This window comes from Nocardioides immobilis (assembly GCF_003515065.1).
Classification (GTDB): domain Bacteria; phylum Actinomycetota; class Actinomycetes; order Propionibacteriales; family Nocardioidaceae; genus Nocardioides; species Nocardioides immobilis.
Genome location: NZ_QXGH01000009.1, coordinates 1 through 113,267, shown reverse-complemented (window position 1 = coordinate 113,267; position 113,267 = coordinate 1). Strand labels below are relative to the sequence as shown.

General features: G+C 69.1%; 103 protein-coding genes and 1 pseudogene (1 of these 104 running past the window's edge). 64 read left to right on the top strand and 40 right to left on the bottom strand.

Annotated features, from left to right (window positions below; translation table 11 throughout):
- The 4 genes from D0Z08_RS01460 to D0Z08_RS01445 form a co-directional block, all read right to left on the bottom strand.
- Nucleotides 1-1,108: the 5' portion of an FAD-dependent oxidoreductase gene (locus tag D0Z08_RS01460; protein WP_118921930.1), read on the bottom strand. Its footprint begins 431 nt before the window's first position; only the first 1,108 of its 1,539 coding nucleotides appear in the window; it begins with the start codon at nt 1,106-1,108; the stop codon falls past the left edge of the window.
- A gap of 1 nt (nt 1,109) precedes the next feature.
- Nucleotides 1,110-2,036, bottom strand: a complete 927-nt coding sequence (locus D0Z08_RS01455) for a 3-carboxyethylcatechol 2,3-dioxygenase (RefSeq protein ID WP_220453967.1) — start codon at nt 2,034-2,036, stop codon at nt 1,110-1,112.
- 207 nt (nt 2,037-2,243) lie between these two features.
- Nucleotides 2,244-3,518 (bottom strand): ABC transporter substrate-binding protein, encoded by a 1,275-nt coding sequence (locus tag D0Z08_RS01450; protein WP_182481089.1) that lies wholly within the window; start codon nt 3,516-3,518, stop codon nt 2,244-2,246.
- Between the two features lie 245 nt (nt 3,519-3,763).
- Nucleotides 3,764-4,756 (bottom strand): MaoC family dehydratase, encoded by a 993-nt coding sequence (locus D0Z08_RS01445; RefSeq protein WP_118921926.1) that lies wholly within the window; start codon nt 4,754-4,756, stop codon nt 3,764-3,766.
- Between the two features lie 145 nt (nt 4,757-4,901).
- Here D0Z08_RS01445 and D0Z08_RS01440 point away from each other — a divergent pair, with 145 nt between their 5' ends.
- On the top strand, nt 4,902-6,053 hold the full coding sequence (locus D0Z08_RS01440) for an acyl-CoA dehydrogenase family protein (RefSeq protein ID WP_118921925.1): 1,152 nt from the start codon (nt 4,902-4,904) through the stop codon (nt 6,051-6,053).
- A 41-nt stretch (nt 6,054-6,094) separates the two neighbouring features.
- On the opposite strand, the gene D0Z08_RS01435 is transcribed toward D0Z08_RS01440, so the two are convergent.
- On the bottom strand, nt 6,095-6,730 hold the full coding sequence (locus D0Z08_RS01435; RefSeq protein WP_118921923.1) for a PaaI family thioesterase: 636 nt from the start codon (nt 6,728-6,730) through the stop codon (nt 6,095-6,097).
- Nucleotides 6,731-6,779: 49 nt separating this feature from the next.
- Between D0Z08_RS01435 and D0Z08_RS01430 the strand changes: the two genes are divergently transcribed.
- Nucleotides 6,780-7,451 carry a nitroreductase gene (locus D0Z08_RS01430; protein WP_118921921.1) on the top strand — a complete coding sequence of 224 codons (672 nt, stop codon included), beginning with the start codon at nt 6,780-6,782 and terminating at the stop codon, nt 7,449-7,451.
- Between the two features lie 23 nt (nt 7,452-7,474).
- Here D0Z08_RS01430 and D0Z08_RS01425 read toward each other — a convergent pair whose 3' ends face one another.
- The 3 genes from D0Z08_RS01425 to D0Z08_RS01415 are packed head-to-tail and all read right to left on the bottom strand — an operon-like array spanning nt 7,475 to nt 10,155.
- Nucleotides 7,475-8,290: an enoyl-CoA hydratase-related protein gene (locus D0Z08_RS01425; RefSeq protein WP_118921919.1), complete on the bottom strand. Its 816-nt coding sequence runs from the start codon at nt 8,288-8,290 to the stop codon at nt 7,475-7,477.
- Nucleotides 8,291-8,326: 36 nt separating this feature from the next.
- Nucleotides 8,327-8,632, bottom strand: coding sequence for a hypothetical protein (locus tag D0Z08_RS01420; protein ID WP_118921917.1), 306 nt, complete (start codon nt 8,630-8,632; stop codon nt 8,327-8,329).
- Nucleotides 8,633-8,652: 20 nt separating this feature from the next.
- Complete coding sequence (locus tag D0Z08_RS01415; protein ID WP_118921915.1) at nt 8,653-10,155, bottom strand: class I adenylate-forming enzyme family protein; 1,503 nt, start codon at nt 10,153-10,155, stop codon at nt 8,653-8,655.
- 259 nt (nt 10,156-10,414) lie between these two features.
- On the opposite strand from D0Z08_RS01415, the gene D0Z08_RS01410 reads away from it, so the two are divergent.
- The 3 genes from D0Z08_RS01410 (at nt 10,415) to D0Z08_RS01400 (ending at nt 14,704) form a co-directional block, all read left to right on the top strand.
- Nucleotides 10,415-11,281, top strand: a complete 867-nt coding sequence (locus D0Z08_RS01410; protein ID WP_118921913.1) for an HpcH/HpaI aldolase/citrate lyase family protein — start codon at nt 10,415-10,417, stop codon at nt 11,279-11,281.
- A 67-nt stretch (nt 11,282-11,348) separates the two neighbouring features.
- Nucleotides 11,349-13,514, top strand: coding sequence for an acyl-CoA dehydrogenase family protein (locus D0Z08_RS01405; RefSeq protein WP_118921911.1), 2,166 nt, complete (start codon nt 11,349-11,351; stop codon nt 13,512-13,514).
- Between the two features lie 5 nt (nt 13,515-13,519).
- A complete protein-coding gene (locus tag D0Z08_RS01400) occupies nt 13,520-14,704 on the top strand; it encodes a CaiB/BaiF CoA transferase family protein (protein ID WP_118921909.1) in 1,185 nt (394 codons plus the stop codon).
- An 84-nt stretch (nt 14,705-14,788) separates the two neighbouring features.
- On the opposite strand, the gene D0Z08_RS01395 is transcribed toward D0Z08_RS01400, so the two are convergent.
- From D0Z08_RS01395 to D0Z08_RS01375, 5 genes are all read right to left on the bottom strand, one after another.
- Complete coding sequence (locus D0Z08_RS01395) at nt 14,789-15,559, bottom strand: SDR family NAD(P)-dependent oxidoreductase (protein ID WP_118921907.1); 771 nt, start codon at nt 15,557-15,559, stop codon at nt 14,789-14,791.
- Nucleotides 15,560-15,706: 147 nt separating this feature from the next.
- Entirely contained in the window at nt 15,707-17,035 is a 1,329-nt protein-coding gene (locus tag D0Z08_RS01390) for a TetR/AcrR family transcriptional regulator (RefSeq protein ID WP_118921905.1), read from the bottom strand.
- Between the two features lie 60 nt (nt 17,036-17,095).
- Nucleotides 17,096-17,530, bottom strand: coding sequence for a MaoC/PaaZ C-terminal domain-containing protein (locus D0Z08_RS01385; protein ID WP_245993491.1), 435 nt, complete (start codon nt 17,528-17,530; stop codon nt 17,096-17,098).
- Nucleotides 17,527-17,976: an FAS1-like dehydratase domain-containing protein gene (locus D0Z08_RS01380; protein WP_118921903.1), complete on the bottom strand. Its 450-nt coding sequence runs from the start codon at nt 17,974-17,976 to the stop codon at nt 17,527-17,529. Before D0Z08_RS01380 ends, D0Z08_RS01385 begins: the two co-directional genes overlap by 4 nt.
- On the bottom strand, nt 17,976-19,106 hold the full coding sequence (locus D0Z08_RS01375) for a phosphotransferase family protein (protein WP_245993489.1): 1,131 nt from the start codon (nt 19,104-19,106) through the stop codon (nt 17,976-17,978). The genes D0Z08_RS01380 and D0Z08_RS01375 overlap by 1 nt, the downstream gene beginning before the upstream one ends.
- A gap of 60 nt (nt 19,107-19,166) precedes the next feature.
- Between D0Z08_RS01375 and D0Z08_RS01370 the strand changes: the two genes are divergently transcribed.
- The 5 genes from D0Z08_RS01370 to D0Z08_RS01350 all read left to right on the top strand — a co-directional run bounded on the left by D0Z08_RS01370 (nt 19,167) and on the right by D0Z08_RS01350 (nt 25,578).
- A complete protein-coding gene (locus tag D0Z08_RS01370; RefSeq protein ID WP_245993486.1) occupies nt 19,167-20,249 on the top strand; it encodes a TIGR03857 family LLM class F420-dependent oxidoreductase in 1,083 nt (360 codons plus the stop codon).
- Nucleotides 20,250-20,333: 84 nt separating this feature from the next.
- The gene (locus D0Z08_RS01365; protein WP_118921901.1) at nt 20,334-21,764 is read left to right on the top strand and encodes an aldehyde dehydrogenase; all 1,431 of its coding nucleotides are present in this window, start codon (nt 20,334-20,336) and stop codon (nt 21,762-21,764) included.
- A gap of 15 nt (nt 21,765-21,779) precedes the next feature.
- Nucleotides 21,780-22,913 carry an NDMA-dependent alcohol dehydrogenase gene (locus tag D0Z08_RS01360; protein ID WP_118921899.1) on the top strand — a complete coding sequence of 378 codons (1,134 nt, stop codon included), beginning with the start codon at nt 21,780-21,782 and terminating at the stop codon, nt 22,911-22,913.
- Nucleotides 22,910-24,055 (top strand): CaiB/BaiF CoA transferase family protein, encoded by a 1,146-nt coding sequence (locus D0Z08_RS01355; RefSeq protein WP_118921897.1) that lies wholly within the window; start codon nt 22,910-22,912, stop codon nt 24,053-24,055. Before D0Z08_RS01360 ends, D0Z08_RS01355 begins: the two co-directional genes overlap by 4 nt.
- On the top strand, nt 24,055-25,578 hold the full coding sequence (locus D0Z08_RS01350; RefSeq protein ID WP_118921895.1) for an acyl-CoA synthetase: 1,524 nt from the start codon (nt 24,055-24,057) through the stop codon (nt 25,576-25,578). Before D0Z08_RS01355 ends, D0Z08_RS01350 begins: the two co-directional genes overlap by 1 nt.
- Before the next feature lie 79 nt (nt 25,579-25,657).
- On the opposite strand, the gene mftR is transcribed toward D0Z08_RS01350, so the two are convergent.
- The 4 genes and pseudogenes from mftR to mobF form a co-directional block, all read right to left on the bottom strand.
- Nucleotides 25,658-26,212, bottom strand: a complete 555-nt coding sequence (mftR, locus tag D0Z08_RS01345) for a mycofactocin system transcriptional regulator (RefSeq protein ID WP_245993484.1) — start codon at nt 26,210-26,212, stop codon at nt 25,658-25,660.
- A gap of 49 nt (nt 26,213-26,261) precedes the next feature.
- Nucleotides 26,262-26,537 (bottom strand): annotated as a pseudogene (locus tag D0Z08_RS32855) (hypothetical protein); the annotation flags it as partial.
- A gap of 371 nt (nt 26,538-26,908) precedes the next feature.
- Entirely contained in the window at nt 26,909-27,598 is a 690-nt protein-coding gene (locus D0Z08_RS01335; protein WP_118921893.1) for a hypothetical protein, read from the bottom strand.
- A gap of 25 nt (nt 27,599-27,623) precedes the next feature.
- Nucleotides 27,624-33,650 (bottom strand): MobF family relaxase, encoded by a 6,027-nt coding sequence (mobF, locus tag D0Z08_RS01330; protein ID WP_118921891.1) that lies wholly within the window; start codon nt 33,648-33,650, stop codon nt 27,624-27,626.
- 339 nt (nt 33,651-33,989) lie between these two features.
- Here mobF and D0Z08_RS31595 point away from each other — a divergent pair, with 339 nt between their 5' ends.
- The 8 genes from D0Z08_RS31595 (at nt 33,990) to D0Z08_RS01295 (ending at nt 42,185) form a co-directional block, all read left to right on the top strand.
- Nucleotides 33,990-34,217 carry a hypothetical protein gene (locus D0Z08_RS31595; RefSeq protein ID WP_147381282.1) on the top strand — a complete coding sequence of 76 codons (228 nt, stop codon included), beginning with the start codon at nt 33,990-33,992 and terminating at the stop codon, nt 34,215-34,217.
- Nucleotides 34,139-34,330 carry a helix-turn-helix domain-containing protein gene (locus D0Z08_RS33630; protein ID WP_118921890.1) on the top strand — a complete coding sequence of 64 codons (192 nt, stop codon included), beginning with the start codon at nt 34,139-34,141 and terminating at the stop codon, nt 34,328-34,330. Before D0Z08_RS31595 ends, D0Z08_RS33630 begins: the two co-directional genes overlap by 79 nt.
- Nucleotides 34,331-34,792: 462 nt before the next feature.
- A complete protein-coding gene (locus D0Z08_RS01320) occupies nt 34,793-35,089 on the top strand; it encodes a hypothetical protein (protein ID WP_147381281.1) in 297 nt (98 codons plus the stop codon).
- A gap of 238 nt (nt 35,090-35,327) precedes the next feature.
- Complete coding sequence (locus D0Z08_RS01315; RefSeq protein WP_118921886.1) at nt 35,328-36,542, top strand: acetyl-CoA C-acetyltransferase; 1,215 nt, start codon at nt 35,328-35,330, stop codon at nt 36,540-36,542.
- 29 nt (nt 36,543-36,571) lie between these two features.
- A complete protein-coding gene (locus tag D0Z08_RS01310) occupies nt 36,572-38,758 on the top strand; it encodes a 3-hydroxyacyl-CoA dehydrogenase NAD-binding domain-containing protein (protein ID WP_281271695.1) in 2,187 nt (728 codons plus the stop codon).
- The gene (locus D0Z08_RS01305) at nt 38,755-39,807 is read left to right on the top strand and encodes a TIGR03617 family F420-dependent LLM class oxidoreductase (RefSeq protein WP_118921884.1); all 1,053 of its coding nucleotides are present in this window, start codon (nt 38,755-38,757) and stop codon (nt 39,805-39,807) included. The genes D0Z08_RS01310 and D0Z08_RS01305 overlap by 4 nt, the downstream gene beginning before the upstream one ends.
- Nucleotides 39,808-39,811: 4 nt before the next feature.
- A complete protein-coding gene (locus tag D0Z08_RS01300; RefSeq protein WP_118921882.1) occupies nt 39,812-40,966 on the top strand; it encodes an acyl-CoA dehydrogenase family protein in 1,155 nt (384 codons plus the stop codon).
- Between the two features lie 43 nt (nt 40,967-41,009).
- Nucleotides 41,010-42,185, top strand: coding sequence for a DUF2306 domain-containing protein (locus D0Z08_RS01295; protein ID WP_182481088.1), 1,176 nt, complete (start codon nt 41,010-41,012; stop codon nt 42,183-42,185).
- Here the strand turns inward: D0Z08_RS01295 and D0Z08_RS01290 are convergent.
- The 3 genes from D0Z08_RS01290 to D0Z08_RS33335 all read right to left on the bottom strand — a co-directional run bounded on the left by D0Z08_RS01290 (nt 42,118) and on the right by D0Z08_RS33335 (nt 44,158).
- The gene (locus tag D0Z08_RS01290; RefSeq protein ID WP_118921878.1) at nt 42,118-43,128 is read right to left on the bottom strand and encodes an NAD(P)H-dependent glycerol-3-phosphate dehydrogenase; all 1,011 of its coding nucleotides are present in this window, start codon (nt 43,126-43,128) and stop codon (nt 42,118-42,120) included. The two genes, D0Z08_RS01295 and D0Z08_RS01290, sit on opposite strands and share 68 nt — an antisense overlap.
- 80 nt (nt 43,129-43,208) lie before the next feature.
- On the bottom strand, nt 43,209-43,991 hold the full coding sequence (locus tag D0Z08_RS01285; protein WP_118921876.1) for an SGNH/GDSL hydrolase family protein: 783 nt from the start codon (nt 43,989-43,991) through the stop codon (nt 43,209-43,211).
- Nucleotides 43,992-44,023: 32 nt separating this feature from the next.
- Nucleotides 44,024-44,158 (bottom strand): hypothetical protein, encoded by a 135-nt coding sequence (locus D0Z08_RS33335; RefSeq protein WP_281271694.1) that lies wholly within the window; start codon nt 44,156-44,158, stop codon nt 44,024-44,026.
- Between the two features lie 382 nt (nt 44,159-44,540).
- Here D0Z08_RS33335 and D0Z08_RS01280 point away from each other — a divergent pair, with 382 nt between their 5' ends.
- The 5 genes from D0Z08_RS01280 (at nt 44,541) to D0Z08_RS01260 (ending at nt 48,393) form a co-directional block, all read left to right on the top strand.
- Nucleotides 44,541-45,380, top strand: coding sequence for a hypothetical protein (locus tag D0Z08_RS01280; RefSeq protein ID WP_118921874.1), 840 nt, complete (start codon nt 44,541-44,543; stop codon nt 45,378-45,380).
- A 147-nt stretch (nt 45,381-45,527) separates the two neighbouring features.
- Complete coding sequence (locus D0Z08_RS01275; protein ID WP_118921873.1) at nt 45,528-45,941, top strand: SCP2 sterol-binding domain-containing protein; 414 nt, start codon at nt 45,528-45,530, stop codon at nt 45,939-45,941.
- Between the two features lie 29 nt (nt 45,942-45,970).
- Nucleotides 45,971-47,236 carry an acyl-CoA dehydrogenase family protein gene (locus D0Z08_RS01270; protein ID WP_118921871.1) on the top strand — a complete coding sequence of 422 codons (1,266 nt, stop codon included), beginning with the start codon at nt 45,971-45,973 and terminating at the stop codon, nt 47,234-47,236.
- Between the two features lie 198 nt (nt 47,237-47,434).
- The gene (locus D0Z08_RS01265; protein WP_118922693.1) at nt 47,435-47,896 is read left to right on the top strand and encodes a nuclear transport factor 2 family protein; all 462 of its coding nucleotides are present in this window, start codon (nt 47,435-47,437) and stop codon (nt 47,894-47,896) included.
- 11 nt (nt 47,897-47,907) lie between these two features.
- Complete coding sequence (locus D0Z08_RS01260; RefSeq protein WP_118921869.1) at nt 47,908-48,393, top strand: nuclear transport factor 2 family protein; 486 nt, start codon at nt 47,908-47,910, stop codon at nt 48,391-48,393.
- Nucleotides 48,394-48,477: 84 nt separating this feature from the next.
- Here the strand turns inward: D0Z08_RS01260 and D0Z08_RS01255 are convergent, their stop codons facing one another.
- Complete coding sequence (locus D0Z08_RS01255; protein WP_118921867.1) at nt 48,478-48,789, bottom strand: DMT family transporter; 312 nt, start codon at nt 48,787-48,789, stop codon at nt 48,478-48,480.
- 217 nt (nt 48,790-49,006) lie between these two features.
- Here D0Z08_RS01255 and D0Z08_RS01250 point away from each other — a divergent pair, with 217 nt between their 5' ends.
- The 22 genes from D0Z08_RS01250 (at nt 49,007) to D0Z08_RS01145 (ending at nt 75,891) form a co-directional block, all read left to right on the top strand.
- A complete protein-coding gene (locus tag D0Z08_RS01250; protein ID WP_245993481.1) occupies nt 49,007-50,563 on the top strand; it encodes an AMP-binding protein in 1,557 nt (518 codons plus the stop codon).
- A gap of 36 nt (nt 50,564-50,599) precedes the next feature.
- On the top strand, nt 50,600-52,105 hold the full coding sequence (locus D0Z08_RS01245; protein ID WP_118921863.1) for an aldehyde dehydrogenase family protein: 1,506 nt from the start codon (nt 50,600-50,602) through the stop codon (nt 52,103-52,105).
- Between the two features lie 46 nt (nt 52,106-52,151).
- Nucleotides 52,152-53,402: a bifunctional 3,4-dihydroxy-2-butanone-4-phosphate synthase/GTP cyclohydrolase II gene (locus D0Z08_RS01240; RefSeq protein WP_182481087.1), complete on the top strand. Its 1,251-nt coding sequence runs from the start codon at nt 52,152-52,154 to the stop codon at nt 53,400-53,402.
- Complete coding sequence (locus tag D0Z08_RS01235; protein ID WP_182481086.1) at nt 53,399-53,917, top strand: flavin reductase family protein; 519 nt, start codon at nt 53,399-53,401, stop codon at nt 53,915-53,917. Before D0Z08_RS01240 ends, D0Z08_RS01235 begins: the two co-directional genes overlap by 4 nt.
- Nucleotides 53,917-54,780 (top strand): MlaE family ABC transporter permease, encoded by an 864-nt coding sequence (locus D0Z08_RS01230; protein ID WP_245993479.1) that lies wholly within the window; start codon nt 53,917-53,919, stop codon nt 54,778-54,780. The genes D0Z08_RS01235 and D0Z08_RS01230 overlap by 1 nt, the downstream gene beginning before the upstream one ends.
- A gap of 10 nt (nt 54,781-54,790) precedes the next feature.
- Entirely contained in the window at nt 54,791-55,651 is an 861-nt protein-coding gene (locus D0Z08_RS01225; protein ID WP_118921861.1) for an ABC transporter permease, read from the top strand.
- 44 nt (nt 55,652-55,695) lie between these two features.
- A complete protein-coding gene (locus D0Z08_RS01220) occupies nt 55,696-56,538 on the top strand; it encodes an ABC transporter ATP-binding protein (RefSeq protein WP_118921859.1) in 843 nt (280 codons plus the stop codon).
- 6 nt (nt 56,539-56,544) lie between these two features.
- The gene (locus D0Z08_RS01215) at nt 56,545-57,768 is read left to right on the top strand and encodes an MlaD family protein (RefSeq protein WP_245993477.1); all 1,224 of its coding nucleotides are present in this window, start codon (nt 56,545-56,547) and stop codon (nt 57,766-57,768) included.
- Nucleotides 57,765-59,186 (top strand): MlaD family protein, encoded by a 1,422-nt coding sequence (locus D0Z08_RS01210; protein WP_118921857.1) that lies wholly within the window; start codon nt 57,765-57,767, stop codon nt 59,184-59,186. Before D0Z08_RS01215 ends, D0Z08_RS01210 begins: the two co-directional genes overlap by 4 nt.
- Entirely contained in the window at nt 59,183-60,478 is a 1,296-nt protein-coding gene (locus tag D0Z08_RS01205; protein WP_118921855.1) for an MlaD family protein, read from the top strand. The genes D0Z08_RS01210 and D0Z08_RS01205 overlap by 4 nt, the downstream gene beginning before the upstream one ends.
- The gene (locus tag D0Z08_RS01200) at nt 60,478-61,938 is read left to right on the top strand and encodes an MlaD family protein (RefSeq protein WP_118921853.1); all 1,461 of its coding nucleotides are present in this window, start codon (nt 60,478-60,480) and stop codon (nt 61,936-61,938) included. Before D0Z08_RS01205 ends, D0Z08_RS01200 begins: the two co-directional genes overlap by 1 nt.
- Nucleotides 61,935-63,191 carry an MlaD family protein gene (locus tag D0Z08_RS01195; RefSeq protein WP_118921851.1) on the top strand — a complete coding sequence of 419 codons (1,257 nt, stop codon included), beginning with the start codon at nt 61,935-61,937 and terminating at the stop codon, nt 63,189-63,191. The genes D0Z08_RS01200 and D0Z08_RS01195 overlap by 4 nt, the downstream gene beginning before the upstream one ends.
- Complete coding sequence (locus tag D0Z08_RS01190; RefSeq protein ID WP_118921849.1) at nt 63,188-64,489, top strand: MlaD family protein; 1,302 nt, start codon at nt 63,188-63,190, stop codon at nt 64,487-64,489. The genes D0Z08_RS01195 and D0Z08_RS01190 overlap by 4 nt, the downstream gene beginning before the upstream one ends.
- Nucleotides 64,490-64,492: 3 nt before the next feature.
- Nucleotides 64,493-66,769, top strand: coding sequence for an MMPL family transporter (locus tag D0Z08_RS01185; RefSeq protein WP_118921847.1), 2,277 nt, complete (start codon nt 64,493-64,495; stop codon nt 66,767-66,769).
- Nucleotides 66,766-67,803 carry a peptidylprolyl isomerase gene (locus D0Z08_RS01180; protein WP_245993475.1) on the top strand — a complete coding sequence of 346 codons (1,038 nt, stop codon included), beginning with the start codon at nt 66,766-66,768 and terminating at the stop codon, nt 67,801-67,803. Before D0Z08_RS01185 ends, D0Z08_RS01180 begins: the two co-directional genes overlap by 4 nt.
- Nucleotides 67,800-68,036 (top strand): hypothetical protein, encoded by a 237-nt coding sequence (locus D0Z08_RS01175; RefSeq protein WP_118921845.1) that lies wholly within the window; start codon nt 67,800-67,802, stop codon nt 68,034-68,036. The genes D0Z08_RS01180 and D0Z08_RS01175 overlap by 4 nt, the downstream gene beginning before the upstream one ends.
- A 144-nt stretch (nt 68,037-68,180) precedes the next feature.
- Nucleotides 68,181-69,770 carry an acyl-CoA carboxylase subunit beta gene (locus tag D0Z08_RS01170; protein ID WP_220454003.1) on the top strand — a complete coding sequence of 530 codons (1,590 nt, stop codon included), beginning with the start codon at nt 68,181-68,183 and terminating at the stop codon, nt 69,768-69,770.
- Between the two features lie 11 nt (nt 69,771-69,781).
- Complete coding sequence (locus D0Z08_RS01165; protein ID WP_118921841.1) at nt 69,782-71,773, top strand: ATP-binding protein; 1,992 nt, start codon at nt 69,782-69,784, stop codon at nt 71,771-71,773.
- Nucleotides 71,770-72,549: an enoyl-CoA hydratase/isomerase family protein gene (locus tag D0Z08_RS01160; RefSeq protein ID WP_118921839.1), complete on the top strand. Its 780-nt coding sequence runs from the start codon at nt 71,770-71,772 to the stop codon at nt 72,547-72,549. Before D0Z08_RS01165 ends, D0Z08_RS01160 begins: the two co-directional genes overlap by 4 nt.
- Nucleotides 72,546-73,352, top strand: a complete 807-nt coding sequence (locus D0Z08_RS01155; protein ID WP_118921837.1) for a TIGR03084 family metal-binding protein — start codon at nt 72,546-72,548, stop codon at nt 73,350-73,352. Before D0Z08_RS01160 ends, D0Z08_RS01155 begins: the two co-directional genes overlap by 4 nt.
- Nucleotides 73,349-75,127 carry an acyclic terpene utilization AtuA family protein gene (locus D0Z08_RS01150; RefSeq protein WP_118921835.1) on the top strand — a complete coding sequence of 593 codons (1,779 nt, stop codon included), beginning with the start codon at nt 73,349-73,351 and terminating at the stop codon, nt 75,125-75,127. Before D0Z08_RS01155 ends, D0Z08_RS01150 begins: the two co-directional genes overlap by 4 nt.
- Complete coding sequence (locus tag D0Z08_RS01145; RefSeq protein WP_118921833.1) at nt 75,124-75,891, top strand: enoyl-CoA hydratase/isomerase family protein; 768 nt, start codon at nt 75,124-75,126, stop codon at nt 75,889-75,891. Before D0Z08_RS01150 ends, D0Z08_RS01145 begins: the two co-directional genes overlap by 4 nt.
- A 5-nt stretch (nt 75,892-75,896) precedes the next feature.
- On the opposite strand, the gene D0Z08_RS01140 is transcribed toward D0Z08_RS01145, so the two are convergent.
- Nucleotides 75,897-77,090 carry a TetR/AcrR family transcriptional regulator gene (locus D0Z08_RS01140; RefSeq protein WP_118921831.1) on the bottom strand — a complete coding sequence of 398 codons (1,194 nt, stop codon included), beginning with the start codon at nt 77,088-77,090 and terminating at the stop codon, nt 75,897-75,899.
- A gap of 177 nt (nt 77,091-77,267) precedes the next feature.
- Between D0Z08_RS01140 and D0Z08_RS01135 the strand changes: the two genes are divergently transcribed.
- The gene (locus D0Z08_RS01135) at nt 77,268-78,188 is read left to right on the top strand and encodes an NAD(P)H-dependent flavin oxidoreductase (RefSeq protein WP_118921829.1); all 921 of its coding nucleotides are present in this window, start codon (nt 77,268-77,270) and stop codon (nt 78,186-78,188) included.
- Between the two features lie 38 nt (nt 78,189-78,226).
- On the opposite strand, the gene D0Z08_RS01130 is transcribed toward D0Z08_RS01135, so the two are convergent.
- Nucleotides 78,227-78,745 (bottom strand): hypothetical protein, encoded by a 519-nt coding sequence (locus D0Z08_RS01130; RefSeq protein ID WP_118921827.1) that lies wholly within the window; start codon nt 78,743-78,745, stop codon nt 78,227-78,229.
- Complete coding sequence (locus D0Z08_RS01125; protein WP_118921825.1) at nt 78,742-79,194, bottom strand: hypothetical protein; 453 nt, start codon at nt 79,192-79,194, stop codon at nt 78,742-78,744. The genes D0Z08_RS01130 and D0Z08_RS01125 overlap by 4 nt, the downstream gene beginning before the upstream one ends.
- Before the next feature lie 445 nt (nt 79,195-79,639).
- Between D0Z08_RS01125 and D0Z08_RS01120 the strand changes: the two genes are divergently transcribed.
- From D0Z08_RS01120 to D0Z08_RS01095, 6 genes are all read left to right on the top strand, one after another.
- Nucleotides 79,640-80,716: a LuxR C-terminal-related transcriptional regulator gene (locus D0Z08_RS01120; RefSeq protein ID WP_220453966.1), complete on the top strand. Its 1,077-nt coding sequence runs from the start codon at nt 79,640-79,642 to the stop codon at nt 80,714-80,716.
- Nucleotides 80,713-81,861, top strand: a complete 1,149-nt coding sequence (locus D0Z08_RS33330) for a LuxR C-terminal-related transcriptional regulator (RefSeq protein WP_118921821.1) — start codon at nt 80,713-80,715, stop codon at nt 81,859-81,861. The genes D0Z08_RS01120 and D0Z08_RS33330 overlap by 4 nt, the downstream gene beginning before the upstream one ends.
- Nucleotides 81,862-81,997: 136 nt before the next feature.
- Nucleotides 81,998-82,297 (top strand): hypothetical protein, encoded by a 300-nt coding sequence (locus D0Z08_RS01110; protein WP_118921819.1) that lies wholly within the window; start codon nt 81,998-82,000, stop codon nt 82,295-82,297.
- The gene (locus tag D0Z08_RS01105; protein ID WP_118921817.1) at nt 82,294-82,524 is read left to right on the top strand and encodes a hypothetical protein; all 231 of its coding nucleotides are present in this window, start codon (nt 82,294-82,296) and stop codon (nt 82,522-82,524) included. Before D0Z08_RS01110 ends, D0Z08_RS01105 begins: the two co-directional genes overlap by 4 nt.
- Before the next feature lie 101 nt (nt 82,525-82,625).
- Nucleotides 82,626-83,717 (top strand): lytic murein transglycosylase, encoded by a 1,092-nt coding sequence (locus D0Z08_RS01100; protein WP_245993473.1) that lies wholly within the window; start codon nt 82,626-82,628, stop codon nt 83,715-83,717.
- A gap of 64 nt (nt 83,718-83,781) precedes the next feature.
- Nucleotides 83,782-84,624 (top strand): 3-hydroxybutyryl-CoA dehydrogenase, encoded by an 843-nt coding sequence (locus D0Z08_RS01095; RefSeq protein ID WP_118921815.1) that lies wholly within the window; start codon nt 83,782-83,784, stop codon nt 84,622-84,624.
- 8 nt (nt 84,625-84,632) lie between these two features.
- Here the strand turns inward: D0Z08_RS01095 and D0Z08_RS01090 are convergent, their stop codons facing one another.
- From D0Z08_RS01090 to D0Z08_RS01065, 6 genes are all read right to left on the bottom strand, one after another.
- A complete protein-coding gene (locus D0Z08_RS01090) occupies nt 84,633-85,589 on the bottom strand; it encodes an alpha/beta fold hydrolase (RefSeq protein ID WP_118921814.1) in 957 nt (318 codons plus the stop codon).
- Complete coding sequence (locus tag D0Z08_RS01085; protein WP_118921812.1) at nt 85,586-87,010, bottom strand: wax ester/triacylglycerol synthase domain-containing protein; 1,425 nt, start codon at nt 87,008-87,010, stop codon at nt 85,586-85,588. The genes D0Z08_RS01090 and D0Z08_RS01085 overlap by 4 nt, the downstream gene beginning before the upstream one ends.
- Before the next feature lie 34 nt (nt 87,011-87,044).
- A complete protein-coding gene (locus D0Z08_RS01080; RefSeq protein WP_118921810.1) occupies nt 87,045-88,922 on the bottom strand; it encodes a 1-acyl-sn-glycerol-3-phosphate acyltransferase in 1,878 nt (625 codons plus the stop codon).
- Nucleotides 88,919-90,385, bottom strand: a complete 1,467-nt coding sequence (locus tag D0Z08_RS01075) for an HAD-IB family hydrolase (protein ID WP_118921808.1) — start codon at nt 90,383-90,385, stop codon at nt 88,919-88,921. Before D0Z08_RS01075 ends, D0Z08_RS01080 begins: the two co-directional genes overlap by 4 nt.
- Nucleotides 90,386-90,520: 135 nt before the next feature.
- Entirely contained in the window at nt 90,521-91,396 is an 876-nt protein-coding gene (locus tag D0Z08_RS01070) for an alpha/beta fold hydrolase (protein WP_118921806.1), read from the bottom strand.
- A gap of 32 nt (nt 91,397-91,428) precedes the next feature.
- A complete protein-coding gene (locus D0Z08_RS01065) occupies nt 91,429-92,976 on the bottom strand; it encodes an acyl-CoA synthetase (protein ID WP_118921804.1) in 1,548 nt (515 codons plus the stop codon).
- A 133-nt stretch (nt 92,977-93,109) separates the two neighbouring features.
- Here D0Z08_RS01065 and D0Z08_RS01060 point away from each other — a divergent pair, with 133 nt between their 5' ends.
- From D0Z08_RS01060 to D0Z08_RS01050, 3 genes are all read left to right on the top strand, one after another.
- Nucleotides 93,110-94,231 carry a PucR family transcriptional regulator gene (locus tag D0Z08_RS01060; protein ID WP_147381280.1) on the top strand — a complete coding sequence of 374 codons (1,122 nt, stop codon included), beginning with the start codon at nt 93,110-93,112 and terminating at the stop codon, nt 94,229-94,231.
- Nucleotides 94,232-94,415: 184 nt separating this feature from the next.
- Complete coding sequence (locus tag D0Z08_RS01055; protein WP_118921800.1) at nt 94,416-95,675, top strand: hypothetical protein; 1,260 nt, start codon at nt 94,416-94,418, stop codon at nt 95,673-95,675.
- An 86-nt stretch (nt 95,676-95,761) separates the two neighbouring features.
- The gene (locus tag D0Z08_RS01050) at nt 95,762-96,652 is read left to right on the top strand and encodes a hypothetical protein (RefSeq protein ID WP_118921798.1); all 891 of its coding nucleotides are present in this window, start codon (nt 95,762-95,764) and stop codon (nt 96,650-96,652) included.
- 785 nt (nt 96,653-97,437) lie between these two features.
- On the opposite strand, the gene D0Z08_RS01045 is transcribed toward D0Z08_RS01050, so the two are convergent.
- Nucleotides 97,438-98,064 carry a GNAT family N-acetyltransferase gene (locus D0Z08_RS01045; protein ID WP_245993471.1) on the bottom strand — a complete coding sequence of 209 codons (627 nt, stop codon included), beginning with the start codon at nt 98,062-98,064 and terminating at the stop codon, nt 97,438-97,440.
- Between the two features lie 78 nt (nt 98,065-98,142).
- Between D0Z08_RS01045 and D0Z08_RS01040 the strand changes: the two genes are divergently transcribed.
- From D0Z08_RS01040 to D0Z08_RS01030, 3 genes are read left to right on the top strand one after another with little or no spacing between them, the layout of a single operon-like run.
- Entirely contained in the window at nt 98,143-98,661 is a 519-nt protein-coding gene (locus D0Z08_RS01040; RefSeq protein WP_118922682.1) for a MarR family winged helix-turn-helix transcriptional regulator, read from the top strand.
- Nucleotides 98,658-99,323, top strand: coding sequence for an NADPH-dependent F420 reductase (locus D0Z08_RS01035; RefSeq protein WP_118921794.1), 666 nt, complete (start codon nt 98,658-98,660; stop codon nt 99,321-99,323). Before D0Z08_RS01040 ends, D0Z08_RS01035 begins: the two co-directional genes overlap by 4 nt.
- A 50-nt stretch (nt 99,324-99,373) precedes the next feature.
- On the top strand, nt 99,374-100,456 hold the full coding sequence (locus D0Z08_RS01030; protein WP_118921792.1) for an LLM class flavin-dependent oxidoreductase: 1,083 nt from the start codon (nt 99,374-99,376) through the stop codon (nt 100,454-100,456).
- Between the two features lie 330 nt (nt 100,457-100,786).
- Here D0Z08_RS01030 and D0Z08_RS31865 read toward each other — a convergent pair whose 3' ends face one another.
- The 5 genes from D0Z08_RS31865 to D0Z08_RS01010 all read right to left on the bottom strand — a co-directional run bounded on the left by D0Z08_RS31865 (nt 100,787) and on the right by D0Z08_RS01010 (nt 103,689).
- Entirely contained in the window at nt 100,787-100,960 is a 174-nt protein-coding gene (locus tag D0Z08_RS31865; protein ID WP_182481085.1) for a response regulator, read from the bottom strand.
- Nucleotides 100,961-101,251: 291 nt separating this feature from the next.
- Complete coding sequence (locus tag D0Z08_RS01025; protein ID WP_182481084.1) at nt 101,252-102,214, bottom strand: DUF5996 family protein; 963 nt, start codon at nt 102,212-102,214, stop codon at nt 101,252-101,254.
- A complete protein-coding gene (locus tag D0Z08_RS01020) occupies nt 102,211-102,489 on the bottom strand; it encodes a UBP-type zinc finger domain-containing protein (protein WP_118921790.1) in 279 nt (92 codons plus the stop codon). Before D0Z08_RS01020 ends, D0Z08_RS01025 begins: the two co-directional genes overlap by 4 nt.
- Nucleotides 102,486-103,031, bottom strand: coding sequence for a DsbA family protein (locus D0Z08_RS01015; RefSeq protein ID WP_118921788.1), 546 nt, complete (start codon nt 103,029-103,031; stop codon nt 102,486-102,488). Before D0Z08_RS01015 ends, D0Z08_RS01020 begins: the two co-directional genes overlap by 4 nt.
- Before the next feature lie 31 nt (nt 103,032-103,062).
- Nucleotides 103,063-103,689: an LUD domain-containing protein gene (locus tag D0Z08_RS01010; RefSeq protein ID WP_118921786.1), complete on the bottom strand. Its 627-nt coding sequence runs from the start codon at nt 103,687-103,689 to the stop codon at nt 103,063-103,065.
- Between the two features lie 154 nt (nt 103,690-103,843).
- On the opposite strand from D0Z08_RS01010, the gene D0Z08_RS01005 reads away from it, so the two are divergent.
- The gene (locus D0Z08_RS01005) at nt 103,844-104,350 is read left to right on the top strand and encodes a MarR family winged helix-turn-helix transcriptional regulator (protein ID WP_118921784.1); all 507 of its coding nucleotides are present in this window, start codon (nt 103,844-103,846) and stop codon (nt 104,348-104,350) included.
- A gap of 453 nt (nt 104,351-104,803) precedes the next feature.
- Here D0Z08_RS01005 and D0Z08_RS01000 read toward each other — a convergent pair whose 3' ends face one another.
- Both D0Z08_RS01000 and D0Z08_RS00995 read right to left on the bottom strand, forming a co-directional pair.
- Nucleotides 104,804-105,571, bottom strand: a complete 768-nt coding sequence (locus D0Z08_RS01000; RefSeq protein ID WP_118921782.1) for a sulfite exporter TauE/SafE family protein — start codon at nt 105,569-105,571, stop codon at nt 104,804-104,806.
- Between the two features lie 4 nt (nt 105,572-105,575).
- Nucleotides 105,576-106,274 (bottom strand): FadR/GntR family transcriptional regulator, encoded by a 699-nt coding sequence (locus tag D0Z08_RS00995; protein WP_118921780.1) that lies wholly within the window; start codon nt 106,272-106,274, stop codon nt 105,576-105,578.
- Between the two features lie 131 nt (nt 106,275-106,405).
- Here D0Z08_RS00995 and D0Z08_RS00990 point away from each other — a divergent pair, with 131 nt between their 5' ends.
- The 3 genes from D0Z08_RS00990 to D0Z08_RS00980 are packed head-to-tail and all read left to right on the top strand — an operon-like array spanning nt 106,406 to nt 110,444.
- Nucleotides 106,406-107,779, top strand: coding sequence for an SLC13 family permease (locus tag D0Z08_RS00990; RefSeq protein WP_118921778.1), 1,374 nt, complete (start codon nt 106,406-106,408; stop codon nt 107,777-107,779).
- Between the two features lie 17 nt (nt 107,780-107,796).
- Nucleotides 107,797-108,999 carry a CaiB/BaiF CoA transferase family protein gene (locus tag D0Z08_RS00985; protein ID WP_245993470.1) on the top strand — a complete coding sequence of 401 codons (1,203 nt, stop codon included), beginning with the start codon at nt 107,797-107,799 and terminating at the stop codon, nt 108,997-108,999.
- Entirely contained in the window at nt 108,996-110,444 is a 1,449-nt protein-coding gene (locus tag D0Z08_RS00980; RefSeq protein WP_118921776.1) for a carboxyl transferase domain-containing protein, read from the top strand. Before D0Z08_RS00985 ends, D0Z08_RS00980 begins: the two co-directional genes overlap by 4 nt.
- Before the next feature lie 554 nt (nt 110,445-110,998).
- Here D0Z08_RS00980 and D0Z08_RS00975 read toward each other — a convergent pair.
- Complete coding sequence (locus tag D0Z08_RS00975; protein ID WP_118921774.1) at nt 110,999-111,385, bottom strand: hypothetical protein; 387 nt, start codon at nt 111,383-111,385, stop codon at nt 110,999-111,001.
- Between D0Z08_RS00975 and D0Z08_RS00970 the strand changes: the two genes are divergently transcribed.
- Both D0Z08_RS00970 and D0Z08_RS00965 read left to right on the top strand, forming a co-directional pair.
- Entirely contained in the window at nt 111,366-111,602 is a 237-nt protein-coding gene (locus D0Z08_RS00970) for an alpha/beta hydrolase (RefSeq protein ID WP_245993468.1), read from the top strand. The two genes, D0Z08_RS00975 and D0Z08_RS00970, sit on opposite strands and share 20 nt — an antisense overlap.
- Nucleotides 111,599-112,057 (top strand): FAD-dependent monooxygenase, encoded by a 459-nt coding sequence (locus D0Z08_RS00965; RefSeq protein WP_118921772.1) that lies wholly within the window; start codon nt 111,599-111,601, stop codon nt 112,055-112,057. The genes D0Z08_RS00970 and D0Z08_RS00965 overlap by 4 nt, the downstream gene beginning before the upstream one ends.
- A 560-nt stretch (nt 112,058-112,617) precedes the next feature.
- Here the strand turns inward: D0Z08_RS00965 and D0Z08_RS00960 are convergent.
- The coding region (locus D0Z08_RS00960; protein WP_342772309.1) for a tyrosine-type recombinase/integrase at nt 112,618-113,267 on the bottom strand (650 nt) is incomplete at its 5' end.

Genomic DNA, 113,267 nt, shown 5'->3' with positions numbered 1-113,267 from the left:
CGAGCAGCTCGGCCGGGCGCAGTCCGAAGCGGAACTCCAGCCGCCTGTCGGCATCGCCGCCGCTGAGACCCCGCAGGAGCTTGATCTTGTGAGCGACGATCGGGTCGTCGCTCGTGACCTCAAGGTCCTCGGGACGTGCGGACAGGCCCAGGCCGGGCACCTGCGTGAGCCCGATGAGCTCACCCGCGGTGAAGGCCGCATGCTCGGGACCGCGACGGCCGACGAGCACCACCTCGCGAATCTTGCTCTCCGCGAGGGCGTCGAGAGCGTGCGGCGCGATGTCGCTCTTCTTCAACGCGTCGGGAGTGGCGAGGAGGATCCTCGCGACGTCGAGGGAGACGTTGCCGTTGCCGATGACGACAGCACGCTCGGAGGTCAGATCGAAGTCGATCCCCGCCTGGTCCGGGTGGCCGTTGTACCAGGCGACGAAGGCGACGGCGGAGTGCGAGCCCGGGAGTTCCTCACCGGGGATGCCGAGCTTGCGGCCCTCGGAGGAGCCGGTCGCGACCACCACCGCGTGGTGACTGGCCGTGAGCTCCTCGAGTGTCACGTCGACGCCGACCTCGACGCCGAGCTTCACGCTCACACCGGGGCGCTTGAGCGTCTTGTCGATCACCGCGCCGGCACCCTTGGTTTCCTGGTGGTCCGGCGCGACGCCGTACCGCACCAGGCCGCCGGGGGTGAGCAGCTTGTCGACGATGGTGACCTCCGCCGCGAGCCCGCGGATGCCGAGCAGCGACTCGACGACGTACCCGCCCGTGGGGCCGGTGCCGATCACGGCGACCTTCAACGGACCGGGGCGGGTGGCGGTGAGGACCGGCTCGCGCGGAGGCGCGGAATACGACGACCGATCCGGCGCGGCGAACCAGGCGCTGTTGAGGGCGAGGAACGGCTCGTCGATCGGGTCCATGTCGTAGTCGGCCGTGATCGCGCTGACGGGGCACACGTCGACGCACGAGCCACAGTCGATGCAGCTGGCATCATCGATGTAGAGCATCTCGGCGGTGCCGAAGTCCGGCTCGCCGGGCGCCGGGTGGATGCAGTTGACCGGGCACACTGGCACGCAGGCAGCGTCGTTGCAGCAACTTCCGGTGATGACGTGGGTCATGTCAGAGCCTGTTCGATCTGGGGTCAGAGATGGTGGGGGGAGGCCACGCGCTGCGGAGCGCGTCGGCGGAGGTCGTCACGACCCCCATGCCGGTGATCCATTCGGGGACGGGCTCGTAGGCCACGGTCTCCATCGGCGTGGCGCCCGCGGCGACTGCTGCGATCCACGTGCGGACCTCGTGAGCGCCGACTCCGGCCGGGACGATGTCGTCGTTGGTGAAGGTCGCGAGGCTCTCGGGGTCGTGAGCGATCCGCTTGAGAAACTGCTGGTCCCAGTCGGGGTTGATCTTGTCCTTCGCTGCGGCGCGGCCGGCCTCGTTGACCTTGATCCGCTCCTCGTCGGAGAGCCCGGCGGCCGCCGCCTCGAGGCTCGGCGGCGAGTGGGAGAGGCCGCCGGAGCCGACGTACAGAACGCGCTTGCCCAAACGCGCCAGCTCCTCACCGACGCGTCGGCCGAGGGCGTACAAGCGCCCGGGACCGCCCAGCGGGGGAGTGGCGCAATTGAGGTAGATCGGGATCACTGGGACGGTCGGCAGGTCGCCGATCAGGTGGGAGTAGGTCTGTCCGAATCCGTGGTCGAGGGCGACCTTGCGCACCACCGTCACATCGAAGTCCTGCTCGAGCAGCGACGCCGCCAGGGGCTCGGCGATGTCGGCCGGCACGTCGTAGCTGCCGGTGGGGGAGCCAAGGTCGCCCAGGCCGTCGGCGGCGACCATTACGGCGATCGCCGGCACGCTGTCGACGAAGGCACGGCGGTGATCGCTGCCGAAGAAGACCACCAGGTCGGGCGCGAAGTCGGCGACCCGACGACGGGCCTCGTCGATGCCGGCGCGGAACGTCGCGCCGTCCTCCTCGCCGGTGTCACGAAGCATCCCGGGACTGTGCGAGGCGCAGACGACCATCGTGGCGCCACCGGGGCTTTCGGACATCTAGAACACTCCTTCTGACATTCGTGCAACTTGGGGTTCGGCCTCATTGGCCAGCGTGCAGGCTCCCAATCTAACCGGGCGGCGACCCTCTCCGCTAGATGATCTGACAGCGGAGTCACTTTTAGTAAGGGCGGAGGGCGGAAGTGACAAACCTGTCGGCCGCCGCCCGGATGGGGCGACGACCGACAGGCATGACCGGGGCCAGGATCAGCTGGTGGGCAGCGTGTAGAGCTCCGGGTCGGAGGGGATCAGCTCGTAGTTCTCCAACTGTCCGTCGGCGGTCGCCTCGGCGATGATGCCGTTGGAGCTGCACACGTTCGGGGAGGCCGCCATCTGCTTCCCGTCACACTGGAACTGGGCTCCCGCGCCGAGCGGGTAGGTCGTCGGCGGAGCTGCCTTCAGGGCTGAGACGACGCCGGCGGCGCTCGTGTCGGTGATCTTCGCCGCGTTGAGCGCGTTGATCAGACCGAGCATCGGGGAGTAGCCCGAGGCGGTGATGACTGTCTCCTCGGCGCCGTCCCCATACTCGTCGAGGATCGCGCTGAACAGCTTGGTTTCTTCGCTTTCCGGGTCGAGGTTCGTGGTCGTCACGACGCGGACGCCTTCGTAGCCACCAGGGATCGACTTCGCGCCGGCGGCGGAGAGGCACTGTGCGATCACGGTGATCTTCGCGTCCGGGTCGACCGCCTTGATCGCCTGGATCGCCGGGGTGCAGAAGCTCTCGTTGCCGAACACGTGATAGAGACCGGGCTCGCCCGCGCTCGCCGCCGTGATCTGCGGGGTCATGTCGGCCGTGCCCGGCGGGACGGCGATGACCTCGAGGTCGACGCCGGCGTTTCCGTACAGCGCGGAACCGACCGCGCGGGCCGGTCCCTCGGCGCCGGGCACGGCGATGACGACCAACGCCGCCTTTTCGACGCCCTGGATCTCGGCGTCGGCAGCCGGGACACCGAAGTAAGAGAGACCGTTGAAGAGCGAGAAGTAGTGCGGCGACGACAAGGCGGCCTCGGTGCTGCCGCTCGCCGCGGTGATCGGGATGCCGGCCGGCGACAGCACGGCGACGGTCTGGTCGACCTCGGCGAGAGTGCCTTCGACCACCGCCGAAGCGTTCGCGCTCACCATCTGGTTCGCGCAGTCCGTGGCCATGGCCGGGTCCTGGCGGACCTCGCAGACCTTGACCTCGATCTTGTGGCCGTTGATGCCGCCGAGGTAGTCGTTGGCGTACGCGGCAGCTGCCTCGGCGCCGCGGTACTCGTCGCTCTGGTCGACGGCCTGGCCCTTCCCCTCGCTGATGACGCCGATGGTGATGGGCTCACCGGTCGCCTTGTTGGGGGTGCCGAACAGCGCCGACTTCTCCGCTTCCGATAGCCCGGTGTTGACCCCGTCGTCCTCGCTCGACCCACAAGCGGTCACGGTCAGGGCCAGGACGGCTGGGATGACGACGGCCAGAGCCCGACGGCGGCCGGTTGTGGCAACGAGCATGGTTTCTCCTAGGGGGATTCGATCCGACTCAAACTGAACACATACGTCAGATAAGGGACGGTGCGATCTTGGCATGACACACGTCACACCGCAAGGGGTCTGGCCAGGGTTGCCGAATTTTCCTGAGCAGAGCGCAGTCGTGCCCGGCGGGAGGGGGTGGCGACTGGGTTTGCGGCGGTGTCGTCATGGGCGCAAGAAGTTGACGCGACTGTCAGGAAGGGTGATTCGAAGCGCGCGAGATTGGATCAGGCGAACAGCGCGGTGAAGCGCCAGTCGAGCACGGGTCGCGGCTCGCCGGAGAGCGTGTGCGCCGTGACGACCGAGCGAAGGGGCACGGCGTGGCCTTCGGCGAGGGCCGTGCATCCGAGCACCTCGATCTCGCTGGTCAGGGTGTCCCCTTCGTGCACGGGCCCCGTGTGATCACAGGACTCCCACCCGAGCACGGTGACGAGATCTGGCAGGGCTCGCGTCAACTGAGCCAGGGCGAGGCCGATCGTGTGGCCGCCGTACACGAGCCGCGATCCGGCGCCGCGCTCGTCATGGTGGACGGCGGCGATGTTGAGGGAGAGACGGGCGAGCTCGGGCGCCGAGGAGACGACGTCGCCGGAGGTCGCGAAGGTCCGGCCCACGAGAGAGGCTCCGTCGTGGCGTTCCGGCACGCACGCCTGAAACTCGGCGAGGTCCCAACCCGCGGGGGCGGCCCAGGCGGTGCCCTGGTCCACGCCGATCGTCGTGAGGTCCTGGTCGGGCGCGTGCCGGCCCGGCGCCGGGCTCTGTCCGAGCGGCAGCATGGCGCAGCGGTAGAAGTCGAGCACGGTCGCGCCGTGCTGGTCGGTCGTGGTCATCCGCAGGACGGCGAGGCCGGTGGCGGCCCGCCCCGGCTTCGCCGAGTTCTGCCGGAGTCCCACAGCCTCCGTGTGGGTCCGCAGCGTGTCGCCGAGGTGGGGGAAGCGGTGGAAACGCAGGCCGCGGTAGAAGAGGTTGGCCTTCACGTGGTGGGTGGCCAGGGTCGACTGGCCGATCGCGACGTCCCAGACCAGGCTCGGGCTCGCGAGCGGAGTCGGGGCGCCGGTGACCGCTCGCGACAGCTCGTGGTCGAGGGAGAGTCGCAGTCGATCGCCGAGGATCGACCGGTGGGTTGCGGCGAGGCCGTCGGTCAGGGTCAGGGCGGGCGCGCTCTCGAAGGTCATGCCGACCGCGAGTTCGTCGAAAAACGGTCCGCCCACAGGGGTCGGCATTAGATGACCTCTCCATCCGCGGCCCGACCATTGTGTAGGGGCCGTCTCGTCAAGCGTGACGGGAATGTCACAATCACTGCAGATGCCGTCCATGATTACGCGTGAACGACTTGACCACAAGTGTCAGAACGGTCACGATCGAACAATGACCAACCTGGACCCGGAAGAGACCTATCTGGTGCAGACGGTGCGTGACTTCGTCAACCGTGAGGTCAAGCCGTCCGTGCGCGACGTCGAGCACGCGAACGAGTATCCCGAGAAGTGGATCGACCAGATGAAGCAGATCGGGATCTACGGACTGGCGGTCGCTGAGGAGTACGGCGGCAGTCCGGTGTCGATGCCCTGCTACGTCCAGGTGACCGAGGAGCTGGCCCGGGGCTGGATGAGTCTCGCGGGGGCGATGGGCGGACACACCGTCGTCGCGAAACTACTCGGCCTCTTCGGCACCGAGGAGCAGAAGCAGCGCTACCTGCCTCAGATGGCGACCGGCGAACTGCGGGCCACGATGGCGCTCACGGAGCCCGGCGGCGGCTCGGACCTCCAGGCGATGGCGACAACGGCTCGCCATGACGGCGACGACCTGGTCATCAGCGGCTCGAAGACCTGGATCAGCAACGCGCGTCGGTCCGGGCTGATCGCGCTCCTGTGCAAGACCGATCCCCAGGCATCCCCGCGTCACGCCGGCATCTCGATCGTCCTGGTCGAGCACGGCCCGGGGCTGACCGTCTCGCGCGATCTCCCGAAGCTCGGCTACAAGGGCGTCGAGTCGTGTGAGATCTCGTTCGACAACTACCGGATCCCGGCGTCCGCGGTCCTCGGCGGCGTGGAGGGCCAGGGCTTCGGCCAGATGATGAAGGGCCTGGAGACGGGTCGGATCCAGGTCGCCTCGCGCGCTCTGGGCGTCGCGACGGCTGCGCTGGAGGACTCGCTGGCTTATGCCCAGCAGCGGCAGACATTCGGCAAGCCGATCTACCAGCACCAGTCGATCGGCAACTACCTCGCCGACATGGCGACCAAGCTGACCGCGGCCCGACAGCTCACCCGCTACGCCGCCGAGCGCTCGGACGCGGGGGAGCGGTGCGACATGGAGGCCGGGATGGCGAAGCTGTACGCCTCTGAGGTCGCGATGGAGATCGCCCTCAATGCCGTCCGCATCCACGGTGGCTACGGCTATTCTACGGAGTACGACGTGGAGCGCTACTTCCGCGATGCGCCGCTGATGATCGTCGGCGAGGGCACCAACGAGATCCAGCGCAACGTGATCGCCAACCAGCTCGTCGCCCGCGGCGGCATTTGAGCTGGAGGCGCGTCGGCTCTCGCGAGGAGCGGGCCTCGGCCTCACCGAGCCGCGGCGTATCCCGTCGGCAGGATGAAGATGCCCGATGCCTCGACGGTGATCCCGCGCTCGTCGGAGATGCTGCCATCGGCGTACACCTTGCGCCCCTCGACCCGGTCGATCCGCGCGTCCGCGCGCAGCGGCCGGTTGAGCGGTGTGGGGCGGCGGTAGCGCAGGGTGAGCGTGCCGGTCATGCCCCAGTGGCCGGAGGCATGCACCGCCTCGCCGAGCACGTGGTCGAGGATCAACGCCGAGACACCGCCGTGGACCAGGCTGGGCGGGCCTTCGTAGCCGGCGCCGAGCCGGAACCGCGCCCACACCCTGCCGTCGGGCTCGTGCTCGAGGATCAGCGGTGGTGCGATCGGGTTCCTGACACCGATGACCGGACTCGCCCAGCTCCGCTGCACCCCCGTGACGGAGGGCTGGGCGCCGTAGGAGCCATCGATCTGACGAGCACGCAGCAGGCTGGCGACCTGCGTGAGCGCGGCCGTCGCTCCGGCGATGTCCTCGCTGTCGACCTCAGTCCGGATGGCTGCATCGATCAGGGACCTGATGCTCTGCGTCAGGGGGCCGTAGAGCGCCTCCTGGGCGGCGATCTCGCTCGGGTCGACTCTGATGTCATCAAGGTAGCCCGTCATGGCCACAGCATATCTGACACAGTGTTCATAACTATGGGATGGAGCTCGCATGACGTCTGACTATCTGGCCCTGACGCGGCTGTCGCAGGGGCGACACAGCTGCCGTGCCTTCCTCGACCGCGAGGTGCCGCGCGCCGACATTGAGCAGATGCTCGCCCTCGCCCAACGCACGGCGTCGTGGTGCAACACCCAGCCCTGGGAGGTGGTGATCACCAGTGGCGCGACGACCCGGGAGCTGGCGGAGCGACTCACGCGGGCGGTCATCGAGGGCGAGCGGCGCTCCGACCTGCCAGGTCCGGCAGCCTATGTCGGTGTCTACCAGGAGCGGCGCCGTGAGTCCGGTCATCTCCTCTACGCCAGCGTCGGCGTGGCGCGCGATGACCGGGAGGCGCGGCTCCTCCAGGCCCTGGAGAACTTCCGCTTCTTCGGGGCGCCCCACACGGCCATCATCACCACGGACGCCCAGTTGGGGACGTACGGCGCGATCGACTGCGGCGCCTACGTGGGCACGCTGATGTTGGCCGCCGAGAGCCTCGGCATCGCCACGGTCGCCCAAGCCGCGATCGCGTCCGTGTCCGATGCTGTGCGCGAGCACCTGGCGTTGGCCAACGACCGGCAGGTGGTCTGTACTGTCTCGTTCGGCTATGCCGACGCGAACCACCCGGCGAACGGCTTCCGCACGCCACGTGCCGCGCTCGACGCGGTGGTCCGGTGGGCCTGAGTCCGGGGCCTTGAGAGCCGGGCTCAGCGCCCCTGCCACACCGGCTGACGCTTCTCGGCGAAGGCGCGGGGGCCCTCCTTGGCGTCCTCTGAGCGGGCGATCGCCGGCAGCAGCCGGCTGGTGGACTCCCAGCCTGCACGCTCGTCCGGGCGATCGCCCTCGGGCGTCTGCCCCAGCGCGATCTGCTTGTGGGCCTGCACCGCGAGCGGGGCGTTGCCGGCGATCGTTGCGGCCAGTTCGAGCGCGGTCGAGAGCACCTGCTCGGCGGGCACCACCCGGTTGACCAGATGGAGGGCCAACGCCTCGTGGGCGGTGATCGCCTCACCGGTCAGGAGCAGCTCCATGGCGACCGTTTGCGGGAGCTTGGCAATCAGCCGGAAGGCACCACCGGCGCCCGCGACGAGCCCCCGCTTGACCTCGGGCAGGCCGAACGTGGCGGTGTCGGCCGCCACCGCCAGGTCGCTGGCCAACACGAGCTCGGTGCCACCTCCGAGGGCGGGACCGTTGACGGCGGCGATCGTCGGTTTGCTGATCGCATGGCCGACGTAGCCGGCCAGGCCCCAGGCCTCGCGACCTGCCGGGATGATCCGTTCGCCACGGCTGAGGGCCTTCAGGTCGGCGCCGGCGCAGAACGCCTTGTCGCCGGCCCCCGTGAGCACGACGACCCGGACGGCGGGTTCCTGCTCGGCCTGGGTGAGGGCGTCTCCGACAAGGAGACACATCTCCTCGTTGACCGCGTTGCGTGCCTCGGGCCGGTTGAGGGTGATGACCATGATGCCGTCCCGCACCTGGGTCAGTGCCGCGGGCGCGGTCGTGGTCTCGGGCTGGACGGTCGTCATCGGGGAGCCTCCGGGAGGATCGAAGTGGGGGAGAGGTCAGTCGCTCGACGGGAGCGGCTTGGCGCTCTTGATCGCCAGCGGCACTCCGTCCAAAGCGAGCGAGCCCGCGCCCCCCTTGGTGGCCAGCACCTCGGTGGTGTCGGCCGCGTCGACGTACCGCTTGCCGATGGCGGTGCCCCCGGCGGCATCGGGCGCGAGCGACAGCCCTGCGCCCGGCGTGCCGGCGAGCTCGATCATCGGGGCACCTCCGCAGGTGAGCGCGCCGCCGGTGGTGCCGGCGCGCACCACGATGATCTGGGTCTCGCACACCTGGCTCTGCAGGCGGGCACCGTTCTTCAACATCGGACGTTCCTCCATAACGGTCATGACTGTGCGCTCGCGACGAGGTTCGCCACGATCTCCTTCCTCAGAATCTTGCCGGTGGCCGTGCTGGGCAGCTCGCTCACGTAGATCACGCGATCGGGGGTGCGGGATCCGCGCAGGCTGGCCCGCACGTACTGGCGCAGCTCCTCGGGATCGGGGTCCGCGCCCACTTCGAGCACGACCGCGGCGACGATCGCCTGGCCCCAGTGGTCATCGGGGATGCCCACGACCGCGACCGACTGCACACTCGGGTGGTGGACGAGGACGTCCTCGATCTCGGCGGGGGCGATGTTCTCGCCACCTCGGATGATGGTGTCGTCGTTGCGGCCGACGACGAACAGGAAGCCATCGGCGTCCTGGTAGGCGAGGTCGCGTGTCGGGAACCATCCGTCCGGGTCGAGGACCGAGCCCAGGCCCATGTATTCGCCGGACACCTGCGGCCCGCGGACCCACAGCTCGCCCTGCTCGCCGAGCGGAGCGGGGTCGCCGTCGGCGGTGCGGATGACGGCCTCAACACCCGGGACGGGTCGACCGATGGAACCGAGCCTCATCCGGACGGCCGGGTCGTCGCTGGACAGAGCCTCGCGGTGGTCCTCGGGGCCGAGGAGAGCGATCGTCGAGCTGGTCTCGGTCAGGCCGTAGGCGTTGACGAAGCCGACGTCGTCGAAGGCCACGAGGGCCGCCTCCAGCGTCGGTCGGGGCATCCGCGCCCCGCCGTACGACAGGGATCGCAGGCTCGGAATCTCGGCCGGTGCTCCCTGCAGCGACTGCACGATGCGCTCGAGCATGGTGGGCACGACCATGGCCGATGTGGCCTTCTCATCGCGCGCCAGGGCGAGCCACTCGCCGGCGTCGAAGTGGGGGAGGTAGACCATCCGGCGGCCGGCGTAGAGGTTGGTGAGGATCGTGCCCATGCCCGCGACGTGGTAGGGCGGCACGCTGATGAGCGCAGCGTCGGTGCTCTCCGCCGACCCGAAGTCGACGGTGCCCATGACATAGCTGAGCAGGTGGCTGTGGCGCAGCACGACACCCTTGGGGGCCGAGGTCGTGCCGCTGGTGAAGAGGATGACGGCGGGGGCATCCGGGTCGATGTCGACCGAGGGAAGCAGGTCGGTGCGGGTGCGAGCAGCCTTCAGCAGGACGTGGGCCGACAGGATCGGCGCGGACACGTCGGTGAAGGACGCCGTGACGTCGGGGTCGACCACGACGACGGCGCCGTCGACGCGGTTGATCAGGTCGCTGAGCTGGCGATCGCCCAGCCGGTAGTTGACCGGGGTGAAGGGCAGGCCGGCCTGGGCGGAGGCGAAGAGCAGGACGGGCAGCTCGAGCCCGGAGTGCCCCAGGAAGACCACGTGCTTGGCGCCGGAGTCCTGGAGCTCACTGCCGACAGCGGCCACCAGATGACCGAGCTCATCGAAGGTGACGGTCGTGCCGTCGACCGTGAAGGCACCGCGCTCACCGTGCGCCGACGTCGCCATGTCGAGGATCAAAGAGATGGTCATGGTGTCTGCCGCTCCCGCTGGTGCACGTCATCGGACCTTTCCGCCTGCTCACACCACCGCGGCGGGAGCTCCTGCGTCAGCGACGACTGTAATCGCAGATCTGACGCAGTGTCTATCTATGTCTTGCCGGAATCACGCGCAAATGGCACCCTTTGCCATGTCAGCATCTGACATCGAAGGCCATATGCGATGTAATCGGCGTCACAACCGTATCCCTTCCTGAGGAGTGAACTGTGCGAACGGCGATCGAGGCGGCCTCGTGAGTGCGATCAGCTATCTCTACGTGCCCGGCAACAACCCCGAGCGGTTCGTCCAGGCCGAGGGCCTCGGTGCCGGCGCGGTCATCTTCGACCTCGAGGACGCGGTGGCTCCGGCCGACAAGGAGGCCGCCCGTGCGCAGGTCGCGGCTCACCTCGCGCTCCCGCGTCCTGCGGGCGTCGAGGCGTGGGTGCGACTCAACAACGACGAACGACTCGGTCGCGACATCCAGGCGGTCGTCGGACCCGGTCTGCGGGGCGTGATCCCCGCCAAGGCGTCGAGTCGCGCGGAGCTGGCTCGCCTCGATGCTCTGCTGAGCGAGGCCGAGGTGGCGCAGGGCCTGACCCGCGGGCGGATCGCGGTCGGGCCGCTGATCGAGTCGGGCCTCGGGGTGGCCAACGTCGTGGAGATCGCTCGCGCCCCCCGGGTGACCACACTCCACCTGGGTGAGGTCGATCTGGCCGCGGATCTCGGATTGGAGCCCGGTGCCGACGAGATCGAGCTGCTCTTCGCCCGGAGCCAGGCCGTGGTCGCGTGCAGCGCGGCCGGGATCGGCAGCCCGGTGGCCCCGGTCTCGACGAACTTCCGTGACCTCGCCGGCTTCTCGGCGTCCACCCGGGCGCTGCGCCGCCTCGGCTTCGTCGGACGCGCCTGCATCCACCCCGCTCAGGTCCCGGTCGTGCACGAGGTGTTCACGCCCAGCACGCTCCAGGCCGGCGAAGCCGAGGACATCCTGCGGCGGCTCGACGCGGCGGGCGCCGGAGTCGCCGTCGACGCCGACGGCCGGATGATCGATGAGGCGGTCGCCCGTCAGGCGCGCCGCACCCTGGCTCAACGCGCGCCCGCTCCCGCCGCCTCGACCACCTGACGCCACACGACTCCAGTACACACCGGTGGCCGGTCCCCTCGGTCGCCTCTGACGAAAGGCAAGCGCCATGGCTTTGGCGATCACTGAGGACCACGAGGCGCTGGCCCAGGTCGCGGACTCCTACCTGCAGCGCGCGGGCGCCCGCGCGGCCGCTCGGGCGACGCTCGACCAGGCGTCGAGCTCGCGAACCGCCTCCTGGCCGGACTACTGGTCCACCCTGGCCGAGATGGGTTGGCTCGGACTCCACCTCGATGAGGCGTACGGCGGGTCCGGCTACGGCCTCGCCGAGCTGGCCATCGTCCTCGAGAGCCTCGGTCACGAGCTCGCACCCGGACCGTTCCTCCCGACCGTCGTCTGCTCGGCTCTCGTCGGCAGCTCGGCCGACGACAGCATCCGCAACGAGCTGTTGCCCGGCCTGGCTGATGGCACCCAGATCGGTGCCGTGGGTCTCGCGATTGGGCTGTCGCTGGACAGCGACGGACGCCTGACGGGGGAGAGCCGTGCCGTGCTCGGTGCTCCCCAGGCCGATCTGCTGGCCCTCGTGGTTGGCGACGACGTCGTCCTCCTGGACGCGGCGACGGTCGGCGTCGCCGTACGCCCCGAAGAGGGGCTCGACAGCACCCGGGGGATCGGCACCGTCGTCGCCGACTCGGTGGTCGTGCCGCCCGGCCGGATCGTGTACGGCGGCGCGCGACATGCGCTCACGCTGTTCCGCATCCTCGCGTCGGCCGAGTCGGTCGGCAGCATCTTCGCGTGCGTCGAGGCCGCACGTGACTACGCCCTGGTGCGCGAGCAGTTCGGGCGCCCGATCGGCACGTTCCAGGCGGTCAAGCATCACCTCGCCAACATGCTGGTCGACGCGCAGCAGACCGTCGCTGCAGCTTGGGACGCTGCCCGTTCGACCGATCTTGATGGCGCGTGGTTCGCCGCCGCGGTGGCGGCATCGCACACTGCTCGTGCGCAGGTGCAGACCGCGCGCTTGAACATCCAGCTCCATGGCGGCATCGGCTTCACCTGGGAGCACGACGCCCACCTCTATCTGCGCCGCGCCGAGACCGTCGCGGCCCTGCTGCGTGACGGGCGTGACCCGCTGGTCGACGTCGTCGAGGCCTATCGCGCCGGCAACGCCCACGGTGCGTCCTTCGAGCTCCCCGCCGAGGCGGAGACCTTCCGGGCGGAGGCCCGGGATGCGGTCGCCCGGACGCTCAGCCTGCCCGAGTCAGAGCGGCGCGGGTTCCTGGTCGACAGCGGCTACCTCGTGCCGCACTGGCGCGCGCCGTGGGGCCGCGGCGCCGGCGTGGTCGAGCAGCTCGTCATCGAGGAGGAGTTCGCGGGCGTCGATGTGCCCGACACGGGGATCTCCGGCTGGATCAGCCTCACGATCTCCCAGGAAGGCACCGAGGACCAGCAGTCGCGGTGGATCGACGACGTCCTGCGCGGGCGCACCGACTGGTGTCAGCTCTTCAGCGAGCCCGACGCGGGCTCCGACGCCGCCGCGGTCCGGACGACCGGCAAGCGGGTCGACGGCGGCTGGGTGGTCAGCGGGCAGAAGGTCTGGACGAGCACCGCTGCCGACTGTCAGTGGGGTCTGGCCACGGTCCGAACGGATCCCGGCGCTTCGAAGCACGCGGGCGTGACGATGATGGCGATCGACATGAGCGATCCCGGAGTCGAGATCAGGCCGCTGCGCGAACTCACCGGAGACGCCCTCTTCAACGAGGTCTTCTTCGACGACGTCTTCGTCCCCGACGCCGACGTGATCGGCGGCGAGGGAGAGGGCTGGAAGGTCGCCCGGGCGACGCTCGGCAACGAGCGCGTCTCCATCGGAGGCGGGAGCGGCTCGATCTCCTTCGGGGCCGACCAGCTGCTGGAGTTGCTCGACAAGACGCCCGGCCTGCCGGCGTATGCCGAGCATGAGGTGGGCGCGATGCTGGTCGAGGCGCACACGCTGCGGCTGCTCAACCTCCGCCAGGCGTCGCGTGCCCTGGCCGGCGGTCGGCCCGGTCCGGAGGCGAACGTCACCAAGCTGATGAAGGCCGAGCACTCCCAGCGCATCACCAGCCTCGGCGTGGTGCTGGCCGGAACCGCGGCGGTGACCGGGCACCGGCCCGAGGTCACGACGCCCTACTTGTTCGCCCGGTGTCTGACGATCGCCGGCGGCACCTCGGAGATCATGCGTAACACGATCGCCGAGCGGCTCCTCGGGCTGCCCCGCGACCCCCTGGTGCGGTGAGTGCGATGTCTGATCGTCCACTCGAGGGCATCACCGTCGTCAGCCTCGAACAGGCCGTGGCGGCGCCGTACGCCACCCGTCAGCTCGCCGATCTCGGCGCGCGGGTCATCAAGATCGAACGGCCCGAGATCGGCGACTTCGCGCGCGGCTACGACGACACGGTGCACGGGGAGTCCAGCTACTTCGTCTGGCTCAACCGGTCGAAGGAGTCCCTGACGCTCGACCTGAAGGCACTGGAGGGACAGCGGATCCTGCGGGAGCTGCTGGCCGAGGCTGATGTCCTGGTGCAGAACCTCGGTCCCGGCGCCACCGTGCGGATGGGACTCGGCGCCGACGACCTCGCCGAGACCCACCCGCGGCTGATCGTCTGCGACATCTCCGGCTATGGCGCCGACGGTCCGTGGCGCAGCCGGAAGGCCTACGACCTGCTCGTCCAGGCCGAGGCCGGTTTGCTGTCGGTGACGGGCTCCGAGGCCGAGGTCGCGAAGGCCGGCATCTCGGTGGCGGACATCGCCGCCGGGAGCTTCGCCTACTCCGGCATCCTCGCGGCGCTCTACACGCGGGCCACGACCGGCCGTGCCCGGGCCGTGACGGTCTCCTTGTTCGAGGCCCTGGCCGAGTGGATGGGCTCGCCGGCTTACTACACGCAGTACGGCGGCAGCAGCCCGCGACGGACCGGTGCCCGGCACGCCACGATCGCGCCGTACGGCCCGTTCGTCGCCAGGGACGGGGAGGCGGTCCTGCTCGCCGTCCAGAACCAGCGCGAGTGGGCCCGGCTGTGTGAGGAGGTGCTCGGGTTGCCTGACCTGGTCACCGATCCGCGCTTCGCCCGCAACCCCGATCGGGTGGCTCACCGAGACGAACTGGAGGCGATCATCGCGGCGGCTGCTCGCGAGCTCACCTCGACGGATCTGGAAGCGCGTCTAGAGAGCGCCGGCATCGCGAACGCTCGGATGAACACCATGGACCAGCTCTGGGCCCACCCGGTGCTGGCCGAGCGCAAGCGTTGGCGCGACGTGGCGACGCCCGGTGGCGTGGTCGAGGCACTCGTGCCGCCGGCGTCGCTCGATGGCGTGGAGCCGCGGATGGATCCGGTGCCGGCGGTGGGCGAGCACAGCGACACCATCCTGGCCACCCTCGGGTGCACTCCCGCTGAGATCGCCGACCTGCGCGACGCAGCGGTCATCTGACACCCGCCTCCGCCTGACAACGAAGGGGTGCCCGGCCGACCGGCCGGGCACCCCTTCGTTGTTACAGAGCGGGGTGAGGGTGGATCACTTGGGCTGGAAGCGCAACGCGCCGTCGATGCGAATGACCTCGCCGTTGAGATAGTCGTTCTCCGCGATGTGAGCCACCAGGGAGGCGTACTCCGACGGGCTGCCCATCCGGTTGGGGAACGGCACGGCCGATCCCCAGAACTTCTCCGCCTCCTCGCGCTCCATCTTGAAGGCCGGGGTGAAGAAGGTGCCCGGAGCGATGGCCATCACCCGGATGCCGAGCTTGGACAGGTCGCGCGCCGCCGGCACCGTTAGGCCGACGACACCACCCTTCGCGGCGGCGTACGCCGTCTGGCCGATCTGTCCTTCGAACGCGGCAATGCTCGCGGTGTTGATGACGACGCCGCGGCTGCCGCCGGCGTCGAGCTCGTTCTTGGCCATCGCGGCGGCACCCAGGCGCAGGACGTTGAAGGTTCCGTTGAGGAACAGGTTGATGTACCACTGGAACTGCTCGAAGGGAGCGGGTTCGCCATCACGGCCCACGACCCGGGAGGCGCCGGCTCCGCCGCCGTGGGCGTTGACCACGACGCGCAGGGGAGCGAGCTCTGCTGCTGCCGCGAGGGCGTCGTTGACGCTGTTCTCATCGAGCACGTCGGTGCGCACGTAGGTGACGTTGCCGCCCAGCTCGGCGGCGAGGGCCTTGCCACCGTCGTCGTTGAGATCGGCGATGACCACGGCCGCGCCCACGCTCGCAAGCTTGCGGACCGTGGCCTCACCCAGGCCACCTGCGCCTCCCGTGACGACTGCCGCTGCCTGGCTGATGTCCATGTCCCATTTCCTCTCGAGGCTCGCACGTCGGTCGGGAAACTCCCCGACCACCACGTAAACATGACATAATTGTCAGATTGAATCAAGGGGTTGGGCCAAGGCGCGCCGTACGGGCTCAGTCCTCGGCGAAGAACCTGCGCGCGAGTGTCAGATCGCGTGACTGAAGAAACCGCGCCTGATGCAGGTCGCCATCAGGTCGATGATCTGGTCGTCGCTGGCGTCCGGAGCCATCTCCCGAAGAGCCTCGGGCAGTCGGGTGATGAGGCCGCGAAGGATCAGGGCACCGGATACCGGATCGAAGGGGTAGGTCCGCCTGGTCGTCGTCAGGGCTGCTTCGAGGGCGAGATCCATGGACGCCTGGGCATGGGCGCCGATGGCCCTGATCAGCTCGTCGTCGGTGGTGTGCTCGGTCCACACGTCGATCGACCCGCTGTACTTCGCCATGTAGGCCATGAAGTCGGCCAGCCAGCCGCGCAGCGTTGCGTCGTCATCGGCGGCGAGATCGAGCTCGCGCATGCGGGCCGCCAGGTCCTCGGCCTTTGTCGCCGCCTCCACCGTCACCGCGAGCAGCAGGTCCTGCTTCTCACTGAAGTACTTGTAGAAGGTGCCTCGGGCGAAGCCGGCGTCGACGACGATGTCGTCGACGCTCGTCCGGAAGTAGCCCTTGGACGCGAACTGCGCGGCCCCCGCATCGACGAGGTTGCGCACCGTCGCAGCGGCGCGCTTGCTCAGCCCCTCGCCGCGCTCCTCCACGGACAGGCCGGTGGTGGCGGGGGGCGCAGGCAGTTCAATCGGGGACGACCCGACCGTGGGATGGGCCAGGCTGTTGAGCACGGTGTCCGGCGTCTGTGGGAACACCAACAGCTGCAGGAACAGGGACAGGTTGGAGACCAGCACCTCGGGATCGACGTCGTAGATCCGGCCGGTGTGCTGGAAGAGGTTGACCCGGTGCACCAGGGCGCTGACAACGGTCGCGGCCGTGACCGGATCGATGGCCTCGACATCTGCTTCCTTGAGCCGCGCGGCCAGACGCTTGTTGTATTCGGTGATGAAGCGGAGGACCTCGGGACGGACCTCGGTGTCGACGGAGGCCACCACGGCCCACTGCACGAACATCGTGCGGTACTTCTCGAAGACCCAGCTCCACTCGCCGAGCCACCAGTGCAGGTTGTCGAGCCCCACGTCGGTCGGGCCCAGCTGCCCGATCCGGCGGGCCACGCGGATCAGGGCGGCGCCGCACTCGTTGAGCAGCTCGACGAAGATCTCGTCCTTGCCCGGGAAGTATTGGTACAGCGTCGCGCGAGAGACGTCGGCGCCCTTGGCGATTGCATCGACCGACGTGTTGAAGAAGCCCTGGTCGGCGAAGAGACGCAGCGAGACGTCCACTATCTTGCGTCGCGTGTCCGCGCCCCGCCGCCCCACTTCGGGGCTCGACGGGCCGTAACTGGACCGGCGCATGATCGTGTTATCTGACATAGGTGATCAGCATAGGCTCAACGTCCACTGATCGGACGTCGATACGCCGTGTGCGGCGCGTCATGTCGCGTCCGGCGCTGCGATCAGGAAGTCGGCGGACCCGCTGATGGCGACCGCCCCGGTCTGCCGCGAACAGGTCAGCGACACGGTGACGAGACGGCCTCCGTCCGCCTGCTCGGTGACGGTGTCGATCTGTCCGGTGCAGGTGAGGACGTCGTCGGGCCAGACCTGTTCCCGGAAGCGCACCTGGAAGCGGCGGACGCTCTCGGCACCGAGCCAGTCGGTCGCGAAGGTCGCAAGGAGGGCCGACTGGTGCATCCCCTGGGAGAAGACGGACGGGTTGCCGGCGGCGCGCGCCATCGTGTCGTCGTAGTGCATGGGGTTGAGATCGCCGGAGGCGCCGGAGTAGCGCACGAACATCTGTCGCGTCAGCGGCCCGAACTCGCGGGGCGCTGCCATGATGCCGGGCTCGATGACGATCGTCTGCTCAGTCACGAGGCGTCTCCCTTGAGGGCGGTCTGGATGAAGGTGCCGCGGGCTTCGGCCACCAGGTCGCCGGCGGGGGAGCGGAACTCGGTAACGACGATGGCGAAATGCATCTCGCCGCCGCGCTTGCCCGGCTTGGCGTAGCGCTCGACCAGCCGTTCCTGCGCGATCAGCGTGTCGCCGGCGCGGGGGAGAGGGCCGTGGAAGATGTACTCCTGCTCGCCGTGGAGGAGTCGCCGACGGTCGAACCCGACCACGACTCTGCTTCCAGGAGGGGCCCACGTGGTCGCGGTCGTGAGGAAGGTGGGCGGGACGATCGCGTCCCTGCCCTGGTACGCCGCGTTGTCGGACTGCATCGCGGCGGCGAACTCGCGGATCTTGCCGCGCTCGACGAGCACCTCGAAAGGGGTGCCCAGCGCGCCGATCGGGGAGGCCTCGGGGGTGGCTGTCGTCATCAGGTCGTTCTCCTTCGGGTGGTGTGGTCTGCGAGGTACTCCTCGACGAGGGCCAGGGCGGTGCGGGGATAGCTGCGAGCGGTAGCCTCGTCGAGGCCGTCACGGGTCAGCAGGATGGCGAGTCGGTTGGTGATCAGCGCGAGGACCACCGCGGCGAGGAGCCGGTAGTAGGCGACGTCGCCGGTCGGCTTGCCGCCGAGCTCCTCGTAGCGACGCAGGATCGCCTCGTCATCGGGAGTGCCGGGCTGTCGCGTGAAGCCGAGGGCCTCGCACAGGTAGCGCTCGAACATCAGCCACCACCCCAGGTCGATGCCGGGCGGCCCGGTGGTGGCGCCCTCCCAGTCGAAGAGGGCGGCGACCGAGAGGTCGTCTGCGAAGCAGATGTTGCCGACGCGCGCGTCGCCCCACACAACGCCTTCGGTGGCCGTGTCCGGTCGCGTGTCGACGATGACGTCGAGGGCCCGTCGGATCAGGTCGGCCCCGACCCGCAGATCGTCGGCGCACCACGTGTGCCACGCGAGGAGGTCGTCGAGATAGCGCTCGAGAGCGGACTTCCCGTCCGGGACCGGGCCTCGCAGGAAGGCGAGGTCATCGGCGTCGCCGATCGCGTGAACGGCGACCAGCGACTGCAGCGCGTTATCGTACATCCGCGCCCGTTGGGCCTGTGTCAGTTCCGTCGTCCAGCCCCGCTTGTGCCAGCTGGGGACGTCGGAGGGGACCCGGCCCTCGACCCGCTTCATCAGGTAGAAGGGCGCGCCCAGCACGGCCGGGTCGGCCTCGGTCAGCACGATCTCGGGAGTCGGCACACCGGGGTGGCCGCCGAGTCGACGCATCACCTCGGCCTGGCGGATCGCGTCGGGAGCGACGAAGACCTGGTGGACCTGGCTCTGCATCCGCAGCACGAGTTCGTGCCGGGTCGGGCGCCCTCCGAGGGTCCAGGCCGCGGTGAAGAAGGCGGTGGTGCCGGAGTATCCGGCGTCGGGTGCCGTGAACGCGGAGAGCGAGAAGTCCTCGTGGCCTACCGGCGCCAGCCGTGCGGGCAGCCAGGCGAGCAACCGGCCGCGCAGGTCGGTCTCGCGCGCCGTGCGATCCACTGGCCCGGCCATCTCGTCTCCCTTGCTGTGCTCCATGTCGGCTCCGAACGCGCTCGACCTTTGTGCTTAGTTGACCACTACTGTCAGAATAATGCCATGACTGATGTTCAGGACACCGCGACGATGGCGGCCATTCGGGGCGTCGGCGACGCCATGACGGGGGTGCCGCTGGGTGCCTACGCCCTGCCGGGGCGGGTCCCCGATCCGAAGATCGGCATCGGGCAGGCCATCGAGGCCGAACGCCTCGGACTCGAGACCCTGTGGCTGAGCGAGCGATGGGGGACCAAGGACTTCGGCGTGCTCGCCGGCGCCTTCAGCCAGGCCACCGATCGGATCCGGATCGCTGCTGGCGTCACCCATCTGCAATCCCGGCATCCGGCGATGCTGGCCTCGATGGCGATGACCGTCCAGGCGCTGTCGGGCGGCCGGTTGATCCTCGGCGTGGGGCGCTCCGTCGACGCGATGTGGGCTGCGGTCGGCCTGCCGGCATCGACCAACAGGTCGATCGTCGACTCCCTCGACATCTTCCGGCGGCTGTGTCGCGGCGAGAAGGTGAAGTACGACGGACCTGCCGGGACCTTCCCCTCGCTCCGCCTCACGGACGTGCCCGATCAGCTGGTCCCTCCGGTGGTGTTCGCCGCGATCGGGCCGAAGGGCCTCGCGCTCGCGGGGCGCCACTTCGACGGCGTACTCCTGCATCCGTTCCTCACGCCCGAGGCGGTGCGGCGGTCGGTGGGCACCGTCCGTGCCGCTGCCGAGGAGGCCGGACGCGACCCTGCGGCGGTGCGGATCTACGCCACGGTGGTGACGGCCTCGGGACTCGCGCCCGACGAGGAGGCCGCGGTGGTCGGCGCCCGGGCGGTCACCTACTACCAGATCCCAGGCTTCGGCGAGCAGCTCGCGACTGTCAACGGCTGGGATCCGGGCGACCTCGATCGGCTGCGTGCGCATCCGACGCTGGCCGGCATCAAGGGCGCGGCCGACTCCGTGCGTACGCGGGCCGAGCTGACGCAGGCGGCCCAGGCGATTCCGGTCGCATGGATCGGCGACGCGGCGGCTCTCGGCTCGGCCGAGGAGTGCGTCGTCACCTTCGAGCGCTATCGAGCAGCGGGCGCGGACGAGCTGGTGCTCCACGGGAGCACGCCGGACCAGCTCGGCTGGCTCGGGCGCGATCGCTGACGCTCTTGCGCGAAAGTGACGTGACTGCCAGAATCGGACGCGATGGGCGCGGCGTCACATGCAGCGCGATCGGGAGAGGAATCCATGCACGACTATCTGGGTGTCTACGTCGACGGACGCTGGATCCCAAGCGTCGGGGACCGGCTCGACGTGGTCTCGCCGGCGACTCTCGAGACGATCGGCCGCGTCACCGCGGCCACCACCGATGACGTCGACGCGGCCGTCAAGGCGGCCCGCGCCGCACTCGCGGACCTGACCTGGTCGAGCGCCACCGCGGTCGAGCGGGGCGCGGTGATCGGCCGCCTCGCCGACGCCATTGAGAAGCGCGCCACCGCTTTCGGCGACCTGATCTCGGCCGAGATGGGGTCGCCGCGCAAGTGGGCCAGCTTCGGCCAGGTCGGCACCGCACTCGGCGTGCTGCGCACCTACGAGAAGCTCGCCGGTGACTACGTATTCGAGGACACGCGCCGCTCGGCGATGGGTGGCGACGTGGTCGTCCGGCAGCTTCCGGTCGGCGTGGTCGGCGCGATCCTGCCGTGGAACGCACCGCTCTTCACCGCGATGCTCAAGCTCGCCCCCGCGCTGGCCGCCGGGTGCACGTTGGTGCTCAAGCCGTCCCCAGAGGCGCCGCTGGCGATCTCGATGCTCACCGAGTTCTTCGACGAGATCGGGCTTCCGCCGGGCGTCATCAACATCGTGTCCGGCGACATCGCCACCGGTGAGGCACTCGTGGCCCACCCCGGCGTCGACAAGATCAGCTTCACCGGCTCCACCGCGGCCGGCAAGCGCATCGCTGCCGTCTGCGCCGCCGACGTACGGCGCGTGTCGCTCGAGCTGGGCGGCAAGTCGGCCGCCATCGTGCTCGACGACGTCGACCTCGACCGGGCCACCGTCTCCGGACTGGTCGCCGGGGTGATGTCGAACAACGGCCAGGTGTGCGTCGCGCAGACCAGGATCCTCGCGCCCCGCGCACGGTACGACGAGGTGGTCGACGCCATCGCCGAGGCGGCGGACCGGCTCGTGGTCGGCGACCCGGCCGACCCCGCGACGCAGGTCGGCCCGGTCATCTCCGAGGCCGCCCGTGACCGGATCCGAGATCATGTCCGCGACGCCGCCGAGGCGGGAGCCCGGATCGCCACGCAGGTCCGCGATGAGCCCGGCCCGGGTTGGTATCTCCGGCCGACGGTGCTCGCCGACGTCGACAACGACATGGCCATCGCCCGACAGGAGCTGTTCGGCCCGGTCGCGGCCGTCATCGCCTACGACACAGTCGAGGAGGCCCTCGCCCTGGCCAACGATTCCGACTACGGCCTCGCGGCCGCGGTCTGGTCGGCCGATCGTGACCGTGCCTACGACGTCGCCGCCCGACTTCGGGTCGGCTCGGTCGCAGTGAACTCCTCGGCGCCGCTCGACTTCGGCAGCCCTTTCGGCGGCTTCAAGCAGTCTGGCACCGGCCGCGAGGGTGGCCCGGAGGCGATCGCCGCCTTCCTGGAGCCCCAGACCATCATCCGCTGAGAGGAAGCAAAAGACGTGGAGACCCAGGCCGCAGTCCTGTGGGAGCGCAACACTCCCTGGTCGATCGAGACCATCCAGCTCGATCCCCCCAAGGCCGAGGAGGTGCTGGTCGAGCTCCATGCGTCGGGCATGTGCCACTCGGACGAGCACATCGTCACCGGCGACATGCCGTTCAGCCTGCCCTGCATCGGCGGGCACGAAGGCGCGGGTGTCGTACTCGAGGTGGGGAGGCACGTCTCCTGGCTCAAGCCCGGTGACCACGTGGTCTTCGGTTTCATGCCGTCGTGCGGCCGCTGCCCCTCGTGCGCCAGCGGGCACCAGAGCCTGTGCGATCTCGGCGCCAAGATCTACACCGGCCGCCAGATCTACGACGACACCGCACGCCACCACGTGAAGGGCCAGGATCTGGCGCTCGCGTGCGGCATCGGCTCGTTCTCCCACCACACGGTCGTCCACGAGGCGAGCTGTATCAAGATCGAGCCCCACCACCCGCTCGACCGCGCCTGTCTCCTGGGCTGCGGCTTCGTCACCGGCTGGGGCTCTGCCGTGTACGCCGCCGACGTCCGTCCCGGGGACACCGTGGTCGTCGCCGGGGTAGGCGGCATCGGTGCCGCCGCGGTCCAGGGCGCCCGGTTGGCCGGCGCCCGCACGATCACGGCGATCGATCCGTCCGAGTTCAAGCGGGAGCAGGCGCTCAAGATGGGCGCCACCCACGTGGCCGCCTCCTGGGAGGAAGCGCGCGAGGTGGTGGCCGACGCGACCTGGCATCGCGGCGCGGACAAGTTCATCTGCGCCCTCGGCGTGGGTCAGGGGGAGCTCATCGCCAAGGCGCTCGCCATGACCGCGAAGCGCGGCAAGCTGGTCGTCACCAACATCCACCCGATGGCGGAGAAGTCGATCTCGGTGAGCCTGATGGACCTGACGCTCATGGAGAAGCAGATCGTCGGCACCCTCTACGGCTCCGCCAACCCGCGCTACGACATCCCCCGACTCCTGGAGCTCTCCAGCGCCGGCGATGTCGACCTCGACGCGATGGTCACCCGCACCTACCCCCTCGCCGGCATCAACGACGGCTACGACGACATGCGTGCGAGCCGAAACGTCCGGGGCGTCCTCCGCTACCCGGCCGCCGAGCGGGAGTCGGTGTGACCGGTCCTCTTGCGGGGCTGCGCGTGCTGGAGTTCGCTGGCATCGGGCCGGGCCCGTTCGCGTGCCTGATGCTGGCCGAGCTCGGCGCTGAGGTGATTCGCATCGACCGCCCCAGCGCGGTCGGCTCCCCCGCACGGTCGGTGCTCGGTCGCAGTCGACCCAACCTCGCCGTCGATCTGAAGTCGCCGCAGGGACGCGACGTCGTCCTCCGGCTGATCGCCGACGCCGATGTCGTCGTCGAGGGCAACCGGCCGGGTGTGATGGAGCGTCTCGGGCTCGGCCCGCAGGAGTGCCGCGCGGCCAACCCCGGGCTGGTCTACGGCCGGATGACAGGCTGGGGCCAGGTGGGCCCGCTGGCCCAGCGTGCCGGTCACGACATCACCTACGCCGCGCTCACGGGAGCGCTGCACGCCACGGGCGGGGTCGAGAAGCCGCGCAACGCTCTCAACCTGGTCGCCGACTTCGGCGGCGGTGCGATGTTCCTCGTGTCGGGGATCCTGGCCGCTCTCTTCGAGCGCAACCGCTCCGGCCAGGGTCAGGTCGTCGACGCGGCGATGGTCGACGGCGTCTCGACCCTGATGACGATGGTCTACGGCAACCACAGCGTCGGCCGCTGGGAGGATCGCCGCGAGGCCAACCTCCTCGACGGCGGCACGCCCTACTACGACACCTACGCCTGCGCGGGCGGCGGCTTCGTGGCGGTCGGTGCCATCGAGCCGCAGTTCTTCGCCGAGCTGATGAAGGGCACCGGCCTCGACTTCGAGCAGCAGGACCGCGCCTCCTGGCCGGCGATGCGGGCCGCTCTCGCCGAGACGTTCTTGACGAGGACGCGCGACGAATGGGCGGCAGTCTTCGAGGGCGTCGACGCCTGTGTCGCGCCCGTGCTCAGCCTGGCCGAAGCGCCCCGCCACCCGCATCTCGCGGCGCGCGGCATCTTCGAGGCCTACGCCGACGGGCACCTGCCCCTGGTCGCGCCACGCTTCTCCCGGACCCCTGGCCAGGCGCCCGGGGAGATCCGTCCCGTGGGCGAGGACTCGCGCGTAGTGCTGGGGGCCAGCGGGTTCTCCGGCGACGAGATCGACACCCTGATCGCGACCGGCGTGGTCGGTGTCGTCGGACAGACGCAGTCGGTGGGACTCTGATGGACCTGTCGGTCTGGGCCGCGACGCAGCCCGAGAAGGCAGCCCTCGTCGGTCCGACGGGGGAGCAGATGTCGTACGCCGAGCTCGAGGCGACCTCCAACCGGATCGCTCACCTCTTCCTGTCGCTCGGCCTGAGCCGCGGCGACCACATCGCGATCGTCTCCGAGAACCGCCTCGACCTGTTCCCGATCCTGTGGGCGGCCCAGCGGACCGGCCTGTTCTACACACCGGTCAACTGGCACCTCACCGCCGACGAGGCGGCCTACGTGGTCGACAACTGCGGAGCCACGGTGCTGCTGGTGAGCGCCGCCCGCGCCGACCTCGCGGCGGCCCTCCCGCCGGTGCCGCACCGGCTCTCCTTCGGTGGCCCGCTGCTCTCGTACGACGCGTTGGAGTCGCTGGTCGCGAGCCTGCCGTCGACGCCGGTGGACGACCAGACCGAGGGCAGCCCGATGCTCTACAGCTCCGGCACGACCGGACGCCCCAAGGGCGTCCTGCCCGCCATGCCGGAAGCGCCGTTCGGCACCGGGCTGCGCTTCGACCACCTGATGCAGGACAGCTTCGGCTTCGACTCCTCCACGGTCTACCTCAGCCCCGGCCCGCTTTACCACGCGGCCCCGCTCGGCTGGAGCCTCGGCGCCATCCGGGCCGGCGGCACAACGGTCTTCACCGATCGCTTCGACCCCGAACTCGTGCTCCGACTGATCGAGCGTCACAGGGTCACGCACCCGCAGTTCGTGCCGACCATGTTCGTGCGGATGCTCAAGCTGCCCGACGACGTGCGGGGTCGCCAGGACCTGACCAGCCTGCGTCTGGTGATCCACGCCGCCGCGCCGTGCCCCGTCGACGTGAAGCGCTCGATGATCGCGTGGGTCGGCCCGATCCTGATGGAGTTCTACTCCGGCAGCGAGGGCAACTGCTTCTTCATGATCGACTCGACCAGCTGGCTGGCTCACCCCGGGTCGGTCGGTCGCCCTGTGATGGGCGGCGTCCACGTGTGCGACGAGGCGGGCCAGGAGCTTCCCCCCGGCGAGATCGGGCAGCTGTGGTTCGACGGGATGCCGCCCTTCGAGTACTACGCCGACCCCGCCAAGACCCAGGCGGCGTACGACGCGCGCGGCTGGTCCACCCTCGGCGACCTTGGCCACGTGGACAACGACGGCTTCCTCTACCTCTCGGACCGGCGCACCGACCTGATCCTGTCGGGCGGGGTCAACATCTACCCGCGCGAGATTGAGGACTGCCTGATCCTCCACCCCGCTGTGGCTGACGTGGCCGCCGTCGGGCTCCCCGACGACGAGTTCGGGCAGCGCGTACATGCGGTCGTGACGCCGGCCGACAGCGTCACCCCCGGGCCGGCGCTCGAGGAGGAGCTGCTTGCCCACCTGAGCGGCCGGGTGGCGCGCTTCAAGCTGCCTAGATCCTTCTCGTTCGAGGAGGTGCCACGGCTGCCCAGCGGCAAGGTGTTACGGCGGGTGCTGCTCGACCGGCATCACCGCGTGGACGAGAGCCTGTCCCAGTGAAGCTCAGCCGGCTCGACCCCGCCTGGCGATGTGATTCTGACAGCCATGTACCCCTGCGAGCGCTGATGCGCAAGGGCGACTACTGCTCGGAGAGGTAGCCGCGGAGCGCCACCATGGTGTCTGCCAGCACGACGCTCAGGTCGCCGTCCGGCTCCGCGAGCCATACCTCATAGGCCGCCACGGCCAGGCCAAGGCTCACCTGCGCGACCGTGCGGGGGAGCAGGGCGGTGGGTGGTTGGCTGGTGCGCGCGCCGACGTACCCCGCGATGACGGCCCGCCACTCGGCGTACCGCAGCACCGAGTGCGCCTGGAGCGCCGGGGTGTTCAGGATCAGCCCCATCCGCTCCCCGTGGGAGGGATTCGCGCTGGCGGGGAAGGTGTCGAAGGCGACGACGCCGCGCTGGACCGCCTCCCACAGGGGCAGTTCGGGGGGCATCTCGGCGAGCGTCAGCCGGAACGACTCGATCGTGCGGTCGAAGCGCCCCCAGGGGATGTCGTTCTTCGACGGGTAGTAGCGCGCCAGGGTGCGGCGGCCGATGCCGACCGCCTCGGCGATGTCGTCGAGGGTCGTCGCCTCGAAGCCGCGCTCGGCGAAGAGCCGGAAGACAGCGCGTTCGATCGACGTCGTGCGCAACGGCGTACTCCACGAGATGCCAGAAGTCGGGGCGCACCGTCGGCTCGCCACCACCGAGGTTGACGTAGAAGACCTGCATCCGCTGGAGCTCGTCGATGACGGCCTCGCACTGCTCGGTGGTGAGCTCACGCGGATCACGGCGGCCGGACGACGACAGGCAGTGCGCGCACTCGAGGTTGCACGCGTAGGTGAGCTCCCACGTCAGGCAGATGGGGGCATCGAGGCCTCCGACATGATCCAGGAGCGTGTCGCGTGAAGCTGGTCCGAAGTCCTCGCTCGTCAGTGCTTGGGTCGTGACGATGTGAGCGAGTCGACAATGGCGCACGTCATGATGTGGTCGATCCGGTCCCCGTCAAGAAGCCAGCTCCACCCTGCGGGACGCAGGCCCGTGAACGGTTCCCCCCAACACGAGCCGTAGTGCCGCCACCAAGTCGTCGATGCCACCTGAGCCACGGCTCTGTCCCGGGTCCGGAGCCGGCGGAAGAGATCCAGATCGGTGAGAACGCCGTCGACTTGGTAAATGGGAAGCCCGCGATGATCGTCGCGTTGGTGGGCCCGGGCGCTCGGCAGATGTGGCTCACCGGTGCGTGGATTGGTGCCGAGCCACCGACGGACATTCGCAAGGTCAACGCGAGCTCGGTCAGGCTTGAGGCCGAAGGCGTCGCATCGAAAGCCCTTCTACATCGAACTGCTCGCCTATCTCGCCCTGCACCCCAAGGGCGTCAGCAGCCCTGAAGTTCCTTCTCTGGGGCCTTCCGCCCCGACATTCTCGGAGACGACTGGTGCGAGGTTGCCGACGTCATCCTGGGTGGTGGGGGAGTTCTGCTCGTAAGTCTCGGCGCTCAGGGGAAGTAGCGAGCGCTCGCCAGCGGTGCCCGATTGTCGCGGCTCGGTGACTTTGACACGGAGCGCGCCCGCCAGATCGACGAAGGGCTCCTCCTCGTAAGCTGAGGTCTCGGCGACCGGAGTCGGGACGTCCTCGGCCGCGGATGTCAGGTCGACGATCGCTGCGCACGCGGCAGCCTCGTCAGCGCTCAGGCCCGGCACGCTGAGATCCAGAGCTGGTGTCTTCGCTGTCAGTCGGCCCGACGTGGTGACGTGGTTCTCAATGGCGCCCGGTCCGTGTTCGCTGTTGATCGTCACCACAGCCGCTGCTGACCGGCCGGCACGGCTGGTAATGATCTTGGCGATGTTGCCGATGGATTCATCGGCCACTGCCGACGTAAGAAGGGCGTGGAACCGATCGGGATCATTCGTCGAGACCTCCCCTTCGAGCTCCGCCGCGAGGTGATCCAAGAACGCCGTGTCGTCGACTGCGTGGTGGTGCAGACGGAGGGGGTCGATGGTGGCGAGTTCGCCGCCGATGCCGATCGTGTCGATCTCCACCAGAGCGATTCTGAGCGGTCCGGTGTCATCGTGCCGGGCCGGCCGGATCGGGTCCCGCCGGCGGCACAGTGTGGTCGGGTCGAATAGTTGCGGCCGTGGCGGCGAGCCGCTGCTCGGCGGCCCGGCGACGGGACTGGGGATCGCTGTTGGATGCCTGCTTGCGGGCTTCGTCGTTGATCTCGTCGATGCGGGCCTGGGCGTAGGCGGGGCGGTTGCGGTCGCGCTCGATGCTCTCGGTGATGGTCTGGTGCTCGAGGATGCCGGGCGCGAGGTGCAGCTTGTGGCGCAGGTGCTCGAAGCCGTCGAGCCAGCGCTCGGAGCCACGGACACTGAGCATTTGGGCGGCCTGGTGGATGAGCTTCTGGCGGACGTCGGTGTCGGACCAGTGGCCGGCGGTGCGGAGCAGGTGGTTGATCATCGCGTCGCCGAGTGGGGACCGGTTCTCGATGGCGGCGGTGATCGCGTCGGCGCCCTGGGTCTCGAACAGGTTGGCCGGGTCCAGGCCGTCGGGCAGGTCGAGGTGGGTGGGGTCGAGGTCGGCGGCGGTGAGGTGCCAGAAGGCCTTCTGGGCTGACTTCCAGCCGGCGGGGTCGGAGTCGGTGGCCACGGCGATGCGGTCGCGGCCGTTGACCATGTCGATGTGGGCGCGCAGCAGTCTGATCTGGTTGATGGTGAGCGCGGTGCCCATCGGGGCGAGGCCGACGGCGGTGCCGTTGCTGCCCAGGGTGATGGCCAGTGCGTCCATGGGGCCTTCGACGATGACTGGGAGCGCGCCGTGGGCGAGGAGTTCGCGGGCTTCGGCGTACCCGAAGAGCGCCTCGCCCTTGGTGAAGATGCTGGTGGTGCGGGTGTTGAGGTACTTCGGTCCGGCGTAGTCGTGGTCGGTCTTGGTGGGGTTGCGGCGTCCGATGAAGCCGAGGATCGCGCCGCCGTCGGGGTCGTGGGGGTCGCGGATGGGCATGATGAGTCGGTCGCGGAGGAAGTCGCGGGGGTAGGTGGTGCCGTCGTTGCGTTCACGCTGGGAGACGAGCCCGGCCTGTGCGAGCTCCTCGAGGGTGGCGCCCTGGTCGGTGAGGTGTCGCATCAGGCTGCGGCCGCCTCCGGGTGCGTACCCGACGGCGTAGTTGGGCTGGTTGGTGAGGTCGGTCCCGAGGCGCTGGCGCAGGTAGTCCGGTGCCCAGGATCGCGGGTAGCAGGAATCGTAGTAGGCCAGGGCCTGCTGGTTGAGCTCGTGGATCCGCTCAGCTGGGATCTGGTTCGGGTCGGGGAAGGCGTTGTCGGCGGTGACCTCCTCGGCCTGTTCCCATGGCAGGGGCGTCGCGAACGGATCATTCACGTACGGGTAGTCGCCGACCGCGATGTCGTTGTACGTCGGGTTTTGCTCGTCCGGTGGCGGTTCCCGGTCGACCGTCTTCGCGAGGGTGTCGTAGGCGTCCGGGGTGGGGGAGGGGGCGAGAGGAGCGTCGGGGTCGTCGGGGTGGTCGCGGTAGAGCGCGGCCATGAACTCATCTGCGTCCTCGGGCGGCAGCAGGTCCGGGGGAACGTCGGCGTCGCCGTACGGTGCCTCGTCGTCACCGGGAGACGGGGCTTCCGTCGGCTGGTCGGTGAGCATGGCGATGCGGAGTACGAGCGCGTCGGCGACCTCGACGCCGGTGAGAGACCCGTCTTGGGGGACGCCGGCCAGTGCGCTGGCGAGGATGTCGCTCGGGGTCCAGCCGTGGTGCTCGCAGGCCTCGTCGACGGCAGCGACGAGGGCGGGCCAGGCGGGTGCCGTCTGGAGGTAGTCGGCCTTGGTGGTGCCGACGAGTTCGGCCAGCGCGGTGCGCCAGTTGGGCTGCAGCAGGTTCGCGGAGTGCTCGTCGGCACCGAGCGCGGCCGGGCCGAGGTGGGGAACGAGACGCCACCACAGGGCGGCGGCCTGCTGCTGGTCGGGTAGCGGCCGCGGCGCCGCGGCGGTGGCCGTGGCGGTGCCGGACTGGTCACTCGGTAGGGAGGGGTCGGTGGCGAGTGCCTGCTTGATGTAGTCGGTGACGGGTAGCCTTGCTCGTTCGAGGCGGGCGAGTCGCTGGCACAGCGGGGTGATCCACGGGTCGGTGCGGACGGTCTCGGGCAGCGCCTGGTACCAGGTGCGCTGGGCGAAGGGGTAGCTCGGGCGTGCCGCGCGGACGGCCCGGTTGAGCGTGGCCTGGTAGGCGCCGGGGGCGCCGATGGTGCGGTCACCGGTGGGTCGCAGGTCGTTCTCGTCGGTCCCGGCCACTGCCCGCCACACCGCCAGGTCGGCACGGAGCTCGGCAAGGGGGTCGGTGTCCTGGTCCTCGAGGAAGGGTTGTGCCCACACGGGTGCGGTGGCGCCGGTCCATCCGCGAGCGGCCTCGCGGACGGCGTCGACCTGGTCACAGGCGAGCTGGTGGTAGGCAGCCGTGAACGGGCCCCAGTCATGGGCCTCGGCCAGCCGGGCGGGGATGCCGGGCAGCCAGGGCAGCGGCCCGGCCGCAGCCGGAGGCGTGTTCGCGTTGGTCGGCGGGGGAGTGTCCGGGTCGTGCGGTCGGGCGGCGGTGAGTTCGCCGATGAGGTGGTCGATGCGGGCGTCGAGCACCGCGGCGGGGTCGCGTGCGTCGGCCAGCGAACCGACGGCGACCGCGTGCGTGAGCAGTTTCAGGGGGCTGTGGTCGTCGAGCGCGATGAGGGCGAGGTGGGACCGCAGCGTCGGCCAGGCGGGTGTCTCGGTGAGCCCGGTGAGTAGTGCTTCGGCGTGGGCGTCGATCTTGTCCATACCGAGCGGGCCGATGAGGTTCTCGGCGCCGGCCGTGACCGCGTCGTGGTAGCGGGCGGCGATGTCGCCGAGCAGCTGGTGCGGGTTGGTCTGCTCGCGCAGCGTGGTGGTCGCAGAAACCGGCGTCCCGTCGCGGCGCAGCATCTCGGCGAGCCGGTCGAGCGCGGTCGGCGGGATCAGCGCCTCGGGCCGGATCAGGTTGTGCGGGTCGCCGTCGGAGGCGACGTTGAGGTAGAGGTGGTTGGCGAACCTGCCGCGGGAGAGCGCGACGTAGAGCAGGTTGCGGTCCTCCTCACCGGTCAGGACGACGTGACAGGTGCCGGTGGTGATGCCTTGGGCGCCGTGGATGGTGGTGGCGTAGCCGAGCTGGACCGTCTTGGAGACGTAGTCGGCGGGCAGAGTGATGGTCTTGCCGAGCTGGTCGTGGACCACGGTCAGGGAGCCGTCGGCGTTAACGCATCTGACGTGCCAGCGGTCGCCGTTCTTGACCCAGTTGGTGCCGCTGATGGACAGGCGGCGGTCGTTCTCGCGGGTGATGATCCGGTCCCCTTGGGACACCTTGGTGCCGTCGGCCAGCGTCAGAACGCGCCCGATCTCCTTCTCGTCGAGGCCGGCGAGGCGGTCGTTGCGGGCACGGGTGTTGAGCTCGGCGACGAGGTCGCGGGTGGGTGCGATCAAGATCGAGTCGGAGACTGCATTGCTACTGGCCGGGTCGGCGGTCACATCGGCTGCCATGTCGGCTGCCCAGGCGGCGTAGGCCTGGTCGGCGCAGGCGCCGAGGTCGCCGACGTGGATGCGGCCACGGTCGGCGTAGAACGCGATCGCCGACGGGTCGCCCTCACGTAGGGCCAGGGTGGCGGCTGCTTCGGCGTGGTTGAGGCTGCCGTCACGGTTGCGGAAGCGGTGCACTTCGCTGAGGGTGACGGCGCCGATCTGGTGGGCGATGTCGCGCAGCACCCCGCCGGCGGCCACCGAGGCGAGCTGCCGGTCGTCACCGACCAGGCGCACCTGGCCGCCGCGGGAGGTGATGTATTCGATCGCTGCCGCCAGATCGGTGGTGGCGGCCATGCCCGCCTCGTCGATCAGGACGAGGGTCTTGTTGTTGATCCTCTCCATCCACGAGGGCGCTCCGCCCTTTTCGGCGTGCCACACGAGCTTGGCCAGCGTGTCGGCGCGGACCTTCCTCCGAACCGGGCGCCACGGCCCGTCCAGGAGCCCCTTGGCCTTCGCTGCGGCGCCGGCAGCTGTGTTGTCGGGGTTCTCGGGGTTGATGGAGGCGCCGAGCTCCAGGGCCGCAACCGCGGACGGGGCGAGGCCGATGACGGTGCCGCCGGCGTCCTGCCAGGCGCGGGTGAGAACCTGCATGGCGGTGGTCTTGCCGGTGCCGGCGGGCGCGAGGGCGAGCTGGACGGCGCGGCCGCTGGTGGCCATCGCGCGCACCAGGGACTGCTGGGCGGCATTGAGCTGGAGCCCGGTCGTGTCGCTGTTGGCGGCGGCTTCGGCGATCGCGATGCCGACGCGGACCTCGCTGATGGTGTTGCGACCGGTGCGCCGAGCAGACTCGACGATGCGCCGTTCGGCGTCGATCACCGCCTGGGAGGTGTACTGGCGGGCGCCGGCGAGGCTGTACACGCTGACGATCTCCTCGCCCCCGACCCCGTGCTCGGTGCGCCGCAACAGCGCGGGGATCGTCACGTCCAGCTCGGCTGAAAGTTGGGCCGCGGTGGTTGCGTGGGTGAGCGGGTCGGGGTCGTTGAAGGCGATGGAGTGCTCGGCGATCGCGGTGGCCACGACGCGGTCGACGCACGTGTCGAGGTCGGTCAGCCGGATGCCGTGGGCGCGGGCCTGGCGCTGTGCCTCGGCGCGCAGGTGCCAGACCTGCCAGGTCGCGCGGTCCTCGGCGACCCGCGCGACGACATCCTGCGCGGTCTCGGCGACCCACTCGTCAGTGATGTCCTGGGCGTCCGGCGTGTGCCCGAGGCAGCGCTCGACCATGTCCCGGACGGCCTGCTCGCTGCCGATGATGGCGGCGGCCTCGGCCAGCCACACGGTCCGCTGGTCGGCCTCGGCGCGGGGTGCGTGCTTGGCCTGCCGGGTCTGCTCCCAGGCCTTCTCCGCGAGGGTGACGGCCTCGCCCTCGGTCGGCGGCCGCCCGTGCTCGGCCTGGAAGGCGGCCGCCAGTTCACGGCGCCGGGCCTCGATCGCATGGTGCCGCTTGGACCAGGCCTGGGCCAGCCGTTCGTCGACGCCGACGATCTCGCGCACAGGCCGCTTATCCCCAACCCGTCCCTGGCCCTTGTTCAGGCCGCTGCGGCGGTTCTCGAAACGAACCCCCAGCCGGGCGATCAGCTCGGACTCGATGAGGGTGTTGTACATCTCCGCGAGGGTGACGTTGGCCTTGAACAGGACCCGTCCGTCGACGGCGAGCCAGCGTCCGGTCTCGTCCTGGACCTTGTTGCTGAGCGCGACGTGGGTGTGCAGGTGCGGGTCGGAGGAGCGTGCGTCGCGGTGGGTGAACATGCCCGCGATCAGGCCCTTGGCCTTGACCTGCTGGAGGCCGCCGCGGCCGCGGCGTGTGAACAGCACCTCCTTCTCCAGCCACGACAGGGTGGCCTCGACAGCCGAATGGTGGGCGTCCTCGATCTGCTTGGCGACGCCGGGGTCGGCCAGCGCCCACAGCGTCGAGACGGACTTCACCGGGGCGAAGGTGAGGTCGTAGCCAGCCACCGCGGTGGTCTGCTGACGGGTGACCTTGGCCATGAACGAGCCCCGCTCGCGGTCGTCGATCGGGGCCCGACCGTGCTCGCGAAGGAACTGCTCGTTGCCCAGCTCGGTGCGGATCCGCGCCCGTACCTCGGCCGGCACCGGGGTCTTCCAGTGCTCACCGTGGGCCAGGTTGTAGGCGATGTAGCGCTTCGCGGTCTCCTGAATGAACTCCGCCTGGTTTCCCAGATACCGGGCGAACACGCGCCCGAGCTGGGAGGCCTTCTTGGCCTGCTCAACGCTCTTCCCTGCGTCCAGAGCGGCGTTCTCCAGCCGCTCCGCGTCCGGGTGGCGACCCTCGCCGAACAGGTTCCGCATGTGGGTCTCGGTGACCTCGCAGCCGACGACGAGCCCCAGTTCGCAGAGACCGGCGCCGAACCAACGGCCCGGTGATTCGCCCTTCTCGGCGTAGTAGTCGGCCAGGCCCTTGTGGCCCCGGTCGGTGGCATCGTGCGCGGCAACCTGGCGTGTCAGGTACGTGTACCCGTCGCCCGCGGTCAGCTTGTGCACTCCCATCACGCCTGGAGAAGCAACCGCCGCGAGAGCGTTTCGGACACCTGCCCGGCACCCAGTTCCGACGGTGCATGGGGTCCGAGGCAGGTGAGGGGTCCGCTTCGCGGTGGTGAGCCTCGCCAGGGCGGTGGGTCCGAAAGGTGGGCGCGGACTGTCCGATCGATCGGGGGCGACGTTGCTTCTGTCTTGTGAAGGCGTCGCGGCGATCTCGGCCGCGACAACGGATCAAGGAAGAGGTGGGCGCGGACTGTCCGATCGATCGGGGGCGACGTTGCTTCTGTCTTGTGAAGGCGTCGCGGCGATCTCGGCCGCGACAACGGATCAAGGAAGAGGTGGTCGCGGGTGAGCACCGCGGCAAAGGCGCAGGCCGGTCGCGACCGCGCCCGGGAACGCCGGCTGAAGGCGGCGCGCGATCGCCGGCGTCAACTGGACCCGCAGCAGTTGGCCCGCGAACAGCGCATCGATGAGGCCACGGTCGACGTCGAGGTGGCGTGGGAAGCCCGGGCCGAAGCCCAGCGCGCCATGGAAGCCGCGGAGCATGCCGCCGCATCCGCAGTCGAGCGCTACTGAGCGAGCGCCTATCGCTGACCGACGTAGCGAGGCTGACCGGCCTGGATCTATCGACCGTACGGCGACTCAGGCACACAGTCCCCCGCGAGAGCAATCTTGAGACGGGCAGATGATTCCGGTGAGAACGCGGCACGCCAGCGCCCGAGTCCCCGAGCACGCTGGACTGGTCAGCAACTGCGATTTCCCCGGATGCCATGAACCAGCTCACCCGCGGTCGACGATGTGCCTTGACCACTTGCTGGTGCAGATCTCCAACTGCGGCTCGTGGGTCGACGATAGGCACGCCGACGGCGGGCATGGCTGACGGCGCCGCCGTCGATGCACGAGGTGTGGCACATCGTCGGTCGCGAGAAATCGGAGGATGCTGCGGGTATGTCGGAGACGGCTCGCGCGGCGGTTCTGGTGCCCTCAGCGGCCATGGTGCGGGCCCAGCCTGCGGCGTTCGGCGCGCGTAGCTCGTCGAGGTCGGGCAGTGGGCGTTGGCAGTTCTCCCGCGCCTCCTCGCCATCGAGGCCGAACATGCGGAGCAGGTCGGCGATGAGCTCATCGGCGGAGGCGGCCGCGTCCCGGTCGGCATGCGCAGCGAGGTGGTGGCCAGCATCGAGGACTCGGCCGAGGTCTTCGCGGTCAGCTTCCGGATGACCGAGCGATTGCATCGCCAGATGCCGGAGATTATGCGGGTGCTGCTCAACGAGGGCGTGCGGATCTTGTCGCGCGACGAGCGGCTGGCTCCGCGTGCCCTGCGACGACATCGAGGCGCGGTCGCCGCCGACCGCTTCGACATCGATTCCGCCAGCTCGGCTGATGGCTGCCGGGGGAGCGCTGCTCGATCCCGATCCCGATGCCGACGCCGGGCGAGCTTTCTGACCTGATGACCACGCGGATGTTGCGGGCGTGCGGGATGAGCAAGAAGGAAGCTGGGAACATCTGCGCCCGGCCGATGCCCGAGCAGCCCTCGATCTGACGCGCAGGTGCCCGAGCGCTTCAATGTGCCGATGACCACGGAAAGGTCGGACCACTCCTGAGGCCAGGCAAGCTCCCCCCGCAGGGGGATGTTGCCCTCGCCGCGCCCACCTAGCGTCGAACCGGCTTATCAACGAAGGAGCATGCATGGCGCACGAGGCGTTCATCTACGAGGCGATTCGTACCCCACGCGGACGGGGAAAGGCGAGCGGGGCGCTGCACGGGACCAAGCCGGTCGACCTGGTCGCCGGGCTCGTCGGCGAGCTCTGCCGACGGCTGCCGGGACTGGACCCAGCGGTGATCGACGACATCGTCCTCGGGGTCGTCACCCCGATCGGTGAGCAGGGAGGGGACATCGCGAAGGCGGTGGCCCAGGTGTCCGGACTACCGGAGACCGTCGCCGGGGTACAGATCAACCGCTACTGCGCCTCCGGGCTGGAAGCGACGAACATCGCGGCCGCGAAGGTGCGGTCCGGGTGGGACCGGTTGGTGCTCGCCGGCGGTGTGGAGTCCATGTCGCGCGTGCCGATGCTCTCCGACGGAGGAGCGCTCTTCACCGACCCGACCACGACGTACGACCACCACTTCGTCCCGCAAGGAATCGGGGCTGACCTGATCGCGACGCTCGAAGGGTTCAGCAGGGAGGACGTCGACGCCTACGCGGTTGCCTCGCAGCAGCGCGCGGAGACCGCGTGGGTCGAGGGCCGTTTCAAGCGCTCGGTGGTACCGGTGACCGACCAGAACGGCGTGGTCGTTCTCGACACCGACGAGCACCGCCGACCGGGCTCGACCGTCGAGTCGCTCGGCACGCTGACCCCTTCCTTCGAGATACCGGGCAAGCGGCTCGGCTTCGACGCGGTCGCGCTTCAGAGGTACCACTGGCTCGACCGGATCGACCACGTCCACACCGGTGCCAACTCGTCGGGGATCGTGGACGGCGCTGCTCTGGTCCTGCTCGGCAGCGAGCAGGCCGGGCTCCAGTTCGGCCTCGAACCACGAGGGAGGGTCGTCGCCACCGCGATCACCGCGGCTGACCCGACGATCATGCTGACCGGCCCGAGGCCCGCCACCGAGAAGGTGCTCGCGACAGCGGGCCTGACGTTGGCCGACATCGACCTCTTCGAGCTCAACGAGGCGTTCGCGTCGGTCGTCCTGAAGTGGATGAAGGACCTGCGGATCCCCAGCGAGAAGGTCAACGTCAATGGCGGCGCCATTGCCATGGGTCATCCGCTCGGAGCGACCGGAGCGATGCTGGTCTCGACCGTGCTCGACGAGCTCGAGCGTCGCAACGAGCGCCGCGCGCTCGTCACGCTCTGCGTCGGCGGCGGCATGGGTATCGCAACCATCATCGAGCGCCTGTGACGACTGCAGCGACCCCCCGAGGAGAAGAAGTGACCAACGTCCGGACCCAGGTGGACAACCCGATCATCGATTGGCGCAAGGACGATGACGGCGTGGTCGTCCTCACGCTCGACGACCCCACGCAGGAGGTCAACACCGTTCACAAGGGCTTCGTCGCCGAGCTGACGAAGGTGGTCGCCCGGCTCCAGGCGGAGCGTGAGGAGCTCTCCGGTGTCGTGATCACCTCGGGAAAGTCGACATTCGTCGCCGGCGGCGACCTCAACGAGATCGTCGGACTGGGCGGTGAGGACGCTGCAGCGTTCACGGCGCACCTCAACCACATCAAGGCGCAGCTACGAACGCTGGAGACGCTCGGCATCCCCGTGGTCGCGGCGATCAACGGGTCGGCCCTTGGAGGCGGCCTCGAGCTGGCACTCGCGGCACACCATCGCCTGGTCGTCGACGCCCCGCGTCTGCAGGTCGGACTGCCGGAGGTCGGTCTCGGTCTGCTGCCCGCGAGCGGAGGCATCGTCCGGACCGTCCGCATGCTCGGTGTCCGGGCGGCGCTGGACTCGGTCCTCCTCTCGGGTCGGCGCTTCCGCCCCGAGGAGGCCCTGAAGATCGGCTTGGTCGACGAGCTCGTCGGCTCGGCCGACGACTTGCTGCCGCGGGCCAAGCAGTGGATCGCCGAGCACCCCGAGGCTGCGCAGCCGTGGGATCGCAAGGGGTTCGCCATTCCCGGCGGGTCTCCTTCCGGAGGACCGCTGTTCGCAGAGCTCACCTTCCTCTCGTCGACGCTGCGCGCGAAGACCGCCGGCGCGCCGGTGCCCGAACAGCGTGCGATCCTGGCGGCAGCCGTCGAAGGAGCGCAGGTCGACATCGACACCGCTGGACTCATCGAGTCCCGCTACTTCGTCGAGATCGCCATCGCCCCGATCGCGAAGAACCGGATCAACCTGACGTTCTTCGACCTCCAGCGGATCAAGAGCGGCGCGAGCCGCCCGGCCCACGCGCCGGTCCACAGGTTCTCCAGCGTCGGAGTCGTAGGCGCCGGGATGATGGGCGCCGGTATCGCGTACGCCGCCGCGAAGGCGGGTTTCGACGTCGTTCTCGTCGACACATCGCTCGAAGCCGCCGAGAAGGGCAGGGCGTACTCGGCGAAGGTCGCGGCCAGGGCGGTCGACCGCGGGCAGCGGACGCAGGCCGATGCGGATGCCCTGGTCGCCCGGATCACCGCCACCGATCGGATCGCCGACCTCGGCGGAGCCGACTTCATCATCGAGGCGGTCTTCGAGAACCTCGCCCTGAAGGCAGCGGTCTTCGGCGAGATCGATCGAGTCGTCGGGCAGGAGGCCGTGCTCGGCTCCAACACCTCTACCCTGCCGATCACGTCCCTCGCAGCGGGGGTCGACCGTCCGCAGGACTTCGTGGGCGTGCACTTCTTCTCGCCCGTGGACCGGATGCCGCTGGTCGAGATCATCCGTGGTGAGTCGACGTCCGACGACACTCTCGCCAACGCGTTCGACCTGGTGCTCCAGCTCGGCAAGACCCCGATCGTGGTGAACGACAGCCGTGGCTTCTTCACCAGCCGGGTGATCATCGCCCGCCTCAACGAGGCGGTGGCGATGCTGGGTGAGGGAGTCCCGGCCGCGAGCATCGAGCAGGCTGCACTGCAGATGGGCTACCCGGCGGGCCCCCTGCAGCTCCTCGACGAGCTCACCCTGACTCTGCCCCGTGACGTCCGGGAGGAAGCGCGGGCGGCCGCCGAAGCGGCCGGTGAGTCCTGGACTGCCCATCCCTGTCATGCCGTCTTCGACCGGCTCATCGACGAGCTGGGGAGGGTCGGACGGGCAGGTGGCGGTGGCTTCTACGACTACGACGAGCAGGGTCGCCGTAACGGCTTCTGGTCCGGGCTGGCAGAGCAATTCCCGAACCAGGCCCCTTGCCCGCCGCTGCGGGACCTCAGCGAGCGCCTCCTCTTCGCGGAGGTGCTCGAGGCGTGGGCGGCTCACGCCGCGGGCGTGATCGAGTCGTCGTGGGACGCCAATGTCGGTTCGCTGATGGGCATCGGCTTCCCCGCTTGGACGGGTGGCGTGCTGCGCTTCCTCGACCAGTACGACGGCGGCAAGGCCGGCTTCGTCGCCCGGGCCGAGCAGCTCGCGGCGAGGTACGGGGAGCGATTCCGTCCGCCGGCCTCGCTGGTCGATGCCGCGGGTCGCCCGGAGCTCAGCGCGTGAAGATCGACGCCAACGTCGGCGGCGGCATCGACGGCTCCGACGGCGGCAGGTTCTCCGAGGTCATCGCGCAGGCCGTGACGGCAGAGCAGAGCGGCTACGACGGTGTGTGGAGCACCGAGGTCGGCCGCGACCCGTTCCTCGCGCCGCTCATCGCGGCTGAGCACGCGCCCTCACTGACGGTCGGGACGGCCGTCGCGGTCGCGTTCGCGAGGAGCCCCATGACAGTGGCCGCGGCAGCAAACGACCTTCAGTCCTTCAGCGGCGGCAGGTTCGTCCTCGGCCTAGGGACCCAGGTCAAGGCGCACATCGAACGGCGGTACGGCATGCCGTGGTCGCGGCCGGCGGCCCGGATGGCTGAGTACGTCGCGGCCCTGCACGCGATCTGGGACAGCTGGGAGCGCGGTGACCGGCTCGACTTCCGCGGTGACTTCTACAACCACACGCTGATGACGCCGATGTTCACCCCGGCTCGCCACCAGTGGGGCCGACCGGCTGTCATGATCGCGGCCGTCGGTCCGAGAATGACTGAGGTCGCCGCCGAGGCCGCGGACGGGATCTTTATCCACGGCTTCACCACCGAGCGCTACCTGCGTGACGTCACCCTCCCGCTCGTGGAGGGAGCCCTTGCTCGGATCGGCCGCGACCGATCCCGGTTCACGATCGCGTACCCGGGATTCGTGGCGACCGGGGAGACCGACGAGGAGATGCACCAGGCGGTCGCCTCGGTGCGGCACCAGTTGGCCTTCTACGGTGCCACGCCCGCCTACCGACCCGTGCTCGAGCAGCATGGATGGGGGAGCCTGCACGAGGAGCTCCACCAGTTGTCTGTCACTGGACGGTGGTCCGAGATGGATGCGCTCGTCGACGACTCGGTCCTCGACGCGTTCGCCGTCGTCGGCACTCCCGAGGGGGCCGCGGCCGAGATCGGCCGCCGGTTCGGCGACATCATCGACCGGTTCACCCTCTATGCGCCGTACCGTCTCGCTCCCGATGCTGGCCGCCGGGTCGTTGCGGCAGTCAAGGACCGATCGTCTTCACTGAAGGGATAGCTCGATGGACTTCCAGGTCACTGAGGATGACAACGCACTGAGGAAGGCCGTCGCCGGGATCTGCGCCCGGTACGGCAACGACTACTACACGCGCAAGGCCGAGGCCCGCGAGTTCACCGAGGAGCTGTGGACGGCGCTCGGGGAGCACGGGTACATCGGTATCAACATCCCCGAGGAGTACGGCGGAGGCGGTGCTGGCCTCGCCGAGCTCGCCGCCGTCGTCGAGGAGACCGCGGCGGCCGGCTGCCCCCTTCTCCTGCTCCTGGTCGCAAGCGCCATCAGCGGTGAGGTCATCAGCGAGTTCGGGACGCCCGAGCAGCGCGAGGAATGGCTGCCCCGACTCGCCAGCGGCCGGGGGCGGATCGTCTTCGCGATCACAGAGCCGGACGCCGGATCCAACGCGCACCGGATCACCACCGCGGCGCGGCGCGACGGCGACGACTACGTCCTGCGCGGCCAGAAGCACTACATCTCGGGCATCGATGTCGCCGACGCCGTCCTGGTCGTCGCCCGGACCGGCACGGATCCCGCGACGGGTGCCGCGGAGCTGTCGCTCCTCGTCGTCGACACGGACGCCCCCGGGCTGGTGGCCCAGCCGCTGCCGGTCTCGGTCGCGCTTCCGGAACGCCAGTACACGCTCTTCTTCGACGATGTCCGTGTCCCATCGAGCCGGCTGATCGGCACCGAGGGCGCCGGGTTCAAGCAGGTCTTCCACGGCCTCAATCCCGAGCGCGTGACGGGTGCGGCCCTCCTGGTGGGGATCGGACGGTACGCACTCGCTCGCGCTGCCGACTACGCGAACCAGCGGACCGTCTGGGACGCACCGATCGGCGCCCACCAGGGCGTTGCCCACGCGCTCGCGGCCGCCCGGATCGAGGTCGAGGCGGCGCAGCTGATGACGAAGCGTGCGGCCTGGCTGCACGACGAGAGGCAACCCGCCGGCGAGGCCGCCAACATGGCCAAGTACCTGGCAGCAGAGGCAGCTCTGGCAGCCTTGGATGCCGCGATCCAGTGCCACGGCGGCAATGGCGTCGCGTCGGAGTACGGACTCATTCCCCTGTGGGGCCTCGCCCGCGTGCTCCGGATCGCACCGGTCAACAGGGAGATGATCCTGAACTATGTCGCCCAGCACTCCCTTGGCCTGCCGCGGTCGTACTGACCGCGGCCGCGGCTCTTCACGGGGAAGTGTCGTTGCCTGGTCCGTGCTCGCACTTGCGCTGCTCTACGCACCCATCGCGATCAGCTCGATGTGGTTCACCGTGGTGCCGGACGCACCTCGGTTGCAGGAGCGGGTGGACGCTTGGGTCGGCGGACATGCCTACGCCGCTGGGCGCGGATCGGTGGCGGCGCTCCGATCGGGCGCCTACGTCGACCATCGCGTGATCATGCTCGTGCACACGGTGCTGGGTGGCTTCGCCCTTCTCGTTGCCGCTCTCCAGTGCGTGACGGCGCACAGGTTGACTCGGCGGGTCCATCGGCTCGTGGGCCGGACATACCTCGCGCTGATGGGGACCAGCATGGGCGCGGCGATCCTCTTCCTGCTGGTGAGTCCGCGGCTCGACGTCGCCGGCCAGGTCGCCTTCCGGTGGCAGCTCTGGGTCCTCGCGCTGAGCACCGTGGGGACGGCGGTCCTGGCGACCCGGAGTGCCCGTCAGGGTGACGCGGATGCCCACCGGGCGTGGATGGCGCTCAACATCGCCTTCATGCTGACCGCGCCCGTCCTGCGTCTCCTGTGGACGTGCCTGGCGCCGCTGTTTCCCCGGCACGACATGTTGACCAACCTCGAAGTGGGCTCCGTCGTACTCGCCGTCGCGGCGCCGGCGGCGGGTTCACTCGCCGTGATGGCTCGGAGCGGCACCCCAAGGGACGACCGGCATCCCGGTGTTCGCCACCGGTGGCTGCCGCTCGTGGTGCTGGCCGTGCTGGGGTGCGTCATCGTGGTCGTGCGACAGCCCGGAGCTGGGGCGGGACCGGGCGAGCTGCCCTGGTTCCATGCCGTCCCGGTCCTCGTATCCGTCGCGATCTGCGTCAAGGGCTCGCTGGGCTCGCGCAACCTGAGAACGCGAGCTCAGGACTGGGACTCACTTCTCGTCGGCGTCGCGCTCGCGCCCTGGGCAGCAGTCGTGGTCGGGATCGCATCGACCTCGTGGGTCGGTGCTGCGGAGGGATACCTGGTCGGCCTGATGGTCGCTCCGGGCGTGCCGGTGGTTGCTGCCCTTGCGACCGTCGTCCGACGTCGAAGCCTCAGCGGTCGTGCCCCGATCGCCACCCGGCCCGCCTCCTCGGCTGACCCAGCCGACGCGTGGGGGACTACCAGCCGTCTCCTTCGGTCTCGTGACCGGGCGCGCTGCGCAGCAGTCCTCGATACGCGTCCTTGACGGTTCGTCCCTGCTCGACGACGCCGAGCACCTCGCGAGCGATAGGGACGCAGATGCCCACCTGCTCAGCCAGCTCGACCACGACGGGCGTGGTCGTGACGCCCTCAGCCACCTGGCTCATGCCGGCGAGGACGTCAGCGAGCGCTCGGCCCTGGCCGAGGCCTTCGCCCACGTGCCTGTTGCGGCTGTGCGGGCTGGTGCAGGTGACGATCAGGTCGCCCATGCCTGCCAAGCCGGCGAAGGTCTCGCGTCGGCCACCGAGCGCTTCGCCGAGACGGGCCATCTCGCGGCCGGACCTGGTCATCACCATCGCCTTGGTGTTGGCCCCCGCCTGGGCGCCGTCGGCCATTCCTACTGCGATCGCGTAGACGTTCTTGCACGCACCCGCCATCTCGACGCCGACGACGTCATTGCTGGAGTAGATGCGGAACTTGTCGGTCCGGAACAGATCGGCAAGCTGCGCGGCGAGGCCTTGGTCGGGCATCGCCAACGTGGCGGCCGCCGCCATGCCGCTGGCGACTTCCTTGGCGATGTTCGGCCCTGAGAGCGCACCCGCGGGGTGGCCCGGCAACTCCTCCGCCACGACTTGCGTCATCGTCTTGTGAGTGCCCCGCTCGAGGCCCTTCACCAGGCTCACCACCGGTACCCAGGGGCGGAGGATCGGCGCAACGTTGCGGAGCACCGACCGGAGCCCCTGCGAGGGCACGCCGGCCACCAGGACGTCGGCCCTCTCGACGGCTTCGGCGAGGTCGGACGTCGCGCGAAGGCCACGGGGGAGCGAGGCGCCGGGTAGGTAACGCTCGTTGGTCCGGCACTCCGCAATCTCGCGCGCCGCCGAGGGGTCGCGCGCCCACACGATGGTCGGAGAGCTTCGGGAGGCGATCGCGCCGACGGTCGTGCCCCAGGAGCCCGCTCCCAGGACGGCTATGCGTGGTGCTTTCATCCGGGATCTCCTTCAACCGAGAACTCCGACGACAGGCAGCGGGCCGATCGACAGACGCGCGCCGTCATCGATACATCGACTCATCGGCCATGGGTCAGGTCCCGGAACCGGCGGTAGAGCCAGGGCGCGATGTCGACGACAAGGGCCCTGGCCTGCTCGCGACGGCTCGGCCGGGGACTGGTGCAGGTGAGGGATGGCAGCGGGAAGAGGAGGCCTTCGCCGTTCAGGAGCTCTCCCACCCGCCGGGCCAGCCGCCGGTGTCCCAGCTCAGAAGGGTGGAGCCGGTCGAAGGCCCACAGCTCGCGTGAGTAGATGGCGGGGTCGGCTCCGAGGTCGAGCCGCAAGGCGCCATACTGCGCGTGGACCTCGTCGTAGATCTCGTTGAGGACCTCGATCCGCCGGCGGAGCGGCCGGGTCAGCAGCCGGGGCAGGCCGAAGACCCGGCTGTGGTCGTGGAAGCGCACCGTGATCACGAGTGCGCCGTGGCGCGCCAGCTCGCCCGCGCAGTGCAGGAGGTCCGCGCGGAACTGGCCGGGGTCCCATGTCGAGCGCATGACGTCGTTGAGACCGACGACCAACGAGGCGACGACGGGACGATGGGCCAGTGCGTCAGCGAGCTGCTCGCGCCGTACGTCGGCGACGACGGCGCCGGGGACCGCCAGCTTGCAGAACGAGACATGGTGCTCGGCCGCGACAGCATCGGCCAGGATCCTGGCCCATCCGCGCCAGCCCTGCGGAGTGGGGTCGCCAACCCCGCAGGAGGCAGAGTCGCCGAGTACGGCGAACCGGATGTACTCGACGGGCGGGATCTGCGCGTCCCCGTGGTGCACGGGTTGGGGTCCCCATGAGGGCTGGCTGGTCATGACCGCTCCGCCGTGATCTCGAGGTCGCCCGGCTAGCGGGTGAACCAGGTCACGACCATGCCCTCGGCGCACCGCCTGCAGCTGGCGATCGTGCCGCCGGCGCGTCGGATGTCCGCGAGCAGGATGGCGATGCTGTCACCGGACGCGGTGGCGAGGTGCCAGTTCATGACGCAACCTCCGCGCTAGCGGTGCCGAGGAGGGTGTGAGCTGTGTGGTGCAGGTCGGTCTTCATCGCGGGGCTTCTTCCGTGTGCTGATAGAAGGGCCTTCTGAGATCCCGACACGATGCTGGCTGCCGGGGTTCAGGAGCTCAGGGAGGTCATGTACGGAAACGTAGGTCTGCCGCGAGTCGGCGACATCACCCCGGGGTGGCACCTTTGTCGTGCTTGTGAGCGGCCCGCGCTGGTACGTGCCCGTCGTCGGCCTCCCTCCATCGAGCCCTGCCTTTGACCCCGGAGAGTGAGGTGCCCGCGGCGCATCTCCTCTTACGGTCGGGGCACCGTGCCCTTCCCGGCGCGGTGTTCCGCCGCGATCCAACAGAGGAGCGACCATGGGACGTGTGCCCGTCGATGTGATGCAGCACGAGCTTGATCTGGCCTGGCAGAGCATCTTCACCTGGGCAAGCTGGGCCATCGTCGCGGTGATGCTCGTCATCGCGGTGCGGATGTGGGTCCGGCAGCGCACCCCGTTCTACGTCCTGGCCATCCTCGCCGCCGGCGTGGCGGCCTTCGCCGAGCCGTTGTACGACGTCGCCTTCGACCTGTGGTTCTACGACGCGCACAACGGCGCGCCGGGTGCGGCGTACTCGCACTTCACGGCGTTCGGTGTCGTTCAGCCGAACTGGACCCACAGCGGCTACGTCATCCTCTACGCGGCCGCCTGTCTCTACGCCGGCCGCTGGATCTACGAGGGCAGGTTGAGTCGCCGGGGTCTGTTCGCAGTATGGGGTGCCGAGATCGCCGCATCGTGCGTGTTCGAGGTGATCGGCACGGGAACGAGCGTCTACACGTACTACGGTCCCTACGAGCTCCGGATCTGGAACTACCCGCTCGTGATCGGCGTGCTCGAAGGCACCCAGGTCGTCCTGTTCACCGTCGTCGCGGTCCAGCTCTGGCGACGCGTGGCCTCAGCGTGGGGCCTGCTCGGTCTCTTCATCGTCTTCCCCGTGACGTTCTTCGCCGCGAACTTCGGGTTGGGCTCTCCGATCATCATCGCGCTCCACCTGGACGATCCTGAGTTCTCCAGCGGCCTCGTCTGGGCGGCGACCCTTGCCACCATCGCGATGTGCGTCCTGGCTGTTCAGGGCCTGAGCAGGTTCCTGCCGATGCCGACCGGTGTCGCCGAACCGGACGGCCTGACGGCTCCGTCGGCGCTGACGGCCGTGCGCTAGACCGCGCGTTGGGAGAAGAACCCCCGTTCGGACGTCCAACCCCCCACCCCAGGGTGAGGCCCCGGCCGATGCTCGCTCCCTATCGTCGAGCGAGGCCGCAAGCCGGCTGTCCAATCGCCCACTGGGCCCGCACCAGGAGGTACACCAATGAGCACGTTCAAGGACGCCGACGAGGTCTACGCCTTGATCGGCAGGGCCATGGAGGCCTGTGTCGTCGAGCCCGCTTTCGTCGAGGCCACCAAGGACGGCAACCTGGTCGTCCTCATCAAGCAGACCGATCCCGAGGCCTACATCCTCGTCGACTTCCCGGGGCAGAAGGTGCTGGTCGGGGATGCCGCGCAGGCGGCGTCGTCGACGGTCCAGCTGCGGATGAGCTCGGACAACGCCAACAAGTTCTGGCAGGGCAAGCTGAACTTCACGCTGGCGATGGCACAGCGCAAGGTCAAGCTCGACGGCAAGCGCTCCACCGCGCTCGCCCTGCTGCCGCTGACCGGACCGATCTTCGAGACCTACAAGGCCATCCTCGCCGAGGCCGGCCGCACTGACCTGCTCGTCGGCTGACGGCGCGGACTACACAGAGGAGCCACCACATGACTGAGCTGTTGAGCGACTTCCACGAGGATGTCGACCACATGACCGACGAGGAGTTCGACGCCGCGTTCGAGAAGGCGCAGGAGCTGTCGGCGTACTTCCGCGAGATCGGCCCGAAGTACGACATCGAGAACACCTTCGCCTACCCGACCATCGCGAAGTTCAAGGAGTCCGGCCTCGGCGCCTTCTCCGTGCCGAAGCGGTACGGCGGCATGGGTGGCAACATCCTGCAGACGTCGAAGATCATCAGCGAGCTCTCCCGGGGCGATTCGGCGATCACGCTGGCCTACAACATGCACTTCATCATGGTCGGCATGTGCATGGGTCTGTTCAGCGAGGAGCAGAACAAGCTCTGGCTCGGCCGCGTCGTCGAGGGCGACATCGTCTTCGGCCCGTTCTCGGAGCAGCGCGCCGGCTTCTCCGGTCTCGCGGACATGAAGGCCGTCCCGCAGCCCGAAGGCGGCTGGAGGATCTACGGCAAGAAGGTCTGGGGCACGCTCGGCGAGGCCTCCGACATCGTCACCACGAACGCGACGATCACCGACGCCGAGGGCAACCTGCCCGAGAGCTTCGAGGAGCGGGTCGAGGCCGAGAGCTTCTTCGTGGCCGAGTTCGACGTCGACGAGAACGGCCAGGGCGACGGCATCCGGATCGAGAAGACCTGGGACGCCCTGGGCATGCACGCCACCGGCACGCACACCATCCACTTCGAGGGTTTCTACATCCCCGAGGACGGGTTCGTGTGCGAGTGGCGCGCCGGTGCGTTCGGCGTTCTCGAGTGGGCTTCGCTGATGTTCGCGAGCATCTACCTGGGCATGCAGTACCGGGTGCTCGAGGAGGCCCGTGAGGTGCTCTCGAAGAAGACCCTCGGCGCCACCTTCGGCGCGATCGCGGCCGCTGAGACCAAGGTGTCCAACGTCGGCCACATCATCGACGGCATCGGCGACATGGCCTCGCGCGTCGAGCTGTCCCGCCGGGTCGTGTACCGCACCTGCCAGGAGCTCGTCGACGGCGACGACGACAACTGGCCCGTCGAGCTGCGCTTCCCCTACATCGGCCTCGCCAAGACGTTCTGCTCCGAGAACGTCATGCACATGACGAAGCGCGCGATGAGCCTGGTCGGTGGGTCGTCGTTCAAGAAGGGCGCCATCTTCGAGCGCCTCTATCGCGACTCCGCAGCGTCGATGTTCCAGCCGCTCAACTCCGACCAGTCGTGCACCTACATCGGCGAGCAGCTGCTCGCTCCCGACGAGCTCAACGACTGACGAGCTCCGAACGGCCCGCTCCCTCGGGAGCGGGCCGTTCTGCATGCCCGGGCCTGCGAGCGCCGTCCCCCCCGAAGAGCAGTACTGATCCTCCTGTGGGGGGAAGCACGTCCGGGCGGGCGCTCCTACCTTCGTCCTGTGGGGTTCGTCTCGTCGAACGGAGACCGACCGTCCACGATCCCCGACGAAGGAGAGCTCATGAACTACGCGTTTGCCGTCAAGTGGCTGAAGGCGTTCCGCGACAGCGCGGAGGCGATCTGCGAGCTGTACGCAGACGACTTCGTGTTCGAGGACCCGATCCTCGACCAGTACCAGATCCGCGACAAGGGTGACCTGGCCCGGATCTTCTTCCTCTACGCCAACAAGGACCGGACCAACGGCCTCGGCGTGCACAACTTCCGGATCCGTGGCTACGAAGGTGACCACCGCAGCGGCCTGATCCGATGGGAGTGGACGCCCGAGGACTGCGCGAACTTCATCGGACTCGACGTGGCGGACAAGCCGTTCTTCACGCAGGGTCACACGTTCCACGTCTACAACGAGGACGGGAAGATCGTCCGGGAGTCGTCCTGGTGGGACTCCGGAGCCATCCTCAACGCCGTGGGCTACCCGGGCGTGCACAAGCCCCAGTTCGTCGCCAAGACCGCCGTCCCGGCCTGAGAGGACCTGACATGACCGACATCGAATACGCCAAGCGCTGGGCCGACACGCGCATCAACGACCTCGCCGCACACCGCGCGCTCTACGCCGCGCCCGAGGACTTCTGCGTCGAGACCCGCATGGTTGACGACCACTTGGGCGACACCATCTCCACGGACGAGGAGTTCGCCGAGGGCCTCGCCGGCTTCTCGAACAAGGACCAGACCAACGGTCTCGGTGTCCAGCAGATCACCGTCACCGAGGCGTTCGCCGGCAACGGGCACGTGATGATCCACTGGGACTGGGAGGTGACCGGTGCTGACACGTACCGCGGCCTGCCCGTCGACGGGCGGACGCTGACGAGCAAGGGCTCGACGTTCCTGCAGTTCGACGACAACGGGAAGATCATCCTCGAGTCGACGTTCCTCAACGAGAACCCGCTCTTCCAGCAGCTCGGACTGCCGATCATCACGCCGCACTACTGGGAAGAGGGCTTCGACCCCGCGTCGCTCGGCTGACGCACCCACGGACAGGCAAGTGGCCGGAGACCCGGGGGGCTCCGGCCACTTGCCATTCCCGGGGCCGCAGAACGGGTGGCGGGCTCAACCGAGATTGAGCGCTACGACGCCAACCACGACCAGCGCCAGCCCGAGCACCTTCACAGGGCCCAGCGACTCGCCCAGGAACATCACGCCGATGCCGGCGACCGCCGCCGTTCCTACGCCTGACCACACGGCGTACACGACTCCTACCGGCATCCGCTGCACCACCTGCGCGATGAGCGCGAAGGAAGCCGCGTAGCCGGACACGACGAGCAGCGTCGGCAGCGGTCGGGTGAAGCCGGCCGTCGCCGTCAGCCCGCTGGTTGCGAGCACCTCGACCGCGATGGCGATGGCCAGAAGCAAGTACGTCATGTCCGGACGCTAGGCGTCACCCGGCGCCGGCGAGTCTCCCGACGGGAGGGCATCCGCCCTCCACTGGGGTGAGGCGCTGGTGGGGGCTCCCCCCAAGGGGGGTGCCTCTTCATCCCCTGAGGTGTCGTCCACGTCACACCGCCGGACCTACGTTCGTGGCTCGATCACAACAGCACGCCGCATCACGCAGCAGGAAGTAGGAGTTATGTGGGGCACCATGCCGGACGTTCTTGACCGGGCCTGCGGGTACTACACCCCGTCGGTCGCCGTCATCGACGGCGAGAGGCGCATCACCTACGGTGAGCTGCGCGAGTGGTCGAACCAGATCGGGAACGCACTGGTCTCGCTCGGCCTCCAGAAGGGCGAGCGGGTCGGGCTGCTCCTGCCGAACTCGCTCGAGTTCATCCCCTCGCAGCACGGCATCTGGAAGGCCGGCGGCGTGCTGGTGCAGATGCCGGCGCGAGCAGCAGCCTCGGTCCACCGAGCCAACCTCGACCAGACAGCGGCGACCACGATCATCTACCACGCGTCCTTCGACGCTGTGGTCGAGGAGATGCGCGCGGACCTGCCGAAGCTCGACCGCTTCATCCGTGTGGGGGGCGACCCGGCCGACTCCACGGACCACCCGTTCGACGGGCTCGTCGCCGCCCAGTCGGCGCAGCGTCCCGAGGTCGCCATCGATGAGCACGACGAGGCCTACGTCCTCTTCACCTCCGGCAGCACCGGTGAGCCCAAGGGCGTGGTGCAGTCGCACTTCACCTGGGCCCACTACAGCATCACCGCGGGCATCGAGATCGGTGACATCCAGCAGGGCGAGGTCTTCGCCCACGGGGCGCCGCTGACCCACTTCACCCAGATCTTCGTCCACCCGACCTTCCTCCGGGGCGGGACGAACGTCATGCTTCCCGGCCTCGAGGTGGACACCCTGCTGTCGGCGATCGAGGGACACGGCATTACCGCGACCGCCGTGGTCCCGACCATCATCTACCTGCTGCTCGACAACCCGAAGCGCGCGTCGTACGACCTCTCGTCGCTCAAGACGATGATCTACGCCGGCTCCCCGATCGCCCCTGACCGGCTGCGCGACGCCCTGGAGGCGTTCGGGCCGATCTTCATCCAGACCTACGCCGGCACGGAGCCGGGCTACATCTCCTGCCTGCGGAAGAACGACCATCGCGTCGACAGCGAGCTGGCCCTGAAGCGACTGGCCTCCGCCGGCCGCCCGATGTTCCAGACCCAGGTCTCAATCCAGGACGACGAGGACAACGTCCTGCCGGTCGGAGAGGTGGGCGAGATCTGCTCGAAGCAGCTCGGCCAGATGCTCGGGTACGTCGACGCCTCGCGCAACGCCGAGGCGCTGCGCGACGGCTGGGTGCACACCGGTGACATCGGCCGGCTCGACGAGGACGGCTTCCTCTACCTCGTCGACCGCAAGAAGGACATGGTCGTCAGCGGCGGCTTCAACGTGTTCCCGCGTCAGGTCGAGGACGTCCTCCTCGAGGACGCAGACGTGGCGCAGGCGGCCGTCGTCGGCATCCCGCACGAGAAGTGGGGAGAGGCGGTCCACGCGTTCGTCGTCGTCAAGGACGGCGTGTCCGCCGACGACGCCTTGGTCGAGCGGCTCAAGGGACACGTCAAGGCAGTCCTGGGCTCGGTCTCCGCCCCCAAGACGGTCGACTTCCTCAACGAGCTGCCGGTCAACCCCGCGGGGAAGGTCGACAAGCGGACCCTTCGAGCGCCGTTCTGGCAAGGCCGCGACCGCCAGGTCGGCTGACCATCCCTCACCCCTTCCGAAAACAGGAGCAGTCCCATGAGCGTTCCGCACTACCCCCTCCACATCAACGGTGAGTGGGTCGACACCGACGACAAGTACGAGATCCGTAGCCCCGCGACCGGCGAGCTCGTGGCCACGGTGGCCAAGGGTGGCGTCGCCGAGGTCGACGCCGCCGTGGCCGCCGCCAAGGCCGCGCACGCCGAGGGCACCTGGCGCAACACACCGCCGGCCGAGCGGGCCGCCCTCATCAACGACGTCGCGCTCCGTCTCGGGGGCCGGCTCGAGGAGCTCGCCGCGCTCCAGACGCGTGAGAACGGCGTCACCATTCGGGTGACGGGGGCACTCCACATCGGCCTCTCCGTCGCCCAGATGCAGTACCTCGCCGCTCAGGCCGCGGAGTACGAGTTCGAGAAGTCCGGACCGGCCATCGGCCCGGTCCCGGCCGAGGGCATCCTGCGCCGAGAGCCGCTCGGGGTCGTCGCCGCGATCGTGCCGTGGAACATCCCGCTGCTCGTCATCGTCTGGAAGGTCGCCCCGGCGCTCGCGGCGGGGAACACCGTCGTACTCAAGCCGGACGAGCACGCGCCCCTCATCGCTCTCGAGCTGATGAAGGAGTTCGAGGCAGCGGGTCTGCCCAAGGGCGTGCTCAACGTCGTCGTCGGAGACGGCGAGGACGCCGGCGCCCACCTCAGCGCCCACCCGGACGTGCGCAAGGTCGCGTTCACCGGTTCCACGGCGGTCGGCAAGAGCATCCTGGCCGCTTCCGCGGACACCGTGAAGCAGGTGACGCTCGAGCTCGGCGGCAAGGGCCCGAACATCCTCCTCGAGGACGCCGACCTCGATGTGGCCATCGACGGCGCGATCTACGCCTGCATGGCCAACAACGGCCAGGCCTGCGAAGCCGGCACCCGGTTGCTCGTCCCGTCGTCCCGGCGCGACGAGATCGTCGACCGGCTCGTCGCCCGGGTGGGCACGATGACGGTGGGCGACCCGATGAGCCTGGCTACCGATATCGGACCGCTCATCACCGCCGAGCAGCGCGACCGGGTCCTGGAGCACATCGCGATCGCCGAGGCGCAGGGCGCCAAGGTTGCCGCCGGCGGCGCAGCCCCGGAAGGCGCGGAGTTCGCGAACGGCAACTTCGTCCAGCCGACCGTGGTCGTCGACGTCACCAACGACATGAGGATCGCCCGCGAGGAGGTCTTCGGCCCGGTGCTCGCCGTCCTCACCTACGACACCGTCGAGGAGGCCGTCGCGATCGCCAACGACACCGAGTACGGCCTCTCCGCGGGTGTCTGGGGCACCGACGAGGAGAAGGTCCTCGACGTGGCTCGCCAGCTCGAGGCCGGCATGGTCTTCGTGAACGACTGGCACGTCCTGCACCCGGCGTACCCGTTCGGTGGCTACAAGCAGAGCGGCCTCGGTCGTGAGGGCGGCCCCGACGCGCTCGACGAGTACACCGAGCAGAAGTACATCTCCGTCGACCGGTCCGGTGGGGTCGAGAACAAGGCGTACGCCCTGGTCCTCGGCACCCCTGCCTGACCCACCCGACACCCACCCGACGACCGCGACCGAGAGGAGCAACGCCATGAACGAAGACGCGCTGACCAGCACCGAGCTGGTCGAGGCCGCGTGCGCAGAGCTCCGTCTCGGCCGGCCGGTCGTGGTGTTCGACGACGGGGACCGCGAGAACGAGGGCGACCTCATCCTCGCGGCCGAGCACATGACGCCGGAGTGGATGGCTTTCGTCATCCGGCACAGCAGCGGGCTGGTCTGCGTCGGCATGGACGGCGGCCGTCTCGACCAGCTCGACCTCCCGCCGATGGTCGAGGCCGCCAGCGACCCGCGCGGCACGGCGTTCACCGTCTCTGTCGATCTCAGGGATGCCACGTCAACCGGCATCTCCGCGGCAGACCGAGCGGTGACTGCTCGCGCGCTCGCCGACCCCGCCGTCGGTCCCGAGCAGTTCACCCGACCGGGGCACCTGTTCCCCCTCCGGGCCCGGCCGGGGGGAGTGCTCCAGCGAGCCGGACACACCGAGGCCGCGGTCGACCTGTGCCGGCTCGCCGGACTGCAGCCGGCGGGCGTCCTCGCCGAGATCGTGAACGACGACGGGACGATGGCCCGGCTGCCCGACCTCGAGAGGTTCGCCCGCAAGCACGGGCTCCTGCTGATCTCGGTCGCTTCCCTCGTCCGCTACCGGATGGCCCGCGAGTCCCTGGTCACCTGCACGGCGAGCGCGCGGATACCGACCGCCTTCGGTGAGTTCAACGCGGTGGGCTACCGCTCGGTGCTGGACGGCGTCGAGCACGTCGCGATGGTGTGCGGTGACCCCGCCGGCCGCCCCGACGTACTGGTCCGGGTGCACTCGGAGTGCCTGACCGGCGACGCACTCGGTTCGCTGCGGTGCGACTGCGGGGAGCAGCTGGGCCGGGCGTTGGCGGAGGTCGCGGCGGAGGGCACCGGCGTCGTCGTGTACCTACGCGGACACGAGGGCCGGGGCATCGGCATCAGCCACAAGCTGCAGGCCTACCAGCTCCAGGACGAGGACGGCCTCGACACCGTCGACGCGAATCTAGCGCTCGGCCTGCCGGTCGACAGCCGGGAGTACGGCGTGGGCGCGCAGATCCTGCGCGACCTCGGCGTCACCTCGATCCGGCTGATGACCAACAACCCCAAGAAGTTCACCGGTCTCTCGGACTACGGCATCACCATCACCGACCGCGTCCCCCTGGCGGTCACCCCCAACGCCCACAACGCCGGCTACCTCCGCACGAAGGCTGTCCGGCTCGACCACCAGCTGGGCACCGACCCGGCGTCGGAACGGAGCGCATCGTGACCACCACCGTCAGCTCGGACAAGAGCGTCGCGGAGAAGTTCCGGGAGGCGATGTCGGCCTTCCCCAGCGGCGTCACCCTGATGACGACGGCCGACTCGGACGGCGAGCCGCGTGGCTTCGCGGCCAGCTCCTTCTGCTCGGTCTCGCTCGAGCCCGCCCTCGTCCTGGTCTGCATCGCGAAGACCGCTCAGTGCCACGACGCGTTTCTCGAGAACGACCAGTGGTCCATCCAGATCGCCAGCTCCGTCCACGTCGACCTGGTGAACCGGTTCGCGACCAAGGGTGCCGACAAGTTCGGGGGAGGCGAGTTCGTGCCCGACCACCGCGGTGTGCCCGTTCTGCTGGACGCGGCGGTCCTGATCGAGTGCGAGGCTCACGAACGTTACGACGGTGGGGACCACACCATCCTGGTCGCCAGGGTGATCGAGGTGGACGTGGACGACCGCCCGGCCGTCCTCTACTTCCAGCGTGGTTTCCGGCACCTTGACCAGGTGCCGCTCGAAGGGGCCCTGTGATGGCGGTCGATCTTGCACCGACCGAGGAGGCCGACGAGACCGGCCGGCGGCTGACGACGTCCGGACGCGTGATGCACGCCAGCCCGTCGGGCGTGCAGCGAATCGTGACCGATGTGGGGGAGTCGGGACGGCTTCTGGCCCAGCTGGTGACCACCGCGGTGAGGGAGCCGCGAGGCTACTGGGCCGCCACCCGCGACGAGATGTACGCCATGCTGCGGTTCTGCTGGCTGCCGGTCACACTGGCCGTTGGTGGCTTCACCTTCTTGATCGCCAACTACGCGTATGACCTGGTGAGCCTGCTCGGCGCCGGCAACCGGCTCGGCACCTACTTCGTGATGGCGAGCCTTCGCGAGATCTCCCCCTTCTGTGCAGGCATGGCCGTTGCCGGCGTGATGGGCACGGCGATGACCGCTGACCTCGGGGCCAGGAAGATCCGGGAGGAGCTCGACGCGTTCACGGTGCTGGGCGTCGACGCCGTTCGTGCACTTGTTCTGCCGCGGGTCATCGCGATCACCGTGATGATGGTCGCGTTCAACGTCCTCGGCAGCGTGCTCGGCCTGGGGATGGCGATGGCGTCCGCCACCTGGCTCGGCACCACGTCGCCAGGTGCGTTCCTCGGCAACCTCTTCGGCTCACTGACCGTGCCCGAGCTCGTCGGATCCACGATCAAGTGCACGCTCATCGGCCTGTTCATCGGCGTCGTCTCAGCGCAGAAGGGCCTGACTGCCCGGGGTGGCGCCGAAGGCGTGGGTCGTGCCGTCAACGAGGCGGTCGTGCTCTCGTTCGCCGCGATCTGGGTCATCAACTTCATCGTCAACGCGACCATGCTCGGCCTGAACCCCGACATGCTCATCAACCGGTGAGGAACCGATCATGACGACAACGACGAACGGACCGCTCGACGCCGACGAGGAGACCGAGCCGGCTGCGACTGCCAGCACGGGGGGGATGGGCGGGTACAGCGACGGCAGCTCGCTGCTCGCGGACCTCGGCGGCATCGCGACCTTCAGTTTCGGAATCGTGAGATCGATGCCCGACGTCCGGCACTACGGCACCGAGGTGCTGCGCCAAGCCGGGATCATCATCCTCAAGAGCACTTTCATCATCTGGTTCATGATGTGCATGCTCGCTGCCGAGATCGCCCTGGAGGCGCACTACCTCCTGGCCCAGCTCGGTGCCGGCGGCTACACCGCGGTGTTCAGCTCGACCGGTGACTACACGGTGGCGCCCGAGATGTGGGGTTGGATCCTCTCGGCGAAGGTCGCGTGCGGCTTGGTCGCCGAGCTGGGCTCGATGCGGATCAGCGAGGAGATCGACGCACTCGAGGTGATGGGCCTCGACGCGCGCGCATACCTCGTGAACACCCGGGTCCTCGCAATGATCATCGTGACGCCCTTCATGTTCATCGCCGGCACCGGGCTGATGTACGTGCTCGGCTACTACATGAACGTCTACCTGTTCCAGAGCGTGTCGGCTGGAGGATATCTCTCCGTCTTCTGGTCCTTCACCACGCAGCAGGACCTGCTGCTGTCGCTGCTCCAGGCGACGATCATGGGCATCCTGATCGTCCTTGTCGGCTGCTACTACGGCTTCCACGCCAGTGGCGGACCGGTCGGGGTGGGCAAGGCCACCGCCAAGTCGATGGTCATCAACCTCGTCATCGTCAGCGTGCTCGGAGCCGTCTTCCAGCAACTGTTCTTCGGCGCGCTCACCCGCGCTCCCATCAGCTTCTGACCGGCACGACTCCTTCCTCGGAGATCCACCGAAAGGACCACGACATGTCCGCACCTCTGGCAACCCTCGACGACGACCGCACCTATGAGGAGATCTACTCCCAGGGCATCATCGTCGACCCGGCGCCGCACCTCGAGCACAGCGTCCGGATCAAGAACGTCAAGAAGTCCTTCGGCTCCTTCGACGTCCTGACCGGGCTCAACCTCAACTTCGTCGACGACGCGATCACGACCGTGCTCGGCCCGTCGGGCACGGGCAAGAGCGTGCTGCTCAAGCACATCGTCGGTCTGCTCGAGCCCGATTCCGGGGTGGTTGAGGTGTTCGGCAACGACATCTGGCACATCTCTGAGAAGGAGCGCCAAGAGATCCGCAAGCGGTTCGGTGTGCTGTTCCAGGACGGCGCCCTGTTCGGGTCGATGAACATCTTCGACAACGTCGCGTTCCCCCTGCGCAAGCACACCAAGAAGCGCGAGTCGGAGATCCGCGAGATCGTCATGGGCCACCTCGACGAGGTGGGCCTCACCCGCGCCGTGTCGAAGTACCCCGGCGAGGTGTCGGGAGGGATGAAGAAGCGGGCCGGCTTCGCGCGCGCGCTGGTTCTCAACCCCAGCGTGGTCATGTTCGACGAGCCGGACTCCGGCCTCGACCCGGTGCGCACCAGCCTGCTCAACGACCTGATCCTGAAGATGCATGCCGAGCACGGCGGCACCTACGTGCTGGTCACGCACGACATCCGGACCGCCCGCAAGGTCAGCGACTACGTCGGCGTCGTGTGGCAGGGAAAGCTCATCCACTACGGCGAGACCGAAGAGGCCTTCAACTCGGACATGCCTTTCGTCCGGCAGTTCCTGTCGGGTGACTCCGTCGGCCCGCTCGGGATGGACTGATCGAGGATGCCACGAAAGCGCTGGATCGGCCTGGCGGCCGCCGTCGTGCTGCTCGCGGGCGGCACTGCCTACCTGAGTGACGACGACTACGAGGTGAGCCTCGTCATCCCGTCCGCCGCGCAGGTTGCGGAGCGGACTCCCGTGTGGATCAACGGACACCACGCCGGCCAGGTCACCGACCTCGGGGTCCGGGACGGCAAGGCCGTCGTGACCGTCTCCATCGACGACGACTTCGCCCCTCTGCACGACGGGACGACGTCCCGTGTCGAGTGGGTCTCCGCCGTCGGAGAGCGGGTGCTGACCCTCTACCCAGGCTCGGACGCCAACGCCGAGCTGCCCGAGGGCGCCTTCGTCGAGGTGGAGTCCACACAGGTGGAGGTCGACCAGGTCCTGCAGGCGCTCGACGCCCCGACCAGGAAGCGGCTCACTGCGCTCTTCGCCGACCTCAACCGGACCATCGACGGCAACGAGGACGACCTGCGCGCGACGATCCGGGGTGCGTCGGGAACCGTCAACGCCCTGGGCGAGGTGCTGCGGGCAATCGGGGAGGACGGTCCTGCGATCAGGACCCTGGTCGAGCAGCTGTCCGAGCTGACCACCCTGGCCGCGTCGCGGCGGGACGAGGTCGCGGACACCGTGTCCGACCTGACCGACCTTGCGTCCTCGGTCGCCGAGGAGCAGACCAACCTCAGCGCCACCCTCGCCGAGCTGCCGGACCTCATCCGAACCGCCGACCGTACCCTCGGCAAGGTGCCGGGCGCATCCCGCTCGACGGTGGCGCTCCTGAACGACCTCCGGCCGGCGACCGCGCTGCTGCCCCGGGTGAGCGCCAACCTGGCTCCTACCCTGGTCGACCTCCGGCCGACCGTCGCCGAGCTCCGGCCGCTCCTGGCCGCCGCGGACGAGCTCCTCCAGCAGACCCCGGGCTTGCTCGATTCCAGTCATCAGGTCGTGCCGGGCCTCGACCGGCTGATGAGCGACCTGGGTCCCGCGCTCGCATTCCTCCGCCCGTACACGCCGGAGGCGATCGGCGGACTGCACAACTGGGGCCAGGCCTTTGCGCCGTACGACGGCGCCGGTCACACCTGGGCGGGCCTACTGGCTCCGGGGACGAACGCGCTGAACGAGAGCCTCGTGCCCCTGCCTACCGCTCGGCAGAACCCCAACCCGCCGCCCGGAGCACCCGAAGGCCAGCCGTGGACCGACGCAACAGGAAGCGTGATCCGATGACAAGCAAGCGCACCCTGCTCGCAGCCGCCAGCGCACTCGTTCTCGCCATCGCTGCCGCCATCGTGCTCCTGCAGGACGGCTCCGACGACGACATCGAGGTCGTCGCCGTCTTCGAGGACGCGAGCCCGCTCGTGCCCGGCAACGTCGTGAAGGCGGCCGGTGTCGACGTCGGCGAGGTCACTGACGTCGAGCTCGAGGACGGCGCGGCCCAGGTCACGATGCGACTCGACGCACGGGTGCTCCCGCTGCACGAGGACGCGACCGCCACCATCACGACCCAGGACCTCCTCGGCGAGCGGTTCGTGCGGCTGGACCGAGGCAGCCCGGACGCCCCGGCGCTCGCGACGCCGATGGTCATCCCCGCGGGGAACACCGCCCGCGTGGTGGACCTCCAGGACGTCCTCAACTCGGTGGACACACCCGCCTCGGTCGCGCTCGCCGCACTGGTCACCGAGCTTGGTGAGGGACTGCGCGGTCGCGGCAAGCAGGCGGACCAGGCGATCGCCGCGCTCGCACCTGCGATGCGGCAGACCGAGGATCTGGCCGACATCCTGAACGACCAGAACGAGCTGTTGACGACCTTGGTCGAGAACGCAGAGCCCGTCGCGAGGGCCCTCGGCGCCGACGACGGACGACAGCTCGACCGACTGGTCGAGTCGGCGACCACCCTGTTGGCGATCGTCGCCTCCGAGCGCGGGTCGCTCGAGCTCGCGCTGCAGAACCTGCCGCAGACCATCCGCAGCTCGCGGGCAGCTCTCGTCGAGCTCTCCGCCGCGGCCGGCCCGGCCCGGCGCACCCTTCAGTCGCTCCGCCCGATCACCGACGACCTCGACGACATCAGTGGCGAGCTGCTGCGCTTCGCCGACGCCGCCGATCCCGCGCTGGGCGCCCTTCCGCCGGTGCTCCGCAAGGCAGAGGACCTGTTGCAGGAAGCGGCCCCGGTCGTCGCCGCCCTCCGCCCGGCCGCCCGTGACTTGGTCCCGGCCTCCTCCGCGGGTGCCCGGCTCACGACGACGGCGCTGAGCGGGCAGAGCCTGACTGACCTCATGGAGTTCGTGAAGGGCTGGTCCCTCGCCACCAGCGACTACGACGCGATCAGCCACTACTTCAAGGCGATGGTGCCGCTGTCGCCGGCAGCACTCGACGACACGGCGGCCGGGATCGTGCCCGGCCTCCCGGACGATCTGCTGGACGACGTCGAGGTCCCGACCGCTCCCAACCTCGAGGGTCCGGGTCGCGACGACGGTCCGAGGCAGGGACCTGTCAACGACGTGCTCGACGACGTCCTCGACCTCGACGGCCTCCTCGGCGGCCTCGGCGGGAACCGGGGCTCGGCCGAGAGGCAGAGTGCAACCGGTCTGTCCGCCCAACAGGAGGAGAACCTCCTGGAGCAGCTTCTCGGAGGTGTTTCGCGATGATCAAGGTGACCCCGGAGTTTCAGAGTCGGTCCCTTGCGTTCCGCGCGGGCGGGATCGTGCTGGTCGTGCTGGCGGGTGTGCTCTTCCTGACGTTCAAGGCCCAGACCGGCATGCCGTTCGCGAAGACGACCGAGGTCCAGGCGCTGGTCGAGGACGTCCACTCCCTGCGCGCCAACGATGCGGTCCGCCAGAACAGCCGGCGGATCGGAAGGGTCAGCGAGATCGAGTATCAGGACGGCGCTGCTCTGGTGACGATGGTCCTCGAGGGTGACGTCGACGTGTACCGCGACGCGCAGGTCGAGCTGTGGGACCTGTCCGCGCTGGCGACGAAGTTCGTCGAGCTCGACCCGGGCACCTCAGACGCCGGTGAACTCGGCAACGAGCCGATCCCGGTCAGCCAGACCACGGACTCCGCCGACATCTACGAGCTGCTCGACGTCTTCGACGCGAAGACCCGCGACGCAGCCGTCGCGATGCTGCGATCGATGGGGACCGGTGTCGCCGGCCATGGCGAGGACCTGAAGCGGTTCCTCACGAAAGCCCCTGACCTCTTGAACGACCTCGGCGAGGTGTCGGGTGCCCTCGCATCGCCGCGCACCGATCTCGTCGGGCTGCTCCGTGACATCGAGACGCTGTCCGGCAGACTGCACGGACGCGAGTCGGAGCTCCAGCAGCTCGTCGTGCGGACCGCCGAAACCTTCGACGCATTCTCCGCGTCCGGTGAGCCCCTGCGGGAGTCAGTCCAACTGCTGCCGGACACCCTGTCGCACACGCAGCGCGCGATGGACCGGCTCCAAGGACCGCTGTCCGACACGTCGCAGGCGATGAGTGCGCTCGAGCCGGGTGCGGCTGCGCTCGCTCGCTCGGAGCGGGCGCTGCGAGGCTTCCTCCGCGACGCGGTGCCGGTAGCCGACCAGGTCCCAGATGTGGCCGAGCTCGCCGAACCGGCGTTGGAGGACCTGACCGTTGTGCTGGCGGACGCCCGTCCGCTCGCGCCGCTCGTCCGACAGGCCATCGGCGACCTGCTCACCCCGCTGCAGGTCCTCGCGCCGTACGCCCCCGAGATGGCGCAGCTGTTCCTGCGCGGCCGGAGCTTCGTGTCCCAGGGCCCCGAGCCCGGCGTCCGCTACGCCCGCCTGGGTGTGACACCCGGCGTCAACACCGTGCTCGGCGCGCTGATCCCGTCGGGCGACGCCAACCTGCCGCAGAACCAGTACCCGGACCCGGGTGAAGCGCAGTACGACCGGGCCGAGGGCCTGATGCCGCCTGGCCTGCCTCTTGGAGAGAACTGATGCGTACGACGTCAAAACGCCTCATCCGGCGCGCTCCGCGGTCCCCGAAGGCCGTTGGTGTGGCGGTCCTGGTCGGCCTTCTCCTGTTCTCGCTGGGGGCCTTCAACCGGTCCCGCGTCGAGACCGTGATGACGCCAGGGGAGTCGCTCAGCGCTGAATTCTCCCAGGCGTACAAGCTCGTGCCGTACCAGAGCGTGGTGAAGCTGGCCGGTGTCCAGGTCGGCACCGTCACCGACGTCGAGCGCTCCGAAGGACGCCGTGCAGTGGTCGAGATGAAGCTCGACCACGGCACCCTGGAGAAGCTCGGCACGGCCCCGTCCGCCAACGTGCGTCCGACCCTCGTGCTCGGCGGGACGTACTACGTCGAGCTGGTGCGCGGCGGGCGGGCCGGCGCGACGGACGAGGGAGCAACCATCCCGGTCGACCACACGTCGGTCCCGGTCGAGCTCGACAAGGTGCTCTCGGCAGTCACGCCATCGGCGTCCGAGGCAGTGCGCGGCACGATCGCGAGCCTCGACGAGACGCTCGACCGGACCGGTCGTCGTACCGTGCGCGACCTCGTCACCTCGGCGCCCGGCACGCTCGGGCCGGCAGCCGACGTTCTCGACGCGTTGACCGGGACCACTCCGCGGACCGACCTCACGGGTCTCGTGACAGGACTGCAGCACACGGCTGACGCACTGACCCGCGACCGTGGTCGCTTGACCAGCATCATCGACGGCCTCGCGACCTCGACCGCGGCACTCGCCGACGAGCGCGCGGCCTTGACCGCCACCATCGCGCAGGGACCGGAAACCGCCCGCATCACGCAGGCTGGCTTGGCGGACCTGGACGAGACGCTCGATCGGCTGCGCACCACGGCGGAGGACTTCCGCCCCGCTGCGCAGACACTCGGCCCGCTCCTCGCCGACCTCGACCCCGTGCTGGTGGACGCGCGGCCCGTGATCGCCGACGCCCGCGTCGTTGCGAGGGAGGCCCGTCCCCTGGTCGAGGTCCTGGTTCCCGGAACGGTTCGCGCCACCGATGTCCTGTCCGACGTGAGGGGTCCCGTCCTGAACCGGCTGACCGGCCCGGTCACGTCCGCGGTCCTCTCGCCCTGGCACGGCACCGGGACCTATCAGGGCGGTGGCAACGACCACCTGCTCTACGAGGAGGCCGGATACCTGCTCTCCCACACCGCCGACGTGTTCAAGTTCCACGACCACAACGGCGCCCACGGCCGGCTGATGGCCGGAATAGGCCTGAGCACCCCGGGCGGAGTGGTCGGGATGTCGTTCGAGCAGTACCTCGAGGTGCTGGGCTACCAGCTGCCCGAGGGGCCGCAGGAGGGCGCAAACGACGACGAGTCGCCGCCGCTCGGCCTCCAACCCGACCAAACCGACCAGAACGGGCCCGCTGGACTGCCCTCCGGTGACCTGGTTCCGCTCGACCTGCCGCTCGTGACTGGAGGCGACCGATGAACGAGAGCAGCAGACTTTCCGCGTACGTCGAGCGGCTCCGCACCGTCCCTGGGCTCGGGCGCGACGTGTCCGCACTGGTCGTCCTGATGGTGCTGGGCGTGGTGGCCGCGGCCATCATCAAGTCCTACCTCGGAGGGACCGCCCCTTGGAGTGAGCGCACGGTCGTCGTCGCCGAGTTCGAGCAGGTGCCGGGACTGAACCCCGCGAGCCAGAACACCGTGACCATCGCGGGTGTTCGCGTGGGGACCGTCTCAGAGGCCGAGGCCACTGACAACGGCACTGCGAAGATCACGATGGTCCTGGAGGGCGACTATGACATCTACCGCGACGCGCGTGCGGTGCTGCGTCCTAAGAACCCCCTGAACGAGATGCAGATCGAGCTCAACCCGGGGACGTCCGCGGCCGGCGAGCTGGGCGAGGACGACGTCATCCCGATCAGCCAGACCGAACGCCCGGTCCAGGCTGACGAGATCCTCAAACACCTCGACGAGCGCTCCCAGCTCGCCCTGACCGACCTGCTCCTCGAGTCGGACGTGGCGCTGGCGAGGGCCCCCGAGCACCTCCCCGACGGCCTCGCAGCGACCTCCGGGACGCTGCGGTCCATGCAGCCCGTGGTCGAGGCTCTCCAGAGCCGGCGGGACCTGATCGCGACGCTGGTCGGTGCCCTGTCGGACGTCGCGACCGCGGTCGGGAAGAACGACGACCGGGTGGCCCGGTTGGCGGAGGCGACCCAGGAGACCCTGTCGGCGCTCGCCTCGAGCGACGGCGAGCTGCGCGCCAGCCTGCACGAGCTCCCCGGCCTCACCGCGGACCTTCGCGCGGCGATGACCAGCACCCAGGCCCTGACGACGCAGCTCGACCCGACTCTCGCCAGCCTGAACCAGGCGTCCGACGACCTGCCCGATGCGTTGGAGCGGTTCCGATCGACCGTGGGCAACCTCGGCCGGACGGTCGACGCCGCGGGCCCCGCCCTTGAGCGGGCACGACCCGTGGTGGCTGACCTGCGACCGCTCGTGACGGACGCGACGGCCGCGCTCGGCAACATCGACCAGATCACCTCACCGCTCGAGCAGGACACCCGGACGGTGATGAGCTACCTGACCGACATCAAGGCGTTCGTCTACAACACCTCGTCGGTGTTCGGTGCCGGCGACGTGAACGGCAGCATCATCCGCGGCCACCTGATCGTTCCGTTGCCCGCCGGCGGCGTGCTGCCCAACTCCCTGGACCAGGGTCGAGGAGGCGTCCGATGAAGATCTCGATGTCCAGCACGTCCGGGCGGCTGGCCGCCCTGATGGCCTTCTTCGGGGTGTGCGCGCTCATCATGTACATCCTCTTCTCCGGCACCGGAGTGCGCCGCCCGCTCGTCGACGACGGCGAGTACACCGCGACGGTCGTCATGAAGGATGTCGACAACCTGGTCAAGGCGGGCCAGGTCCAGATCGCCGGGGTGAAGGTCGGCCTCGTCCGGTCGGTCCGTCAGCTTCCCGACAACGGCGGGGTCGAGGTCGAGTTCGCGCTGGACGACGACATCGCGCCGCTGCACGAGGGTGCCCAGGTCCGTCTCGCAGAGCGGTCGCTGGTCGGCGAGACGTATCTCGACCTGACCGACGGCAAGGGAGACGAGCTGTCCGCCGGCACCGAGCTCCCTGCCGATGCCGTCGTTCCGAGCGTGCAGCTCACGGATGTGCTCGCCAGCATCGACAAGGACTCCCGTGGCGAGCTGCGCAGCCTCGTGCGCTCGCTCGGGGACTCCACGGCCGGGACCGGTGACGACATCGACGCTCTCCTCAGCGGGCTCGGAGACCTCGGTCGTCAGGGGCACACGGCCCTGGACGCGATCGCCGCGCAGTCCGAGGACATCGAGGAGCTGGCCCGCCAGACGTCTCTGTTGCTGCGGGCTCTGGACACCGGCGAGGGGCAGATCGCCGACCTGGTCGCGAGCGCCAACGAGGTGACGGGGGCGACAGCTGGACAGCGCGAAGCGATCGAGGACTCGTTGGCCCAGGCTCCCGAGCTGCTCCGGACGACGTTGCTGGCCTCCGACGGCCTGACCACTCTCGCCGATGCACTCGGGCCGGTGGCTCGCGACCTTCGCGAAGCGGGCCCGGACCTCACCACCGCCCTCGAGGAGCTGCCGGCCACGACGACCGATCTGCACGGCATGCTCGCGCCGTTGTCGCGGGTGTTCGACCAGGCGCCGGCGACGCTCAACCGCGTCCCCAAGCTCAGCGACGACCTCCAGGCCGTGATCCCGACGGCTCAGGCGACGCTCGCGGACCTCAACCCGATGCTGTCCTACATCAGCCCCTACGGGCCCGAGCTGGCGGCGTACTTCGCGAACTTCAACGCGGTCCTGAACTATCAGGACGAGAACGGGGCCTACTACCTGCGGCTGACCCCGCTGTTCAACACTCACTCGCCGCAGCTGCCAGTCTCCAACAACAACCTGCTCGGCAATTACACGAACGCATTCCCGGCCCCGGGCACCGGCGCCCGTCCCGGCCCGTTCACGGGCAGGTACCCGCGCGTCGAGAGGCTGGGTGAGTAGGAGATGCGCCCCGCGCGGCTCCTGGGCCTGCTCGTCGTTGCTGCCATCGCTGTCGCGGTGGTGGTGACCGGACTCGCCCAGATCCGCACGGACACCACGAGCCGGTCCCTGCTGCCGCTCGACGACCCCAGCCAGGCGGCAAGCCTCGAGGCAGCCCGCTCCTTCGGCGGTGACCCGGTCGTCGTGCTCGTCGAGTCGGACGAGGCGGGGGCGTTGCTCGAGCGGGACCCCCTCATCGACCTGGCCCGGCTGGAGGGGACCCTCTCGCGCCTCCCGGACGTCGCGGTCGTCTACGGACCGGGGACCGTGCTCAACCAGGTGGCCGGCCAGGCCCAGGACCTGCTGGCGACCATCATGGGACGGCGCGACGGCCTCCGGTTGGAGGCAGAGGCGCGAGCACGGCCGGCCGGCCTGTCCCCTCGACAGGTGTCTGCCGTCGGTGACGCCGCTGTCGAGAAGTACGACGAGCGCTACGGTGCCCTGCTGGTCCGCGGGCTCCCGGCCGGCCTGCCCACGCTGCGCAACCCCGCTTTCGTCCGGGCCGTCGTGCTGGACCAGGACGGCCAGCCGCGCCAGCAGTGGCGGTTCGTGGTGCCGGACGACGACGCGGTCGCGATCGTGATCCGGCCGCGCGAGGGGCTCGACCAGGCAGCGACCGAGCGCCTTGTCGACAAGGTCGAGGACGCAGTCGACGGTGCAGACCTCGACGATCACCGGGTGACCGTGACCGGGATGCCGGTGGTCGCCGCGGGGCTCGGTGACCAGGTCCGCCGGGAGATCCCGGTGCTGGGTCTGGTCGGGTTCGGACTTATCGCCGCGTGCTACCTGTTGATCCCTTGGTTGCTGCCACGCCGCGCGCGGCTGCTCCCGCTGATGGCGACGACGGCCGCCACCCTGATCGTCCTGGCCGGCTTCGGCTGGTTGAACCGTCCGCTGTCCCTCGGCGTCGTCGCCTTCCTCCCGCTCGTCCTGGGCACCGGGAGCGACTTTCCCGCCTACCTCGTGCGTGGCGCGCAGCGACGGCAGGTCGTCGTCGCCGCCCTCGCTGCAGCCGCCGGCTTCGGCTCGCTCGGGCTCTCGTCGATCCCGTTCGTCCGCGACCTCGGGCTCTCCCTGGCCGCCGGAGTCCTCGTCGCCACCGGGCTGGGGGTGTTGCTGTCGCTCCGGACGCGACCGGACCGGCTCGACCAGCCCGGTGGCGACGAGGACGCCGGCACCGCCCCGGCGAAGAAGCAGGCGGGCGGACGGGCCCGCCTGGTGCTGATGACGGCAGCCATCGTCTGCGCCGTCGCGGGCTGGGTCGCGCTGCCCGGGCTCTCGATCGAGTCGCAGCCGGAGAAGCTCGCGGCAGGCTCACCGGCCATTGCCGACGCCCGTCACGCAGAAGAGGTCATCGGCTCCGCCGGTGAGGTGCAGATCCTGGTCCGCGGGGACGACGTGCTCAGCGGTGAGACGCTCGCCTGGATGACCGAGGTCCACGACGTCGTCGTTCGCCGGTACGGCGACCGCCTGCACCCGGTGGTGAGCCCGGTGACGCTGCTGGCCTTCCTCGGTGAGTCGCCCACGCCCGAGCAGATCCGAGCCGGTCTCGCCCAGGTCCCGCCGTACCTGCGGGCCGCCGCGATCCGCAGTGACGGGCAGCAGGCCGTCTTCAGCTACGGCATCGGGCTGGACGACGTCGAGGACCAGCGCAGGCTGCTGGACGACCTGAGGGCGTCCATCCCCGATCCCCCGGACGGGGTGACGGTCGACCTGGCTGGCCTGCCTGTCGTGACCGCACGCAGCTACGAGCTGGTGTCGGCGCACCGCTACCTCGAGAGCGTGGTGGGCATCACCGCTGCCGGCCTGGTCCTGCTCGTCGGGCTCCGACGCCGGTCCGACGCCCTGCGGGCCGTGCTGGCTGCCGCGCTCGCCACCGGCTGGGGGTTCGCCGGGGCGTGGGCCCTCGGCGTACCGCTGACGCCCCTCACCATCGCCCTGGGGTCCATGGCCACAGCGACTGCCTGCGAGTTCACGGTCCTCCTGGGCACCGCGACCGGGTCGCAGGCGAAACCGCTGCGAAGGTCGGTGCTGGTCGCGGCGCTCGCCGCAGCCTCGGGATACATCGCCCTGACCTTCTCGGGTCTCGCCGTCATCCGCGACTTCGGACTGTTCCTGGCAGCGACGGTGGCGTTGTCCCTGCTGGCGGCCCACGTGGTGCGTCTGGCCCTGCCGTCGCGCCGCGCAGCGGCGTCCGTCGCACCCGAAACCCAGATATCGAAGGAAGAGGTGCTGGTGTGAAGCTCCCCGCACTGCGAGAGATCAGGATGTCTCCGGCCAAGTGGCTGGCCCTCGCCGTGGTCGTTGCGGTCGTCGCCGCGGCCGTGGTCATCGGCCTGCGCGACAACCGCGGACTGCCCGACGACGCGGCGTTCGCGTACGACGGAACGGTCGTCACCGAGAGCGACGTCGATCACTGGGTGGAGGTGATGGGCGCGCTGTACGGCATCGAGGAACCGGCCGACGAGGACGAGCGGGACGCGTTCCGGCGCGATGCGGCCAAGGCGATGGCGGTGAGCATGATTCTGGACGACGCCGCGGAGGACGCGGGGATCGTCATCTCCGACAAGCGCGCGCGCGACACTCTCGCCCGGATGATCGAGGGCCAGCTCGGTGACGATCCGCATCGCGCCTTCACCGACCTGCTCGCCAGTTTCGGCGTCACCGAGGACGAGGTCCTCGACGAGGTCAAGCGGCAACAGGCGGTCGCGGGTCTCTTCCAGGAGCGGACCGCCGACGCGGTCGACGACGTCACCGTGGCGGATGCGCGGGCCTACTTCGAAGAGGACCCGGACCGGTTCGCGACCCCCGAGCGCCGGCAGCTGCGCAACATCGTCGTGGGCTCGCGCACGGAGGCGGTGGGACTGCTGTCCAGGTTGCGGCGAGGCGACGACTTCGCCGCTTTGGCCCGCGCCACCTCCCTCGACGACGCCACCCGGAGGCGTGGCGGCGTCCTGGGCACAGTCCGTCCTGACGAGCTCGACACGTCCTACGCCACCGTGGCCTTCCGGACCCGTCCGGGCACGGCGTTCGGGCCGGTCAAGACGCGGTACGGCTGGAACGTGGGACAGGTGGTGGATGTGGTCCCGGGTCGCACCGCAGTCTTCTCCGAGATCCAGCAGTCGGTCATCGAAGCGCTGCGGTCCGAACGGGCGCTCGAGGCGTGGCGCGGATGGCTGACCGACCAGATCCGCGAGGCGGACGTCGAGTACGACGCGGCGTACCTCCCCGACGACCCCGACGAGCCGCCCGCTACGAACACGGGTCTGCGGTGAGCGCCGCACTGGTCAGTGCCGCGCTGGCGGTGCTCATGCTCGCCGTCGGTCGCTGGGGCCTCCGCAACACGGCGTCGCTCGTCCCTGACCGTGTGGCGGGGTCGGTCCGCGACCGGCAGGAGCGGTCGCTGCGCCGGGGCGCCTGGCTCTGCCTGGCGATGGCGCTGCTGTTCGCGACACTGGCCGTTCTGGCGACTGTGGGAACGATCGCGGATGCCAGCACCACTCGGTAGGAGGGCGAAGCCCCTCCCTGGCAGCGAGGCGCCGACCGTCTCGCCCCGGAAGGATCGTGCGAGACCCGTTCCCGCGGCGGCGCCGGGTTGTGAACGCCGCGACGGGCACCACGGAGCCGCGATAGGAGAGAAGCGTTGACGACGCTGAGATCGACTTTGGACGCGAGCGGAGAGGCCTACACGGCCAACCGCGCCGCGCAGGAGGCCGCCCTGGCCGAGCTCGACGGCCAGCTGGAGCTGGTTCTGGCAGGCGGGGGCGAGAAGTACGCAGCGCGCCACCGCGCGCGGGGCCGCCTACTCGCTCGAGAGCGCATCGAGCTTCTCGTCGACCGCGACGCACCGTTCCTCGAGTTCTCCTCGCTTGCCGCCTGGGGCACCAGCTTCACGGTCGGCGCGAGCATCGTGACCGGTCTGGGTGTGGTGTCCGGGGTGGAGTGCGTCATCATCGCGCACGACCCGACGGTGCGCGGCGGCACGATGAACCCGTACACGTTGCGCAAGAACCTCCGCGCCCTCGACATCGCCAAGCGCAACCGGCTCCCGGTCATCAACCTGGTGGAGTCGGGCGGTGCCGACCTGCCGACCCAGTCGGAGCTGTTCGTCAACGCGGGCAAGATCTTCCAGGGGATCAGCGAGCTGTCCGGCATGGGCATCCCCACGCTCGCCCTGGTCTTCGGCAACTCGACCGCTGGTGGCGCCTACGTGCCGGGCATGTGCGACTACGCCGTCCTGGTCGACCGCCAGGCCAAGGTGTTCCTCGGCGGTCCGCCGCTGGTGAAGATGGCCACCGGAGAGGAGTCCGACGACGAGGAGCTCGGCGGCGCCGACATGCACTCCCGGGTCTCGGGCCTGGGCGACCACTTCGCCGTCGACGAGCGCGACGCGATCCGGATCGGCCGGCGGATCATGTCCGAGGTCAACTGGCGCAAGCTCGGTCCCGGTCCATCGCTCCCCGCAGACGCGCCCCTGTACGACGAGGACGAGCTGCTCGGCATCGCCGCGGCGGACTTCCGGGTCCCCGTGGACCCGCGCGAGGTCCTCGCGCGAGTGGTCGACGGGTCGCGATTCGGCGAGTACAAGCCCGGTTACGGCACCGCCCTGATGACCGGCTGGGCCTCGATCCACGGCTACCCCGTGGGCATCCTGGTCAATTCCCGGGGCGTGCTCTTCAGCGAGGAGGCCCAGAAGGGCACGGAGTTCATCCTCCTGGCCAACCAGCTGGACATCCCGCTGATCTTCCTGCAGAACTGCACCGGGTTCATGGTCGGCAAGTCCTACGAGCAGGGCGGCATCATCAAGGACGGCGCCAAGATGATCAACGCGGTGACCAACAGCAAGGTCCCGCACATCACGATCAACCTCGGCGCGTCGTTCGGCGCCGGCAACTACGGCATGTCCGGGCGGGCGTTCGACCCACGGTTCATGTTCAGCTGGGTCAACGCGAAGCTCGCGGTGATGGGCGCGCAGCAGCTCGCGGGCGTGCTCTCCATCGTCGGCCGCCAGGCCGCCGAGGCGGCGGGCCGCGAGTTCGACGCCGATGCCGACGCCCGTCGTACGCGAGAGATCGAGGAGCAGATCGAAGCCGAGTCCCACTCCTTCTTCACCAGTGCCCGGATCTACGACGACGGGGTCATCGACCCCCGCGACACCCGGACCGTCCTGGGCATGTGCCTGTCGGCGGTCCACTCCCAGACCATCGCGGGCCAGCGCGGCTACGGCGTCTTCCGAATGTGAGAGCGAACTCCATGACGACTATCACCAAGCTCCTCATCGCCAACCGTGGCGAGATCGCATCACGTGTCATCCGCACCGCTCGCGAGATGGATATCCCGTGCGTGGCCGTGTACTCGGACGCGGACGCGGACGCTGACTTCGTGCGCGAGGCCGATGAGGCCGTGCACCTGCCCGGTACGGCCCCGGCCGACACCTACCTCCGGGCCGACCTCGTGCTCGAGGCGGCTCGGGTCACCGGAGCGGACGCCATCCACCCCGGCTACGGATTCCTCTCGGAGAACGCGGGGTTCGCGCGTGCGTGTGCCGACGCCGGGATCACCTTCGTCGGCCCGCCGCCCGAGGCGATCGAGAGCATGGGCTCGAAGATCGAGGCGAAGAAGACCATGGCTGCGGCGGGCGTACCGGTGCTGCCGGGAATCACCATCGACACGGACGCCGAGATCGACGCGTCGGCCCTGTCGGCACGAGTCGCCGATGATATCGGCTATCCGGTCCTGGTGAAGGCGGCCTTCGGGGGTGGCGGACGCGGGATGCGGATCGTCCGCGAAGAGGCCGGGCTCGTCGAAGCTGTCGAGGGCGCTCGGCGCGAGGCCGTCACCGCCTTCGGGGACGGGACCGTCTTCCTCGAGCGCTACCTCGACGCTCCCCGCCACATCGAGGTTCAGATCTTCGCCGATACCCAGGGCAACGTCGTTCACTTCTTCGAGCGCGAGTGCTCGATCCAGCGGCGATACCAGAAGATCATCGAGGAGGCTCCGTCTCCGATCGTGGACGGGGCGCTGCGCGAGGAGCTCGGCAGCGCGGCGGTAGCCGCGGGCAAGGCCATCGGGTATGTCGGCGCCGGCACCGCCGAGTTCGTCATGGGCGCCGATGGTCGGTTCTACTTCCTCGAGGTCAACACCCGGCTTCAGGTGGAGCATCCGGTCACCGAGCTGGTCACGGGCCTTGATCTCGTGCGACTCCAGCTCCACGTCGCCGAGGGGAACCCGCTGCCGGACGAGGCGCTCGACGCCTCGATCACCGGCCACGCGATCGAGGTCCGCCTGTACGCCGAGGACGTCGCGGCGGGCTTCCTACCGGCGACCGGCACCGTCCACGGCTTCACCGTGCCGGACCTCCCGGGCATCCGGGTCGACGCGGGAGTTTCGGAGGGTTCGGAGGTCGGCGTCCACTACGACCCGATGCTGGCCAAGGTGATCGCATACGGAGCCACCCGTGACGAGGCCCGCCGCCGCTTGGCCCGGGCGCTCTCGGAGAGCTCCCTGCACGGCGTGGTGACCAACCGCGAGCTGCTGGTGGGGATCCTGCGGGAGCCGGAGTTCGCCGCCGGAACCATCGACACCGGCTACCTCACCCGGCACGACCCGCTCGCGCTCGCCCGTGCCGGACGCGGCGCGTCGATCGTGCCGGTGCACACGCTGGCGGCCGCGCTCGCCGCCCAGGCCACGCACCGCGCCGAAGCGCGGGTGCTCGGCACCCTGCCTTCGGGATGGCGCAATGTCCCCAGCGGATGGCAGGAGACGTCGTTCGAGGTCGAGGGCGAGGACGTCGCAGTGCGCTACCGCCTGACGCGGGGCGGCTTGCGCGCCGAGGTTGCCGGAGAGGCCCTGGACGCCGTGCTGCACGAGGCGTCCCCGCAACGTGTCGACCTCACGGTCGCCGGCGTACGACGGACCTGTGCCGTGCGCCGCGTCGCCGAGGTCGCCTACGTCGACAGCGCGCTGGGCAGCACGACGCTTGCGGAGACGGCACGGTTCCCCGAGCCGGGTTCCCTCAACGCCCCTGGTTCGCTGCTCGCCCCGATGCCCGGAACCGTCGTGCGCGTCTCAGTCGAGGAGGGCGCGCGCGTCGCCGAGGGCACCACGATCCTGGTGCTCGAGGCCATGAAGATGGAGCACACGATCGCGGCTCCGACGGACGGCATCGTCACCGAGATCCGGGTGACCACTGGCCAGACCGTTGATCTCGGCGCCGTGCTCGCCGTTGTCGAGGAGCCCTCGTGACCACCGACGTCGTCACGGAGCCGGTGACGTACCGGGTCGTCAACGGGGTTGCCTGGCTCACCATCAACCGTCCGGAGGCGCACAACGCGCTCAACAAGGCCGTCCGCGACGGACTGTTCGCCGGCTTTCGGCGCTTCAACGACGACGACAGCGCGAAGGTCCTGGCGCTCACCGGGTCCGGCGAGAAGGCGTTCTGTGCAGGTGGTGACCTGAAGGAGATGGCGGACAACGCGCTGCGGGTCCCGCCGCCTGACTTCGTCCCCCAGCCCGGGCGCAACCTCACCGTCGACAAGCCGACGATCGCAGCTGTGAACGGCGTTGCCCTCGCTGGCGGATTCCTGCTGGCGCAGACCTGCGACCTGGCGATCGCGGCGGACCACGCGAGGTTCGCGATCAGCGAGGTCAAGGTCGGCCGGGGTGCGCCCTGGGCGGCACCGCTGCCGTGGATGATCCCACCCCGGGTGGCCATGCAGATCCTCCTTACCGGTGACCCGATCTCGGCCGAGCGTGCGCGCGAGATCGGACTCGTCAACGACGTCGTCCCCGCGGGCCAGCTGAACGAGACCGTGCAGCGGCTCGGCGAGCGCATCGCCGCGAACGCGCCGCTGTCGGTCCGGGCGGCCAAGCGCACGGTGCGGCTGGTGGCGGAGCTGCCACTCGCCCGGGCGTATGGCGAGGCCGAGCGGATCTGGGAGCCGGTGTACCTCAGCGAGGACGCCCAGGAAGGGCCGGCAGCCTTCCGTGACAAGCGTCCACCTCAATGGAAGGGACGATGATGACGACGGTGAACGACCTCCTGTCCGACCTGGTGGCGGAGACCGCCGTTCTGGACGACTTCCTGGCCGACCTGGCCGTCGACGACTGGGAGACGCAGACGCCCGCCGCCGGCTGGGCGGTGCGGGACCAGGTCGGCCACCTCGCGTTCTTCGACGAGGCGGCCGTGCTCGCAGCCACCGACCCGGACCGGTTCCGGGCAGACGCCGCCCGCCTGATCGCCCTCGGTCCGGGCTTCCCGGACATCGTCGCGGAGCGGTTCCGGACCACTCCGGTGACCGAGCTCAGCGCCTGGTACCGAGCCGCACGCCTTGAGCTGATCACGACGTTCGTGTCGCTCGACGGGAAGGCGAGGATGCCGTGGTACGGGCCGGACATGAGCATCACCACCTGCCTCACCGCCCGGTTGATGGAGACCTGGGCGCACGCCCAGGACGTGCTGGACACGTTCGGGGTCGAGCGGACCCCGACTATCCGCCTGCGGCACGTCGCCCACCTCGGCGTGCAGACCCGCGGGTTCAGCTTCCAGCTCCGCGGGCGGACAGTGCCGCTCGAGCCCGTCCACGTCGTACTCACGGCGCCCGACGGCGACGTGTGGCAGTGGGGGGAGCCCTCGGCCGCGAACCGGGTCGAGGGTGACGCCCTCGACTTCTGCCTGGTGGTCACCCAGCGGCGACACCTCGACGACACCCAGCTCGTTGCTCACGGGCCGGTCGCGACCGAGTGGCTGACCATCGCGCAGGCGTTCGCCGGCGCTCCCGGCCCGGGCCGGGCGCCCCTGACTCGCAGCCGGAGGGTCTCGTGACCTCGCGACGTCCGGTACGGATCGCCAACTGCTCAGGCTTCTACGGCGACCGCCTGAATGCCGCCCGCGACATGGTCGAGGGCGGGCCCATCGACGTGCTGACCGGCGACTACCTCGCCGAGCTGACCATGCTGATCTTGTGGAAGGCGCGCCAGAAGGACCCCGCCGCCGGCTACGCGAAGACGTTCCTCACGCAGATGGAGCAGGTGCTCGGCACCTGCCTGGATCGCGGCATCAAGGTGGTCGCCAACGCCGGCGGCCTGAACCCCGGGGGGCTCGCCGCGGAGCTCTCGAGCCTCGCCTCCCGGCTGGGGGTCGCTCCGAGGATCGCGCATGTCGAGGGCGATGACCTCTCCGACCGGTTGACCGACCTCGTCGCCGCGGGCCACCCGCTCGCGAACATCGACACGGGTCAGACGTTGGAGGACGCCGGGACCAAGCCGGTCACGGCCAACGCCTACCTGGGCGGGTGGGGGATAGCGGAGGCTCTGGCCGCGGGGGCGGACATCGTCGTCTGCCCGCGGGTCACCGACGCCTCGCTGGTCGTCGGCCCGGCTGCGTGGTGGCACGGCTGGTCCCGCACCGACTACGATGCCCTCGCGGGCGCGGTCGCCGCTGGGCACGTGATCGAGTGCGGCCCACAGGCGACCGGTGGCAACTACGCGTGGTTCCGCGAGGTGACGGACCGCCGCTATCCCGGCTTCCCGATCGCCGAGGTCGACGCCGACGGCAGCAGCGTCATCACCAAGCACTCCGGCACGGGCGGCCTGGTCTCGCCCGGCACCGTCACGGCCCAGCTCCTCTACGAGATCGGCCCGCCGGCGTACGTCAATCCGGATGTGGTCGCCCACTTCGACACCGTCCACCTCGAGCAGGTGGGCCCGGACCGGGTGCTCATCTCCGGTGCCACCGGGACGCCGCCGCCGCCGACGCTGAAGGTCGCCGTCAACTACCTGGGCGGGTACCGCAACACGATGACCTTGGTGCTCACCGGGCTGGACATCGAGGAGAAGGCCGCGTGGGCCCGGGCACAGCTCTTCGACGTCCTCGGCGGTGAGGACCAGTTCGACGAGGTCGACGTCCGCCTCCTGCGGTTCGACCGGGTAGACGCGTCAGCGAACGAGGAGGCCACGGCACACCTCCGGATCACGGTCAAGGATGCGGACCCGTCCCGGGTCGGCCGCCGCTTCGCGAACGCGACCATGGAGCTCGCGGTCGCCGGCTACCCGGGCTTCCACACCACGACGCCTCCGACCTCGGAGAGCGCGTACGGCGTCTACTGGCCGGCCCTGGTGCCGGTGGAGGCCGTCACCCACCGGGTCGTTCTCCCGGACGGCAGGGCGTCGGTCGTCCCCCACGGTCCGACGGCCGAGCTGCAGGCGACGCCGTCGCCCGCGCCTGCTCCGGAGCGGCCCACTGCGGGCCCGACGCGGAGGATGCCACTCGGGTCCGTCTGTGCCGCCCGGTCCGGAGACAAGGGCGGGAACGCGAACGTGGGTCTGTGGACCCGGAGCCCGGAGGCGTTCGCCTGGATGCGCGACTACCTCACCGAGGACCGGATCCGCGAGCTGTTGCCGGAGGCGGCTGGTCTCGGGATCCAGCGCTGGGAGCTCCCCAACCTCCATGCGGTGAACATCGTCATCGTCGGGCTGCTCGGCACAGGTGTGGCGGCTTCAACCCGGCCCGATCCCCAGGCCAAGGGTCTGGGCGAGTATCTGCGGTCCCGGCTCGTGGACGTCCCCGTAGCCCTTCTGGAGAGCGAGACCCACCCATGACGACGACCATCGACGTGATCGACGACGGTCCGGTCCGGATCCTCACCATGAACGGACCGATGCGCCTCAACGCACTGGCCGAGTCGACCGTCAACGCGCTCCACGACGAGATCCTGCGCGCCGAGCGCGACGATGGCGTCCAGGCGTTGGTTCTGACGGGCGCCGGAGAGCACTTCTCCGCCGGCGGCGATGCCGAAGGCGTGCTCGCGGCACACGCAAGCGTCGACGACGACGGGATGATCCGTTTCATGCGGGCCTACCAGCGGGCAACGCGTGCGCTGTGGGACAGCCCGCTCCCCGTCATCGCCGCCGTCTCCGGCATCGCGTACGGCGGCGCCTTCAACCTGGCCATCGGCTGCGACCTGGTTGTCGCCTCGCGCAGCGCGCGGTTCTGCCAGGTGTTCCTGCGTCGTGGGGTGGTGCCCGACTTCGGGGGTGCCTATCTGCTGCCGCGGATCGTCGGCCTGCAACGCGCCAAGGCGTTGATGCTGCTGGCTGACGAGATCGACGCGCTGACGGCCTACGAGCTCGGCCTGGTGAACGTCGTCGTCGACACCCCCGACGGGGCGCGTGCGCAGGCGCTGAGCATGGCGCATCGCATCGCGGCGGAGTCGCGCCTGGCGGTCTCACTGACGAAGCGGTTGATCCACGAGGGCGCGAGCGGGTCGTTCCCGTCCGCGTTGGAGCTCGAAGCACTGAGCCAGGCGATGGTGCTCGGCTCGTCGAAGGCCCAGCACGCGTTCGAGGCGTTCCGCGACCGCTGACGGGGTCAGGTCAGGTCGACCGCGAGGATCCTTCGGCAGATCGAGCGCAGATCGTCCTCGACACCCGGTCGCCGGGCGAGGTGCCGGGTCCGGGTCACGTCGTTGACCACGGTGAGGACGGCGTGTACGACGAACCGGGCCTGCCGCTCGTCGAGGTCGGTGCGGGTCTCCCTGAGCAGGCGGATCCACTCCGAGACATAGTCGTGTTGCGCCCGGCGCACGTCCCGCCGGTGCTCTTCCGGCAGGTTGGACACCTCGGCCACCAAGATGCCCACCAGGTCGTGGTGCAGCAGGGCGAACTCGACGTACGCATCGAGGACGTTGGCCAGGCCTTCTGATGCGTCGGCGGAGCGGCCGAGTGCACGGGTGAGTCCGAGGTGGAGCGGTTCGGAGGCCCTGGCGATCACGGCCGAGAGCAGGTCGGCCTTCCGCGGGAAGTATTTGTAGACGCCAGCACCGCTGATCCCGACGGCAGCCCCGACGTCCTCCATCGAAACCGCCTGGTAGCCCGACTTGTGGAAGAGCCGGGTCGCCGCGGCGAGGATCGCCTCGCGGCGCCCGTGCGGGAGGAGGCCGGGAGCCGCGGCCGCGTGCTCCGGACCTTGCGGGGCCAGTTGGAGCGGGGTCGTGCACACGGCGAGCGTCATCCGTTCCAGCAGGTCGACCATCGCCGCGGAGTCCATCTCGGTCCGGTGGTAGGACGGGCTGGTGAGCACGCCGAGCGCGCACCAGGACAAGAGGTCGGCGTCCGCGTCGGAGATCCCCGGTCGGGTCGCCGCGAGCCGGCGCGTGAACTCGGCAACGAAGCCGAAGAACCGCTTCCGCATCTCGACCCGCACTTCGTCGTCGAGGAAGCGCGCCTCGCGGTTCCAGAGGACGCCGAGATAACGGCGTTCGCCGGCGGTCACCGCGAGGCCTGCAACCATCTCGTGCAGATCGTCGGTCGATGCGTCCAGGACCACGCTCGTCGCCTGGGTGAAGGCGTCGGTCAGCGCATGACTGAGAAGGTCCTGCTTGCCCTTGAAGTGGCGGTACAGCGCGCCGGCCGTGATGCCCACCGACTCGGCGATCTGGCCGGTGCCGACATTGTGGAATCCATGGCGGTAGAAGAGGTGGCCGGCGGAGTTCACGATCTGCTGCTTGCGATCACGCGGCCGCGGGGTCCGCTTGAGCGGCGCGCGCCTGAGCTGCTCGGTCATGCTCCCTCCGATCGGCCGGCCGATGGCAACGATAACATCGACGGGTTGCCCCGGCCTGGTTACTCATGATTTACTTAGAATCATAGTCCGGGGAGCCATCCCGAGACTAGCGCACGAATGGTGCGCTCCACGAGATTTACTTCTGGGCGATGGTGCTGGAAGTCATGGGAGGTTCGGATGGTCCTCGCACCGGCGCTGACGGAGCGCTTGGCACTGCCGCTGATCGCGGCCCCGATGACAGGGGTCTCCGGGCCCGAACTGGTGGTCGCAGCGTGCCGCAGCGGCGTCATCGGCTCCTTCCCGACCCATAACGCGAGCACGGTCGACGAGCTCGACACGTGGCTGGGCCAGATGTCGGACGAGCTCTCGCACGGCCCTGCGGCGCCGGTGGCTCCGAACCTGGTCGTCCATCCGACGAATGAGCGGCTCGCCTCGGACCTCGACCGGCTGGTCGCGCACCACGTCGAGCTGGTGATCACCAGCGTCGGCTCGCCGGCTGCTGTGATGGACCGCCTGCACGGTGCGGGCTGCGCGGTCTACGCGGACGTCGCCACCCTCCGTCAGGCGGAGAAGGCGATCGCCGTCGGCGTGGATGGGCTGGTCCTGCTGACGGCAGGCGCCGGCGGGCAGACCGGTCAGGCCAACCCGTTTGCCTTCGTGCGCGCCGTGCGAGACATCTTCGACGGGACGATCGTGGCGGCTGGTGGTATCTCCGACGGCCGGTCGGTGCTGGCGGCCGAGGTGCTCGGGGCCGACCTGTCCTACATGGGCACCCACTTCATCGCCACGCGCGAGAGCCTGGCCTCGGCGGCGTACCGCGAGGCCCTCGTCCGCTCGACGATGGACGACGTCCGGCTCAGCTCCGAGGTGGGCGGGTTGCCGGCGAGCCTCCTCGCGGAGTGGCTGGAGCAGCGGAGCGACGAAGCGGTCGTTGCTGGTGACTTCCAACAGGACCGGCTCACGGCGAGCCCCGCGGTGTGGAGTGCCGGTCACAGCGTCTCGGCAGTCCGGGACATCCCCGACGTCCGCACCCTGGTGGACCGGCTCGCGAAGCAGTACGCAGCGGCTCGCGACGACCTGCGCCTGGCGCTGGCCTGAGGTCCGCCTCGCTGGTTCCTGGGACGATGGCCGCTGACTCAGATCAGCGTGATCGACTCGATCTTCCACTGCTCGTCGATCCGCCTGGCCTCGAGGACGAGCTGGGCCGCGCCCGTGCCGGACTGTCCGGATGCGGTCACGCCCGCCTGGTCGGCGAGGAGCAGGAGCCTGGCCTGGTCGCCATTGAGCCAGGTCACACCGACCGCCTGAACCACTGTCTCGAGGGTCAGGCCCTGCTTCTCTGCCTGCCGCAGGTAGCCGCCGTACAGCTGGTCGTACTGCTCCACCGCGTCGCCGACCAGGAACCTGCGGGCCTGACGCCGGGTTGCCCCCACGGCGTCAGGCCGGATCGTGAACACCGCTGTCGCGGATGCGGTCACGTCCTCCATCAAGCTCTCGGTGGCGGCCCCGTCGGCGAAGGCCTCGTTGGCGTTGCTCGACGTTCCCGGCTCATGGGGGCCCAGGGCGACGGCGGCGGTGTATCCCGCGGCGCCGCCGGCGAGGAGCGTCGTCGCGATTGCGATCCGGACCCGGATCCGGCTGGAGACCCGGGTCATGCCGGCACCCGCAGGGCCTCGAGGAAGGTGACCTTCCAGGCCGAACCCAGGTGCTGCACCAGGACGCGGAACCTCACCACGCGAACCGTGGGCTCACCGCGGGCGGGTTGGGTGCGCACTTCGAGCACCCCTAGGACAGTGGCTCGTCCGGCTCCGTGGTCGAACGACGAGATCGCGGTCTCGAGCACGGTTGCGGAGGTGTCTGCTGCGGTGCGCACGGCGCGGGCGCGGATCCCGGCCCGGTCCTTGCGCACCTGCTGCCGCAGTTCGCCGCCGGAGACCTCCAGCCATCGCTGGATGGTCTCGTCCATCCGAGCGTGGTCGATGGTGTTGAACGCCAGCAGCGCATCCGTCGCGGCCTCGGCCGCCTCGTCGCGTGCCTGCGCGGCCGCCGTCGACGCCGACCCGGCCGGGGGAGAAGTGGGCTTCCAGGGAGCCCATCCGGCCACGGCACCCAGCCCAGCGGCCAAGATTGTCGCGGCAATGAATATCGCCAACCCGCGCGGCACTGCAGGACGGGCAACGCTCAGACGAGCCGAAGGGCGCTCGTGCGACCGCCGCGCAGCCGACGCGTCCTTGACCTTCTCTGGAGCATCTACGCGTGTCATCGGTCACCTCCTGTGCCTGCTCGAACCCAGTGGTCTGATGGGCCAGTCCAGCGTGAAGTAAACCACACGTAACTTGACGGAGCAATGCGTTCGCGATCGGCGGCGGCGACGTCCGGACGGTGCGGCCAGGCGTAATCCGGGCGGCGCAGGCCTTGACAGGGGATGTGGCGGAGGTCACGATGAAGGACGGAAGTAAATGTGAGGAAATCATTGATGCATGGGGTGTTGATACAAGATGGGTACTTTGCAGCTGTATCCGGCTCCGCTTGAGGTCGAGGCAAACGCCGTGGCCCTCCGCCGGGAGATCGTCGACGCGAAACTACGCGCGATGCTGGCGACAGCCGCGCTGCCGCCGGCGGCACCTGGCCTGGACGATCTCCGACTGGCGGAGCCGCTCGCTTCCGGTGACGACGAGCTGGGAAAGCTCGATGAGCTTTTCGCCGCGACCGAGAGGGCGATGAACGCCGTCACCGAGAAGCTGTTGCCGGCGCCGCTTCTCGCGGCCCGTCGGGTCAACCTCGCACTCGACCACGTCCAGGCAGGCGCGACCCTCACCGACGTGATGCGTGCCGTCCCCTCCGAGCTGTGCTGGGCCGGCGACTTCGACCGCGTCCTCTTCTCCCGTGTCGAGGAGTCCTCCTGGGTGCCCGCGACGTGGTACACGACCGACCCCGGCAGTGCAGCTACCGTTGCGTTCGGTCAGCTGGTCCACGGCAGCCGGTTCACGTTGTCCAACGGTTCGATCGAGGCCGAGATCGTCCGGCGGCGGGTCACGGCCCTCGTCACCGATGCCGCAGAGGAGACCCGGACGTTCCCGCCGCTGCTTTCAGTCGCGGAGTGCCAGTCCTACATCGTCGCGCCAGTCGTGTCCGGCGAGGCCGTGGTCGGCCTGCTGCACGCGGACGCGGCGGCATCGGGACGACGACTTGCAGAGGCCGATCGGGTGACGCTGCGGGCGTTCGCCGATGGGGTCGGCCTGATCCTGGAGCGGATGGCGCTCGTCGAGGCGCTCGCGAAGCAGCGCCACCTGATCGCGGATGCCCTTGCGGCGGCCGAGCGTGCCGTCGCCGCCATCGCCGACGCCCCCGTGTCGCTCGCGCCCCGCCCCCCCGAGCCGATCGCAACGTCGCACCGCGCGGAGGAGCCCCTGGCGCACGACGGGCTCACGGCTCGTGAGCGCGAGGTCTTCGCCCTCCTCGTCTCGGGAGCCACGAACGCCGCTATCGCAGACAGGCTGACGGTCTCCGAGACGACAGTGAAGTCGCACGTGAAGCACATTCTCCGCAAGATGCACGTGGGCAACCGGGCAGAGGCGATCGCGAAGTACCTCCGCGACGGCAACAACCTGGGGGTCTCGAGATGAGCGTCGACCTTGCCCCGCCCCGGACCGCAGTGTTCGCGCCGACGGCACGGCCCGGCCGCAGCCGGGTCAGCGGACACCACCGCAGCCGGGCTGTCGAGCTGACGGGCCTGGTGAGTGAGGCGCTCAGTGTGCGCGCCGAGGACCTGATGCCGGGGACTCCCCAGCTCGAGGTCACTCCCGACCGGGTGGCGACGCTCGCGCGGTCCTGCGTCTCCGAGGCCCGGGCCGACGCCGAGACGGACGCCGCTCGCGCCCGTGATCTCTACCTCCTTGCCCTGGACCTCCAGGTGCTAGCGCTCGACCTCCAGCAGGAGGAGCTCGTCCTGCGGAACCGGCGGCTCGGCGAATGCGCCGACAGTCTCGCCCGCCTCCGCGGCATCCCGAACTCGCAGGATCTCGTCGACGCTGTCTGCCAAGAGCTGGTCAGCCGCTGTGACTTCGGCAGGGCGACGATCTCGCGGGTCGACCAGGGGATGTGGCTGCCGCGGAAGGCATACTTCGCCGCCGCCGACGCGTCGTGGTTCGACGACTGGATCGATCAGGCGATCCCGCTCCACGGACACACGCCCGAGGCGCGCCTGCTGACCGAACGCCGACCGGCGCTGGTCCTCGACACTACGACCGCGCCCGTGCATCGCGACATCATCGTCGAGTCTGGACAATCCCAGTCCTACGTCGTCGCGCCGCTGATCTCACGGGGCACGGTCGTGGGGTTCTTCCACTGCGACCACTTCCCCACGCAGCGTCGGGCGAGCGACGTCGACCGCGACGTCCTCGGTGCGTTCGCCGAAGGTCTCGCCCGGCTTCACGAGCGGCTGGTGCTGATGGAGCGCATCGACGCCCAGCGCGCCGAGGTCGGCTCCGTTCTCGAGAACGCGGTCCGCTCGCTCCCGGAGGCGCTCGGAGCGGTTCCCCGGCCGCGGGAGATCACCCCGGCGCGGTTGAGGGTGCTCGCCGAGCTGACGGCGCGCGAGGTCGAGGTTCTCGACCTGGTGGTCGGCGGAGCGACCAACCGCGCCATCGCCTCAAGGCTGGTCATCGCCGAGGACACCGTCAAGTCACACGTGAAGCAGATTCTCCGCAAGCTCGGCGTGACCAACCGCGCGCAGGCGATCGCCCGTGCCGCCGGGACCGCCCCGGACTGATCGGCGTAGCCGGGGCGCCTCTCGCGGGGGTGGATGCCCCCGGGGGATGGCGGAGTGACCACTGCAGGGTGATGTGACGCACGCCATGCCTTCGTAGCGTTGGACGCAGATCATCGCAGTCCTTCCGGAGGCATCCATGAGCGTCACGTCTCGACCCGAATCCCGGGCTCTGCCGCGCTACTTCGTGTCTGCCCGTCACGGCCGGATCGAGCGTTCCGCCGACGGTGCCGGCAACTGGCAGCCGTTCGGGAGCCACCATGCCCGCGAGGTCGGTGCACCGACCACGGCGTGCGGTCTCCCGGCACACGACTGGCGGATGTTCTGGGAGCTCCCGTTCCCGAGCAGCACCGGGGCGCTCTGCCACCACTGCATGGCAGCCGTCGCACCTCCCGAGGTTCGACCCCTGCCGCGCGCAGCTGCAGGAGGCCGGCGATGACCGCCGCTCCCGACGGACTCGCCCCCGAGCTCGTCACCGCGATCTGCCGTGAGCTGTGGAGGCTCGCGAAGGCGGAGGACGACCTCGCCGCCGCTGAGGCCGCAGCCACGCCGTACTGGCGGCCGTGCTCGCCGTCGGTCCTCGGTCACCGGGCGGCCGCTGGTGCGCTGCGGGCTGATGCGATGCGGCTCGAGAACGCCGCCCGACCCAACTCCCTCGCGAGTTGAGCGGCATCGTGGAGCGCCGGAAGCCCCCGCGCGGGGGCAGACACTTGGGAACCACGAGGCCGAAGCGAGGGCCGATCAGCAGAGGCGTAGCCCTGGCCGGCGTGCTCGCCCTCTCAGTCACGTGGACCACCGCAGTCGTCCAGGTCAGTCCGGAACCGGAGCAGAAGGATGCCCGCCCGGTTGCGCTGCCCATCTCCGATCAGCCGCCGGATCGGCCTGCCAGCACCAGCGTGCCGGCACGACTCGGCTACAAGGCCGCCAGCCGGGGTCGGGTCCGCGGGGTCTCGTCGGCACCGACCGATGACATCCCATCCGCGGCGCTCGCGGCGTACCAGCGTGCCGAAGCCGTGATCAATCTCGCCGACAAGTCCTGCAAGCTCCCATGGCAGCTGCTCGCTGCCGTCGGCCGGGTCGAGTCCAACCACGGCCGTACCGGTGGGAATCTTGTCGATGCCGACGGGATCTCGCGGCCGGGCGTGCGTGGCCCCCGACTGGACGGCACGCACGGCACAGCCAGGATCAGCGACACCGACGCCGGAAGGGTCGATGACGATCCGGCCTTCGACCGTGCGGTCGGGCCGATGCAGATCATCCCCAGCACCTGGACCGAGATCGCGGTGGATGCCGACGGCGACGGGCGGCGGAATCCCCAGGACGTCGACGACGCTGCGCTGGCTGCCGCCGTCTACCTGTGCTCCGGCCCCGACGACCTGTCAACCCGGGACGGGCTGCGCCGGTCGGTCCTCCGCTACAACCGGTCGCAGGAGTACGTCGACCTGGTGCTGTCGATCATGGCGGGCTACCAGGACGGCGACTACGCGGAAGCGCCGAACAGTGTCACCCCCTCGATGACCCTTTCCGCTGACGATCACGCCGGACCGGTGGAGCGCTCGTCGCCGGAGGACCGCGCCCACAACTTCAGCCACGGCGACAGCGGCCCCGCGCAGCCGACACAGCCGGCACCGGACCACCCGGACGAATCTCCCGACTCGCCGCAGGACCCGCCGCCGACCGAGCACGAGCCGCTGGCAAGGGTCAAGAAGAAGGTCGAAGAGACCACCACGGCCGCCGCGCACACCGTTACCGGGGTCCTCAGCATCGCGCAAGCAACCACAGCGTGCGCCGCCGCTGGCCTCAACGCGCTCCTCATGCCGCGAACCTGGCGCGAGTGCATCGACCGCCACACGCGGTGACAACGGACAGGTTGGCGCGTCTGCGCCGACAGTCGAACAGCAGCACCAGGAAAGGAACCGAAGAGTGAACCGAATCGGAGTCGTCGGGTGTGGCCTCATGGGCGCCGGGATCGCAGAGGTCTGTGCCCGCGCCGGGATGGACGTGATCGTCGTCGAGTCCTCGCCCGCCTACGCCGAGGCCGGCCGGGATCGGCTGGGCAGGTCGCTCGAGCGGGCCGAGCAACGCGGCAAGATCGTGAGCGCCGCCGACGTAAGGCAGCGGATCTCCGTCGTCGAGGACCTCGACCAGCTCGCTGACCGGGAACTGGTCATCGAGGCGATCATCGAGGACGAGGCGGCCAAGGTCGAGCTCTTCGGCAAGCTGGATGCGATCGTCGACGACCCGGACGCGATCCTGGCGTCCAACACCTCGTCGATCCCGATCATGAAGCTCGCAGTGGCAACCAACCGACCGTCGCACGTGGTCGGCGTGCACTTCTTCAACCCCGTCCCGGTGCTCTCGCTGGTAGAGCTGGTGCCGAGTCTGCTGACCGCACCGGAGACAACCGAACGCGTCCGGACGTTCGTCCACGACGACCTGGGCAAGCGCGCGATCGACTGTCAGGACCGGTCGGGCTTCGTGGTGAACTCCCTGCTCATCCCTTTCGTGCTCTCCGCGATCCGCATGGTCGAGTCCGGCTTCGCCACCGCCCGGGACATCGACGAGGGCCTGGTCCGCGGCGCAGCGCACCCGCAGGGACCGCTCGCGCTTGCAGACCTGATCGGTCTCGACACGACCAAGGCGGTGGCGGACTCGCTGTACGAGGAGTTCAAGGAACCGCTGTACGCGCCGCCGCCGTTGCTGGCGCGCATGGTCGACGCCGGACTGCTCGGCCGGAAGACCGGCCGCGGCTTCTACGACTACTGAACCGCTGCTCAGCTGTTCAGGTGCTCGGCCACGCTGCGGCCGACCAGGTCTTGGGCCTGCAGCCAGGGTGCGTGCCCTGCGGCCCGCACTCGCAGGAGATGTGAGTCGCGCACCGCGACGATCGAGCGCGCCGCTTCGAGTGGATGAAGGAACACGTCCTCATCACCCCACGCCAGGAACGTGGGCTGGGCAATCCGGCCGAGGTCGCGCTCGGTGAGTGCAACGCCCTCCCGGACCTGGCCAGCTTTGACCATTGCGCAGAAGAAGCTGGCCAGCGACCTTGAATTGGTCGTGCGGGACCCCAGCAGCTGGAGTGCGGTTCGGACCGGTCCATGTCGGTCCAGCGCGCCAGGTCCCAACGCCAGTTCGTTGAAGCGGTCGAAGGCACGGTCCGAGACGGGCCTGGACAGCAGGAACGGGCCAAGTCGGGGCATCGCGAGCAGCTTCATGGCTGTCAGCGGGCGGATCCCCTGGAAGGCCGCACCAGGTGCACCGAGCAATACCAAGCGACGGATCCGCGCCCCCAGGTCGAGACCGGCGTAAAGGCTGAACTGCGCACCCATCGAGTGGCCCACCAGATCGACCACGGGGAGGTCGAGCGCGTCGAGCACGGCCTCGACCACTGAGCTTGCGTGAGACCGCATGTCATGGGTCGGCGCCAGCACGCAAGGCCCCGAGAGACCATGCCCGGGCCAGTCGAGGGCGACGACCTGGCGGCCACCGAGGAAGGTCATGAGCGGAGCGGCCAGAACCTGGGCGGATCCGATGCCGTGCAGCAGTAGCACGGGGTTGTAGTTGGTTGCATCGCCGAAGACGGAGACCCGAACGTCCACCTCGCCGGCACTCGTGCGGATGGTGATCTGCTTGCCCGTACGGCCCAGCCCGTAGAACTCGTACGCCGCGTCCTCTGCCGAGACGATCTGGAGGTCGAGCTCGGGCGGCAGGAGTTGCAGCCGTTGTGTCATTGGTCCGCCTCCGCCCGTTGCCCAAGGTCGAGAACTTCACGGAACCCCGATTCGAGGCACTCTCCCAGGATCTCGATGCGCGGGAAGGCCTGGGCATCGACGTTGAGGCCGATGAAGCAGTGGCCCTCGTGGGTCATCATCGTGACCATCGCCGCGACGCCGGGCCGCGGGCCGAACACATAGGTGCCGACGACCCGGGCGCCCGCGAGGTAGGTGGGCCGTCGCAGCCCGGGGATGTTCGAGATCTGCAGGTCCGCGACCGCCGTTGCCCGTGCGGTCAGCTCGATGATGGCGGCGTTGGGCAGCCGGCTCAGCGCCTTCGAGACGGTGTCGAGACAGGTGATGGCAGGTTCTTTTCGAACGTCGCGCACGAGCTCGCCGATCATCCGGATCCTTGCGGCCGGGTCGCTCTCCGACACAGGGGCAGAGAGCCGGACACCCGTGAATCGGTTGCCGCCCCCGGGGTCGTCGGATGATCGGAGGCTGACCGGCATCGCGATCGGGATGCGGTCGACCTGTACGCCGTACCGCTCGTGATAGAAGCGCAGCCCGCCCAGCACCGCTGCGACGTACGCGTCGTTGACCGATCCTCCGGCGGCCCGGCCAGCGTCCCGGAGGTCCTCGAGCGCGAGGTCGAGGATGAGCAGCCGGTTCTCGCGCCCGCTCCCTGCCAGCAGCGGCGAGCGCGGCGGCATCGCACCGAAGACGCGCATCAGGGAGCGACCGTAGGCGAGGGCGCTCCCGGCGCGGCTCCGCGGGTCACTGAGCACGCGCCGAGCGCTACCGACCGCCGACAAGGCGACAGAGGGGGAATGAGCGGCTCCGTTGGCAACGCTGCGCACGAGGAGCTGTGCCGGAGTGACCGCCGGCCTGACAGCTGGGTCACCCGTGGCCGGGCCCTCGGCGGGGTCCGTTGTGTGGCCGTGTGTCAGGCCCAGCAGCTGCACCAGGCCCATTCCGTCGGTGAGGCTGTGGTGGCACTTGAAGACGTACGCGGCCCGGCCGTTCGCCATCCCACCCACCAGGGTCGCGCTCCAGGGTGGCCGTCTTCGGTCGAGTGGCTCGGTCAGGAGGTTCTCGCAGAGCTCCAGCAGCTCCTTGTCCGTGGCGGATCCGCCGAGGTAGACGCGACGGACGTGATGGCTCAGGTCGAAGTGCGAGTCGGTGGACCAGGCGGGCTGCACGATCGGCAAAGGCGGCTCCACCACCCGCTCGCCGAGCCGCGGGATCCGGGCGACAGCTCGGCGGTGCGCGGCCATGAAGCGCGTCCAGTCGGGCTCGGAGTCCAGCAGTTCCACCAAAATGCCCGTCGACGTCGTACGTGGGTCGCCCTCGGCGCGCCACATGATTGCGTCCCAGGCACTCATCTGCTGTGGCCCGCCCCAAGAGACGTGCTGGTCGGACGTTGAGGAGGGGTCCATGGTGGGCCTTCCTGACGATTCGGTGGATGCCGGGTCAGCGATCGCGCGCGGCGTAGGCGCCGTTCAGCGTGGGAATGGGACGGCGGCTGATGGTCGGCGTCAGGGGAGCGGGCGATCCGAGCCGGGCCAACCGCTCGATGCGATCACGGATCCCGACGATCTCCCGCTCGAAGGCCGCACGACGTTCGGCGAGATCGGGTGCGTCGGACTCGACGAGACCAAGATGGCGAGCCAGGCGGAGAGCGGTCATGAACATCTCGCCCGATGCAGACTCTTCGCTCGCGATCTCACGCTGCAGAGCCCATTGCTGGCCCACGACTAGGCAGCGGTCGAGGAATCGCTCCTCGTCGAAGTCGCCCGACTCGCCCAGCTGGCTCAACTGGTGTGCGACCACGCTGTAGGCGTCGATGAATGGGCGGAGCATCAGAGGGGCGGCGGTGAACCCGTCGAATCGCGTGAGGCGGTCAGCGGCGTCGGTGGCTCCGAGGTCCTCGAAGGCGATACCTGCCTCGGGGTCAGTCAGCTCCAGCTCGGCACGCAGGTTGGCAGCGAACTGCTCCCTCGGCGGGAAGAAGAACTCGAACTTGAGCAGGTCGCGCATCCGGAACGCGTCATCGAGCGGGTCGAGCGCAGCATCCGCGCCGTCCTCGGCTGCCCGGAGCAGGACGAGCTCGAGGATGGACCGCTCGACCAGCACGTGGATCGCGCTGTTGCGGTAGACGGCGGCGACCAGGTGTTGCTTAGGGCCGACGCCCCAGACCGTCGTGTCACCCTTGAAGCTGGTGAGCACACCGGACTTGACCAGGTCCTGGAGCGCACGCCGAACTGTCGCGCGATCGGTCAGGTTGGCTGCCCCCGCCGTGGGCCAGCGCCTCGACTCGAGGTACGCCGCCAGCGGCTCGATGGTCGTCAGGACCTCGTCGAGGGTCAGTGCTCGGTCGGCCGCCAGGAGGGCGATGCAGACGGCCGCCGTGGGCATGACCGGGGTCGCCATGTTGATGCCGTGCGAGACCTCGACAGCGATCCGCTCGACTGCCGTCGACTCCGCTGAGCCCTCGGTTCGCAGCTCGGCCAGCCTGGATCGGAGGGGGATCGGATCGCCGAAGTCGACGTAGACGCGCCCGAGCCGAGTGCGCAGTCCGCGGAGATATCCGAGGAACCACTTCAGGTCCTCCGGCTTCTTGCCCTGGCCGCGTGCCTCATCGGTCATCAGGCCGATCTCGTGGGTGGGCAGCTGGTCGTAGAGGATCGAGACCGGCACGAGGAGCACGTTCGCAGAGTCGAGCTCGTCGACCGCATCGACGACATACCGGAGCAGCCCGAGCCTGGGCGGCCGGAGCTTGCCGGTGCGGGTGCGACCACCTTCGATCGACCAGATCAGGTTCGACCGGCTCCCGACGAGATGACGCATGAAGGAGCGCAGTGCCGACTTGTAGACCGGCTGGTCGCTCGTGCTCCGGCGGATGTGCACCATGCCCGTGCGCCGGGCCACCGAACCGAGCGGGAAGAAGTCGAGATTCGCGCCGGCGAACCCGAACGGCTGGTGGACGCCCTGCTCGACAAGCGCCGGCGGGATCGCCCACTCGTCGAGGTATGACCGGTGCGAGACCAGGAAGACCAGGGAGTGCTCGCGATCCAATGCCCGGAGCCCCGCCAGTCCCTCCTCGTCGAGCAGTCGGTCGTAGCCGCGCAGCATCCAGTTGCCCAGACGGTGCCAGGAGTCGACGAACCGCGGGTCATGCGTGGCAGATAGCTCGCGGTAGCACTCGGCGACCTCGCCCGCGACGGCCCGGCGATCGCGCTGCAGGGAAGCAGTGAGCTCGTCCACCTGTGCATCGAAGTCCGGGGACTCGAGCAGTGAGGAGACCAGCGAGGAACCGGATGCACGGGAGCTCCAGAACGGCAGAGTCACGACGGGATCCCTTCTACGGCCGGCGAGCGCCCGGCAGGCCACTCCTCGAGCGTGTCCTTGTACAGCCGGTGGACGTCGTCCACGGCCCGGTCGAGGTCCGCCTTGGCCCAACCGACGGTGAGGATCGGCGGGTGCACGACAACGTCCACGATCCCCGGGCGTGCCGTCCTGGCATCACGCCACATCAGCTCGCCAGCGTTCCTGATGACGATCGGCACGATGGGCACCCCGGCCTGCATCGCGAGGTGGAAGGCGCCCTTCTTGAAGGCTCCGACCTCGGGAGAGAACGAACGGGTTCCCTCGGGCGCGATCGCGATCGATACTCCGTCAGCGAGTCGCTCCTTTGCCGTTTCGAAGACATCGAGGGCCTGGCTGCCGTCGGACCGGTCGATGAACGCGAAGTCGGCCATGGTCAGCAGCTGGCCGATGACTGGGATGTCGGCGACCTCGCGTTTGACGACCGCCGTGAACCCGCCGCGCAGGATGGTCGTAGTGACGAGTACGTCGATCAGCGAGCTCTGGTGGTTGACGAGGAAGACCGCAGGCCGGTGCGACCAGAGATGGCGCTCGCCCGTGACCTTCACATCGATATTCCCGAGTGCCGCCGCAACGTGGGAGAACACCCCGGTGGCGAAGTCGATCGAGCGCCGCCGGCGGCCGGTCAGCGCTCCCATGACCATGCCCGCGGTGCCCGCGCCGACCAGCGCGCCGTACATCGCGGTGGTGCGCAGCAACGGCTTCGGGTCGAGCCGGCCAGGACGCCCTTCGAGCCGGATGATGCTCCAGGAGTGGCTCGCGGCGTAGGACTCCAAGTCCGGCTGCGGGTTGACGGCGCACGGAATCCCGACCCCGGCAAGGAACGGCACGTCCTCGTTGCCGTTCGCGTAGCCGTAGGAGTCGGCGAGGGAGACTCCCTCGCGGTCGGCGAGGTCCTCGACGGACGCGATCTTCCCGGCGCCCCAGGGGGCGCGACCGCGGACGCGTCCGGTCAGCCGTCCGTCCTTCTCGTCGAGCTCGGTGCATACGATGTGCTTGATCCCGAGCTCGCGGGCGAATGGGGCGACCTGCAGCCGCGTGGCCGAGGTCGCGATCACCACGGTGTGGCCACTGCGCTGATGCGCCTTGACCACGCGCCACATGTCGTGGAAGAGGTTCCCGGCAATGCTCTGGCGGAAGATTCGCTCGCCGAGGTCCTCCATTTCCTCGACCGCGCGACCGGCCCAGCCTGACACGCCGCGAGTGACGACCTCGACGAACTGCGACTCGGAGAGTGTTCCGCCGCTCATCAGCTTCGCGGTCTCGATGACTTCACCCAAGCTCAGCTCGAGGTTCTTGAGCCGGTGCGCGAAGACCGCGGTTGCGGAGTAGCCGTCGATCAGGGTGCCGTCGAAGTCAAAGAATGCCCCGACCTTCGGGCCCTGCGGACCGCTACGGATCGCGTCGAGCAGGGGCTCGATCGACATCCGACACCACCTTCCAATGGGTCTGTTGATGATGGCGGGCAGCGGCGGGCAGGCGCGTCCCCATGCGGGAGGGGACTCGTCGTCCGAAGTGGGGGAATCGCGAATGGCATCGCGAACCAGGCACCAGCCCAGCGCTCACGCAGGGAAGCGCGTGTCCAACCACGCGAGGAGGTCGGACATGAACTCGTCCCTGTTGATCTCGTTCGTCAGCTCGTGCCGGGCTCCGTTGTAAACCTTGAGGTCGACGTCGGTCAGGCCGGCAGCGATGTAGCGCTCGATGAGCGGGTGCGCGAGCGCAAGTCCGGCGTTCACCGGGTCGGCGTCTCCGACCGCAACCAGCACGGGGAGGTCGTGTCGCAATCCCGACAACGCGTCCGGGTCGGCAAGCCGGCGTGCGCCGGCGAAGAGCCCCTTCGTCCCCGGCACGTCGAGTCCGAACCCGGTGAGCGGGTCAGTCACGTACTGGTCCACGCGCTCCTCGTCACGGGACAGCCAGTCGAAGGCCGTTCGTGCCGGTGCGAACGGGGCGTTGAACATCGCGAGGTCCAGGTCGGCCTCGAGATCAAGGGCCGGTTCAAGGAGGTCTAGCGCTGCCGTGCCCGTGAGCACGACGCCGTCGATGTCGTCACTGCAGTCGGGAAGGAACTGCTGGACTGCGAAGGAGCCCATGCTGTGCCCGAACAGCACGACTGGTTTGCCGGGCGCGGCATCGGCCGCGTAGCGCCGTACCGCCGAGATGTCGCCCACGAGCGCCGCCCACCCGTCTGCGCCGATCTGTCCCAGCGCGTCGGGCGTGGCGGCGCTGGCGCCGTGGCCTCGGTGGTCCTGGGCGACGACCGTCCAGCCTTCGCTGTTCAGGGTTGCCGCGAGCTCGGTGTAGCGGAGTGCGTGCTCGCCCATGCCGTGCGTGACCTGCACCACGCCGCGCGGTCGGTTGACGGCCCACGTGTAGACGTGGATCTTGACGCCGTCCTCCGTGGCCAGGGTCGTGGTCTCGTGGGTGGTGCCCATGTCTTCCTCGTTTCCTTCGATCGCGGCGGCGCTCAGTTCACTGATCGGTCGGCGTCGGCCCAGTGCTTCGTGCGCAGCTCTCGCTTGAGGACCTTCCCCGCCCCGGAGACGGGGAGCGCGTCGATGAACTCGACGCTGCGCGGTGCCTTGTAGGAGGCGATGCGCGACTTCGTGTGCTCGCGGAGCTGTCCCAGCGTCACGGTGCTCCCGGGCCTGAGCACGATGACCGCGTGCACGCGCTCGCCCCACTCGTCATCGGGCACCCCGATCACGGCGCACGAGGCGACGGACGGGTGGCTCGCGATCGCGTTCTCCACCTCGGCCGAGTACACGTTCTCGCCGCCGCTGACGATCATGTCCTTGAGCCGGTCGACGATGAAGACGTACCCGTCGTCATCCATGTACGCACCGTCGCCGGTGTGCATCCAGCCCCCGCGCAGGGCTGCGGCGCTCTCTTCGGGCTTGTTCCAGTAGCCGCGCATGACGTTGCCGCCGAGGACGGCGATCTCCCCGACAGTGCCGCGAGGGACCTCGTTGTCATCTGCGTCGATGATGCGCACCTCTGTGTGCGGAGCCGCACGGCCGGCGGATCGGAGCCGGGCGCCTGCGCGGTGGTCGTCGGGGCCGAGCAGTGTTGCGATCGGTGCGAGCTCCGTCATGCCGAATGCCTGTGTGAAGTCGGCCTGCGGAAGGGCCCGCATGGCTCGCTCGAGGACCGCCTCCGCCATGGGCGATGCGCCGAACAGGACGCGCTCGAGGCTGGACAGGTCGTGGTCATCGACCTGGGGATGGTCGACGAGCATCTGGATCATCACGGGTACGAGCAAGGCATCGGTCACGCCGTGGTCCTGGATCGCCTTCATGACCGCGACGGGCTCGAAGGACGGAACCATCACGTGCACGCCGCCGAGCATGAGCTGAGCAGTCCAGCCGGCGAGATCGGCGAGGTGGAACATGGGTGCAGCGTGCAGGTACGTACCGCCCGGACGGAACACGTAGCCGCTAGCCGTCGCGCCCAGGGCCGACGTGATCAGGTTGGTGTGGGTGAGCATCACGCCCTTGGGGAAGCCAGTCGTTCCGCCGGTGTAGAACAAGCCGGCCAGCTCGTCGCCGCTCCGCCGGGCGTCAGGGATCGGGTCGGAATCCGCGATCAGCTGCTCGTAGGAGAACGTCCCTTCGGGAGTCGGTCCGTCGCCGCAGTGGACCACCGCCTTGAGACCTGGGTACGCCTCGCAGATCGTAGGGATCATCGGGGCGAACGTGTCGTCGACCAGGAGCAGAGAGGTCTGGGAGTCGTCGAACGAGTAGGCGATCTCGGCGGGACTCCAGCGCACGTTGACCGGGTTGAGGACCGCGTTCGCCCAGGGCGTGGCGAGGAGGTACTCGGAGTATCGGTCAGAGTTGAGCGCGAGCATCGCGACGCGATCGCCTTCGGCGACCCCGAGGCCGCGGAACGCGCCGGCGAGCCGGGCCACTCGGTCCGCGGCTTCGCCGAAGGTTCGCTTGCGATCGCCGCACACAGTCATCAGCGCGTCGGGGCTCTGCTGGACGGCCCGGTGCAGGCCTTGCGTCAGGTACATCGGCTACCACCTCGTCTGATTCGGAGACAACGACAAGGATCGTCGTGGCGGCTGGGGATGGACATGGAGCCTCCGCTAGGAGTGGCGGCCATCACTTGTAGATGTCTACAAGTCAACGGCCTAGGCTCCACCTGTGTCCTCACGAAGTGGCGTCGCCGATTCACGACAGCGGCTGATGCGCGGCGTCCTGGCTCGGCGCCAGGCACTCCTGGCCCGGATCGTGGCCAGGGCCAGGACCGAGTTCGCCGGCTACCTACGCTTCAGCGCGGACGAGCTGGCCCCGGGCGCCGGCGTCATCCTCGAGCTGTTGCTCGCGGCGCTCAGCGATGGAAGGTGCCCCACCTCGGCCGAGCTCGCCGACTACCGAGCGTACGGCCGCGGGCGCGCGGAGATGGGCATCCCGCTCGACGAGGTGCTCGGCGTTTGGCGGATGTCGTCTCGGGAGATCCTCGACGAGCTGGCGACCGTGGCGCGCACCGAAGGCGTCCCGGATGCGCTCCTACTCACTCTCACTAACGAGCTCCTCGACACCTTCGACGTCGCGATCCGCGCGTACACGGGCGGACACCAGGAGGTCGAGCTGGCCCGAGCCGGCCGCGAGCACCAGCAGCGAGCTGACTTCGTCCGAGCGTTGTTGCTGGGAACCGTCGAACACACCGAGATCGCAGACGAGGCGACGCTCTTCGGCCTTGATCCTCGGGTGGAGCACGTCGCGTTCAGAAGTCGGACGTCCTCGGTCGTTCACGAGCCGTGGCTGGCGCGGGCGACGCTTGTCGCGTCGATCGAGGGGGATATCGCTGGCGCCGTACGAATGAAACCGGCAGAGATCGAGGGCTTGACCGTCGGTCTCGGAGACTCGGTACCCCTCGAGCAACTGCCGGAGTCCTTCCGGCAGGCGACGCGCGCACTGGAGACGGCGGTCGCGTTCGGCCTAACCGGTGTGCACGACCTGGACGGGCTCGGCCTTCTCCCGGCCGTCGTCGCGGAACCTGACCTCGGCGACCGCCTGGTCCGGCGGTATCTCGAGCCGCTGGGCACGGGCTCATCGGCTGCGATGCTGCGTGAGACGCTGGAGCGGCACCTCGAGACCGGCCAGCGCGTCGAGCAGACCGCGAACGCGATGTTCGTCCACCAGAACACCGTGCGCTACCGGCTCGGCCGTTTCATCGAGCTCACCGACATCGATCCGCGCGACCCCTACCGCGCGTTCGAGCTGTGGTGGGCGCTTCAACGGTTCAAATCACGCGGCACCTGAGCCCGGGCGTAGCGATCGGGCGGCGTCCTCATGTGGTGCGGTTGGCCCCCTCCGGGGATTGCCCGAGCGGCGGCGAGCTCCCGTTTGTCAGCCTTATGTGACCAAGGCTCTGGCTGGTCGTGCCATTGCGGTCGAGACTGAGCCCCGCCGCTGGTGGTCGCGTCGACGCCGCTACGACAGGCCCATGAACACGCTCCTGCTCGCCGCCCTGCCGACCGCCGCCCGTCCCACGATCCCGTCCACGACCGCCGACCACCAAGGCATGGTTGAAGTGATGGCATGGGACGACCTGCGAGGCGGCTTTAACTTCTACCGGACTATGCCCGGCACCACCGCCTGGGTGTTCGCCGGCAACTCGCGCCACGCGCTCGTCGGAGCATCACGCAATCACGGCCCGTTCGAAAGCCACCGCAACGGCCACTTCCTCTTCAAGGAGTTCAAGAGCCCGTGGGTGCACTGGCACTCGCCGTTCGCGACCGTCAGGTCCAGCGTGTTGGCCGCCCAAGGCCTTGAGAATCATCCCTGGGTGGCCAGGCTGGAACCGGGCGGGGCGTACACGCTGGAGGAGCGGGCGGCGCGCCCGCTGATTCGGCGGTGGACGAGGACCAGGGTCGAGCAGATCCTCGCGGGCCAATCTGAGGAGACCCCAGGCCGCATGCTCGAGCAACTCGTGGACACGTTGACGGTCAACCTCGTCTCGAGCTTCACGCGCGGCGCGGACGCGGTGCGGCCCGCTGTTCAGGTCGACCTTCCCGGGACGTTCTTCGTTGATGCCGACCTCCTCGAGCAGGTCGGGTTGGTGCGCCCGCCGGCGCTCGCGGTCGACGCGCCGCTGTATGCGGGATCGCTCACCGCGAACGGAGTCCACCTCGCTGACGAGGACTCTTTCCGTCAAGCCGGCGACACCCACTTCGCCTTCGTCGTCCCCGAGCGCGCGAATGAAGACGTGGTCACCATCGGCCAGGCGCTCGAAGCGGGCCTTCTCACCCGGCGGCTGGTGGCCTGCCTGCTGATGGTCGACTTCCCCAATCCGGTGTTCTCGAACCGACGACGAGCCCTGCTCGTGCACATCTCACGAGTCCCCTTTGACGGCTCGGGGGAGACCTACAGCACCGCGGTTGGCCAGGCCATCGCCACCAGCCCCAACGCCACCAGCGACGACTCTCCGGAAGCCGAGTTCGCGCGCTGGTGGCAGCTCGGCGACGACTTCGCCCCAACCATGGATCAAGCCCTGTCCGAGTACTACAGCGCACTCCAGGGCGCACTCGCCGGCCAGGACGGCGTTACCGCGGTATTCCGGCTCGCAGACGCCCGACGTGAACACGTCAAGACGATGCCGATCGCCGAGAGCGCCCTGCTGTTCCCGACACCGGCCCAAGCGGCGATGCCGCTGCGGATGACCCCGCAAGCCGAAGTCGTCCCCGAAGAGGAGGACCTTTCGTGAGCGTCGATGCAGAGGACGTTGCCTTCGAGGCCCCCGGGCGCCTGCGCGACCTCTAACTCCAAGGCAGACAGGGATGGTCGGACTTCATGGCAGTCCAGGCATCGGAGTTCGCCTCGAGGTTCCCGCACTACTTCGATCCCACCGACGGCAGTGTCGCCACATCGACGCCGGCATCGGTCGTGTGGAGCGCATTCCCTGCTCGCCTGATGCCGCTCGGGATGTCCACTCGCTGGCGGATCGCCGACTCCAGTCGAGACGAACAGGACGAGTACTGCGAATGGCACGTCGAACGTGATTCCAGTGAACGGATCACCGCGGTCGTCTTCACCACCGAGATGCCCGAGTACTGGGCGCACCTCGCCGAAACCGACGCCGCATCGCTGGTGTCCCTGTACCAGGACCTGGTGTCAGCCGATGTCACCGAGCGCGATCTCATCCAGGGCGACCAGTACTTGCGGGACAACCCGTGGAACGGCAGCGACAGCCCCGGCATCACTCACCTGCGCCAAGGCAGCAACACGCTGCTGGCGGCGATCAAGCTCGTTGCGGACTCCACGATCCAACGCTTCCGTGACGGCCACCGAGTCGAAGATCGGCGCGAACTCGTCGAATGCGGCCAGCTCGGCGATCCCCGGCGCAACAGCGACCCGCAGATCGCCGACATCATCAATGACACCGTCCATCTGGGACGCGCAGTCAGCCTCGCCCACCCGTTCGGAATCTACCTCGACGGGATCCACAGCGCTGGGATCGAGGCGCCGGACGGCGCCGACACGGCTAGCTTCTGGACGGTCGAACGAGGAGAACCGGGACACGCCGTGCGGGCCAGGTTTGCCGTTCCCCCCAATACGAACCTGACGGTCGACGGGCGCCCGCTCATGTTCGGCAGCCAGATCGCTGACAGGGTCCGAATCCGGGTCGACGTCCTGACACGACCGAGCTCGGCCGCCCAACTCCAACGCGAATGCGGCGCCTGAGAAAGTCCCGACGTCCCGGCAGCGGCCCATCGCTGACGAGGGCAGACGGCATCCTTCGGGACACAGTGCTAGGCGCCGGACTCGAAGACGGACCACTGCGGCCGGCCGCGCCGGACACTGCCTCGCGCACGGTATGGAACAGCGCGATGGTCGTCGGCACAGATCCCGCTCTGCTCCACCGGGACGAGCCAAGGGCCTGCTGCATGATCTGGTGACAGCATGACCAGGTGGAGCGCGTGATCCGGCGCGGTCAATTCGGCCAGGGATCGTGCCCATCCCCTTTTGCAACCTTGGCGGGCGACAACAGAGGCATGCTGAGTGCATTAATGCCGCGACGGTTGGTGGCTCGGGTATCGGTGGGGCCGGCCGGCGACTCGTGAGGAAGTCGCGACTGGACGTGCAGAGGCGGCTATGACGCGCTTCGACGCACAGAAGGTGAGTGGCGCCGGGGATCCGGTCATCCGCCGCGGCAAGGTGCCCGTTGGGCTGTCGGAACGGCTGCCAGCGCGCTGGTTAGTTCTCCACAGCGCAGGGATTCGCCGGGATCGATGGAAGCGCAGTCTCCTGGCACGATCGCCGCCAACCGTGGGTCAGACTGCACCGGATGCCACATTGAGTGGCTACCTACTTTGCGTGACCATCCCCGAACTGGTGGACGAGACCTGGGGCAGGTTCGAGGTGCTCCTGGGTGATAGCGCAAGAGCCGGCCCTCACAACCAGGGAGAAGCCGGAGCGGAACCGGTAGCGCGGCGCAAACCTGAACCTGCGGTGCGGGCCTGAGACGACTATCCGTTGTTTGAGGTGAGGAGTTCGGGAGGCCGAAGCCGAAATACCTGGAGTCTCAGGTCGTAGTACTTGTCGGTCTCGCCGACCCATTGCATGCCCAACCGCCGTGCGAGCTTCTCCGCGCGCTCGTTGGCTGGCCGCATCACGGCGAACAGCTCGTGTGCCGAGTTTTCGAATGCCCAGGCTGCGACGGCTTGGGCCGCTTCGGTGGCGTAGCCGTTTCCCCAGTGATGCGGGGCGAACTGCCAGGCGAGCTCGAGGTCCTGCTGGAACGGGGGCATCCGTCGCAACGTGATCGACCCGAGCAGCACGTCATCCTCGCGACGCCTGACTGACCAGTGACCAACGGGAGGGTCAGCCTCGGCGTCCTCTTCGGCCCACCGCTCGAGAGCGGCTCGCATCCCGTCCGCGTCGTGGATGGGCTCCAGCGCGGGGGTCAGCCAGTGCGTGACCTCCGGGCGGCCGAAGATGGTCAGGGCGGCGGGCGCATCTTCAAGTGTCCAGGGCCCGAGGATGAGCCGCTCGGTGCTGCGTACGACTTGATTGGTCGCCATGTGCTGCTCCTCGCCAGTCCGTGATGTCGCTCCGCAGTCTTCAACAACAGTGGTTCGACAATGCTTCCGCATGGATGTAATTGATGCATCAATATTGATATGTCAATCATACGTGTTATGGTTGACGTGTCAATGAAACGAGGTGTGTGGATGATGAGCCATCGCGATGTGGCCACGGAGCCGGTCGCGCGGCGGCGCCTGTCGGCGGGGGAGCTGGCGATCTGGCGGTCCCTCATCGATACGACGGACGAGCTTCGAAGAATCCTGGGCGCGCAGCTACAGGAGTCGAACCTGTCACCGGCCGACTATCAGGTGCTGTTGGCCTTGACTGAAGCACGTGGCCGGCGGATGCGATCCTCGGAGCTGGCGGCGAGTATCGATTGGGAGAGAAGTCGGCTCTCACATCACCTCGGACGCATGGAGACACGCGGTCTGGTCTGCCGCGACGCCTGCTCCACCGACAACCGCGGTGCCGAGATCTCGCTCACCGAAGACGGTGCAAGGGTGTTCCGGCGAGCGACCGCGCCCCACATGAGAGCCATCAAGAAGCATTTCGCCGACGCCTTGACACCCGAGCAGTTCGAGGCGCTCGCCGACATCCTCAAGTCGCTGCAGCATCATCTCCACCCCGATTCTCGGGTTGATCGTGTGGGGGATGGTCGGTCGTGACTGGCGAGTCTTGGTCGAGTACCCGGTTACCGCGGATCGCAGTTCTGGGTTCGGGCCACGTCGGGCCGGTGATCGCGCGGGTCGCTCTGGAGGCTGGCTACCAGGTGGCGATCGCGGCCTCTGGTGACCCGGAGAAGATCGCACTGATAACACAGGTGCTGGCGCCAGGGGCCGAGCCACGGTGGGCGGCCGATGCCGTCAAGGAGGCCGACATCGTGGTGCTGGCGATCCCGCTCCACAGGTTCGCCGGCTTCGACCCCGCCCTGGTGGCCGGCAAGCTGGTTGTCGACACGATGAACTACTGGCCGCCCATCGATGGTGTGCAGGAGATGTTCGAGGACCGCCGGTACGGCTGCAGCGAGATCGTTTCGCAGCGGCTCGTCCGGTCGACGGTTGTCAAGACGTTCAACCACCTCGGCTACCACGAGCTCGAAGACGAGCGACGACCGATGGGCTCGCCGGAACGCCGTGCCCTCGGAGTCGCGTCCGACGACCCGGTCGGGGTGGACGTCGTGGCGGGCGTCATCGAGCGCATCGGCTACGACACGGTCCGGCTGGACAGCCTGATCGCCGGCCGGCTGCTCGAACCCGGCGGCCCGGTCTTCGGTGTGTCGCTGAGCCGACCCGAGTTCGAGCTGGCCATGCGGGTCGAAGCTGCCTAGCGCAGCCGGGCTCACCCTTTCCCCAACCCACACCAGCCAGAAAGGCCCCCGTGACCACAGCCCCTTCAAGCGCCGTACCAGCCTCCGCGGGCGAGCCCGGGCAGTTCCCCCTCGTCCTGGGCCTGGACACCTTCGGCGACCTCACCCACGACGATGACGACCGCGCAGACACACATGCCCAGACCATCCGGAACGTCGTCGAGCAAGGTGTCCTGGCCGACCATGTCGGCGTGGACTTCTTCGGGATCGGGGAGCACCACACCGACGACTTCCCGATGCCGGCCGCCGACGTGGTCCTCGGCACGATCGCCGGCCGCACGACCCGCATCCGCCTCGGCTCGGCAGTCACCGTGCTGAGCTCGGACGACCCGGTCCGGGTGTTCCAGCGCTACTCCACGCTCGACGCCATCTCCGGCGGCCGGGCAGAAGTCATCCTGGGCCGCGGTTCCAGCACCGAGTCGTTCCCGCTCTTCGGGTACGGCCTCGCCGACTACGAGGACCTCTTCGAGGAGAAGACCCACCTCTTCGCCGAACTACTCAAGGGCGGGCCGGTCACCTGGGAAGGCAAGACCCGCGCACCACTGCACAACCAAGACGTTGTGCCGCACACCGAATCCGGACCCTTCCCAGCCTGGATCGGCGTCGGCGGCAGCCCCCAGTCCGTCATCCGCGCGGCGCACTACGGCTTCTCACTGATGCTCGCGATCATCGGCGGGCCCCCGGCGCGGTTCTCACCCTTCTCCCAGCTCTTCCGCCAAGCCCTGGAGAAGTTCGGACAAGACCCCCGACCGGTCGGAGTGCACTCGCCGGGACACGTGGCCGCCACCGACGAGCAGGCCCGCGAGGAGTTCTGGCCGCGCTACCTGGAGGTCATCCGCCGATTCAGCAAAACCCGCGGATTCGCCATCCCGACCAAGGAGTCCTTCGCCCACGAGGTCGGGCCACACGGCGCGCTGTACGTCGGGTCGCCCGAAACCGTCGCCCAGAAGATCGCGGCCAACCTCACCCTCCTCGATGCGACTCGCTTCGACCTGAAGTACGGCATGCCAGGCCTGTCCCAACAAGCCCTGATGACCAACATCGAGCTGTACGGCACCCAAGTCATGCCACGCGTCCACGAGCTCGTCGGCTGATCGCCGTCAGACATCCGCAGGTTTCTTCGCCCGCGCGAGTGCTGCGAGCTGAACAACGGCGAACCAGACCGACGCTGGCCGTCCGGCCTGGGTGGCCGGTTCAGTCGGACGGCGACAAGCCGCTCACGCGCAGGCGGTCCCGATCCTGGACGCCTTCGCCGAGGAGTTCGGCATCAGCGTCCGAGGCCCCAAGCACCCGGGTCATCCGTAGCTCGGGGTCAGCGAGCCTCCTGAGCGACGAGGTTGGACGGCGATGCGTGACGCGTTGACGGGGTCAGATGGATCCTTCTGGCGCCTTCGGAGTTGTTTGTGGAGGCCTACCGCCCCATCTCAGCCGTCCAGCTCCTCGAGAGAGTGGACGTGTTGCTCCTGGACGCGCAGTATCGCCTCCTTGCCGCGGAAGAACACCACCCAGCCGTCCTCGCGCTGGAGATCGTCGATATTCTTGAGTGTCTCCCTGACTACTTGTTCGTCGTCGCCGTAGACCATGCGATAGGTGGCCATCTGGTTGCTCCTACTTGTTGGGGTCGCGATCCGAGACTCTCGCGCTCCGGGGTGATGGGCACGTCCGCCTCGTGGAGGACGATGAACGGCCGCACCGTCCGGCAGGGGATTCGCTCGGACGGTGGCGGTTCGAGGACGTCCAGGCCCATCGTCGTGCGAACGTGGGCGTCCTCGACCAGGGCGGCTTCGCGCGGTACCGCATCAGTTTGGGTGGTCATGTTGCGTGGGTCCCTTCTCGGTGCCCGCGGCCGCGGGTACCGGCTCGCGGGCGGGCGGGGTGGATCAGGCATGTCAGGTGGTCGCGACGGGGCGCCCGAAGTCGGCGGTCGCGGTGGCTTGGAGTTGGCGGAGCTGGTCGGGAGTGGGGCACCAGTTCGAGGTGAAGCTGGTCGTGTCCCAGCCGGCGAGCCGGGCGCCTGCCTCGTACGCGCTCTGGCAGAACGCGAGCAGCGTCGTTCGGGGGTCGCGTGCGGTCCGGACGGTTTCGTAGGGGACGATCGCGAGCGTGCCGGCGCCGTACTCGATCCAGGTGCCGACGGCCAGCGGTTGGTCGGTCAGCCCGTCGGGTTCGGGGGCCGTGTAGGAGTAGTAGGCGGCGCCGCCGAGGGTGTCGTCGCCGGGCCAGAACCCGAACGAGATGACCTCGTGCGAGTACGCCTCTTGGGTGACCGGATTGGCGTCGAGCGCCTTGCCCGGTCGGCCGGAGAACCGGGTGACGGCGAGGTCGAGGCTGTGCCAGAACAGGTGCACTGGGCTGGTCTTGCCGTTGAACCAGCCGCTGAACTCCTCGAACACCGAGTCGTTCCAGTCGAGGATGCGCCCGAAGCGGCGGACGGCGTCGCGGTCCCACGACGCGTGCTCGTGGTCCTGGGGGAACGGGGTGGTCATTGGGACGCCGAACGGCCGTTGCTTGATGGCGATGTCGAGGCCGAGCTCGGCGAGCGACGCGTGGAGTAGGGCGTCGAAGTCGGCGACGGGGAGCCCTGTGCCGAGTTCGAAGGACCTGGTGCGTCCGTCGCCGGTGCGGATGACCAGGGCGTGATCGAGGAAGTCGAGCGTGATTTCGAACGTCGTGTCGCTGTGGTGCAGGCGGCGGGTCGTGAGACCGCGGACGTCGACGTAGAGCGGGACGTTCCACCAGTGGTTGCGCGGCGGCGTGGTCGCGAGCCGGATCTTGCCGAGGATCTGCGTGTACAGATGCAGGGTGTCTTTGGTCGCACGCCAATCGGCCAGGCGCAGCGCCGGCGGTGTCATGGGTCCGCCAGCACGAACGCGACGTTGTCCAGGTAGCACCAGCTCCAGTCTTCTCCGGGCTCGGCGGAGCGCACGATGGGGTGCCCTGCCTGGCGGGCGTGGCCGGTGGCATGCCGGTTCGGCGAGCTGTCGCAGCAGCCGATGTGCCCGCAGGACTGGCACATGCGCAGGTGCACCCAAGTGCCCCCGACCGCGAGGCAGTCGGTGCAGCCGGCGATCTCCTCCGGCAACGCCGTGACGGAGATGCGCCCGAGGTGCGAACACGTCGAGCTCATCGGGCCAGCGCCTCGATCAAGGTGGCCGCGGCGTAGTCGCCGCGGTGCACGAAACCGTCGAGGAACAGCGTCGGGGTGCCTCTAACCTGGCCTGTGGCCATGCCGCTCTCGACGTCTCGGCGAATACGGCTGAGGACGTCGGCGCCGGTGCGGTCGGCGTCGAAGCGGCCGAGATCCAGCGCAAGCTCGGCGGCATATCGGCGCAGGTCGTCATCGTCGAGCGCCTGCTGGCGATCGAAGAGCAGGTCGTGCATGTCCCAGAAGCGGTCTTGGCGTGCGGCTGCCTCCGCGACGGCCGCTGCCGAGAGCGCGTGCGGGTGGATCTCGGTGAGCGGGAAGTGACGGAACGCGAATCGGGTACCGCCAGTGAGTTGCTGCTCGACGCGCTCGATCTCGCTAAACGCTAGTCGCGAGTAGGGGCACTCGTAGTCGCCGTACTCGACGATCAGATGACCCGCTTCCGGGCCGCGGACGTGATCAACCTTCCCGTCCGGTGGCTCCAGCGTCGGCCGCCGCCGCTCGGGGATCGCGTTCGCCGTCAAGACGTCTCCTGTGCAGGTGGGATCGTGCGATTCAGAAACCGACCGACTGCCGGATGAGCACGACGTGGATCCGACCGGGAAGCTCCTGGTGAATCTCGAGGATCTTTGCGACGGCGCTGTGCTGTCCGTATGCGGCCTGCGCCCGAGCGTCTTCGAGGACCAGACTGTGCTGATAGATCCGCTCCCGAGCCGCGTCCACGCTCGGGACGAGCTTCTGCGCACCGACAACGAAGATGACGTTGGCCGCGCCCCAGGCGTACGAAGCGAGCTGGCTGCCGGAGGCCGAGGCGATGACCAGCGTTCCGTCGCGGGTAACGGCATGGACGCTTCCGAGGGCGTAGTCCGGCTGGCCCCCGATGGACTTCATCTGTTGCGCCTGGGTGGCGAAGTCCAGAGCGAGCATCTTGTTGCGCGCCGAGTCGAACGGTCCGCCGTCGTTGATCGCGTCCGCGATCCCCGTCTCCTGCAGCGTTGCCGAGGTGTTGGTCATCACCGACGAGCCTCGGGGGATCCGGGCCAACACGGACTGGCTTGCGGCAGCAAGATCGTCGACAACCTCGACGCTGAACCCGTGCTCCTCCAACGCCACCACGGTCGCAGCCAGCGTCTCCTCATTGGGCAATGTTGTGAAGCGGCCAGATGTGGCGGTCGCGCTCATCGGCTGGTGTCTCCCTTCCACGATCTGTCGGCGACTGCGGGGACTGCCAGGTCTTTCGGATTCGTCGCTTCCGCGCCGGGACTAGATCTGTTGAACATTCAAGTCATCCTCTCCCCATTGACTTGAACTGTCAAGTCATGGATAGGCTTCGCCCATGCCTCCCGCTGATGGCAAGCAGCCGCCGGAAGCCCCCTCATCAGCGACGCGTTGGCTGACCCCGGACGAGGAGGCCGCCTGGCGAGCGCTCGGCAGCGTCATCGTGACGCTGCCCTGGGCCTTGGAATGCCAGCTCCAGCGGGACGCCGGCTTGAGCTTCCTCGAGTACTACGTGCTAGCGAGACTGTCCGAAGAGCCCGACCACACCTTGCGGATGAGCATCCTGGCCGAGCTGACCCATGCATCGCTGTCCCGGCTCTCGCACCTGGCGAAACGGCTGGAAGGACGTGGCCTGGTTCGTCGCGAGCCAGACCCGACCGATGGGCGCTTCACCCACGCGATCCTCACGGAGGCGGGCTACGCGAAGCTCGTCGCGAGCGCGCCCGCGCACGTTGCGACCGTGCGAGCTCTCGTGATGGACGCGTTCAGCCCGGACGAGCTGCAGCAGTTGCACAATGTCTCGCGACGGCTGCTGTCCCGCATTGCGGCGACCGGCTTGCCGTAACTGCGACTGGTCGGTAACGGCCCAATGCACGGCGCTAAAAGTCGCGGACCACGTAGGCGCACAGCCTGCCCAGTCCCAGAGACAGTCCGCCACAGGTGACCGAGGCAGCGATTCCGAGACTCGCAACGGCACTCAGAATCCCGAGAAGCCATTGCCAACCGGTTCCGTCGCGCCGATATGGCTCGGGTGTGCCGAACGCCCGTGATGTGTCACCTCTGCTGCTTCTCAGTGGGCGACAGAAAGGACGCGGGCTGCGATAGCGGGTTGGCGCGCCGATCGTCCAGCAGCCGGGCCCCAGCCCGCAGCCCCTCCACGGCGCGACTCGGCTGGCGTCCCTCACGTGCCTAAATGTCGTAGGCGTGCTACTGGTGCTGAATCTCCTCCCTATCAGTTGTTGTCCGGTGACAACATCTCCTCGCTGAGTGCATTCGGTGCCGACGTCGGAAGGGTGCGCTACGTGGTCAGTAGGTGAACGCCGACGGCGTAGCCCGACACGACGACCAGGACCCTGAAGACGATCGGCGGCAGCCGCCTGCCGATGTGGGCGCCGATCCAGCCGCCGAACACGGAGCCGATCGCGACCAGCCCGACAATGGACCAGTCCAGGGGTGCCCAGAACGCGAAGACCAGGGCGGCGGCCAGGTTGGCGGACAGGACTGCGACGTTCTTTAGCCCGTTGATCACCTGCAGCTCTTCGTCGAGGCCAAGGGCCAGGAACGCGACGAGCATGACGCCTTGGCCGGCGCCGAAGTAGCCCCCGTAGACGCCGATGAGGGAGGACATCCCGCCCAGCGGTGCCGGGAAGTCCCGGCTCACCTCTCGTGGCTGCTCCGCCGCGCGGGCGCGCAACCAGCGCGAGATCACCGGTTGTACGGCGATCAGGGTGGCGGCCAGGATCACGAGCCACGGCACGATCAGCTCGAACGATGTTGCGGGTAGCGCCAGCAGCAGGCCGGCGCCCAGGAGCGAGCCCGACGCGCTCGTGACCGCGGTGGCGCGGACCAGAGCTCGCTTTCCGGCTAGTTCCCGGCGGAATCCGTAGCTGCCGCTCACCCCGCCGGGGACCAGGCCCACGGTGTTGCACACGTTGGCGACCAGCGGGGTCAGGCCCACACTGAGCAGGAGGGGGAAGCTGACCAGAGACCCGGCGCCGACGGCGGCGATGACCAAACCTGCCCCGAGCCCGGCCGCGAGGACGATCAGGATCTCGTGAGGCGTCACCTGGTCAAGAGCGCAGGAGCGCGACGTCGCTGACCATGCCGATGTGCGCCTCCATGGCAGCGGCGGCGGACTCCGGGTCCTGGGCCCTGATCGCCTCGGCGATGCGTCGGTGTCCTTCGAGCGAGGCGTTCGGGCGCCCAGGCTGCGACAGGGACTCGATGCGCGTCTCCTTGATCAGCTCGCTGATCTCAGCCATGAGCCGGGCCAGGAGGGCGGAGTGGCCGGCCGCGGTCACCGCAGCGTGGAAGCGCTCGTCTCCCTCGACCCCGCGCCCGCCGGTGTCGATGTCGGCGGCCATGAAGTCCAACGCGGCGTCGATCTGCTCGAGGTCCTCGTCGGTACGGCGGACAGCGGCAAGCGCCGCGAGCTTCGTCTCGAGCGCCTCACGTGCCTCGATCACCTCCGGCAGCCGCTCAGCATGCTTGCGCAGGGCGCTGACGATCCTCGAGGCGGCCGGAGACTCGACCAGGATCGCGCCGTCCCCGTGGCGCACGGCAACCACTCCCACCACCTCCATGGCCACCAGAGCCTGGCTCACCGTCGCGCGGCTGACGCCGAGCCGGGTGGCGATCTCGCGCTCCGGCGGGAGCCGGTCCCCGACCTGGAGACCGTTCTGCCGGACCCACTCGAGGATCTCGCTGGCGACCTGCTCGTAGAGACGGGAACGCGAAACGGGGCTCATGCGACGCGGCTGCTCGGACATGCCTCGAAGTGTAGTTGCCTCTTGACAAGATACCTAGTGTCCTATTGGCTAGGCCACTGAACCACGTGACGCCGGTCACGTGCTAGCAGATCCGGGCTTAAGTTGGGCCCCTGTCCTCCAGGAGGGACGTCATGTCTCCAGAATGGGTTTCGATCTCCGCGCTGATAGCGCTCTTCGTCATTGGCACCGTGCTGCCGATCAACATGGGCGCACTCGGCTTCGTGGCCGCGTGGCTCGTCGGTATGTATTCGCTCGGCCTGGAGGAGAAGGAGATCATCGCCGGCATCAGCGGCGACCTGGTCCTCACTCTGGTCGGGGTTACCTACCTCTTCGCGATCGCCCGCAACAACGGCACGGTCGACCTGATCGTCCGGGGGGCCGTCCGCGCGGTCGGCGGCCGGGTCGTCTTCATCCCATGGGTGATGTTCGGCGTCGCAGCGCTGCTGACTGCGATCGGTGCAGCGAGCCCGGCCGCGTGCGCCATCGTCGGGCCGATCGCGCTCGGGTTCGCCGGCCGCTACAAGATCAACCCGCTGCTGGTGGGCATGCTCGTCGTGCACGGCGCCCAGGGCGGCGGCTTCTCCCCGATCAGCATCTACGGCGCCATCACCAACTCGGTCATGAGCGACAACAACCTGGCCGTGAGCGAGATGACGGTCTTCCTCACCAGCCTCGTGGTCAACCTGGCCATCGCCATCGTGCTCTTCCTCGCCCTCGGTGGCCGCGAGCTGTGGTCGCGCCGCATCGAGGAGGACCACGATGTCCCCGCGGAGGGCGACGGCGCCGGGTCCGGCAGTGGCCCTGCGGTCACCCGGCCCGTCGATGATGCATCGGGCACCGGAGGCACCTCGACCGGTGGCGGCACCGCCACGCTCGCGCCGGCCGAGCCGGCCACGACGCAACGGATGGGCGTCGACCAGGTGTTCACCCTCGTCGCGTTCCTCGTGGTCGCCACTCTTGCCCTGGTGTTCGACAAGAACATCGGGTTCACCGCGATCACCGCCGCCGTTGTTCTGACCGCAATGTTCCCCAAGGCGCAGAAGGACGCCGTCTCCAAGATCGCCTGGAGCACCGTGCTCCTGGTCGCGGGCGTCAGCACCTTCGCCACCATCCTCAACACCGCCGGTGCCCCGCAGTACGTCGGCACCTGGGCCGCCGGCCTCGGCGTGGCCGTGCTGGGCGCGTTGGTCCTGTGCTACGTCGGCGGTGTCGTCTCGGCGTTCGCCTCGTCCACGGCCCTGTTGCCGATCATCATCCCGATCGCCATCCCGCTGATCGCCGAGGGCAACGTCAGCGCCGTGGCCCTGGTCGCGGCCCTCGCGGTCTCGTCCACCATCGTCGATGTCAGCCCGTTCTCCACCAACGGTGCGCTCATGGTCGCCAACCGGCCGGACACCATCAGCGAGGAGAAGTTCTACAAGCAGATCCTTGCCTACAGCATGTTGGTGGTCGTCGTCGGTCCCGCCCTGGTCTGGGCCGCGGTCGTGCTCCCGGGGTGGGTGTGAGCGCGATGAGCACGACCATGACCCCAACCATGACCCAAGGTCCCCTGTCCGACCTCCTGGTGGTCGACCTGTCCCGGGCCCTGGCCGGTCCCCACGCCACGATGATGATGGGTGACCTCGGCGCCCGGGTGATCAAGGTCGAGGCACCCGGGAAGGGAGACGACACGCGCGGCTGGGGCCCCCCGTTCGCGCAGCCCTCCCGGGACAGCGCGGCCGCGGAGTCGACGTACTTCCTCTCCGCCAACCGCAACAAGGAGTCGGTCGTCCTCGACCTCAAGGACGAGGCCGACAAGGACGTGCTGCGCACGCTGGTGAGCCGCGCCGACGTGCTGGTCGAAAACTTCCGAACCGGTGTTCTCGACCGGCTAGGACTCGGTTTCGACGAGCTGCACCGGCTCAACCCCCGCCTCGTGATCCTCTCCATCACCGGCTTCGGCCACGACGGTCCCGAGGGGGGGCGAGCGGGTTACGACCAGATCGCACAGGGCGAAGCCGGCCTGATGTCGCTGACCGGCTCCGGTCCCGACGACCCGCAGAAGGTGGGCACGCCGATCTCCGACCTGCTCGCCGGGATGTACGGCGCGTTCGGCGTGGTCGCGGCGCTGCGCGAGCGGCGGCGCACGGGTCGCGGATCGGTGGTGCGGACCTCCCTGCTCGCGGCCACGGTCGGCGTGCACGGCTTCCAGTCCACCCGATGGACTGTGGCTGGACAGGTGGGCCATGCCCAGGGCAACCACCATGTCGCGATCGCACCGTACGGCCTGTTCCACTGCGCCGACGGAGCGGTCCAGATCGCCGTCGGGAGCGAGGGCCTGTGGCACGACTTCTGCCAGGGCTTCGGCGTCGACCCTGAGACGCCCGGGTTCGCCACCAACCCCGAGCGGGTCGCGAACCGTGAGCGGCTGATCAGCCTGGTGGAGGAGATCTTCTCGGAGTGGAAGTCCGCCGACCTGCTGGCGCGGCTCGACGAGGTCGGCATCCCCGCCGGGCGGGTCCGGTCGATTGACGAGGTGTACGCCTGGGAGCAGACCCACAGCCAGGGCCTTGTCATCGATGTCCAGCACGACACCCTCGGCAGCCTTCAGCTCGCCGGGCCGCCGCTGCGGTTCTTCGAGCCCGACGGCGAGGAGGTGACCCGGCGGACCCACACGGCACCGCCGGTGCTCGGCGCCGACGGTGCGAGCGTCCTCGCCTGGCTCCACGAGGACGGCCTCCGGTGAGCGCGCGCTTAGGCGCGCTGGACTTCGTCGACAGCGTCGTCGATCCGGGCACCTTCATCTCCTGGGATGAGCCGATCAACCTGTCGGGTGTGGACGCGGGGTACGTCGCCGAGCTGGACCGCGCCGCCGAGGCGGCCGGGACCGACGAGGCCGTGGTGACCGGCCGGGCCTCGATCCACGGGCGCGACGTCGCCGTGATCGCGGGCGAGTTCGGCTTCCTCGCCGGCTCGATCGGACTGGCTGCAGCACGGCGGGTGGTAACCGCGTTCCAGCGCGCCACCCGCGAAGGACTGCCCGTGGTCGCCGCCCCCTGCTCGGGCGGCACCCGGATGCAGGAGGGCACCCCCGCATTCGTCCAGATGGTTGCGATCACCCAGGCCGTCGTCAAGCACAAGTCGACCGGACTTCCCTACCTGGTCTACCTGCGCCACCCGACGACCGGCGGCGTCTTCGCATCATGGGGGTCGCTGGGACATGTCACCTACGCCGAGCCGGGCGCGCTGGTCGGGTTCCTCGGCCCTCGGGTCTATCAGGCGTTGTACGGCGAAGCCTTTCCTGAGGGCGTGCAGCGGTCGGAGAACCTCGCCACCCACGGGATCGTCGACGACGTCGCGACACCGCGGGCGTTCCGCGACCAAGCGGGCCGCATCCTGTCGCTGCTCGACCCGGCCCGACCCGTACCGGCGAGCCGGACTGAGCATCTGCACCCGGTGACCGATCCGTCGGGCCCGGTCTGGCGTGCGGTCCTGTCCACTCGCAGCGAGCTCCGTCCAGGGATCCGTGAGCTGCTGCGCGACGCGGCCGACGACGTGATCCACCTCGGCGGCACCGGTGCGGGTGAGCGCGACGCCGGCATCGTGCTGGCGATCGCCTCGCTGGGAGGGATCCCCTGTGTCGTGGTCGGCCAGGACCGGGAGGCGCAGCTGCAGATCCCGCTCGGCCCTGCCGCACTGCGCCAGGCCCGGCGCGGAATGCGCCTGGCCCAGGACCTCTCCCTGCCACTGGTCACCGTCATCGACACCCCCGGCGCGGACCTCTCACAGGTCGCCGAGGAAGGCGCGCTCGCAGGGGAGATCGCCCGGTGCCTGGCCGACATGGTGAGCCTGACGGTGCCGCGTGTCTCCGTGCTCATGGGCCAAGGCTGTGGAGGTGCCGCCCTGGCGCTGTGGCCGGCCGACCGGGTAATCGCCGCAGAAGACGCCTGGCTATCGCCCCTGCCCCCCGAGGGAGCAGCAACGATCGTCCACCGCGACCCTGCGCGAGCACCGGAGATGGCCCAGCACCAGCGAATCGGCGCAGCCGAGCTCGTGCGTGCCGGGATCGTCGACGTCATCGTCGGTGCCGGCCGCGGCATCGAGGCCGACCCCTCAGGCTTCGTCCGACGGCTCGTCGCCGCCTGCGCGACCCAACTCGACCTGCTGCTGGCCCGCCGCGGAGCAGCATGACGGCTCGGACGCCCTCACCGGACTCCATCGACCCCTAGTACGAACGCAAGACCGCCTCCGGCACGAGCTCGATGGAAGCCATGCGGTGCCTCAGACGCCGGCTGTCCGACCTGGTCTACAAGTCCACGCTCACGACCTCGTCACCGCGCACGGGACGGGCCCGGGAGGGCAACGGGGCAACGACTCCGACTCCCGCGCGACCTGCTCACACTCGACATCGGCACTTCGGACAAGTCTTCCCGGGCCCGCCAAGCACTAGCCTCGGACCTCACTCCCGGCTGCGTCTTGACGGTGAGTGTGGTTCCCCCCGAATCGTGGAGGGCTCCCTATGCGATTCGGGGGGAACCACAAATCCCGCGGATTGGAGTGGATCCGAGCAACTTGGTTGATCGGATGCACGCCGACACCGCTTCCTGCGGTTGACCTAACCGTCCGCATCTGCCGCCCGGCGTGCTTGCGGAGCAGCACGCTTATGGCGCCTGCGTGCTCGTGCTCGTGCCCGTCCTGTCGGAGCTGCCCGACCACTACACGTGTGGCACACCTTGCTGCCGAGCTCAGGGTGCGCTGAGGAAGCTGTACCGGATCGCTAGCAGCTGGTCGTCGCGGACCCCGTCCTGCCACGCCGCTTCGACGTCGCCGGCCTCCTGCAAAGCCAGCACAGCAAGACGGGCCTGAGCGTCGGTGTCCGCTACCCGCAGAGGCGGCCCCCATGGTCCGCCGGCGGGGCGGTAGACGGAAATCGGAACCCACCGTGTTCCGTCGGGCCGGGAGAAGAAACGGGTGAAGCCGACGACCGTGTCACCGGCGGCATTGGCCAGCACCGACAAGTCGAACATGAACGGGCGAACCTGCCCCGAGATTGTTCTGCGCGGGCCGACGTCCCCATCGAGCGGCCATCGCTTCACGGCAACCAGGTCCTTGTTGGCGCTGACCCAGCTCACCGTGGTCACCTGCCCGTTCCTGATCACCCACGGCCAGAACGACCGCCAGATCAGCGTCCGGTACGCCCACCAGTCCTATGACCAGGCCGTGAACAGCCCCCGCCGCGAGCTGCGCATCTTCACTGCGGACGAAGGCGCGACCGAGCATGTCGGGCTCGACCACCTTCCCCACGTCGGGTCGTTCACGGCGGACTGGATCGAGGACGTGTTCGCGTGACTGTCGGTCCCGTCATCCGGACCCAGGTGGGCATCGTCGCCGCCGGCCCAGCCGGCCTGATGCTGTCCCACCTGCTCGCACGCGTCGGCATCGACTCCGTGGCCGTCGACCTCCGAAGCCGGCGCGAGATCGAGGAGACACGCCGGGCAGGGATCCTCGAGCAGGGGAGCGTGGAGCTGCTCGTCGAGTCGGGTGTCTCCGATCGGGTGCTGCGCGACGGCCACGAGCACGCGGGCATCGGGCTCGCCTTCGGTGGCGGCAGCCACCGGATCGACTTCCACGGGCTCGCGGGTGCAGCGACACAGCTCTACCCGCAGACCGGCGTCTTCATCGACCTCGCCGACGCCCGGAAGCGCGACGGTGGAGACGTGCGGTTCGGTGTGCGGGACGTCGAGGTCGTCGACTTCACCTCGGACTCACGTAGGTGTTCGGCTCGAAAGTGTGGGGGGCCTTGACTATCTGCCCGCCGCGACCGGACGGATGACCGACCGGAACCACCGCGCCTGCCAGCGGCCGGAGCGCATCCTGCTGATCTGCCCGAACCGGCGTCGGGAGCCTTGTCCAGCCATCCGAGATCCCTTGCTTCTTGCATCGGCTATGCGTCGTTCAGATCGGCGGTTCCGTCAGACCGGCCACCTTCGGGCGGGCTTCCAGAGGCACGCTTCGACCTCTGACCTGGCCGGAGATTCGAAGGTCACACTCGCCGCCGCTGACCGCGGGTGGCCTCGGCCGGCGCTGAAAACACCGACCGGAACCTGGGGTTCACCGCGGTCAACACCGCGGTGAAGACCCGCCCGAACGCCGACGACGACCTGGCTCGGCTCCTCGGCATGACGAGCACCGCTTCCTCACCGTGGGATTCTTCCGCGACCTCGACGCCAGGACGGCCGCGCAGCTTGGCGCGGTGCCGTCGTGTCCGACTTATAGGGTTCGCGGTTGCTTGTCCATTGCAGGTGTGGCCGCGTCCGGTGCGGGACTGCCTGTGAGAGGAGCGGAGCCGTGGAGCACAGCACGGTTACCACGGCCTCGTCGAGATGCGGTCAAGGGCATCGAGGTTCTTCTGGTCTGCGCCGGGAAGGGTGTGGAGGTACTTCTGCGTGGTTTGGATCTGGGCATGACCCATCCGCTCCATCACGGACTTGAGGTCGGAACCGCCCGACAGTAGCCAGGAGGCGTGGGCATGCCGGAGGTCGTGGACGCGGACGGGGAAGTCCACGCCACTGGCTTTGACGGCGGGTAGCCAGACCCGGGTGCGGAAGGTGTTGCGCGAGATCGGTGTGCCCGCCTTCGTGGGGAAGAGCAGGTCGTCCCTGTCGACATCGTGGGACTGGATGTGTGCGGCGACGGCGTCCAACCACGGCTGGCGCATGCCGAACGTGCGCGGTTCGTTGTCCTTGGGGTAGGGCTTGACCAGGTAGCGCTCGCCGGTAGGGGAGTGCTTCTTCGAGACTTCGACGATGGTCTCCTCGACGGTGACCTCGCGGCGGAGGAAGTCGATGTGCCTCGGCCGGAGGGCGATCAGCTCGCCCCAGCGCATTCCGGTCTCGATGAAGGTCTGCACCATCAGCCGGTGCTGCTCGGGGATCGCCGCGATCAGCCGGTCGAACTCCTCTGGCGTGAGGGTCCGTGACTTCCGGGCAATCACCTTGGGCAGCTCGGTGTGGT

What these genes read in the sequence shown, in the direction of transcription:
- D0Z08_RS01045 (WP_245993471.1), bottom strand. Translation starts at nt 98,064, where the DNA reads ATGCGGAAGCATTGTCGAACCACTGTTGTTGAAGACTGCGGAGCGACA.
- D0Z08_RS00985 (WP_245993470.1), top strand. Translation starts at nt 107,797, where the DNA reads ATGACCCCAACCATGACCCAAGGTCCCCTGTCCGACCTCCTGGTGGTC.
- D0Z08_RS01225 (WP_118921861.1), top strand. Translation starts at nt 54,791, where the DNA reads ATGACGACAACGACGAACGGACCGCTCGACGCCGACGAGGAGACCGAG.
- D0Z08_RS01285 (WP_118921876.1), bottom strand. Translation starts at nt 43,991, where the DNA reads ATGACCAGCCAGCCCTCATGGGGACCCCAACCCGTGCACCACGGGGAC.
- D0Z08_RS01445 (WP_118921926.1), bottom strand. Translation starts at nt 4,756, where the DNA reads ATGCCGACCCCTGTGGGCGGACCGTTTTTCGACGAACTCGCGGTCGGC.
- mobF (WP_118921891.1), bottom strand. Translation starts at nt 33,650, where the DNA reads ATGGGAGTGCACAAGCTGACCGCGGGCGACGGGTACACGTACCTGACA.
- D0Z08_RS01280 (WP_118921874.1), top strand. Translation starts at nt 44,541, where the DNA reads ATGGGACGTGTGCCCGTCGATGTGATGCAGCACGAGCTTGATCTGGCC.
- D0Z08_RS01265 (WP_118922693.1), top strand. Translation starts at nt 47,435, where the DNA reads ATGAACTACGCGTTTGCCGTCAAGTGGCTGAAGGCGTTCCGCGACAGC.
- D0Z08_RS01400 (WP_118921909.1), top strand. Translation starts at nt 13,520, where the DNA reads ATGTCTGATCGTCCACTCGAGGGCATCACCGTCGTCAGCCTCGAACAG.
- D0Z08_RS01395 (WP_118921907.1), bottom strand. Translation starts at nt 15,559, where the DNA reads ATGGACATCAGCCAGGCAGCGGCAGTCGTCACGGGAGGCGCAGGTGGC.
- D0Z08_RS01105 (WP_118921817.1), top strand. Translation starts at nt 82,294, where the DNA reads ATGACCGCCGCTCCCGACGGACTCGCCCCCGAGCTCGTCACCGCGATC.
- D0Z08_RS01420 (WP_118921917.1), bottom strand. Translation starts at nt 8,632, where the DNA reads ATGTTGAAGAACGGTGCCCGCCTGCAGAGCCAGGTGTGCGAGACCCAG.
- D0Z08_RS31865 (WP_182481085.1), bottom strand. Translation starts at nt 100,960, where the DNA reads ATGGCCACCTATCGCATGGTCTACGGCGACGACGAACAAGTAGTCAGG.
- D0Z08_RS01370 (WP_245993486.1), top strand. Translation starts at nt 19,167, where the DNA reads ATGACTGATGTTCAGGACACCGCGACGATGGCGGCCATTCGGGGCGTC.
- D0Z08_RS01290 (WP_118921878.1), bottom strand. Translation starts at nt 43,128, where the DNA reads ATGAAAGCACCACGCATAGCCGTCCTGGGAGCGGGCTCCTGGGGCACG.
- D0Z08_RS01165 (WP_118921841.1), top strand. Translation starts at nt 69,782, where the DNA reads ATGACGACTATCACCAAGCTCCTCATCGCCAACCGTGGCGAGATCGCA.
- D0Z08_RS01190 (WP_118921849.1), top strand. Translation starts at nt 63,188, where the DNA reads ATGAAGATCTCGATGTCCAGCACGTCCGGGCGGCTGGCCGCCCTGATG.
- D0Z08_RS01245 (WP_118921863.1), top strand. Translation starts at nt 50,600, where the DNA reads ATGAGCGTTCCGCACTACCCCCTCCACATCAACGGTGAGTGGGTCGAC.
- D0Z08_RS01070 (WP_118921806.1), bottom strand. Translation starts at nt 91,396, where the DNA reads ATGGGCACCACCCACGAGACCACGACCCTGGCCACGGAGGACGGCGTC.
- D0Z08_RS01415 (WP_118921915.1), bottom strand. Translation starts at nt 10,155, where the DNA reads ATGACCATCTCTTTGATCCTCGACATGGCGACGTCGGCGCACGGTGAG.
- D0Z08_RS01250 (WP_245993481.1), top strand. Translation starts at nt 49,007, where the DNA reads ATGCCGGACGTTCTTGACCGGGCCTGCGGGTACTACACCCCGTCGGTC.
- D0Z08_RS01375 (WP_245993489.1), bottom strand. Translation starts at nt 19,106, where the DNA reads ATGGAGCACAGCAAGGGAGACGAGATGGCCGGGCCAGTGGATCGCACG.
- D0Z08_RS01110 (WP_118921819.1), top strand. Translation starts at nt 81,998, where the DNA reads ATGAGCGTCACGTCTCGACCCGAATCCCGGGCTCTGCCGCGCTACTTC.
- D0Z08_RS01430 (WP_118921921.1), top strand. Translation starts at nt 6,780, where the DNA reads ATGACGTCTGACTATCTGGCCCTGACGCGGCTGTCGCAGGGGCGACAC.
- D0Z08_RS01405 (WP_118921911.1), top strand. Translation starts at nt 11,349, where the DNA reads ATGGCTTTGGCGATCACTGAGGACCACGAGGCGCTGGCCCAGGTCGCG.
- D0Z08_RS01140 (WP_118921831.1), bottom strand. Translation starts at nt 77,090, where the DNA reads ATGACCGAGCAGCTCAGGCGCGCGCCGCTCAAGCGGACCCCGCGGCCG.
- D0Z08_RS01005 (WP_118921784.1), top strand. Translation starts at nt 103,844, where the DNA reads ATGCCTCCCGCTGATGGCAAGCAGCCGCCGGAAGCCCCCTCATCAGCG.
- D0Z08_RS01130 (WP_118921827.1), bottom strand. Translation starts at nt 78,745, where the DNA reads ATGACCCGGGTCTCCAGCCGGATCCGGGTCCGGATCGCAATCGCGACG.
- D0Z08_RS01200 (WP_118921853.1), top strand. Translation starts at nt 60,478, where the DNA reads ATGCGTACGACGTCAAAACGCCTCATCCGGCGCGCTCCGCGGTCCCCG.
- D0Z08_RS01090 (WP_118921814.1), bottom strand. Translation starts at nt 85,589, where the DNA reads ATGACACAACGGCTGCAACTCCTGCCGCCCGAGCTCGACCTCCAGATC.
- D0Z08_RS01425 (WP_118921919.1), bottom strand. Translation starts at nt 8,290, where the DNA reads ATGACGACCGTCCAGCCCGAGACCACGACCGCGCCCGCGGCACTGACC.
- D0Z08_RS00995 (WP_118921780.1), bottom strand. Translation starts at nt 106,274, where the DNA reads ATGTCCGAGCAGCCGCGTCGCATGAGCCCCGTTTCGCGTTCCCGTCTC.
- D0Z08_RS01215 (WP_245993477.1), top strand. Translation starts at nt 56,545, where the DNA reads ATGCCACGAAAGCGCTGGATCGGCCTGGCGGCCGCCGTCGTGCTGCTC.
- D0Z08_RS01260 (WP_118921869.1), top strand. Translation starts at nt 47,908, where the DNA reads ATGACCGACATCGAATACGCCAAGCGCTGGGCCGACACGCGCATCAAC.
- D0Z08_RS01320 (WP_147381281.1), top strand. Translation starts at nt 34,793, where the DNA reads ATGCGCAGCGAGGTGGTGGCCAGCATCGAGGACTCGGCCGAGGTCTTC.
- D0Z08_RS01220 (WP_118921859.1), top strand. Translation starts at nt 55,696, where the DNA reads ATGTCCGCACCTCTGGCAACCCTCGACGACGACCGCACCTATGAGGAG.
- D0Z08_RS01390 (WP_118921905.1), bottom strand. Translation starts at nt 17,035, where the DNA reads ATGTCAGATAACACGATCATGCGCCGGTCCAGTTACGGCCCGTCGAGC.
- D0Z08_RS01455 (WP_220453967.1), bottom strand. Translation starts at nt 2,036, where the DNA reads ATGTCCGAAAGCCCCGGTGGCGCCACGATGGTCGTCTGCGCCTCGCAC.
- D0Z08_RS01185 (WP_118921847.1), top strand. Translation starts at nt 64,493, where the DNA reads ATGCGCCCCGCGCGGCTCCTGGGCCTGCTCGTCGTTGCTGCCATCGCT.
- D0Z08_RS01365 (WP_118921901.1), top strand. Translation starts at nt 20,334, where the DNA reads ATGCACGACTATCTGGGTGTCTACGTCGACGGACGCTGGATCCCAAGC.
- D0Z08_RS33335 (WP_281271694.1), bottom strand. Translation starts at nt 44,158, where the DNA reads ATGAACTGGCACCTCGCCACCGCGTCCGGTGACAGCATCGCCATCCTG.
- D0Z08_RS01195 (WP_118921851.1), top strand. Translation starts at nt 61,935, where the DNA reads ATGAACGAGAGCAGCAGACTTTCCGCGTACGTCGAGCGGCTCCGCACC.
- D0Z08_RS01050 (WP_118921798.1), top strand. Translation starts at nt 95,762, where the DNA reads ATGGCAGTCCAGGCATCGGAGTTCGCCTCGAGGTTCCCGCACTACTTC.
- D0Z08_RS01055 (WP_118921800.1), top strand. Translation starts at nt 94,416, where the DNA reads ATGAACACGCTCCTGCTCGCCGCCCTGCCGACCGCCGCCCGTCCCACG.
- D0Z08_RS01270 (WP_118921871.1), top strand. Translation starts at nt 45,971, where the DNA reads ATGACTGAGCTGTTGAGCGACTTCCACGAGGATGTCGACCACATGACC.
- D0Z08_RS01300 (WP_118921882.1), top strand. Translation starts at nt 39,812, where the DNA reads ATGGACTTCCAGGTCACTGAGGATGACAACGCACTGAGGAAGGCCGTC.
- D0Z08_RS33330 (WP_118921821.1), top strand. Translation starts at nt 80,713, where the DNA reads ATGAGCGTCGACCTTGCCCCGCCCCGGACCGCAGTGTTCGCGCCGACG.
- D0Z08_RS01145 (WP_118921833.1), top strand. Translation starts at nt 75,124, where the DNA reads ATGACGACGACCATCGACGTGATCGACGACGGTCCGGTCCGGATCCTC.
- D0Z08_RS01010 (WP_118921786.1), bottom strand. Translation starts at nt 103,689, where the DNA reads ATGAGCGCGACCGCCACATCTGGCCGCTTCACAACATTGCCCAATGAG.
- D0Z08_RS01380 (WP_118921903.1), bottom strand. Translation starts at nt 17,976, where the DNA reads ATGACGACAGCCACCCCCGAGGCCTCCCCGATCGGCGCGCTGGGCACC.
- D0Z08_RS01075 (WP_118921808.1), bottom strand. Translation starts at nt 90,385, where the DNA reads ATGTCGATCGAGCCCCTGCTCGACGCGATCCGTAGCGGTCCGCAGGGC.
- D0Z08_RS01040 (WP_118922682.1), top strand. Translation starts at nt 98,143, where the DNA reads ATGATGAGCCATCGCGATGTGGCCACGGAGCCGGTCGCGCGGCGGCGC.
- D0Z08_RS01085 (WP_118921812.1), bottom strand. Translation starts at nt 87,010, where the DNA reads ATGGACCCCTCCTCAACGTCCGACCAGCACGTCTCTTGGGGCGGGCCA.
- D0Z08_RS01020 (WP_118921790.1), bottom strand. Translation starts at nt 102,489, where the DNA reads ATGAGCTCGACGTGTTCGCACCTCGGGCGCATCTCCGTCACGGCGTTG.
- D0Z08_RS01155 (WP_118921837.1), top strand. Translation starts at nt 72,546, where the DNA reads ATGATGACGACGGTGAACGACCTCCTGTCCGACCTGGTGGCGGAGACC.
- D0Z08_RS01440 (WP_118921925.1), top strand. Translation starts at nt 4,902, where the DNA reads ATGACCAACCTGGACCCGGAAGAGACCTATCTGGTGCAGACGGTGCGT.
- D0Z08_RS01065 (WP_118921804.1), bottom strand. Translation starts at nt 92,976, where the DNA reads ATGTACCTGACGCAAGGCCTGCACCGGGCCGTCCAGCAGAGCCCCGAC.
- D0Z08_RS01135 (WP_118921829.1), top strand. Translation starts at nt 77,268, where the DNA reads ATGGTCCTCGCACCGGCGCTGACGGAGCGCTTGGCACTGCCGCTGATC.
- D0Z08_RS01240 (WP_182481087.1), top strand. Translation starts at nt 52,152, where the DNA reads ATGAACGAAGACGCGCTGACCAGCACCGAGCTGGTCGAGGCCGCGTGC.
- D0Z08_RS01025 (WP_182481084.1), bottom strand. Translation starts at nt 102,214, where the DNA reads ATGACACCGCCGGCGCTGCGCCTGGCCGATTGGCGTGCGACCAAAGAC.
- D0Z08_RS01450 (WP_182481089.1), bottom strand. Translation starts at nt 3,518, where the DNA reads ATGCTCGTTGCCACAACCGGCCGCCGTCGGGCTCTGGCCGTCGTCATC.
- D0Z08_RS01275 (WP_118921873.1), top strand. Translation starts at nt 45,528, where the DNA reads ATGAGCACGTTCAAGGACGCCGACGAGGTCTACGCCTTGATCGGCAGG.
- D0Z08_RS01210 (WP_118921857.1), top strand. Translation starts at nt 57,765, where the DNA reads ATGACAAGCAAGCGCACCCTGCTCGCAGCCGCCAGCGCACTCGTTCTC.
- D0Z08_RS01435 (WP_118921923.1), bottom strand. Translation starts at nt 6,730, where the DNA reads ATGACGGGCTACCTTGATGACATCAGAGTCGACCCGAGCGAGATCGCC.
- D0Z08_RS01315 (WP_118921886.1), top strand. Translation starts at nt 35,328, where the DNA reads ATGGCGCACGAGGCGTTCATCTACGAGGCGATTCGTACCCCACGCGGA.
- D0Z08_RS00990 (WP_118921778.1), top strand. Translation starts at nt 106,406, where the DNA reads ATGTCTCCAGAATGGGTTTCGATCTCCGCGCTGATAGCGCTCTTCGTC.
- D0Z08_RS01205 (WP_118921855.1), top strand. Translation starts at nt 59,183, where the DNA reads ATGATCAAGGTGACCCCGGAGTTTCAGAGTCGGTCCCTTGCGTTCCGC.
- D0Z08_RS01255 (WP_118921867.1), bottom strand. Translation starts at nt 48,789, where the DNA reads ATGACGTACTTGCTTCTGGCCATCGCCATCGCGGTCGAGGTGCTCGCA.
- D0Z08_RS01350 (WP_118921895.1), top strand. Translation starts at nt 24,055, where the DNA reads ATGGACCTGTCGGTCTGGGCCGCGACGCAGCCCGAGAAGGCAGCCCTC.
- D0Z08_RS01230 (WP_245993479.1), top strand. Translation starts at nt 53,917, where the DNA reads ATGGCGGTCGATCTTGCACCGACCGAGGAGGCCGACGAGACCGGCCGG.